This is a genomic window from Paeniglutamicibacter psychrophenolicus (genome assembly GCF_030812255.1).
GTDB classification, from domain to species: domain Bacteria; phylum Actinomycetota; class Actinomycetes; order Actinomycetales; family Micrococcaceae; genus Paeniglutamicibacter; species Paeniglutamicibacter psychrophenolicus_A.
This window is the reverse complement of record NZ_JAUSSH010000002.1, coordinates 56,061-169,016: the sequence shown is the minus strand read 5'-3', so window position 1 is coordinate 169,016 and position 112,956 is coordinate 56,061. Positions and strand designations below refer to the sequence as shown.

Below are 112,956 nucleotides of genomic sequence, written 5' to 3'. Positions count from 1 at the left end.
CTGGTCCAGCCACACTGCCACCAGTACGCGGTGATGGGGTACGCGGACGACATCAAGGTCCTGGAATCCATGGGGTGCGACGTGGAGGTCTCCAGCGGTTGCTGCGGGTTGGCCGGGAATTTCGGCATGGAAAAGGGCCACTACGAAATTTCAGCGAAGATCGCCGCAGAAGGGATCCTGCACAGGGTTTCGGAAAGTCCCGATCGAGCCGTCATGGCCGACGGGTTCAGCTGCCGAACCCAGGTGGCCGACTTGGCCGACATCGACTCGCGGCACTTGGTGCAGGTCATTGCCGAAGCACTGGTCAGCAACAAGCCACGGTTGCTCAAGGTCAGTGCTCCGCAGGAACATGGCTGTGCCTGCGGAAGCTAAGTGTCCAGATCGGTTGCCCTCTTGCAGTGGACCGACCCGAAGCGCAAGAATCGTGGCATGATCCAAACCGCGGCGGATACCGGGTGGGAAACCCATCCGGTCACGCCTGACCGTTTCGAGGACTTCGCCGCCATCGTCAATCCGACCGGGCGCGACAAGCATTGTTGGTGCCTCTCGCATCGCCTGCGGGTCAAGGACATCGAGGAGCTCGGCGGAGGCAACCGCGAAACGGCCATGCGCAAACTTTGCGGGCGGGACAACCCGCCCGGGGTGATCGCCTACCGCGACGGCGAGCCCGTCGGGTGGTGCAGCATCGGCCCGCGCGCCGAGATCCCGCTGCTGGCGGCCTCCAAGCTCATCCGGCCCGTGGATGGGGTTCCGGTGTGGAGCATCATCTGCGTGGTGGTGCGCAGCGGTCACCGCAGGCAGGGCGTCACCGAGCACCTGCTCGAGGGGGCCATCGCCTACGCGGCCTCCCGCGGGGCGCCGGCCATCGAGGCCCACCCGGTGGATCCGGACGGAAGGATGGACACCACGATGGCGTTCGTCGGAACGCGGGCGATGTTCGAGCGGGCCGGCTTCCGCGTCATCGGCACCACCGATGCGGTGGCCAGCAGGATGCCGCGGCTGGTCATGCGCCGCGACCTCTGAGGCTGCTTCCGGGCCCGGGCAACGCTTAGGTCAGCGACCACGAGCGTTTGCATCCCCGACAGCGCCACGGCCTGCGGCGAAAGCCGCCCCGGCCCTTCCCGCTCCGCACCTTCATGAGCGGTTACGCCCCGAAGGGAAGCGGTTCTCCCTAGCCGCGCCTACCTTTTAGGCCCGGCTTGCGACGGCGCTGATGCGGTAAGCCGTCAAGCCTCCGTCTACGCGGACATCGGTCCCATTGACCCACCGTGATTGCTCCGAGAGGAGGAACGCAATGACTTCGGCAATGTCCTCCGGTTCGCCGAAACGTCCGAGCAGCGCCGCGGCACCCTCAACCTTGGCTGCGCCGTGGTCCGCCTTGAAATCGTTAAGAATGGGGGTCTGGACGGGCCCGGGACTGACGGAGTTCACGCGGACGCCCGCGGACAAGTTCTCGGCCGCCAGTTCACCGGAGAGCAGCATGACGCATTGCTTCGAGAAGAGGTAGGATTCCCCGTCGGCTTCCATGGCCCCGGCAACAGCTTCCAGGGCCTTTTCTCGGTTCGGTTCCATTGCGAACACGGCCAACTCCTGTGCATTGGCGCGCCACTCCCACGCCACCGACGACGCCAGGTTCACGACACTGGAGCCGGGCTCCATCCGGGTGACGAGTGCCCTGGTGAGATCGCGCACGGCAAACACGTTGATCTCCAATACCGTACGCCAGGGAGCCGTGCCGGGAACGCCCGCGATATTGGCCAGTCCCCCGATTCCCTCGGGCGCCAGGCGGCCCACTTCCGAGGCGATCGCTTCGACCCCCTCGAAGGTGCTCAGGTCACCTTGGATGAATGGCCCTTCGAAGGCTTCCGGGACGTTTCTGTCCACGCCGATGAGTGATGCCCCCAGTCGGCGCAGGTGGGCCGCGGTGGCAGCACCAATGCCGGATGCTGCTCCGGTGATGACGATGGGCTTGCTGGCAAAATTCATGTAGGCGTCCTCGGCGTGTTCGGTGCGGGCAGCGCAGCCCGGTTCAATTCAAGAATGGCGTCTTCCTCGCCACCTCAAGTGTGACGCCAGCAGACTCCATCCTCGTCCCAAATTTTCAACCAATGGAAACGTGGACGAGGCTTCGGCATCCTGTCGGGGATGCTTTCAGGAGAGATCACCGTGAATTTGTTCCGAAAGGACCACCCCGTATGACTGCAAGCACCTATGTCATTTTCGACCCGGCAACCCTGGAGAAAATCGGTGTGGCCCCGCAGCATTCGCAGGCGGATGTCGAGCAGGCGGTCGCCCACGCCTCTATCGCCGCCAAGGCTTGGGCGTCCGACCTTCCCATGCGCCGCGAGGCACTGCAACGGGTTTCCGCCCTCATCCGCGAACGTCGCGGTGAACTTGGAGAAATCCTCAGCCGCGAGCAGGGCAAACCGCTTGCAGAAGCCACCCAGGAGTTTGCGGTGGCTGCGGACGTCTTCGCTTACTACGCGCAATTGGCCTGGGAGGAATCGGAGAACCTGCCCGACCGCGCCGATCGCCGCCTGAGCATCCAACACCGTCCTGTCGGATTGGTGGGAACCATTACCCCCTGGAACTTCCCCATTTCCCTGCTTGCGGTCAAGCTCGCCCCGGCACTGGCCGCGGGTTGCACTGTCATCGCGAAACCGGCACCCACCACCCCGCTTTCAACGATCGCCTTGGTTGAACTCGTGAACCAGGTGCTGCCTCCTCACGTCGTCCAGACACGCACCAGTTCAAACCGTGCGGTCAACGTCGCATTGAGCACGCTGCCCCGGGTACGCAAGATTTCTTTCACGGGCTCCACCGATGTGGGCATCTCCGTGGCCACCCAGTCGCTGCAAAGCGTCAAACGAGTCACCCTCGAGCTCGGAGGAAACGACCCGGCCATCGTCTTGCCCGATGCCGATGTCGCAGCCACGGCGCGCGGCATTGTCGCCAGCGCATTCCGCAACGCCGGACAGGTCTGCATGGCCGTCAAGCGCGTCTATGCGCCACGCTCCCTTGAAACCGAACTGACCGAGGCCATCAGCGCCGAGGTTGCCAAGCACGTCCTGGGCCACGGCGTTGCCGAGGGCACCACCATGGGCCCCATGCACAACGCCTCCCAGCTCGCGACCGTCCAGGACATGATCGACCAGGCCCTCTCCTCCGGTGCCCGGGTTGTCCATGGCAACAACCGCGGCACGGACCTGCCCGGATATTTCCTCAGCCCGACCGTTATTGCGAACGCCAGCGACGGGATGAGAATCGTTGACGAGGAACAGTTCGGAAATGCGCTGCCCATCGTCGGCTTCGACGACGAAAATGCCTTGATCCGGATGCTCAACGCCCAGGAATTCGGCTTGGGTTCCTCGCTCTGGACGCCCGACGAAGAACGCGCCCATGAGCTGGCCTCGCAGTTGGAAACCGGAACGGTGTGGATCAACCAGCACACCGTCGTGGAACTCGATGCGCCTTTCGGCGGCTGGAAAGCCTCAGGCGTCGGGCGGGAACGCGGACGCTGGGGACTCGACGAGTACCTCGAAACACGAACCATCAATGTGCGCGACAATGTGCACCAAACCCAGCAGAAGGAGCCACAACGTGGACACTCCCTTTGAACTCATCACTCTCGGCACCGCCGCCGGCCCGGCCATCCGCGGCCATGAAGACGGGATTGCCAGCGCGTTGCGGGTGGAGGATTCCTTCTACATGGTTGATTTCGGATTGGGCGCAACGCGTGCGGCCCACGAAGCGGGGCTGCGCGGCAAGAATTTCCGCGCCGGCTTCATCACCCACCTGCATTCCGACCACGTGGTCGAGCTTCCCGCGTTCCTGCTGTGGAATTGGGGCGCGCCGGTGGACGGTTTTACGTCTCCCATCGACATCCTGGGTCCGGGGCAAGATCCCGGCCACCCGCGCGGCAAACAGCTGTCGGGAACCATGGGCATGGTCCAACATTGCCTCGACGCCTATTCCTACGATGTCGACATCCGCATCACCGATGAAGCCCGTCCAAACCTGCGCGAGATCGTCCGTGCCCGCGAGATAGAGGTGCCGCACCCCGACAGCATAGTGCCCTTTGACGTGTACGAGGACGACCTGGTCAAGGTCACCGCGGTGCTAGTGAAGCACCCCCCGATCTTCCCGGCGCTGGCCTTCAGGTTCGACACCGCATACGGCTCGGTCACGTTCTCCGGCGACACCGCCGAGTCCGAGGCGCTGGCAATCCTGGCGCAGGACACCGATGTCCTGGTTCATGAGGCAGTCAACCTGGATTTCTACAGGGCACAGGACTTCAGCCCAGCATTCATCAACCACCAGATGATCGCCCACACCTCACCGGAGGGCGCAGGACGCGTCGCGGCGAGCTCTGGCGCCCGTTCTCTGGTGCTTTCCCACTTGGCCGGCATTGCCACCCCCGAGCAGTGGAAGTCCCGCGCCGAAGCGACGTACTCCGGAAAGATTACCGTCGCCACCAGTGGGCAGCGGTTTGCCTTGAACAAGGTTGCCCGTCCGGAATCGATGGTTTCCGGGATGTAACTTCTCTCGCAACGCTCCTTGGCCTTCCGTCATCGAACCCGCGGCCAGCCGGAACCAATTCCGGACTGCCGCCCGAAGACGGAAGGCCTTGCCATGTCCGAACCACGATATCCAAAGCCCTCCGCTGCAGGTCTCGACGATCTATGTCCATGGCCTGGCAATGGTTTGACCCATCTATGGGTTCTTTCAAGGGGCCAGCAATATTGCGAGTGGGGACCACCCCGGGATAGCGTGAATATTCCCCATGCGACCCACGAATGCCATCGTTGGGATCCACTTGGCCATTGACAGGTGACCGTTCCCGTGACGCGAGCCGGCCGGGCCGGAAATGGACCGATTGCCCGGGACGAACCGTTGGGCGTTGCAAGTCCCTGGAAGAGCGTGGCCGGTTCGATCTTGCCGGGGTGGTGCGGCCGCTGCTGGAAAGCGCTTGAGCATATTGCTTGGGCACATGTCGCGCCGCTGGGGCTGGACGGTGTCCGGCACAGTCGAAGTCTTAAGGCGATCCGACGCCCGCGGCCCCCTCGGCGTCCACGACGACACGGTCCTGGACCGGATCATCCACAACTCCATTTGAATCGATGCTGGACGCTGCTGACAACATGCGGGAGAAGATCGGCATCGTCAGGCACGGTTGGCTTCGTTGCGGCTAGGCGGCTCCCATCCAAGCAGATGCTTGCCCCCAACGGCAATATCGTTGGACGCCAAGCACGATAATGGGTGGTCCCCAAAACGTAGAATACTCAGGTTCAGGGCACTTGCCCCCGAAACGCCGCACGACAAGAGCAGAACGGCCGTGGATCGCTCGACTGTCCCCACGAGGAACATCAACTTCTCGGCAACGGCCCCGCGCCACATGCAGCTGGCTGCCCCTCACCATGTGGTGCGGGGCAGCCATCTCAGATCACGGGAACGGGCGCCGAGCTCAGGCCTTGAGCTTGAGGTCCAGTCCCAGCTTCGTCCTGTCGCGTTGCTGGTTGATGAAAATCATCGACAGCACCCCGATCAGGGCCAAGGCGCCGCCCGTGTAAGCGAAGGCGTTGAGGTAGCCCGCGCTTGGCACCGCCGCGGATCCAATCATGAATCCTACGAACATCGGCGCGACCAAGCCCCCGGTCGTCAGGAAGGCATTGGTGATTTGCAGAACGGCTCCGCGTTGCTGGATCGTGGTCATTTCCGAGGCAACCAGGTATGTGACGGCAAAAAGCGCGGGCGCCGTGCCGAAGCCAAACATGAAACAAATGATGGAAACGGCATCGATGTTCGACAGTGTTCCAACGATGACCATGAGGCCGCCAAACGTTGCGGCGCCTCCCAACACCACGCCTCGCGACACTCGCGTGGGGATCCCCTTGTTGACCAGCACCTCGGTCAGCCAGCTCAGGCCGATCGTCGCGATGAAACCCCAAATTGCCGGCAGGGCTATCAATGAACCCGCCTGCTGCGTGGACATTCCCATGGCGTTTTCGTAGTAGGCCGGAAGCCACGTGGTGGCAACGGTAAACGTCCAATAGCCAAAGAATGAACACAACACGGCCAGGATCCAGCTCGGGGTCAAGAACGACCGCATGTACCGCACCGGCGCGTCGGACGCCTGGACCTTGGCAGTGTCGAGCGTTTTTACTGCTTGCCCCTCGATCTCGAGTTCGGCTTGGACGGAAGTGTAGGGTCCTTCCTTGCCGATAAAGAGCCACAGGATCGACCATACGACGCCGACGATGGCCAAGAACACGAAAGTGGATTTCCACCCGAACTCGGCATTGACCCACGCCAATACTGGGGCGAACGCGACAATGCCCAGCGTGACTCCCGACGAGGCGACAGCCGCGGGAGTGGCCGACCGCTTGGCAGGGAACCACTTGTACACCGAGTGCATGATGACCGGAGCCAGCGGACCTTCCCCGGCTCCAAGGACCAGGCGGCTGGCCCACAGCGCAGGAAGCGAGGCAAAGACGAAGATGGGCACCTGCGCGACCGACCAAATCAGGCACAAGGTCAGCAAGATCCATTTGGACTTGACCCTGTTGGCAATCGGAGCAGCGACAAACTGCGCGATCCCGAAGAGCATGAACACGGCGGAACCGAGCAACCCGAATTGTTGCGGGGTGATGTGGAGGTCGTGCATCAACGGAACCGCCACGATACCCAGAATCGCCTTGTCCGCCCAGCTGACCATCATCAGGACCAGGAGTGCCGCGGTGGTCAGCCAACCGTATCGCTTGCGGCGCCCGGGGGTCCACGTGGCAGGGTCGCTCTTGGCGTTTTTTGGGCGCGGTAAAGCATCGAGTGACATAGCGTTGCTCCAAAAGTAATAGGGGCATTGGGCCCCCGGCCGGATGACTATCTTTGGGTGGTGATGCGCACGGGCATCGACTCGAATCCGCGCAAGACATTGTGCAGAATCGGTTTCGGCTCGCCGACAAGTTCGATCGATACAACCTTCTCCAGCAGTTGCTGCAAGACGATTTCCATTTCCATTCGCGCAATCGGCTGGCCCACACATTGGTGCAGGCCCATGCCGAACGCAACGTGGCCCGAAGAAGTGCGTTCCAGCGAGAACTCGTTCGCGTCGGCTCCCCATTTCTTGGGGTCGCGGTTGGCCGCGCCGATGAAGACCTGGACCTTGGATCCGGCAGGAATGCCGACCCCGCCCAACTCCGTATCGACAGTGGTCGTCCGGTGGAACTTCTGGAATGGCGATTCCAGTCGCAGGGCCTCGTCAATGGCGAACTTGGCCAGCGACGGTTCCTTGCGAAGGCGTTCCCAGGCTTCCGGATGGCGGGCCAAGACCGAGAGCGTGTTTCCGATCCCGAAGATGGTCGTGTCCACACCCGCCGAAAGCAGCGCACGGACCAAGAGCGTGGCTTGCTCTTCCGTGATCAATCCTTCGCCGACCTTGGCCCAGATCCCCGCGCCGAAGCCAGAATCGGTCAGAGACTCGCGCTTGCAGGCGTTCATGACCACGCGAGCGTGTTCATCGCCTTCAGCGAAGGCTTGGTGGTAGATGTAGTTTTCGGGACCGAACGCGTTGAACACCATGTTGCCGTAGGGAAGCAGGTGCTCGCGCCCTTCCTGCGGAATGCCGACGGCATCCGGAAAAACCTCGATCGGGTACTTTTCGGCGAGGTCGGTAATGGCGTCGAAGGTGTTTCGTTGCACCAACGCCTCAACCAGTGAAACAGCCGGTGCGGTGAAGTCCTTGCGCAAGGCACGGACCGTTCCAGGGTTGATGACACCGGTCAGCGCGCGGCGCATCAGCGTATGGATCGGCGGGTCTGATTCCAGGATGCTTGGCGGGCGCCAGCCGTCGTCCTTGCGGATGTCGCGTGGCCCCAGCCCACCGGAGGACACGAACGTCTCGAAGTCCGTCAGCACTTCGTAGACCTCGTCGTAGCCCGTGATGGCGTAGGTCTGTTCCGATTCCAGCCAGGATACGGAACCGGCCTCTTGCAAGGAAGCAAGGAACGGGTAGGGGTTGAGCAGGTGCTCTTCACTGTACGGGTCGCCCGTGAAGACGATGGGTTCGCTGGTGGATGTAGTCATGGAAGTTTCTCTCCTGGTCTTTAAAGATCGAGCACAAGTCGGTCGCACCCGGCAGCGGCACGCGAGACGCACACCAGCATGACTTCGTTTGCGTCCTTGTCGGCTTCGGTCAGCACCGCGTCGCGGTGTTCGGGCGTTCCCGAGAGGATGTTCGTCTCGCACGTTCCACACAGGCCGGCACGGCACGATGAAAGAATGCGCACACCCACCTTTTCGACGGCGTCGAGAATGCTCTCGTTGGTCTGCACCGTGACGATGCGCCCGGCCTTGGCCAATTCGACCTCGAAGGGAGCGCTAACGGAACCTGCTCCCAAGGTGTCGGCCGAGAAACGCTCAAGGTGCAGTGCACCTGGAGGCCACCCCATGCACAGGTCCTCGATGGCGCCCAGCATGCCGCCGGGGCCGCAAGCATAGACCAGCATGTGGGCCCGCGGCATGCCCAGGATCGCGTTCAGGTCCAGGCGGCCGACTTCGTCCTCCGGATAGAGGTTGACCTTGGTGCTCCCGTACGCGTCTTCCAGCGATTGGGCAAACGCCATGGAATGCCGGGAACGGCCGCCGTAGACCAGGCGCCATTCTCTCCCCGCGGCTTCGGCCGCTTCAATCATCGGGATGATCGGCGTGATGCCGATTCCCCCTGCGATGAACAGGTACTTCCGCGAATCAATCATGGGGAAGTTGTTCCGCGGCGCCGAAATGGTCAGCGGGGTTCCGGCAACCAACTTTTCGTGAACGGCCTCCGAGCCGCCACGGGAGTCCGGAACGCGCAGCACCCCGATACGCAGGACTTCACGGTCGTTTAGATCGGAGCACAAGGAGTACTGGCGTGTGAGTCCGTCACCGAGATGGACGTCGATGTGGGCCCCTGGGGCCCACTCGGGAAAGCTCTCGCCGTCAATGCGCCGCAATACCAGTGAGACCACTTGGTCAGCCACGTGCTCGGCCGCGTCAACAACGACGTCCAACAGCCCAGCTCCGCTAGCCACCGGCTTTACCGTGTCAACGGCTGCACCGAGCCGCCCAGTTTGAGGCGTCATGTCCATCGCTCCTTATTGCTACCGACCCGATCATCTTTCCGTCGGGCCACAACAACGATCGTAAGTGCGCTGCAACACAGCCCAAGCAGCGTCTTCCATCCAATGGAAAGACGGCAAATACTCAGGCAAGCTCGCGGCTAACCAAACTGCGGGCGATACCACGGGCTGCAATTCGGAGGACCGGAACCACTGTCCCGACCGGCGGAGGGTTCTTCTGGGAGACCACGCCGATGGCCGCCGCGATCTTTCCCGAGGGCAGGATGACGGGGACGGCCAAGCCGAAGTTGTCCTCGCCGCTTTCTTGGTTGGAGACACCAAAGCCTTGTTGGCGCACGGCTTTCACTTCTTCGGCCAGCCTGGACCGGTCCGTGATGGTGTGCCGGGTAAAAGCCTCCAGCTTGCCGATCCGCGGCAGCAGCTCCATTCCCTCATAGGCCAGCATCACCTTGCCCGCGGCACTTGCATGCAGGCCAAGGTGCGATCCCGGCCGTCGGAACGGGGCCCCGGCTCGCGTCCCGGAAATCCGGTCCAACAACAGGACCGAGGACCCGTCGAGAATAAAGAGGTTGACCACGTTTTGCGTCACGAACAAGACATCTTGCATGTGCGGCGCCGCAATCTCGGCGATGTCCTTCTGCACGGGGGCCAGGGTCGCGATCTGCCAGAGCCGCTGGCCAATGACGAAGTCGCTGCCGGACCTCTCAAGCGCTCCCCATCGCACCAATTCGGCCGACAACCGATGTGCGGTGGCGATGGGCAGCGCGGCTCGGCGGGACAACTCACTCAAGGACAAGTGCGTATGGCGTTCGTCGAAGGCCCCAAGAATCTCCAGCGACCTCCAGGTCACGGAATCCGCGGCCTTCACGACCCTGCCTTCGGCGTCGATTCCCCGACGCGGGGTTGCGTTGGCCATTCCCACGATTCTTTCTCACCAAGACGAGCCCTGCCTCGCTGCCAGTCTACCGGCAGGCCTCAATCCGAAACTGGCACTCCTTCGCTCCGAAGCCGGTAGCACCGCCACCGATCTACACACAGAGCCCCGGATTCGGGGAACTTTCCTGGCTGTGGTTTAGGTCAGCGACCAGGAGCGCTTGGAAAGCCCGAACCAGAAGCCGTCGATCGCGCTCTTGGCCTCGATGCCTCCCGAGGCATATGCCGCGCCCAGGGCGACATAGAGCGGCGCCCAGTGCTCGGAGCGCGGGTGCGCCTCGCGCGCGGCCGGGGCCTTGTGCAGGAAGTCGAGGATCGAGTCAACGTCCCCGCGGGCCATGGCTTCTTCGGCCCAGTGGTCGAACTCGCTCGAGGCCGTCGGCGGGGTGGTGTCCGGTCCTGCTGCCGGGTTGAACCAGCGCAGGTTGTGCGTGGTGAAGCCGGAGCCGACGATCATGGTCCCGCGCTCGCGCAGCGGGGCGAGCGACTGGCCCAGGGCAAAGAGCCCCTGCGGGTCCAGCGTGGGCATCGACATCTGCACCACCGGCACGTCGGCCCCGGGGAACATTTCCTTCAGCGGCACATAGGCGCCGTGGTCCAGGCCGCGGGTCTCGTCGCGCTCCACGTGGTGGCCGTGGTTGCCGGTCAGCCGGGCGACCTCGTCGGCCAGCTCCGGTGCCATCGGTGCGTCGTAGCGCACGTCGTAGTAGTGCTGCGGGAAGCCCCAGAAGTCGTGGACGAGTTCCTGCTTGCGGTGGGTGGCGCTCAGCGTCACCGGTGCGTTCTCCCAGTGCGCGGAGACCATCAGGATGTCCTTGGGCTTTTCCATGGTTCCCGACCAGGCCGCAAGCTCGGCGGTCCAAGTGGCGTCGTCGGCGAGCGGCGGTGCGCCATGGGAGAGGAAGAGCACCGGAGGGAGGTCAGCTGCAGTAGTCATGGGACCAGTCTAAACCAGATTAGTTGACGCTTCAAGCATTTTATGGTGGCAACCGGCACATGATCCATCCGGCGAACAGCCCACCGGAAAGGCCCCGGCGGTTCCATGGGACCGCCGGGGCCTCCCCTTCCGGGGTGCCGCCCTAGAACGGGTAGGGGGCGATCTCCGGACGCATGGTCAGCCACTGCGTCTCGGTGAACGCCTCCATGTTGGCCGACGCCCCGCCGATGCGCCCGCCGTTGCCCGAATCCTTGACCCCGCCGAACGGCGAGTTGGGCTCGTCGGAGACGGTCTGCTCGTTGATGTGGACCTTGCCGGATTCAACCCTGTCGGCGATCTTCATGGCCATGCCCACGTCCCCGAGGATGGACAGCGAAAGCCCGTAGCTCGATGCGTTGGCCATCTCAACCGCCTCGTCGATGGTGGAGAAGCTGCGCACCGGGGCGACGGGCCCGAAGATCTCCTCCTTCCAGGCATCGTGCTCCGGGTCCAGGTCGGCAAGGACCGTGGGCGGGTAGAACCAGCCTTCGCCGCGGGTCCCTCCGGCTGCCAGCCGCGCTCCGCCGGAAACCGCCGCCTGCACCATGGAATCGATCCGCTCCAGCTGCCTCCCGTCGATGATCGGGCCGATCGCGACGGTCCCCGACTTCGGGTCTCCCATCGGCAGGTTCTTCGCCTTTTCGGCCAAGGCCGCCACGTAGTCCTCGTAGATGTCCTGGTGCACGATGTGCCGGCCGGTGGCCATGCAGATCTGGCCCTGGTGCATGAATGAACCGAACGCGGCGGCGGAGGCCGCCTTGGCCAAGTCCGCCCCGGGCAGCACGATCATCGCGCTGTTGCCGCCCAGTTCGAGGTGGGCGCGCTTGAGCAACCGGGCGGCGCTTTCGCCGACCTTGCGCCCGGCGGCCGTGGAACCGGTGAAGGCGATGACCCGCACCTCGGGGGCCTCGACCACCGCGGCACCGACCTCCGCGCCTCCGGGAAGCAGGTGCAGCAGCCCCTCGGGCAGCCCGGCCTCCTCGAAGATCCGCATGATCGACACCCCCGCGCAGACCGAGGTGCGCGGATCCGGCTTGAGCAGCACCGCATTGCCCAGCGCCAGTGCCGGGGCGACGGCGCGGATGGCCAGGATCAGCGGGAAGTTGAACGGTGCGATCACCGAGACGACACCGACGGGGCGGCGGCGGGCGAAGGACCAGCGTTCTTCGTTGGTGGTCAGCACGTCCCCTGCGGGCATCGAAGGCAGGGCGGAGGCCTCGTAGCATTCGTTGGCCGCGGTGTGTGTCTCCAGCCCCGCCTTGGCGGGAATTCCGCCGGACTCGCGCACCAGCCAGCCGTTGACCTCCTCGGCGTGCTCTTCCCAAAGCAGCCCCGCCTTGCGCAGCACCGCTGCCCGCTCCTCGGGCTTTTTCGCCGCCCAGGAAACCTGGGCCGTGGCGGCCGCGGCGGAGGCACGCAGCACGTCATCGGCGGAGGCCACCCCCAGTACGCCAAGCACGTTCCCGGTGGCCGGCTCCACGACATCCCGGGTGCCGGCGCTGCCTGCAACCCAGCCATTGACGTTGATCTTCGAGTTCCAGAGTGATTCTTCAAGCAGTGGCACTTTGTGGTTCCTTATCTGGTGGGCATGGATGCGGCGTTCCGGCGCGGGCCGGCGGGGCGTGGAATCATCACGTGCGGCGCTCCCCCTTGCTGTCCGCCCCGCGTGTGACCCGCTCCACCTCCACGCTATGCCAGGACCGCGCATCGGTCCAACGAATCCACGCGCAATCGATCATCGATCATTTCGATAGAGTGGGCGCATGAGCATGGACCTGAATCTCTTGCGCACCTTCCTGGAAATCTACGAGGCCAGAAGCGTCACCCGGGCGGCACAGGAACTCTCGCTGACCCAGCCGACGGTCTCGCACACGCTGGCCAGGCTCCGGACCCAATTGGGCGACCCGCTCTTTGTCCGCGGCCCCGGCGGACTCGAACCCACTGCCCGCGCCAACGAACTCTTCCAGGTCTTTCGCACCGCGGTGGACAACATCGATGCGGCCGTTGACTCGAACGCGGCCTTCGATCCGGCCACCACGCGGCGCACCTTCCGCATCTGCCTCTCGGACATCGGCGAGGTCATCTTCCTGCCGCCGATCATGGCCCGCCTGGCCGCGCTGGCACCGGCCGCCAACCTCGAATCGGTGCCCATGACCGTGGGGCATATCCCGCACTGGCTGGCCCACGGCCACGTCGACGCCGCGCTGACCTCGCTGGTGCTCGGCGGCGGCGCGCGGCGCGAGGCAGTGACCAAGGACAGGTACGTTTGCCTGCTGCCGCGCGCCATGGCCCCGAAACAGGGCAGGCTCTCGCACAAGCAATTCGACGCACTGGGGTTCGTGACCATCGACCCCACTGCCGGGCATGGCCAGATCGAGGAGCGGCTGGGCGAATCGGGGATCTCGCTGCGCACGGCACTGCGTGTGCACCACTTCTCCGTGCTGCCCTCGGTGCAGCTGGAATCCTCGCTGGCCTCCGTGGTCCCGCTGGAGATCGCCGAGCGCTTTTGCCGGCAGTGGCCCCTGGTCCACCGCGAGCTTCCGGTGGACAGCCCCGCCTTCTCCGTCGACCTCTACACCGACCACAAGATCGCCGCGAGCGGGCCGGTGCTCTGGTTCCGCGAGCTGGTGCGCGAGGCACTGCGCGAGATGCCTTCGGCGCTGGGCCCGGCGCTGCACTGATCCTTCGCCGCTTCCCGGGCACGAAAAAGGGGCGCAGTCCCCCGGGATATTCGCACCAGCGAATCCCCGGGGAACCACGCCCCCTAATGACTATCGGGATCGTATCCCAGGCCGCGGATCCCGCCCGGGGAAACGCACCTACGCCTCCTGGGTTTCAAGCACCGGCTCGTCGACGTCCTTCTGCGCGGCCGGCTTGGGGATGATGGCCACGGCGAGCATGCCCAGCAACGCCGCCCCGGCGAAGAGGTAGAAGCCCCACGGGTAGGCGTGGCCGCCGGCCACCAACAGGCCGGTCAGGCCCGGGCCGGCAATGGCGCCCAGTCGTCCCACGCCCGCCACCATGCCCATGCCTGTGCCCACCACATGCCTGGGGTAGATGTAGCCGACGAATCCGTAGACCAGCACCTGCGCACAGAAGACGAAGAAGCCGGTCACCAGGACCACGCCGTTGAGCAGCAACTGGCTTTCCATCCGGATGCTCAGCAGCGCCAGCAGCACCGCGGCGGAGGTGAACCAGAACATCGTGGTGCCCTTGACGCCGCGCTTGTCCGCGATGCGTCCTCCGAGCAGCAACCCGGCGATCGCGCCGACGTTGAGGATCAGCAGCAGCACCAGGGAATCCGCGACGTTGTATCCGGCGCCGCGCATCAGCTGCGGCAGCCAGGTGTTCAGCCCGTAGACCAGCAGCAGGCCCATGAAGGCCGCTACCCAGAGGCCGATGGTCGAGCGGGCAAGCCCTCCGGTGAACAACGTCGCCATGCTGGATTTTGGTGCCTTGGTGCCAATGTCCTTGAGGCCCACGGCATGGGTCTCGGGCAGCTTGGCCCACATGAACGGGAGCACCACCAGGCCCAGCGCGCCGCCGATGTAAAAGAGCAGGTGCCAGTCGGCATGGGCAAGGATCGCGAAGAGCGAGGCGGCCACGGCGCCGACGTGGTAGCCGGTCATCGTGATGGTCGCGGAGTGCGCACGGGCGTTGGAGGCCGCGGCTTCCTGCATCATGGTGATGGCCACGGGCATGCATGCGCCCATGCCGAGGCCCGCGATCATGCGCGTCGTGCCCAGCAGGGCGACGTTGGGCATCAGCGGGAACAGGATGGTGAAGATCGAGAAGATCAGCACGCAGGCCATCAGCGGGTAGCGACGTCCGTAGCGGTCCGAAATCGGGCCGATCAGCACGGCGCCGGCACCGACGCCTACCAGCGAGATCGTGGCGATGAAGGTCGCATCAAGCGCCGTGATGCCGGCGTACGCGGTATCGATCAGCTGCGGAATCGAAGCGGAGAGAGCGACGATGTCGAAGCCCTCGAAGACGACCGTCAGCCAGCACAGGGCAACGATCCATTTATTGCGGGTGGATTTCATGGAGTGTGTGGAACCTTAGGTCAAGACGTTAGGGAACCAAGAGATCTATGGCACCCGTCACCACCCAGTGTGCCTAAGCCCGCATTATATTGTCCAATAGATGCGGCGTGCACCACACATAGAAAAAATCTATACATCTATGGCAACCCCCGTACCCATGTGCTCCGGCGCATCCGCCTTCGCTCCGGGCGGACCCCGGGGCACCCTTGCATCGGGCTGTGGCAGTAGTGCAGGAGGCCCTAGATTCCCCGCTCCCGCGCATGCTCCAGCGCCTGCGCCACATCCGTGGCCCCAAGCTTCCGGTAGAGGCTGCGGATCTGGGTCTTGACGGTGTTTTCCGACCTGAATCCGGCTTCAGCGATTTCCCGCCGGCTCATGCCCATCCGCAATTGCCGCAGGACCTCCTGCTCCCGCGGCGTCAGCACCGGGCGGCGAGTTCCGGTGCCCCGAACAGGTGCCGCAACCGTTTCAAGCCTGTCGAGTTCCTCCGGCCCCAGCTGCAGCCCGCCGACGACATCTGCCCAACCCGGGATCATGCGCAACAGGGCAATCTCCACGAGGTCCAACCGTTGCCCACGTTGCTCTTCGAGTTGCTGCAGCACCTGCACCCCGGGTTCACCGGGATTCCGCGCCGCAACGTCCAGGAACAGCGCAAACCCCTCCCAGCGCCGCGTCGCGGGTGCATCCTGCTGCCCGCGCAACATCGTGAGCGCCTTGTCGGGTTCCCCGCCCACCAGGTGCCCGAACGCCACCAGCGCCGGATGCACCCGTGCACCCGCGTGCCTCGAGGTGCGACCACCCGCCTCGATGATTTCCGCCAGCAGCAGCGCTTCGTCGAGCAAACGGTCCGCCAACGGTGCGGCACAGGCGTAGCGGCGCTCGGTGCGCCACGCATTGATGAGCCTGCGCGCCGACTCCGGGCTGCCGCCTTGAAGGGACTGCATGACCAGCAAATACGCATGCACGGACCAGAATTCGTCGTTGCCGGGGGTTTGGGGAAGCCCGTCCAGCTCCCGCGCAGCCTCGCCGAAACGCAGGTCGACCATATCCAGGAAGGCGCGTGCCAGCGTGGCCGTGTGCGCAATCATCTTCCTGCCCCACCCGACCTGGGCAATCGCGGCTTCGTGTTCCGCAAGCCATCTCCGCGCCGAGTCGCCATTTCCTTCCAGTGCGTGGAACAACGCCAGCTTCCCGGCAACATCGGCCACCAGGAAGGCCTTGCCCGAGGCTTGCGCCAGGCGGAAGCCCGTCTCGTAGGCCCTCATCGCCTCGGCATCGCACCCGGCCAGGTGCAGCGTCAGGCCGGAGTGGAACTCGACGAGCGCCGCCAGGGACGGGTTCAGCCGCTGGGTGTCGAGTCCCCGGGACAGCGCCTCGCGCAGCCGCTGGGCGGCGCCACCTGCCTCCTCATACAATCCCGCCAAGCGCAGGTGCGATATCTCCAGCATGCCGATGGTCAGTGCCCGGGCGCTTGGAGTGCGGTAGAGCCGCTCGGTGTCCTCGCGCAAGCGCTGGGCGGTGCTGTCGGTGGCGTAATCGGGCGCCAGGGACGGAAGGTGCAGGACCATCCCGTCCTTGCCGGCGGATCCGAGGATCCTCAGTCCCACCCGCATGTAGTGCGTTTGCCCGGTGACAAAGCGCGGCACCTTGGCGGCCACCGCAGCCAGGTGCTTGGGGTTGGCCATGAACATGTCGACCCACTTTTCCAGCAGCAGGTTCAGGATTGCCGGCCACCGGCGCCCGTCCACGGCAGCCTCCAGCGCGGGACCCACCCCGCTGGTCTCCGCCATCGCATCGACGGCGCCCTGTTCCAAGGCGCCAATGCGTTCACGGCCAAGCAACCCGACACGTTCCATGAGCACCTGCCGCACCAGCGCCGGCATCATCCACCCGCCGCTTCCATCGGCCTGCACAAGCCCGGCCCGGGACAGGTCCTCCATCACATGCACCTTCGGTGAGACCTGCCCGAAGAAAGCCTCAACCGTTTGCGCATCGAGCTGGGGGAGGAACGCTGCCTCCGAGAGTTCCCCGCGGGGATCGTGGTGGCGCAACCACGGCGCCAGGCCGGTGCGGATCAGGTGCTGGGCCCGGGCGTGGGCCCCCGGCTCCGCGGCCAGGATCCGGGCCGCGCCGAGCCACCCGCCGCACAGTTCATGGATGGCACGGGCCTGATCCGGGTCGATCGGCCGGCCGGGTTCCGCCAGCTGCGCGATTTCCCGGGCGTCCAGCAGCAGGTCATGCTGCTCGGCCAGCATGAACGGGGCAACCGAGGCAAGATCCCACAGCGGGGCGGAGGGCGGCAGGATGACGGCCGCATGCAGATCCGCCTCCCGGTGCATCCGCGTTGCCAAGGTTGCGAGTTCAGCCACCTCGTCGAGGTGGTTTCCGGACCAGTCATGGACCTCACCGCGACGTCCACCGACCCAGGAACGTGCAAATAAGCGCCGGCCGGTGCCTGCCGCCGCCCTGATCAACAGGAGCCGGGACCCGTCCTGTTCCCACGCGGCGAAACGCGTCAACGCAGGATGGGCATTCTGCGCAAGCGGTGCGACGCCCTGGCCCATGGTTTCCCTTCCTGGCTTCCCGTGGTGCGAAGCCCTGCTGACAAGGCACTTCCGCCAGTCAATAAGCAGGAAACGCGCTGACCCGGGCACCTCATTGGAATATCAAATTCCAATTCTAGATTATTTATCCGTGAAGCCCGGGAGGCCGCTGCCAAGCCTCGCCCCGTCCCAAGCGGACCCGGCGAAACCGGAAAATGTTGCGTCCTTGGACACTGTTCGCATCGGGTCTCGAGTCGCTGATTTAGTATTGGTCCTGTCTCCCCCTCGCAGTGCCCGCTCATCCCGGTCTTGGTGGCGCTTCGCGCGAACCATGGCAGGCACGATGCCTGTGCGTCTTCGCTGCTACCTTGAACGGAACCATCCTTGCCTTCCATGCCTGCCTCCACGGTCCACGAACCGACACCGCTCGAACGCCAGTCGGTGTTGCGCACCCTGCGCTCCCCCAAGCTGCTGGGCGTCGAGATCCTCGGCGGGCTGGTGGTGGCCCTCGCGCTGATCCCCGAGGCCATTGCGTTCTCCATCATCGCCGGGGTCGACCCGCGCGTGGGCCTGTTCTCCGCCTTCACCATGGCGGTGACCATTGCGTTTGTCGGCGGACGCCCCGCGATGATCTCGGCTGCCACCGGCGCCGTGGCCCTGGTGATCGCCCCCTTGGTCGCAAGCCATGGCGTGCATTACCTGGTCGCGGCGATCCTTCTAGCGGGCGTCTTCCAGGTGCTGCTGGCGGTGCTGGGCGTGGCCAAGCTGATGCGCTTCATCCCCCGCCAGGTCATGGTCGGGTTCGTGAATGCGCTGGCGATCCTGGTGTTCATTGCCCAGCTGCCCGAGCTCATGAACGTGCCCTGGCTGGCATACCCGCTGCTGGGACTGGCCCTGTTGATCGTCTTCGGGCTGCCGCGGATCACCACGGTGGTCCCCGCCCCGCTGGTCGCGATCGTGGTGCTCACACTGGTCACGGTCCTCGCGTCCATCGCGGTGCCGACCGTGGGCGACAAGGGCGAGCTGCCCTCGAGCCTTCCGGAGCTCTTCTTCCCGCAGATCCCGCTGGACCTGGAAACCTTCAAGGTCATCGCACCCTACGCACTGGCAGTGGCCATCGTGGGCCTGCTCGAATCCCTGATGACCGCCAAGCTGGTCGACGACGTGACCGACACACGCTCCAACAAGACCCGCGAGGCCTGGGGCCAGGGCGTGGCAAACCTGGTGACCGGGCTCTTCGGCGGCATGGGCGGCTGCGCGATGATCGGCCAGACCATGATCAACGTGAAAGCCTCCAGGGCCCGCACCCGGATCTCCACGTTCCTGGCCGGCGCCTTCCTGCTGCTGCTGGTGGTGGTGTTCGGCGACGTGGTCGCGCTGATCCCCATGGTGGCGCTGGTGGCGGTGATGGTCTTCGTGTCGTGGGCGACGTTCGACTGGCATTCCATCCGTCCCTCCACACTGCGACGGATGCCCAAGAGCGAAACCGCGGTCATGCTCATCACGGTGCTGGCCACGGTCTTCTCCCACAACCTTGCCGTTGGCGTGGGTGCCGGGGTGCTGGCCGCGATGGTGCTTTTCGCACGCCGCGTGGCGCACTTCGTCACGGTCACCCGCACGCTCGATGCCACCGCAGGCACAGCCACCTACACCGTCAACGGCGAGCTGTTCTTTGCCTCGTCCAACGACCTGTACACGCAGTTCCAGTACGCACTGGACCCGGACCACGTCGTCATCGACATGCATGCCTCACACCTCTGGGACGTTTCGACGCTTGCTGCGCTCGAGTCCATCACCGCCAAATATGAGGCCGCCGGCAAAACGGCCGAGATCACCGGGCTGAACGAGGCCAGTGCTGCCATGCACGCACGCATGGCCGGTCACCTGGGCTGACCATCCGGAGGTCATTCTCCTTCGGCACCGCGGCGCCATCGGCATACTTGTGTCATGGGCGTTCGGGAAGCCAGCAAAGTACTCGGTGTGACCGAGCGACGCGTGCGCGCCCTGATCCAGCAAGGCAAACTCAGGGCCCACAAGGTCGGGCGCATCTGGCAGATCGATGACCTCGAACTCCGCCGCGCCTTGCGCCGGCCGCTGTCCGAACATTCACGCTTGATTCTTTCCCGGGCACTGCATAACCGAAGCCTCACTGGCTTGACGGGTCAGGACCGCAAGCGCACAGCCAAGCGCATCGCCGAACTGCGCGCCTCCGATAATCCTGCAGCAATGCTTGTCGATTGGTGGGGCGGGAAGAATTCAGGCCCTCTGAACTTCGGCACCAATCTGGTCGATCACGCCCTCGCCGGCAACGCCGCATACGTCATGGAGGCTCTGCATCGCCCGCAGGAAGAGTACCTCCGCAAGCCAGAAGACCTGGCGGACGTTGTCTCCTCAGAGCGCCTGATTCAAGGCCTCACCCAGACCGAACTGCCTGGCAAGGCTGGCGTACCCATTGAGGACTTGAGGAAGATTGAACGCGCAATACGTTTATCTTCGCCCACGCCGAGTCGCAGAATTCTCCGCATCTTGAATATCGAACCGACAGCCCTCCGGATTTGGCGACTGTCGGCCGCAATGTAGAGAAGGCATTGCGAGCAGACTGACTTGCCGTCAGTCCGCGGTGTCCCACCCGCAGGCAATGCCGATGCGTGCCAGCGCATAGGACCAGTTGACCTGCTCCTGTTCCAACCGGATCCGCTCCCCATGGATGCCCGAGGCCAGTTCGCCGAAGAGCTCCGCCTCGGCCGCATCCAGGTGGACGAGGGTGCCCTTCGACGGGCTTGCCTCCACACCCCAGAAAGCACGGTGGTCCATGAGCGTTTCCTGGTCCATCAAGACGCTGCGAACGTGCGGGTGGTGCGAACGCAGCTGGTTCAGAATGGCAAAGCCGTGCGTGTCCATATCCCCCCAGTACACGACGTCGCAATCGCGCACCCAGCCGGCGGCGCCCAGTCCACTGAAACCATAGCCACCGCCAAAGACAACCAACGTATCGGGCATCAACGGCAGCGCGAGGAAGTTCGTCTTGTTCTCCGTGACGATCACGGTCGTCACCTCCAGTGCCAGCTTCCCGAAGGCCTCGGCGGGGATCTCCACATCCTCGGCCCCGCCCGGCGCATTCAGGATCGCTGGCAGCGCGCGCATGCGCACCTTATCCGGCTCGGTCGTAAAGCCGTGCCGCGCCCTGAACGACTTCATCGTGGAGCTTCGTGGCGCCTCGACGCCCGCAAGGACCGCAGCCATCTCGTCGATGGCTTGTATGTGCCTTTCCACGAATTTGGTGTGCACGCCGGCCAAGGCGAGCTGGCGCACGTAGATGCCCGGCTCCGGATTTTCCGCCAGCCAACGCGCCACCTTGGCGACCACCAGGGCATCATTTCCCAGCGCCAGGAGCTGGAACGGCCTGGCCAGCACCCACGGGCGAAGGCCGGATTCCGCCGCTTCGAGCTCAGCGGCGAATTTCAGGAACACGGCAGATTCCCTGCCCTTGCCCACAAAGGCGATCTCGTCCTCGACCGAGTCGAACCACGCAGCCTGCGGAACGTCGTTCGCGCCGATGCTCTGGTGCCCGATGCTCCTGCTTTCAATGCGGTAGTGCCCGGCCCCGGCCCCGGCCCGCAGCCCGGCGACCCAGTCCCGCGCCTCGGCAAAGCGCTGGCGCAATTCCCCGGCGCTTGGCGATTTCAGGGCGCGCCGGCGCGGATAGGCGCCCGAGGGCTCCAGCAATTCGCGCAGCAGTTCCCCGCGGTCCCAGGATTTCATGCACGCGGCCCGCAACCCCGCCGTGTCCGTCCAGAGCACAGCCTTAGTTGCCACGGAGTTCCTTGGCCGCCCGGTATTCGGCAATGGTCATGTTCCGCAGGTGCGAGGCCTTCCCGGAGGGGTTGTCCACGAATCCGACGTGCGCCACGAAGGGTTCGATGACGTGGATCTTCTGCAGCGGCGTGACGATCAGCAGCTGCAGTTTCAGTCGCTGGAAGAGCTCCAGCCCGTAGCGTGCGGAGGCATCCGAGCCCCGGCCGAAGGCCTCGTCGATCACCACGAACCTGAAGTTCCGCTTGGCCTCGGCCTTGCCGGTCTTGCGCCCGCCGAGCCCGAACTGGAATGCCAGGGCGGCGGCGAGGATGGTGTACGCCAGCTTTTCCTTCTGCCCGCCGGACTTGCCCCCCGAATCGGTGAAGTGCTCGAATTCCTCGCCGGTCTCGGTCCAGCGTTCCGAGGCGCTGAAGGTGAACCAGTTGCGCACGTCGGTGACCTTCGCCGTCCAGCGCGCATCCAGGCTGGTCAGCCCGTCGCGGCCGCGGAAGCGTTCCACCAGCTTGGAGACCTGGGCGAACTTCAGCTCCGAGTACTGCTCGGATTCCCCCAGCGTCCCTTCCGAGCAGGCCCGCAGATCCACGATGAACTCGCGGATTTCCGGGTCCGCGGTGTTGTCGTGCTCGAGCAGGATGTGCCGTCCGGTGTTGTACTCGATCTGCGACAGGGACGCGTTGATCTGCCCGATGCGGCCGGTGATGTCGGTCTTGCGCGCGTCGAGGAACGCGTTGAATGCCACGATCTCGTTGATGGTGTTCTGGTTCAGTGCTTCCTTGAAGCGGGTGGCAAAACGCGGCAGGTCATCGCGCTGCAGCCGTTCGAGCAGCGCCACGAATTCGTCGGCGGCGGCCAGCGAATTGTCGATGTCCGTGCATTCCTCCGGGTACTTGGCCCGGAACGCAGACATCCTGTTCAGCGTGTTTTCCCCGGCCCGGATGACCTGCTTGTTCAGCGCATCGATGCGGTTGGTCAGCTGCTCGCGCACGGCCCGCTCGGTGGTCGTGGTGTTGCGGTAGCTCAGTTCGGCCGCCCCCAGCGCCTCGGCCGTCAACCGGGCCAGCTCGCCGAGCACCGCCGCCTCGGTGGTGGCCGGCGTGTGGTCCAGGGCCTCGCGGCACCCGGCGATGTCTGACGCGATGTCCTCGGCGGCCTGCTCGTTGCGCCCGATGCGCTTGCCCAGCTCGTCGGATTGGTCCTGCAGCTTCTTCAGGCCCAGCACCAGCTCGGCCTCCTTGGTGGCCAGCAGCGAGAGCTGGTCGTTGGCGCTGGACAGTTCCAGGTGCTCCGCTTCGAGCTTGTCGATGTCCCGTGCCGTGAGTTGCCAGCCGATCTCCGCAAAGGACTTGACGCCTTCCACCGTGCCCACCGCACGTTGGGCCAGGCCGAGTGCGCCGAGTTCCTCCAACACCGAAGCCACGCGCCGCTCGAAGCCCACTCGCTTGGCCGCGGCCTCCTCCATGAGCCGACGGACCATGCCCATCTTCTCGTGGTTGTCCCAGCCCAACACGTAGTTGCGGCGGTCCCGGCGCGAGGGGCGGTCGTCCTTTTCGTGCCGCCCGCCTCCGGTCTTCAGCTGCCCGTTGGGCGTCACCGCGCGCGGGTGGCGGCGGAAGTCCTCCAGCGACTCGCAGCATTGGTGGTCGAAGCGCTTGTTCAGCTCCGCGGCCAGATAGGCGCGGAAGTGCGTGCCCGCCTTGATCTCGATCTTGGACGCCAACGTCCCGGCCCGCTGTTCCACGGCGGGCACCGGCTGGGCATCGACCTTCCGGTAGACCAGCCGGCCACGCAGGTTGTTCGCATCCACCCAGCCGGACACCGCCGTGTAATGCTGCTGGGGCACCAGCAGCGAGAGCGCGAATCCGCGCAGCGTCAGCTCCGCGGCGCCCTCCCACAGTTGTTCGCCGGGACGCACGCGCAGCAATTCGCCGATGTACGGGAGGTCGGATTCCTCGATCCCGGTCGCCGCGCAGAGCCTGTGGCGGATTTCCAGTTGCTCGCGCGGCAGCAGGTTTTGGCGTGCCTGCAGGGAAGCGTGTTCCTCCTTCAGCGAGGATTCCTCCTCGGCGGCTTCCCGTATCTGGCCCAGCAACATGCCGTGGTCCCGGTTCAGCTCCGCCGTTTCCCGGGCCAGCCGCGCTGTCGCCTCCGGCAGCGCCGCCGTGTTCGCGTCGAAGTCGACCTGGTCGCGGACCGGGAGCAGACCCAGCAGCGCCGCGGACCCGGCGTAGAAGTCGGCCTTGGCCTTCTGCTGCCCGAGCGCGGTCCGCGCGGCGTGGATCTCGGAATCGATGGCCGCGAGCCGGCCGCCACCTTGGATGCGGATGTCCTCGCGGATGGTGGCCAGCTGCTCCTGGGCCGTGGCCGCCTGGCCCTTCTTGGCCTCCGATTCGCGGGCCAGGCGCGCCGCGGTGCGCTCGAGCTCCGACCGGTGTTCCAGGCCCAGTTGCAGCTGCCGGGACATGAACCACGGGGTCAGCTCGTCGCGCAGGGCCCGGCTGGTTCTCTCCTGCGAATCCAGTTCGCGGTGCTTGTGTGAATGCTCGCGCACCGGGATGAGCATCTCGATCTGGTCCTTGGCCCGGCGCACCGCGTCGTGCGCCTTCTTCAAATCGTCGAAGTGCAGGATCAGGTTTTTCAGCCGCCCTGCAATGTCGTCGTCGTCAAGCATGTTGGTGCGCACGAAGCTGGTGATGTTTTCCACCTGCTTCATCGACACCGTGCGGTGGAACAGGTCCATGGCCTGGGACCCGGTGATCCCGAACTGGCGCTTGAACTCCGACTCGTAGCCGTCGAAGGTGTCAAAGACCTTGACCCTGTCCGTGCCGCGCAGCCGGCGCTTGAGCTTGAGCGGGTCCCCGCCGAAGTTCGCAAAATCCCCGGCGATCGACTGTTCGGACTCGGCCAGCGAGTAGAAGCGGTTGGGCTGGCCGGCCTCCTGCGTGGCCCACAGCGTGAGGGCCAGGGTGACGTCCTTGCCCATTTCCGCGTTGGCGAACACGCCCATGACCACGGTGTAGGAGCCGGGCTTGCGCAGCGCGACCGGCTTGGAGGACTCGCCACCGCCACGTTCGGACTTGTGGAAGCCGCGCACATAGGACATGAGGCTGCGTTCCTTCTTCTGCGCGCCCGCGGCCTTGTTGAACTCGATCCGGTGCGCCGGCAACAGCAGCGTGGTGATCGCATCGACCACCGTGGACTTGCCGGAGCCGATGTCCCCGGTGAGCAGGGAGTTTTTCCCGTCCAGGATGAAGCGGCGCACCGCCGAGTCGAAGGTGCCCCAGTTCAGGATCTCCAGCCTGCGCAGGCGGAATCCGGGCTCCAGGCCCTCGAACTCGAAGGCCTCGGTGTGCGGCACCGGTGCCGCGGCAACCGCGGGGCCGGCGGCGGGCTGGCTTCCTCCCGCCGCATCCGGTCCCCGTCCGTTGCCGCCTTGTTCCCGGGGTCCCCGGGGAGATTCGGCCAGGAGCATGTCCTGGTCTTGCCCAAAGAGCGAGTCCTGGCCGCCGAAAACATCCATCTGGTTCATTCCTGTCCCTCCAGGGCCGTGCGGTAGTCGGCCAGCCGCGCATCGAGCTCGTTGAGCCATTGGGCATCCACGAATGCCTTGATGATCCGCTGCACCTCGTAGCTGTCATCGGTGCCGCGCATCTTGCGCAGGAAGCCCAGCTCGGCGACCTTCTTGATGGACGTGTTCAGCTGGTCGAAGAGGCGCACCTCGTTGCTGGTTTCGGGCATGAACACCGAGACCATTTCCGCGATCTGCTCGCGGTTCATCACCAGTCGGGTTTCGGAGGTTTGCTGGTCGAACTCGGCCAGCCGCACCCGCAACAGGGCCAGCAGCAAGGAGACGTGGAAGGTCAGCTGCCGCCGGGCAACCAGCCGCGGCAGGTTGGAGTCCTCCTCCTGGTTCGAGCGCAGGAACGCGTAGCCCTCGATGTCGTCGTGGAAGAGCTCGAGGCCGAGCACCGCAACATAGTCGCGGGCCGTGGCGATGTTCTCCCCCAGCGCCTGCCACAGCTTGGCGTCGGCTTCCCGGTAGACCACGCCCTTGAGCAGGTGGGTGAGCACCAGGGACAGGGAATCGGACGTCGCCGGGGCGCCCGCCGCCAGGTCCGCGCCCGCATCGGCGTCCATCTCGAAGGGCAGTGCGTCGTGCGTTTTCATTCGGGCCTCACAAAGGTTACGTGTTCCACGGTGGCTTCGCGCCGCGCCCCGGCGCCCGTGTTCCAGGACAGTGTCTGGGTGCGCGACTCGTCGATGCCCGCCCACCGGGTTTCGGCGGCGATCTGGAAATAGGTGACGATTTCGGCCAGGCCCTTTTCCAGCGGGTGCACGTCGAGGACCTGTCCCAGGCTCGCCTGCTGCAGCTGTCCCAGGACATCGTCGATGTTGGATTGGAGCTCGGCCCGGTCGACGTAGAACTGGTCGAAGAGCGCGCTGGAATCGACCTCGGTGTCCTCGGCGAGCGCCACCGCATCGTCGATGACCACCTGGGTCCCTGGCTTGTAGAGCGGGCGCTCGAAGGGCAGCGAGATCTCCGCCTGCTGCGCCGGGATCTGCGCGACGATCCCGGCCGGCGGGTCGTTGCGCAACGCCAGCGCGTTGGATTCGATGCTGCGGATCAGCTGCATGATGCGCTTGTTCTCCAGGAAGACCTTGTCATCCAGCAGCCGGCGCATCTGCGAGGAGAGCCGGCGGACGGTGCCCTGGGTCTGTTCGACGGCGGGCAGCCAGTCGCGCTGCAGGTTCACGATCTCCCCCAGTCCCTCCACGCGCTCCAGCGTGGGGATCTTCGTGGCCTTTTCCAGCAGGTCGGAGAGTTCCGCGCGCTGGGCCGGGGACATCAGGTAGTCCCAGAACCCCTGGAAGGTGCGCCCCTGCAGGGAACCGGAGATGTCCTCCTGGTTGGTGAAGATCGCATCGAGCAACTCCCCCTGGCTGCCTTCCCAGGTGGCGATGCGTTCGCGGACCTTGCGGTCCAGGTCGCGGAAGTTCGCCTCGACCTCGCGGAAGTCCGAGAGCAGGTCCTGGGCCTGGGCGCGCAGCTGCTGGTAGTGGTCAAGCGCCTCGGGACCGGTCATCACCGGCATGTCCCCGGCCGCGACGGCCTCGATCTTCGCGTCGATGGCGGATCGTTCGGCCTCCAGCAGGGCCAGCCGGACCTCCGGGTCGGTTTCCGATCCCTGGACCAGGGCCTTGAGCAGCGCGAAGATCCCGGTCAGCCTCGACTGGGTGGCCACGAATTCCCGCCCCTGCAGCGACTGGACCCAGCGCACCGCGTCTTCGGTGGTGGGAGTCAGATCGAAGATCGGGTCGTCCTGGTTCTCGATGTAGAACTTCCGCAGCCAGGCCTTCTCCGGGGCCGCCCAGTTGTCCAGGTATTCGGCGGCGCTGCGCGGGAAGGCGGCCTCTCCCTGCTCATCGCGGACCATGAACAGCACGTCTTCGAGCGCGTCGATCAGTTCGCGGCGCGGGATGTTGCGGCGGTTTGGCTCGATGAAGGCCGCGGCGAAGAAGGCCACGAGCAGCGGGGCGTGGTCGGCGCGCAGCAGGGCCCACCCCGGGTGGTTTTCCCGCAGTCCCTGAATGGCGTAGTAGTCCACGTCCTTGACCCTCTTCCCTCAACGATCCGGCTGCGCTCCCCGCGGCCGCGCAGCCTGCCTCCCACCATCATAGGGACCATCGGCGACGGGTCGTCCCCGTGGCACGGCCTGCCGAGGTCGAGCCTCCGGCCCCGCGGCTCTGAGCAGTGTCGAATCGGTATCAGGCGGTGGCCTCGACGAAAGCACTTTCAAGCCAGGCGCGCTCGAGCTCGTTGAGCGCACGGCTGGAGACCTTGTCCTCGGCCAGCGGCACCATCACCGTGGTGCCGTCAAAAACCGGCTGTCCGTCCTGGATGCCCACGTGCCGCAGGGAGAAGGACTTGGTGCCGATGCGCACCACGGTCAGCTGGATGACCATCGTCGGCTGGTAATGGAGCGGACGCAGGTAGTCCAGCTTCAGCGAGGCCACGACGGTGCCGTGGGGGAAGCGGCCGGCCTTGCCGCGCGGTTGGGTCCAGCGCAGCCGCGCCTCCTCCATCAGCGTGACGATGCGGGCGTTGTTCACGTGTCCCAGCGCGTCCTCGTCGGACCAGCGCAATTGCAATTCGATGTCGATGGGCGCCGGGGTGCCGGCACCGTGGTTTTCACTCATGAATCCCATTGCACCAGAGCGCGGGATAAGCGCGCAGAACATGAAGCACACAGGTCGCCGGAGCGCCTGCGCCGCTAGGCTGGTCGGATGCGACTCTGGAGCCTGCACCCAACGTACCTGGACACCAAGGGCCTGCTCGCCTGCTGGCGCGAGACCCTGTTGGCGCAGAAAGTGCTCGACGGGAAGACCGCCGGCTACCGGAACCATCCGCAGCTTCAACGATTCCGGGCCACCGAGGATCCGCTCGCGGCGGTCGGGAACTACCTGGAGGGCCTGGCCCGGGAGGCCGACGCGCGCGGCTACAACTTCAACCGCGCCCTCATCCTGCGCCCGCCGGCGGGCATGGTCCCCGCTCTCACGGTGACAACCGGCCAGATCGGCTACGAACGCGAACACCTGCTGGCCAAGCTGGCGGTGCGTGATGCGCAGCGCCACGCGGTCCTCGCCGGCGCCGATCCGCCGGAGCTGCACCCCTCGTTCCGCTCCGTGGCAGGGGACATCGAACCCTGGGAACGGCCCTGAGCGGTCGCTTCAAGCCGGGCCGCGACGCCACACCGGCTAAACCGTGGGGAACTGAATGATCTCGCTGCGGATCAGGAAGCGCTTGCCCTCGGGTGCCTCCACGGAGAAGCCCGATCCGCGCCCGGGCACCACGTCGACGGTGAGCTTGGTGTGTTTCCAGTACTCGAATTGCTCGCGGCTCATCCAGAAATCCAGTTCCCCCAGCACACCCCCGTCCGCATCGGGCAGCGCGAAGGTCCCCAGCAGCACATCGGCGTCCCCGGTCTTGAAGTCCCCGGCCGGGAAGCACATGGGAGAGGAGCCGTCGCAACAGCCGCCTGACTGGTGGAACATCAGCGGGCCGTATTGGCCCCAGAGCTTGCGCAGCAGCCCGGCCGCCTCGGGTGCCAGCGCCACGCGCGAAAATTCCTCGCCGGCGATCCGCGGCGCCGATTCGATGTTCTCTTCCATGGTCCTGCTCCCTCGTGCTTCGTGGTTTCGCTGGCAGACACCGCCGCCCGGCGCCGTCTTGGATTGACGGCGCCGGGCGGGAGGTGCGGAACGGTCTTACCGGCTCCCCTGCCCCTTGTTCCACGGGGGCGGGGACGTCGTGGCGCCGGCCGAACGGGCCGGTGCTACTTCGCGTAGTCGATGACCACGCGGCCGTCGATCTTCGCGTGCTTCATCTCGTCGAAGACCGCGTTGACGTCCTCGAGCGGTCGGGTGTGGAAGGTCGGCTTGATCTGGCCGCGGGCGTAGAACTCCAACGCCTCGTCCATGTCCTGCCGGGTGCCCACGATCGAGCCGCGGATGGTCAGGCCCTTGAGCACGATGTCGAAGATCGGTGCCGGGAAGTCCCCCGGCGGCAGGCCGTTGAACACGATGGTTCCGCCGCGCCGGGTCATTCCGATGGCCTGGCCAAATGCCGCCGGGTGCACCGCGGTGACGAGCACTCCGTGGGCGCCGCCGGTGGCAGCCTGGATGGCCTCCGCCGGGTCCTGGGCGAATGCGTTGACCGTGACCTCGGCGCCGTGGCTGCGGGCCAGGGCCAGCTTCTCCTCGGCGACGTCGACCGCGGCGACTCGCATGCCCATGGCCACGGCGTACTGCACCGCGATGTGACCAAGCCCGCCGATGCCGGAGACCACGACCCATTGCCCGGGGCGCACCTCGGTCTGCTTCAGGCCCTTGTAGACGGTGACTCCGGCGCAAAGCACCGGGGCGATCTCGAACGGGTCCGATCCCTCGGGGATGTGGGCGGCGAACTTCGCATCGACCAGCATGTACTCGCCGAAGGATCCGTCGACCGAGTAGCCGCCGTTGGACTGCGCCTCGCACAGCGTCTCCCAGCCGGTGCGGCAGTATTCGCAGCTGCCGCAGGCGCTGGCCAGCCAGGCGTTGCCGACCAGATCCCCGACCTTGACCTCGGTGACGCCGGGGCCGATCTTGACCACGTTGCCCACGCCCTCGTGGCCGGGGACCAGCGGGAGCCTGGGCTTGACCGGCCAGTCGCCCTCGGCGGCGTGCAGGTCGGTGTGGCAGACGCCGGAGGCGATGACCTTCACCAGCGCCTGGCCGGGGCCGGGCTCGGGGACGGCGATGGTTCCGATGGTGAGTTCGTCGCCAAAGTTCTCGACAATGGCTGCGCGCATGGTGCTCATGGGGGGTGTTTCCTTTGCTTTGACTGGTGGCGCGGGGCACAGGGGAATGCACCAAACGGTGCCAGACCCTGATCTCGCGCCACCGAAGAAGGGTGGAAAGGGGTGTGGTGCTCGCTGGAAAGGGGTGGGTTGCCGGGGGTGGTGCAACCGAGTGTGGTGGCCGGTTGCCCGCGGGGACGAAGGCTGTTGTGCCTCCGGCCCCGCCGGCAAGTGCCGGTTTAGAAGAAGCCGAGCTTGTCTTCCGAGTAGGAGACGAGCAGGTTCTTGGTCTGCTGGTAGTGGTCCAGCATCATCTTGTGGTTCTCACGTCCGATGCCCGAGGACTTGTAGCCGCCGAAGGCGGAGTGCGCGGGGTACGCGTGGTACTGGTTGACCCAGACGCGTCCGGCCTGGATGTCGCGGCCGGCGCGGTAGGCGGTGTTGCCGTTGCGGCTCCACACGCCCGAGCCCAGCCCGTACAGGGTGTCGTTGGCGATCTCGATCGCGTCGTCGTAGCCGGAGAACTTGGCAACCGAGACGACGGGGCCGAAGATCTCCTCCTGGAAGATGCGCATCTTGTTGTGGCCCTCGAAGATGGTCGGCTGCACGTAGTAGCCGCCCTCAAGGTCCCCGCCAAGCTCGGCACGCCCGCCGCCGGTGAGCACCTTGGCGCCCTCGGCCTTGCCGATGTCCAGGTAGGAGAGGATCTTCTCCAGCTGGTCGTTGGAGGCCTGGGCACCCATCATGGTCTCGGTGTCCAGCGGGTTGCCCTGCTTGATGGCCTTCGTGCGCTCCACGACATCGGCCATGAACGAGTCGTAGATGGACTCCTGGACCAGTGCGCGCGAGGGGCAGGTGCAGACCTCGCCCTGGTTCAGCGCGAACATCGTGAAGCCCTCCTTGGCCTTGTCGTAGAACGCGTCGTCCTTCGCCGCAACGTCCTCGAAGAAGATGTTCGGGGACTTGCCGCCCAGTTCCAGGGTGACCGGGATGAGGTTCTCGGAGGCGTACTGCATGATCAGCCGGCCGGTGGTGGTCTCGCCGGTGAATGCGATCTTGCGGATGCGCTTGTTGCTCGCCAGCGGCTTGCCGGCCTCGACGCCGAAGCCGTTGACGACGTTCAGCACGCCGGCCGGGATCAGGTCGCCGATCAGTTCCATGAGCACGAGGATCGAAACCGGGGTTTGTTCGGCGGGTTTCAGGACGATGGCGTTGCCCGCGGCCAGCGCCGGGGCGAGCTTCCACACGGCCATGAGGATCGGGAAGTTCCAGGGGATGATCTGGCCGACCACGCCGAGCGGCTCGTGGAAGTGGTAGGCGGTGGTGTTCTCGTCGATCTGCGAGAGGCCGCCTTCCTGGGCGCGGATGGCTCCGGCGAAGTAGCGGAAGTGGTCGACGGCCAGCGGGAGGTCGGCGTTGATGGTCTCGCGCACCGCCTTGCCGTTGTCCCAGGTCTCTGCGACGGCGAGCATCTCCAGGTTTTCCTCGATGCGGTCGGCGATCTTGTTCAGGATCACCGCGCGGGCCGCCGGGCTGGTCTTGCCCCACGGGCCGGCTGCGGCCTCGGCCGCGTCCAGTGCTGCTTCGATGTCCTCGGCGGTGCCGCGGCCGACCTCGCAGAAGCCCTTGCCGGTGACCGGGGTGATGTTTTCGAAGTACTGGCCCTTGACGGGGGCCACCCACTGGCCACCGATGTAGTGCTCATAACGGGACTTGAAGTGAACGAGTGAACCTTCGGTGTTGGGGTTGGCGTAGACCGTCATGACGACTCCTTGGAGATGAGTGGGGTGGTGAACTTGCTGCTTGATGTGAGCCTACTCACACATAGGTTGCGGCAACGTTGCACTCGAGGCTGCAACGTTGCCGGGCGAGCGGGATCCCGCGGATTTCCGGGGCAATTCGCCCAGCCGGCCCGGCTTGCCACTCCACCCGATCGGAGCGCACCTCCCACTTCTCCGCGCTTCCCTGAACCTTCGGCAGGGAGTTTTCAGTCCTCGGGTCCACTTCCCCGCACATTGGGGTTTTCCGGCCGCGCGCCGGGCCCGGGCGGGGCAGACTGGGGTTCGTGACCACCACCGCGCCAACCGGCACCCCGAGGGGGCAGGCATCCACCGACACCGCGATCCGCCACCTGGCCGACGCGGTGCTGGCGCTGCGTGCCGCGCAGGAACGGCTGGCGGCCGCGGACCTGGATGCGGCCTCCGCCGCCTTGGTGCTGGGGCTGTACGAGCAGGGAAACCGGGCGGTCGCCTTCGGGCAGCTGCGCACCGTGTTCGCCGCCGACGCGGCCGGGGTGAATCGGCTGGACCCGGAGACCGCTGCGGAGGTCGATGCCCTGGCCGCCGATCCCCGGGAACTGGCCGCCGGCACCGCCCCGATTCCCGTGGAGGCGATGTGCCAGGGGATGGCCCCGCACCGAACCACCGCCGCCTGGATGCAGTCGCACCTGCACATCTCCGCGACCGAGGCGCGCCGCCGGCTTGCCGGTGCCCGGCTGCTGGTCGCCCCGGCCCCGCCCGCACCGGGCGCGGCCACGGAACCCGGCTCTGCACCCGGGTTCCCGGCATTCCCGATCCTGGCCCGGGCAGCGGCCGACGGGTCGGCGGATGTCGGGACGTTGGCGCAGCTGGCCGGCAAGCTTGAATCGATGGGTCCGCGCATCGCCGCGCGCCCCGACGCGGCGAACCTCGCGGAGGCCATCGAAAGGGACCTGGCCCGGGAGCTGGGCACCAACGAACCGCAACACGGGCACAAGGCCCTGGCCGACTGGGGCGCCTACCTGGCGGAAAACGGGGCGCCGGTCACCGACGAGGAGATCATCGCCAGGCGCGGCATGTTTTTCAAGGGCAATCGCGGGGGTTGCGACGAGTACCTGTTGCGCTGCGACCCGATCGATTCAGAGGCGATCCGCGCCTTCGGCGAAGCCTGGACCAATCCGCGATCCGCCAAGCTCCCGCCCGCTTCGGCCTCCAGCACCCGCAACACCACAGGCACCGGAATCGGAGCCCCTGAACCCGACGAGCAACCCGCTGCCCGGGAATCCGTCCACAACCCGGACACCCCGGGCAACCACGCACCGACCGAAACCACGGATCCCGGGACCGCGGCTTCCCCTGCCGGGGCCCCGGCCCCGGCCTGGGCGCTGGCTCCGGGCACCGAGCCGGCCGACGCCCCTCGCAGCGCCTGGGACTGCGGCCCAGCCGCCAATGAAAATGGGCCATCACTCGAGGGCGGGGACCGACGCACGAGCCCACAACTGCTGCTCGACGGAATCATCGCGGCCATTGGCGGGGCGCTGGAAGGCACCGGCGTCCCGGAGTCCGGGGGCATGCGCATCCGCATCGGGGTGCTGATCGGGTACCGCGCGCTGCTGGGCCAGTGCGAGGACGCCGGGATCACCGACCATGGCCGTCCCATTTCCGCGGTGAACATCCGCCGCCTTGCCTGCAACGGCGACCTGCTCCCGGCGCTCCTCGGCGAGGAGGGCGAGATCCTGGACCTGGGCCGGGAGGTCCGCGGCTTCTCCCCGGCGCAGCGCAAGGCCATCGCGATCCGTGACCGCGGCTGCGTGATCCCCGGCTGCCGCCGGCCGGCCTCCACGAACGAGGCCCACCACGTCAAGCCCTGGGTAAATGGCGGTCTGACTAGTGTGGACAACGGTTGTAATCTGTGCCTCGAACACCACCTGCAGGTGCATGCCGGATTGATCACCCTGAAGATGGTCAACGGGATCCCCTACGTCATCGCCCGGGCGGGCCAGCCGCGCGGGGACCCGGAACGGAACCTCTATTGGCATCCCGAGCTGCGAACCGCCGGCTACACCCCGCCGATGTTCACCGACTAACCTCGGGATTCGATCCGTTCAAGCGCCGCGACCACCAGGGCGCGGTGCGGGGAGCGGGGTGGCAACACCTGCAATGTGGTGCCAAGGACCTCTTCGTCGTCTTGGGCCTCGGACAATTCCAGGAAGCGAATCAGATGCGTGTCGCTTCCGTCTTGCAGCATTGCCTGGCGGAGAGCCGCGAACACCTCGTCACGGATCCCTTCTATGCCGGGAGCCAGCGAACGCGGCAGGATGGGACCCTGGTAATAAGACAGGGCGGCATCCAGGTCGCCCTTCTCGATGGCCCGGAGGACCTCGCGGGCGTCGCATCGCGGCAGGCTTCCCAACCTGTAGGGGCGCGAGAGCGGGACCAACGACTCGTCGAAATCCGCAAGCACCTTGCGCAACCGCACCAGTTCGGCCCGAAGCGTGCCCACATCTGCCGCATCCGGATTGATGTGCAGCAGTTCGACGAGTTCCTCGCCGCTGAGGCCCCGCGGGTGCCAGCTCAGCAGCGCGAGCAGCTCCGCATGCCGCGTGGATAGTTCAATGCCGGCGTTGCCGCGGCGTAATTGGGCACCGGCACCGGAGGTCAGATGCAGCATGGATTCCGGTTCAGCTGCCAGCTTGGGCTTGCGGGAGGCGGGAACGATGAAGGTCTTGCGTTCCGGATCGGCATGCTCCTGGTGCCAGCGAAGTTCCGACTCTGCCGCCGCGACGGCCGCCTTCAAGAGCGCCAATGAATGCGAAGCCACGGCGTCTGCGCCTCCGGTGATGTCAACAACCCCGAGCATCTCCCCGGTGTCCGGAGAATGGATGGGGACCGCGGTGCAACTCCACCGGTGGGCGATGGGATCGAAGTGTTCGGCGCCGGCGACCTGCACTCCCCCGCCGGTGACCAGTGCGGTTCCCGGTGCGGAAGTCCCCACGGCTCGTTCGGACCAGTCCGCGCCGGGAACAAAGGCCATGGACTCGGCATCTCGCAACACCCGGCTGTCACCCTTGACCCAAAGCAACCGCCCATTGGGATCGCCGATGGCGAGGATCAGGTTGGTGTCCCGCGTCGGCTCCAGGAGCAGGCGGTCAAAGACCGGCAACACCAGGCGCAGCGGCGAGGCGGTCCGCAAATCGCGCAGTGCCTCGTCGCTGAGCACCGTGTGAGCATTGGATTCGACGCTGTCCTTGTATTCGAGCGAGCGCAACCAGGATTCGCGGACCACATCGCGGAGCTGCCATGCCGTTTCGTTCGGGACACCGGCTCCCAGTGCCTCGTGCGCAGCCAGCGCACGGCGCTGCAAAGCCATCGAGGCCGGAGTCACCAGAGGCATCTTTTACCTTCCACGAGTCAGGAAATCACCACGTGGGTGCCCGCTCGGCACCCAATGTGACCCCCTTCACGATTTAGCTCCCAGTTTAGGGGAGATTCCATACCAGCAATACCCCTGCGGATTCGCGTGGGCCGCCCAATGCACAACACCGCAAGAAAGCTGTGTGATTCGCACTCCACCCACGGGAAATCGAGCGATTTGCCGTAGCCTCCGTGCCGGCAGACCGCACCGCCCCGGGCGATCCAACGAGTGGAATTCTCCACCGGCTATTGCCACCCCAACGGGCGGGCACGGATTATGGGTGCGGGATCATTTCCCGACTCATCCATCGCACACCAACAAAGGAACGATCCGATGGCACGCATGATTTTCGTCAATCTTCCCACCAAGGATCTGGCAACCTCGGACACTTTTTACGCCGGGCTGGGCTTCGAGAAGAACACCGATTTCTCCAACGAGGTCGCCAGCGCCTGGATGATCACCGAGACCATCTGGGTCATGGTGCTCACCGAGGAGTTCTACTCTTCGTTCCTGCGCAACGGGGACAAACCCACCTACGGCGCAGGCCCGCGCGAGGTGCTCAACGCCATCAGCGGGGAGACCCGCGAAGAGGTCGATGAGTACGCGCGCCGAGCCCTCGCCCATGGTGGCACCATCTACCGAGAGGCCGCGGAGGAGTTCCCGGGGATGTATTCCGTAGCCTTCCTGGATCCCGACGGGCACGAATGGGAGGTCGGCTGGATGGACATGTCGGCCGTCCAGGGCGCCTAGCCGCAGGTGAAAGGCGTGCCGCCGGGCATGGCCCGGCGACACGCCTCGTGCATGTGCCTGCGTGGCCCTCCGGGAACGTTCCGGATCAGGCCGTGCAGGCCTCGTTGGTGCAACCGGCATCGCGCGGCGACCAGTGGGCTTCGGCCTCGCCCTGGTCCTCCCACACGATGTGCCGGCGTTGCCCACAACGCTCACAAGCCGGTGAAAGATACGACGCACGCTCGGCATCCGTGTACAACTTGTAGTCACCCATTGCTGTCTCCCTTGAACCGCCCCCGAGGGCTTTTCCTCACTCTACGCCGGGCCGGGTTCGGAACTCTAGGCTGCCGGGTGGTGGCGCTTGAACTTGCGGTAGTGGTTCACGGTGCTCAGCAGTATGTACAGCCAACGCCGGGGGCTGGTTTCCTTCTTGTAGTACAGCGGGTGGCTGTATCGCTTGGACGAAATCAGTTCCTCCACCCCGCTCGTCATGTCGCCGGGCACGTAACGTCGCAGGAGGCGCAGCGGAAGGATGTTGTAGAGGTGGCGTTCGCTGGCCACCTGCAGGTCGCTGCCTCCGGCCAGTCCGCCGCGCAGGTACTCCTCAACGTAGAAGCGCGTGACATTGTGTCCTGCCGCGGTGACATAGAAGTGGTTCCGGCCCAGACGGGGATTCAGCTCGAAGAACTTGTATGCGCCGTCGCGCGGGTCCAGCTTCATGTCAAACATGGAGAAGCCGGTCCACCCGAGCTCCTCCAGCAGCCGGGTCCCCTCGGCCACCGCGACATCGTTTGGCTGGGCGACGATTGCCGCCGAGTTCCCCAGGGCGCCGGGAGCATGCTCCTCGACAATGACCCGTCCGCAGGAGACAAAACGCACCCGTCCGGCCTTGTCGCTGAAGAACGTGGCCAGGTGCATGCCGCTGTCATCGCCCGGGATCAGGTCCTGGATGACGAGGGTGCCCGCGTACCCGGCTCCGGAAGCCTTGGCCACCAGGTCGGTGAGCTCCGCCAGCGAGGCGACCGTGTGGACCTTCTTCTTGCCCGGGAATTCCAGTGCTCCCCAGGCGACTCCGTCCGAGGGCTTCACGATGGCCGGGAACGGCACGCCCTCGGCTACCAGCTCGGCTTCCAGTGCCGGGGCGTCAACGGAACCCCCGGCACAGTCGTGGACCACGGTGGCCGGGTAGCTCACGCCCAGGTCGCGGCAGAGTTGGTAGAAGGCGTCCTTCTCCGTGGCCCGGTCCAGTTCGGCGTTGCCGACGTACGGGATGGTGAACCATTCGGAAAGTTCGTCGGCGTGCGTGGCGATGAAGCGGATGTGCTGGTCCGCCGCGCCCAGCAGCAGCAGCGGCCGCTTGGTGCCGTTGGAACCGCCGAATTCGCGTCCCAGTTCGGAGACGAAGGCGGCAAAAGCGCCCGGGTCGTCCTGCTGCGCGAAGGGCCGCGGCAGCAGGATGCGCGAATGCTCGGTGATGCCGGTCATCACCGAGGGAACAACCACCGAATGCACGTCGTATTGCTCGTGGAATTCCCGCGCCAACGAGTAGGCGCCGATGTCACCGCCCAGAATGACAGGGACAAAGGGCTGGTTCTCGCTGATCTGCATGATCCAAAACTATCAACCTGCCACAAATCGAATACCCCATGGGGGTACTTGACAACATACCCTCAGGGGGTATCATTTAAAGCATGGAAAACATTGTCGTCCCTACCGATTCCCACGTTGACCACGGCTACACGGCCAACAAGGAAGCCCTGCTCAAGCGACTCAGCCGCATCGAAGGCCAGGTCCGCGGGGTCAGCCGCATGGTCGACGAGGAAAAGTACTGCATCGACATCCTCACCCAGATTTCCGCCATCAATGCCGCCCTGCACAAGGTCAGCCTGGGGCTGGTCGAGGAGCACGTTTCACATTGCGTGGTCAACGCCGCTGCCCAGTCACTCGAGACCGGGGACCGGTCCTACGTGGACGACAAGGTCAGCGAAGTGACAACGGCCATCGGCCGCTTGCTGCGCTAATCACCCACACCACTTTTCAACAACCCCACCAGGAGAACACATGGGCAACGAATCAAGCTGCGGTTGCGGCGGCTGCGGCTGCGGAAGCAACTCAAACGAAGGCCTCACCATCACCGCCAAGCCCTCCGAGGAAACCATGAGCCAGAGCACCATCACCCTGAAAATCGACGGCATGACCTGCGGCCACTGCGTCGCCTCAGTCAACGAGGAACTCAACGAGGTCCCCGGTGTCAGCAACGTCGAAGTCATCCTGTCCGCCGGAGGAACCTCCACCGCCGTCGTCACCACCAATTCCCCCGTCGAGAACTCGGTTCTCGAAGCCGCAGTGACGGAGGCCGGCTACACGCTCGTCTCCGCAAGCGCCTAAGCATCTCCCCGCTCGCCACGCGGACGGGATTCCCCAATGGGCGTCCAGGTGTCCCCGCAGCCGGGCAAAGAAACGGAATCATGAGCAACGACATCACGTTCCCCGCCAACCAACGCATCGTCGAACTGAATATCCAGGGCATGACGTGCGCATCTTGCGTGGGTCGGGTTGAGCGAAAACTTGGAAAGATCGACGGCGTCGAGGCCCTAGTGAACCTGCCGCTGGAATCGGCACGCATCACGGTCCCCGAAAACGTCAGCGATGAACAGCTCATCGCCACGGTCCAGTCAGCCGGCTACCAGGCAAGCCTCAAGGTCGACCAGTACACCACCGCGGCAGCCCCCGCGAGCCCCGGGAACGGCGGATCCGGCCTGGCGCCTTCCCCCCTGGCCACCGGCGAACCGAGCAAGCAGCTGGGCACCAACCACGCGTCGGACACCGCGGGGGACGAGCTGAAAAAGCGCCTGGTGATCGGCGCGATCTTCACCGTGCCGCTGTTCATCATTTCCATGATTCCCGGGGCGCAATTCCCCCACTGGGGCTGGGTCGCGCTGGTCCTGGCAACGCCCGTGGTCTTCTGGTCCGCCTGGCCGTTCCACCGCGCCGCGGCAATCAACGCCCGCCACTTCGCCTCCACGATGGACACCCTGGTGTCCATCGGCGTCCTGGCGGCCTACTTCTACTCGCTCTGGCAGCTGATCGCCGACCCGAACATCACGGCACACGTGGGCATGTCGATGAGCGAACACGCGCTGTACTTCGAAACGGCCGGCGTCGTGGCCACGTTCCTGTTGCTCGGCCGCTGGCTCGAGGCCCGCGCCAAATCGCGTGCCGGCGACGCGCTGAAGGCCCTGCTGGACCTGGGGGCCAAGGAAGCCACGGTGCTGCGCAACGGCGTGGAAACCAAGATCGCGGCCTCCGAGCTGGTTCCCGGCGACGAGTTCGTCGTCCGGCCCGGGGAGAAGATCGCCACCGACGGCTTCGTCGTCACCGGGCACTCGGCCATCGACACCGCACTGGTCACCGGCGAGTCGGTGCCCATCGAGGTGGGTCCGGACGACACCGTCACCGGCGCCACCATCAACACCTCCGGGGCGCTGCTGGTGCGCGCCACCCGGGTCGGGGCGGACACCACCTTGGCCCAGATGGGCCGGCTGGTATCCGAGGCGCAGACCGGCAAGGCACCCATCGCCCGGCTGGCCGACCGCATTTCCGCCGTCTTCGTGCCGATCGTGCTGGTCATCGCGCTTCTCACCTTCATCCTCTGGCTGGTGTTCACCGGTGAGGTGAACTCCGCCTTCACCGCGGCCGTCGCCGTGCTGGTCATTGCCTGCCCGTGCGCCCTGGGCCTTGCCACCCCGATCGGGCTGCTGGTGGGAACCGGTCGCGGGGCCCAGCTGGGCATCCTGATCCGCGGGCCCCAGGTCCTGGAAGACACCCGCAAGATCGACACCGTCCTGCTCGACAAGACCGGAACCATCACCGAGGGAAACCTCGCCGTCACCTCGCTGGACCCGGCCGACGGAATCGACGAGGCGGAACTGCTGGCTCTGGCCGGCGCGGCGGAGTCCGGCTCCGAGCACCCGATCGCCCACGCCATCGTCGCCGCGGCCCGCGCCAAGACACCGCTGCAAGAAAGCCGCGGATTCAATTCAGCACCCGGCGGCGGCGTCCGCGCCACGGTCGGCACCCGAACGGTTGTTGCCGGCAGGGAAAGCTGGTTGAAGGAAAACGGCATCGAACCCACCGCTGCACAGCGCGCCGGCCTTGCCGCCGCGCAGCAGGCCGGGGCCACCTCCATCATGGTTGGCGTCGACGGAACCTTCGCCGGGCTGGTGAACCTGACCGACACCATCAAGGCGTCCTCCGCCGCCGCCATTGCCAAGCTCAAGGAACTGGGCCTGCGCCCGGTGCTGCTCACCGGCGACAACGCTGCGGTCGCCAAGCTGGTTGCAGCCCAGGTCGGCATCGCCGGGGAGGACGTCTTCGCCGACGTGTTCCCCGACGGCAAGGCCCGGGCCGTGCGCGAGCTCCAGGCCCGCGGCCAGGTGGTCGCCATGGTCGGCGACGGCGTGAACGACGCCCCGGCGCTGGCCCAGGCCGACCTTGGCATCGCCATGGGATCGGGCACGGACGTCGCCATCGAGGCGGCCGACCTGACCATCATGGGCAACGACCTGACCCAGGTGGCGCAGTCCATCGAGCTTTCCCGCAAGACCCTGGGCACCATCAAGGTGAACCTGTTCTGGGCCTTCGCCTACAACACCGCCGGCATCCCGATCGCGGCACTCGGGTTCCTGAACCCGATGATCGCCGGGGCCGCGATGGCCGCCAGTTCGGTGCTGGTGGTGGCCAACTCGCTGCGTCTGCGTCGCTTCGGCCCCAGGTAGGCTCCGTCCCCCGTCCCTCCGCACGACGCCGGATCCCCGCTCCTGCTGCCATGGAGGCGCAGTGGTCCGGCGTTTGGCTTGTCCGGGCCCGGGCGTCCGTCGGTCCGCTACGGGCTACGCAGTTCGTCGGCACGCACCAGCAGCACGCCCCCGACAATCAACATCCCGCCGAGCAACTGGATCCCGGCGGGCAGTTCGCCCAACAGCAGCCACGCCCAAAGCACCGCAAAGAGCACCTCGGTCAGGGAAATGAAGGACGCCAGCTTCGAGCCCAGGGCGCGGGCCGCCATGATCCCGGTGACATAGGAAATGACGGTGGAGATGAGGATCAGTCCACCCAGGGCCACCCACCACTGCGTCTCCCATTGCGCCAACCGCACCGGCACGAAGGTCATCTTCATTTCCAGCAGGCCTACAAGCGCCAACAGGCCCATGGTTGCGGCTCCGACCAGCAGCCCGCCGGTGGCCAGCACGATCGGCGGCAGCGCGCCGTCCGCCCGGGCGCTGACGAAGAAGTACACGGTCAGGCCCACTGCCGCACCCAATCCCCACAGCACCCCGATCGGATCCACCCGGGTGTCCCCGGTGAGGTCCAGGACAAATACGAGCCCGGCCAACGAGAGCAGCGTGCCCCCGATCGTCATCACCTTCGGCCGTTTGCGGAACTTCACCCAGAGGAAAAGCACGATCAGCACCGGCGCCAGGTATTCGAGCAGCAGCGCCACTCCGACGTCGAGCCGCTCGACGGCCAGGAAGTAGAAGAACTGGCAGGCACCGACACCGAAGAGCCCAAAAAGCAGGATGGACTTCCAGTTGCTCGCCACCAGCGGCCACCTTCCGCGCATGACCAAGAGCGTCGGAAGCAGCAGCACCAGTGCGGCACCGGCCATGCGCAGGGTGACCGCCGCGGCCGGGCTCCATCCGGCCTCCAGCAGTGCCTTGGCGAAGGAACCCGATACACCGAAGACCGCCGAGGAAAACAGGGCGATGCCGATCCCGCCCAGGCGCGGCCTGCGCAGCGCCGGGGAGAGCGGGAGCGGCGCCGGATGTGCCACCTGTGTATGGATTTCTTCTCTTGGCATGGCGAAACGCTCCCTGGGGCGAGGTTGCTCCGACGAACGAGGGGCCACGGGACCCATGTCGACTGTCAGGAGTAAAAGTATGTATGCTCATGACAGTAGGACCATGCGGGTTCTTCCTTCAATCCATGCGCCCCCACAGGAGTCACAATGACATTTGCCCCTGACACAGAAGTTGCCCTGGGCACCATCGTGGCGCTCATCAACTCGGCAACCCCGTCAACCGACCACCTGCTCACCGGTGCGGACCTCGACCACTTCCTGGACCAGCAGGGGTTCACCGGATCACGCACGCGCAACGAGGCGGAACTGCGCTCGGTGCGCCAGCTGCGCAGCCAGCTGCACGGAATCTGGCTGGCCGACGAGGAGCAGTCGGTGGATGCGGTCAACAACATCCTGCGCAACGCCCGGGCGTTGCCGCAGCTGGTCAAGCACGACGGCTGGGATTACCACATCCACGCCACCACCCCGGAGGCGCCGCTGAGCGAACGCATGGCCGTGGAGGCCGCCATGGCGCTGGTCGACGTGCTGCGCTCAAGGGAACTGTCCCGGCTGCGGGTCTGCGCGGCCACGGACTGCGAGGCGGTGCTGCTGGACCTGTCCCGGAACCGCTCCAAGCGCTACTGCGACACCGGCAACTGCGCCAACCGCGAGCACGTTCGCGCATACCGCCAACGGAAATCCGAGCGAAAACCCGGGCTGTGAACATACACTGGAGCCATGGGGCGAAAGTGCATTCGGCCCGCCGAACGGAGGAGTCGCCGTGAACAGCGAAGAAGTCCCGCAACCGCACGCAGCTGACGAGTACGAAGTCGAACTGGAGAAGTCCAACGACGGCCCGGTCCGCGCCGCGGCGCGCTGGGCGGCCGGCCTGGTCGATGCATTCTTCGGCGGGGACGGGTCAGACGCCGTCGGCGCCGCCGTCGTGGTGCACCGCATCGACAATGACGCCGAGGTGCTGCGCATCAATGCCGGCAGCATCGAGGAGGCCGAGTCACTGGTGGCGATGGTCCGCTCCGACCTGGAGGAGCTGGGACACGAAGAGTTCCTGGACCGCTGGGGCGGACGCGACGGCGCCGAGCCGGCGCACTGAACCTGCTCTTTGGTCTCTTCACCCTCCGGGGGGAACGCCAGCAGCCCCCTGTGCCGGGATGAACGCGGCGGTCGGGGCCGGCAGCTTGCCTTCGAAGTTGCACCCGCAGGCCGTGGCGGAGCCGTGCAACCACCCACCCGGCATCCACCGTCCTGCCCGTTAAGCAGCGAAGCCGCCCGGATTTATCCAGGGCGGCAACGGTGAAAGGTGTACTTACTTCTTGGCGTCCGGCTTTTCGTCCGGCGTGGACGACGAGCGGTTGACGCCCGATCCGGTGCCCATTTCCTCGGGATTGTCCTTGCCGGCCATGGTCATTACGGAGATGACCAGCAGGCAGGCGACAAAGGCGACGCCAAAGGCGACCAGCCCGATGTCGATCCGCAACGGGTTGTCGGACCCGCCGGTTGCCGAGATGGTGGCAATGACGCCGGCGATGATGGCCATGACCAGGGAGAACGACAGGGGTGCCTTGATGCTCTGCTGCCAAGACTTCTTCTGCTCGGCTGGGGTGTTGCCCACGAAAGGCCCTCCTACGGATTTTTGGTTCAACATCTATTCTAGCGCCAAAGCCCGGTCTCGGGTTCCTTGGCCGCATGGCGCAGGCCGAAGGCCGAAATCAGCTCAAACACCGCCAGGATGATGGCACCGCCGCCGGCCAGGCCGAGCAGTCCGTGCGCGTCCAGGTCCAGTCCCATCAGCAGCGCGGCCCCGGCGCCCAGCGACACGAAGCCGGTGACCAGCTGGTCCTTGAACGGGGCGAAGTCGGCGCGGTGCCGGATGAAGACCACGATTTCCAGCACCCCGGCGATGATCCACGCCGCGGCAGCGGCGATCGCGATCACCAGCGTCTCGGGCCGGAAGGCCATCACCAGGCCCGCGATGATCATCGCCACCGCGGCGACCGCGTAGAGGCCGCGCACCGACTTCGGCGCGCTTGGGGAACTGGCGTAGTCCCAGAGGAACTTCGAGCTGAGGACCATGAAGGCGGCCAGCGCATAGGCCAGCACCTGGTTGGTCGCGGCGGGCCAGAAGATGGACAGGAGCGCAAAACCGGCGGCCGTCGCGGCGCGCCCCATGACTGGGACGGCTGCTTCGGCGGCAATGGTTGCGGGGATCTTTACTGCAGGCACGCCTACGAGTCTACCGGGCGCGGGGCCCTGGGCCTTATTCGCGCCCGGACCGCCGGCGGATCAGCTCCGGGCCCAGGTCCGCGATGGTCGCGGCGCCCATGAGCTGCATGTTGACCTCGATTTCCCTGGCCAGCAGCTCGATGACCCGCTCCACTCCGGCTTCCCCGCCGGCCATCAGCCCGTAGAGGTAGGCCCGGCCGATGAGCACGAAGTCGGCCCCGGCACAGAGCGAGGCGACGATGTCGGCGCCGGACATGATGCCCGAGTCCAGGATGATCTCGGTGCCCGCACCCACCTCGGCGCGCACCTCGGCCAGTGCCTCGAAGGAGACCGGCGCGCGGTCCAGCTGGCGTCCGCCGTGGTTGGAAACCACCAGCCCGTCGGCCCCGGCATCGACGGACTTGCGGGCGTCCTCGACCGTGAGCACGCCCTTCACGAAGAGCTTCCCGTCCCAGATGGAGCGGATCCATTCCAGGTCGGCGAAGGAGAGCGTCGGGTCGAACATCGAGTTGATCAGCGTGGGCAGGTCGGTGGCGCTGTCGGACAGCGAGGCGAACTTCAGCGAGTCCGTGGTCAGGAAGTTGAACCACCATTCGGGGCGGTAGGAGGCGTCCAGCACGGTCTTGAGGTTCAGTCGCGGCGGGATGACCATGCCGTTGCGGGCATCGCGCAGCCGCTGGCCGGCCACCGGGGTGTCGACGGTGACCAGCAGGGTGTCATAGCCGCTGGCTGCCGCGCGCTGCAGCAGCGCCCGGGACTTTTCGCGGTCCTTCCACAGGTAGAGCTGGAACCAGCGGCGGGAATCCGGGGCCGCGGCCGCAACCTCCTCCAGCGAGCGGGTGCCCATGGTTGACAGGGAGAACGGGATGCCCGCGCGGGCCGCGGCGCGCACCGCACCGGTCTCGCCCTCGGCGTGCATGAACCGGGTGAACCCGGTCGGGGCGATGCCGAAGGGCAGCGCGGACGGTGCCCCGGCAATGGTGGTGGACAAATCCGCGCTCGCGGTGCCGTGCAGGATGCGCGGGACCAGCTCGATGGAGTCGAAGACCTCGCGGGCGCGGCGGGCGGTCAGTTCGCGCTGGGCGGCGCCATCGACGTAGTCGAAGGCCGGGGTGGGGGTGCGCCGCTTGGCGATGGCGCGCAGGTCCCACACGTCGGCGGCCTTGGCCAGGCGGGCCGCCCGCCGGTCCAGGGTGACGGGTTCGAATTTCATCAGCGAGCGGAGCTCGGAAATCTGCGGCAGGCGACGCTTCATGTGGATTTGTCCGGCTTTCTGTGGATCGTGCGTGGAGGGATGGCAATGGGCCCCGGCGGGGGGCTGGTCAGTCGTTGGCGGGAACCCTCATCGAGAGCAGGACGGCGATCGCCGAGAGCAGGCAGCAGGCCAGCAGGTAGCCGGCGGCCAGGTGGGTGCCGCCGTCCGCGGCGCTGACCAGGGCGGCGGCAATGAGAGGGCTGAGCCCGGCGACCACTGCGCCGTTGGTCTCGCGGGCCACGCCGATGCCGCTGAGCCGGCGCCGGGCCGGGAAGAGGTTGGTGAGGAAGGCGCCCTGGGCGCCGCTGGTGGCCGGGATGACCAGCCCGTAGCCCAGCGCGATCGCGGTGAAGGCCGGCGCGAAGCTGCCGGCCGTGAGCAGCCCGAAGATCGGGTAGGCCAGCGCCGCACCCATGACCGAGCCGAAGAGCAGCACCTTCGGTGCCCCGAACCTGTCCGAGAGCCAGCCGCCCACCGGGGTCAGCGCGACCGAGACCAGCGAGCCCAGGGTGACGGCCAGCAGGGCGTCGGGCTTGGCCAGGCCGACCAGCGGGGAGGTCATGAGGCTCAGCGCGTAGACGGCCAGGATGTAGTTCATGGCGTTGTGGCCGGTGATGGCGAAGAACCCGATGAGCACCTGGCGCCAGTCACGGGCCAGTACGTCGCGCAGCGGGGCGCGGGCCTTGGTTCGCTCGGCCGCCGCCTTCTCGATGGCCGCGGTGTACTCCGGGGTTTCCTCGAGCCGGTTGCGGATGTACAGGGCCAGGCCGAAGAGCACCGCGGACACGAGGAACGGGACGCGCCAGGCCCAGCCCAGCAGCACGTCGGTGCCCAGGGAGGAGACGGCAAAGAACGCGAAGGTCGCCAGCGCGATGCCGGCCGGCGGGGTGGCGAGCACCAGCGAGGTGTAGAAGCCGCGGCGCTTGGGCGGGGCGAACTCGGCCACCAGGGTCATGGCACCGGCCAGCTCGGCTCCCGCGCCGAATCCCTGCAACAGCCGCAGGACGACCAGCAGCAGCGGGGCGGCGGCCCCGATTGCGGCGCTGGTGGGCAGCAGCCCCACCCCCACCGTGGCCACGCCCATGAGGATGATGGTCAGCATCATGGCGGGGCGGCGGCCGTGCCTGTCGCCAATGTGCCCGACGATGACACCGCCCAGCGGGCGGGCGACGAAACCCACCGCGAACGTGGCAAAGGCCATCATGGCGGCGGCCGAGGACACGGCGTCGGAGAAGAAGAGCGGGGCGATGACCAGTCCGGCCGCGGCGCCGTAGAGCGCGTAGTCGTACCATTCGATGACCGTGCCGAGCACCGCGGCAAAGACCGCCCGGCGCCCGGCAGGGGTGAGGCGTTGGTTGTCTGCTCTCTGTTCCTCGGCGCGAAGCCCGGGGTTAGTGGTCATCCGTGACACTCATCCGTTCAAAACTCCATGAAAATCCCTGAAAGATATTTCTAACAGGCAGGTAGTATCTTTCACAAGGGCCGCGGACGCATCCGGCCCAATGTGACGCGGGGAAGAAGCCCGCCTGATCCCGGGGAGTTGAACCGATGAGCCCCTCGCTCACCGATCGCCTGGTCGTGAAGCTGCGCGCTGCCATCCTTTCCGGGCGGATCGCCCCGGGCAGCATCGTGGTCGAACCGCGGCTGGCCGAGGAATACTCCGTCTCCAAGACCCCGGTCCGCGAGGCGCTGCGCCTGCTCACCTCGCAGGGCCTGCTCACGGTGCTGCCGAAGAAGGGCTATCTGGTGCGCACCATGGGCCTGAACGACGTGCAGGAGACCCTGGACCTGCGCATGCTCCTGGAACCGCACGCTGCGGCGGCCGCCGCAGGGTTCCTGCCGCAGGACCTCACCGTGAAGCTGCGCCAGCTGCTCGACACCCAGGAGGCGCTGTCCGCCGCCGACCCGCTGGGCGCCATGAACGCGGCGCAGGACTTCCACCAGGCCATTGCGGATGCATCGCGCAATTCACGCCTGGCAGACTCCCTGCGGCGCTGCTTCGACGAGACCGCCCGTGCCCATCACGTCCTCCCCGGGCTGCAGCACTACATGGGTGCTCCCACCGAGCTTGCCGAGCACGAGGCCATCTACGCCGCCATCGCCGCGGCGGATGCCCGGGCCGCGGAGGAGGCCATGCGCGTGCACCTGCGCTCCATCCGCACCGCCATGGCCCAGCAGTTCACCGATCCCGGCAGTCTCTGGGCCTAAGCGTCCCGCGACTTAGGCGCCCAGGCGCATCCACTTGTCGTTGCGCACCCGCCAGGACAGGGTTGCGGCGCGGGCCAGCATGAACCCGAGCCCGAAGGCCACCCAGATCCAGGCGACGGCGGAGACCCCGGGGTGCTCGAAGAGCGTGACGATAAACAGCATCGGCAGGTAGGCGGCCAGGTTGATCATGCCGGCGACCGCCAGGTAGCGTGCATCCCCGGCGCCGATGAGCACGCCGTCCAGCACGAAGACGAGCCCACACACCGGCTGTGACGCGGCGAGGATCCAGACCCCGACCATGGTCGCCTGGCGCACCGAGTCATCCGAGGTGAACAGCGCACCCACAAAGGGGGCAATGACAGCCAGCACCGCGCCGGTCGCCACCCCGAAGTACACGCCCCAGCGGCACATGGTCTTGGTGAGCAGGTTCGTCCGGCCCGCATTCCCGGCGCCCAGTTCCTTGCCGATGAGCGCCTGCGCGGCAATGGCCAGCGCATCCAGGGCGAAGGCCATGAAGGTGAAGATGGTGAAGACCAGCTGGTGCGCCGCAAGCGTGAGCGCCCCCTGCCCGGTGGCAACCCAGACCGTGGCGAGCAGGGCCAGGCGCAGCGACAGCGTGCGCAGCATCAGCCAGGATCCGACCTGCCCGGTGCCCAGCACCCCGCGCCCGTGCGGCGCCAGCGACTGTCCGGCCTTGCGGATCCGCGGGACCAGCATCCACAGATAGACCGCCGCCATCCCCCACTGCGCGATCGATGTGCCCAGTGCGGCACCGGCGACGGACATGCCCAGCGGGTAGACCAGGATGAAGTTCAGTGCGATGTTGGCGGCGAAGCCGAACCCGGCCACGTACAGCGGGGTCTTGGTGTCCTGCATGCCGCGCAGCACCCCGGTCGCGGCGAGCACCAGCAGCATCGCGGGGATGCCGAAGGTGGAATATTGGATGTAGTCCACCGCGAACCCGCGCACCTCGCCCTCGGCGCCCATGGCGGCTGCCAGCGTCGGGGCCCCGAAGAACCCTGCCAGCGCCAGGACCACGCCCAGGCCGACGGCAAGCCAGATCCCGTCGCGCCCGGCGGCCATGGCCTTGCCCATGTTTCCAGCACCGATGGCCCGCGCCACCGCGGGGGTGGTGGAGTATGCCAGGAACACCATGAGTCCCACGGCGGTCTGCAGGACCGTGGTCCCCAGCCCGGCGCCGGCCAGCTCGTTGATGCCCAGGTGCCCGATGATGGCCATGTCCGCCAGCAGGAAGAGCGGCTCGGCGATCAGTGCGCCGAGCGCGGGAACCGCCAGCGCCAGGATGGTTCGTCCCAGCCCACGCGCGGAGTCGGGGGCCGTGACCTGGTTTTTGGCGGCTTCTTTCACCACTCCAGACTACCGGGGGCACGGTCCGGGACGGGTGCCAAGGATTTTTCCCATGTGGCTTGACGCAAATAGGTTTGCGTTACAAACCTATTTGCAGATGCACCATGGTTTGCCGTGCGGTCCACCGCCACCACCGGAGGGAACGCACCATGAACACGAACCAGCCAGCCACACCGGAACCGGCACTCGACCCCCTGCCGCCCTGACATCGATGAACCAGGCCGTCCTCTGCACCGCGGTGGCCGGAATCCGGTCCGGCTCCGAGATCCGCGGGGATTCCAAATTCGCCGGCATGGCCTACGGGATGAGCTGGATGGGAGGATTCCTGGTCGTCGCGCTGTTCTCCATCGCCATCTCCCGGCTTCTGGCCGGCACGGACCAGCTGGTCACCGGCTGGCTGATCAATTCCGTGGCCATCCTCGTGGTGGGCATCATGTACATGGCCGGCGCCGCGATCTTCGGCGACCGCCCGATGTTCCTTCTGGGCGCCTGCTTCACGGTGCTCAACGCCGCAGGCCTCATCGCCGGGGCGCAGGCCTTCATCTCGATCTTCGCCATCGGCGGCCCGATTCTCTTCCTCGCCGCCGGCATCCTTGCCCTGGTTCGCCGCCGCGCTTCCTCCCCGGGGGCGAAGTAGCCATGGCCGAGTTGGATCCACTCATCCACGCGGATGCCCGGTTGCGGGTCATGTCGGCGCTGAACACCCTGGGGCCGAAGGAATCCATGGCGTTTCCCAAGCTGCGCGAAATCCTGACGATGACCGCGGGCAACCTTTCGACGCACCTGCGCAAGCTGGAGGACGCCGGATACATCTCCCAGGAGAAGGTCATCGAGGGCCGAAGCCCCGCCACCTATGTCGGCGTCACCGCCCGGGGCGTCGCCGCGTTCGAGGCCTACAAGGCCCAGCTCATCCAGCTGCTCTAGATGCGCGCAATCCGGCCGGCCGCGGGCGTCACGTCACGAATCCCGGCCCCCCTGCACCGATCGTGCCCCGGGGCCTGCCCGGAAGGACGGAGGCAGCCCCTGCGCTTTCCCCCGGATGCAGCAAGCCCCGTCCATTGCCGGACGGGGCTTGCCGTTAACTACTCAGAGACGATGCCCTAGATCGCAGAAGCGATCCAGATTACCAAGGCAACGGCGACGAGAACGCCTACGATTGTCCATACAAGGTTGCTTCCACGCATGTGGTCCACTTCCAATCTCTTCGTTGTTACTTCTCAATATGGGTATACAGAGAACTTCTTCAGCATAACGGGTGGCGCCGCCGGAGCCATCACGATTTGCACGGACTCGCCGGGAAAACCCGTCCTCGGGCCAGCTTGCCCCGCAAGCCTAGGGGTGCCGATGCAACCCGCCCAGGGCCAGCAGCGCCGCCAGCACCAGCAGGGACACCACCGAGACCACCAGCCCCGGCCAGTCCCCGGCCTTGAACGCCAGCCCGATGGCCCAGCCAAAGATCGAGGACCCGGAGTAGTAGGCCAGGTTGTACAGGCTCGCGGCCTGCGCCCGGCCCCCGACACCCAGCATCGGGATCCACCCGCTGGCCACCGAGTGCGCGGCAAAGAACCCTGCGGTGAACACCAGCAGCCCGGCAATGATCGCGGGCAGGTAGTCGGCCAGCGTCACCGCCAGCCCGGCGGCCATCAACCCGATGGAGGCCAGCAGCACCGGCAGCCGCCCGAAGCGGGCCACCATCGCACCGGATTGCCTCGAGGACCACGTGCCCGAGAGGTACGCGATGAACACCAGCGAGGCCAGCGAGGCGGGGATCAGGAACGGGGCGGCCTCGAGCCGGAATCCCAGGTAGTTGTAGACGGCCACGAAGCCTCCCATGAGCAGGAACCCCTGTGCGTAGAGCACCAGCAACTGCCCCTTGCGCAGGTTCATCCACAGCTTTTTCCACAGGGGTATGCGGTTCGGGCTGCGCCAGGGCACCGGGGTGAAGCCGCGCGGCTTGGGCGCCACCGCGATGAACACGCCGGCGGCGATCGCCGCCATGATCGAGACCACCAGGGTGCCCAGGCGCCAGGAAACGAACTCGCTCAGCGGACCGGCCACCAGCCGCCCGGCCAGCCCGCCCAGGGTGGTGCCGGAGATGTAGGTGCCGGCGGCAACGGCCGAATGCAGCGGCGAAACCTCCTCGGAGAGGTAGGCCAGGGCGACCGCGGGGATCCCGCCCAGGGCCAGGCCCTCGATGAAGCGCAACGCCAGCAGCACCTCGAAGCCCGGGGAGAACGGGACCGCGAGGCCCAGCACCACGGCCGCGAGCACCGCGATGGTCATGGTGCGCAACCGGCCCATGCGGTCGGCCAGCAGCGACCAGAAGAGCACCGAGGCGGCCAGGCCCAGGGTCGCGGCGGAGACCGCCAGCGCCGCGTCGGCCTCGGACACCGCCAGGTCCCGGGCCAGCTCCGGCAGCACCCCCTGCACCGAATACAGCTGGGAGAAGGTGGCGACCCCGGCGGCGAAGAGCGCCAGGATCATGCGGCGGTAGCCGTCGCTGCCGTGGATGTGGCCGTGCCAAGGTCCACCCCGGCCGGGGTCGTTGCTCACGTGCGCTTGCCGTTCCTCTTCGTGGCTGGCTCCGGGGAGCCGGGTGGATCCGGGCGGCTACTGCTGGATCAGCGGCAGCAGAGTATAGGACAGGGACAGCGCCACCGCGTTGTTGAACACGTGCAGCACGTAGGAATACGCCAACGACTTGCCGGTGAGCACATAGGCCACCGACATCATGATGCCCAAAGTCGTGTACGGAATCGCGCTGGTCACATCGAAGGACCCGGAGCCGATGAAGTGCAGCGCAGTGAAAAGCACCACCGAGATCGCCACGCAGACCCACACGTTGAGCCGGCGGCTGAGCTTGCCGATGAGCAGGTGGCGGAAGATGTATTCCTCCACGAACGGGCCCAGGATCGCGGTGACCACGAACATCGTGATGAACGGGACCGCGCGTGTCATGCCCTCCAGGGCCAGCTGGTTTTCGCTCTTGACCGGGTTGCCCATTGACACCAGCACGATGGCGCTGACGATCAGGGACCCCAGCCAGCCGCCGGGCACCATCAGGGCCTTGGCCCACGGGTGGTACTTGAAGGTGGCAAACGAGCTGCGCAGCGTCTCGAAGCCCATGATGATCGCGCCGGTGAACACCACCACGTACATGATCAGGTTCACCCCGAACAGCGCGGATTCCTGGTCCTGGAAGGCCTCGATGAACCCCGGGACCAGGGCCAGCAGCCCGGCGGCGCCGAAGACGAACAGCGCCAGGTAGATGCCCACCACCACCAGGTCCCCGCGCCGCAGGGGTCCGGCGTCGAAGACCGGTTGCCGCTTTTTCGGCGGTGGGGCGAATGGGTACGGGACGGGCGGCTGGTGCATGGTTTCCACCCTATCGACCTTGGGCACCCCGGCGTGTGCGCCGCCCCGCGGCGGAGCTACTGGACCCGCAGGCCCAGCTCGTTTGCCAGGATCGGGGCCAGGTCCATGAGCTGCTCGAAGCTGACCGTGGCGCCCTTGAGCGCGGAGATGCCCGAGAGCGTGCGCAGCCGCGCGCCGCGCAAATCCACGTCCTTGAGCTTGGCGCCGTTCAGCGCCAGGGTGTCGATGGTGCAGTCGATGAAGGTGACCCGCTCCAGGTTCGCTCCCCCGGCGTCGAGCTCGTCGATGTGCACATCGCGGAATTCGACGTCCTTGATCTTCGCGCGGCGCAGGTTCAGGTAGCCGAGCTTGGCGCGTTCGAACTTCACCGAGCGGAAGGTGGAGCCGTAGAGTTCCGCCGATCCGATGCGCCCGCCGATGACCGCGGTGTTCCACCAGCCGGAGTCCGGGGCCTCGAGCACCGGGGCGTTGACCTCCTCGATGCGGCAGTCCCCGAATGTCACCCGCGCCATGGGTGCGCCCTGCAGGGAGACCGCGCGGAAGATGCATTCGGTGAAGACCGCGTCCTCCAGGTCCACCCCGTCGGCATCGTCGGATTCGAAGAGCAGGGACTCGGCGCGGCCATCCAGATCCAGCCCCGTCAGGTCCCCCGAGCCGGTGGTGGCCGGTTCCTTGAAGGCGGGCAGGCGGGGGGCTTTCACGGATGCAGGCATGGGCAATAGCTTATGCGGCGGCGCGGACGATTCCCGCCGAAGCGCACGTTGGCTTTCTCACCGGCAGGCGGCTTGACGTCACCGGGTCCGGTGGCCCATCCCCGGGGCATCCGCCGCCCGCCGTGCCTACCTGCCGGTGGCGAAGACGGGGTTCTTCTCCAGTTCGCCGGCCAGCCGGGGTGCCAGCGAGGCGGAGAAGTCGTGGGAGAGGTGGGATTGGTCGTAGTAGGTGATCAGCGAGCCGATGACGGCGAAGCAGGTTTCCTCCGAGCAGATCGAATCGGTCAGGTCCGCGCGCACGATGCCGGCCGGGGCCGTGTCGGCTACCAGCGCCCTTTGCAGGTTGTGCCGGATCGACAGGCCCTGCTTGCGGGTCACCGAGCAGGCCAGCGGGTCACCGGGGTTCGAGGCCACGCAGGTGGGCACGTTCTTGTTGCCCAGCCGCGGCACCTCGCCGATCACCGCGACGGTCTTGCCGGCGTCGGTCCATTGCTTCCAGAGTCTGGTGAAGCCCTCGGTGGCCGGATCCTTGAACTCGTAGCCCGGGGAGGAGATCCAGCTGCGCTTGTTGCCCTGCGCGGCGACGATGACCGCGTCGATGCCCGGATCCGCGGCGAGACCCGGTCCCAGCGCGCGCACCGATTCGGTGCACAGGCGTTCGGCCGCGCCGCTGAGCTTTTGGGCATCCTTGAGCGCGGCCACCGAGGGCGAGCAGCCGGAGCGGATGTGCGTGACCAGTTCCCAGTCGCGCGCCTTGGCAATGGCCGCCAGGGCCGGCAGCCAGGCCGAGGCGTGCGAGTCCCCCACCACGGCCACGCGCAGCGTTGGGTTGGCGGTGTTGCCCAGCCGGCAGCTGGATTCGCCCACCTGCAGCGTGTCGGTCTCGCAACCCGGGAACAGGGGGGCACGCACCTGCTGGGACACCGCGACCGCCGAGGGGTAGGGGGCGAAGTCCGAGGCCACCGGCAGGCAGTCGGCAGGGTGTTCCATGGTGCCGGCGCCATAGCACTTCGAGTTGGTGTCCATCCGGGGCAGGTTGGAACTTTGCGCGGAGGCGACGGTTCCGGCCCAGGCCAGGGAGGCCAGCACCAGCATCCCGGCGAGGGCGAAAATGTACGCGTGGCGCAGCGGCTTGAGCCATGCCCCGAAGCGCAGCGGGTCCTCGATGAGCTTCTGCGAGACCCAAGCCAGGGCCAGGGTCAGCGCCAGGATGCCGGCCTCGTGGTACCACTTGGGTTCGGTGTGCAGCACAAACGGGGCGACGATGATCAGCGGCCAGTGCCACAGGTACGCGCCATAGCTGATGTCCCCGACCCAGCGCACGGGCCGGATCGACAGCCAGGTGGAGTGAGAGAAGACGCGCAGCCCGGGCCTTTCGGTGCCGGCGGCCGCCAGCACCGCGGCGGTGCCGAGCACCGGGACCAGGCCCATGGTGCCAGGGAAGCGGGTCTCGGTGGGGATCAGCACCGCGCCGGCCAGCAGGGCGGCCAGGCCTCCCCACCCGAGCAGTGCACCAAGCGCACCGCCGACCCCGCTCTTCACACAGAGCAGCGCCACGATGCCGCCGGCGGCGAATTGCCAGGCCCGTCCGGCGGTGTCGAAGTAGGCCGCCTGCGGACTGGCGGCGGTGACCCAGAGCCCGTAGGCGAAGGAAAGCACCGTGATCGTGCCGATGACGCCCAGGAATAGCTGCCGGGTGCCGGGCCCGGCGAAGGCGTGCCTCCCGAGGCCGGCCCGTGGCCCGAATCGGGGCACCAGCCGCCCGGCGATGAACGCGCCGCCCAAGAGCAGCAGCGGCCAGGCGAGGTAGAACTGTTCCTCCACCGAGAGCGACCAGTAGTGCTGCACTGCGGTGGCCATCTGCCCGGCGGCGGTGTAATCGGTGGCGTCCAGAACCAGCGCCCAGTTCTCCACGTAGAGGCCGGCGGCGGCAATGTGCTTGAACATCGTGCCGTGCTCGGTGGCGGGGATGAAGAAATACACCATCCCGGCACTGACCAGCAGCACCGTGAAGGCCAGCGGCAGCAGCCGGCGGATGCGCCTGGCCCAGAACGTTGCCAGCTTGATGGTTCCGGTGGCGCGCATTTCCCGGAACAGGTGCGCGGTGATCAGGTACCCGGAAATCACAAAGAACATGTCGACGCCGATGAATCCGCCGCTCAGCGCGCCGGGGCGCAGGTGGTGGACGATCACCATCAGCACGGCGATCGCGCGCAACCCCTGGATGTCCTCCCGGAACCCCATCGACGATCCGCGCCCGTCACCCTGCGGGGCCTTCACGGACGGGGCATTGCGCGGGGTTTGCAGCGGGGCGGAGCCGGTTCGAACAGTCACTTCTTCAACCCTAGCCCATCGCCCGCGCCACGATCTCGCCGGGAGAAAGTGATAGCAAGGCTGGTCGTTACTATCACTTTCGTCCAAAGTGATAGCAAGGGCGGTTCCGCGGCCAAGGCCCGATCAATCATTGTGTGGCCGGTCGCGGACCCGGAAGTGGCGTCCAAGACCAAACGCAGGTGGCCCCGGGTGCAAGGGATAGTGAATCCATCGCGCCTGGGGCCACCAACGAGCCGACGGGTGCTAGCCGTGGGACTCCAGCCGGGTCTCGTCCGCACCGGGCTCGATGCCCTCCAGCACCGGGGCCCCGCCGGGGGCGGCTTCCGCGTCGAGAGCCTCGGCCGGGCCGGCGAACTGCGACTGGTACAGCCGGTAATACGCACCGCGGGCCGCGAGCAGCACCTCGTGGTTGCCCTGTTCCACGATCCGGCCCTCTTCCATCACCAGGATGGTGTCGGCATCGCGGATGGTGGACAGGCGGTGCGCGATCACGAAGCTGGTCCGGTCGCTGCGCAGCGCGGCCATGGCCTTCTGCACCAGCAGCTCGGTGCGGGTGTCCACCGAGGAGGTCGCCTCGTCCAGGATCAGCAGCGACGGGTTGGCCACGAACGCGCGCGCGATCGTGATCAGCTGCTTCTCGCCAGCCGACACGTTGGTGCCTTCCTCGTCGATGACCGTCTCGTAGCCCTCGGGCAGGGCGCGGACGAACCGGTCGACGAAGGTGGCCTTGGCCGCCTCGATGACTTCCTCGTCGGTGGCCTCCAGGCGCCCGTAGCGGATGTTCTCCAGGATGGAGCCGCCGAAGAGCCACGCGTCCTGCAGCACCATGCCGACCTTGGAGCGCAGGTCGGCGCGGCTGATCTGGGTCACGTCCACCCCGTCCAGGGTGATGCGCCCGGAATCCAGCTCGTAGAAGCGCATGACCAGGTTCACCAGCGTGGTCTTGCCCGCGCCGGTGGGTCCGACGATGGCCACGGTGTGCCCGGGGTGCGCCTCGAAGGACAGGTCCTCGATGAGCGGCTTGTCTTCCGAGTAGGAGAAGGTGACGTGCTCGAACTCGACGTGGCCGTCGGTGCGCGCCGGAAGCGACGCGGTGACGGTGTCCTCGTCCTGCTCGTCGGCATCCAGCAGCTCGAAGGTGCGCTCCGCGGAGGCCACGCCGGACTGGAGCATGTTGGCCATGCCGGCCATCTGCCCCAGCGGCTGGGTGAACTCGCGCGAGTACTGGATGAACGCGGTCGCGTCGCCCAGGGACATTTGTCCCGAGGCCACGCGCAGCCCGCCGACGACGGCGATGCCGACGTAGGCCAGGTAGGAGATGAAGTTCATGACCGGGAAGATCATGCCGGAGACGAACTGGGCGCCGAAGGAGGCCTTGTAGAGCTCCTCGTTCTTTTCGTGGAAGCGGTCCAACATGTCCTGCTCGCGCCCAAAGACCTTCATCAGGTCGTGGCCGGAGAAGGATTCCTCGATCTGCCCGTTCAGCGCGCCGGTGTTCTTCCACTGCGCGGTGAACAATCCCTGCGCGCGGGAGCCGATGACGCCCGCGGCGACCGCGGACAGCGGCAGTGCGATGAGCGCAATGAGCGCCATCTGCCAGGAGATGATGAACATCATGATGATGATGCCGATGACGGTCAGCAGGGATTGAACCAGCTGGCTGATCGCCTGCTGCAGCGCGTTCTGGATGTTGTCCACGTCGTTGGTGACCCGCGAAAGCAGATCCCCGCGCTGGCGGGTGTCGAAGTAGTTCAGCGGCAGCCGGTTGAGCTTGTGCTCCACGTCGCGGCGCAGGCCGTAGACGACCTTCATGACCAGGCGGTTCAGCAACCAGCCCGAGGCCCACATGAACAGCGAGGCCACGAAGTACATGGCTAGCACGATGAGGATGTAGCGGCTCAGCAGCGGGAAGTCGATGCCGACGCCGGGGATGAGGTTCATCTTGGACATCATCTCGGCCAGGTCGTTCTGCCCGGAGGCGCGCAGCCCCTCAATGACCTGCTCCACCGGGACGTTGGCGGGCATGTTCCCGCCAATGGCGCCGGCGAAGATCACGTCCATGGCCTGGCCCAGGATCTTCGGTGCGATCACCGAAAGCACCACGCCGGCGGCCGCCAGCAGCAGGACCACGGTCATGCCGAGTTTTTGCGGGGCCAGCAGCCCCACCAGGCGCTTGGCCGAGGGCCAGAAGTGCTTGGCCTTGCGGACCGGCATCGAGTCCCCGAACATGTCGGAGGCTCCGGCGGTGTCGAACTCGTCGATCTCGTCGGTTGGTTCCACGACCGCTGTCGTTTCCTTCTTGGTACGTTTTGCCATTTAGGCCACCTCCTCCACTGCCAGCTGGCTGGTCACGATTTCCTGGTAGGTTTCCGAGGATTCCAGGAGTTCCTCGTGCGTTCCGCGGGCCACGATCTCGCCGTGGTCCAGGACCAGGATCTGGTCGGCCGCGGTGATTGTGGAGATGCGTTGGGCGACGATGATGACCGCCGCATCCTTGGTGGGTTCCTTCAGCGCGGCCCGCAGGTGCGCGTCGGTTGCCACGTCGAGGGCGGAGAAGGAATCGTCAAAGAGGTAGACCTCGGGTTTCGCGGCCAGGGCCCGGGCGATGCACAGGCGCTGGCGCTGCCCTCCGGAGACGTTGGTGCCGCCCTGGGAGATCTTCCCGTTCAGGCCGTCCTCGCGTGCTGCGACGAAGTCCTCGGCCTGCGCGGTGCGCAGGGCGTCCCACAGCTCCTCGTCGCCGGCGTGCTCCGCGCCGAAGCGCAGGTTGGAGGCCACGGTTCCGGAGAAGAGGTAGGGGCGCTGCGGCACGGTGGCCACCGAGGCGGAAATCTGCGCGCGGGTCAGCTTGGTGACAGGGGCCCCGCCCACCAGCACCTGGCCTTCCCTCGCGTCGTAGAGCCGCGGGATCAGGTTCAGCAGCGTGGACTTGCCCGAGCCGGTGGACCCGACGATGGCGGTGGTTTCGCCGCGGCGGGCGGTGAAGGAGATGTTGTTGAGCACCGGCGCCTCGGCACCGGGGTAGCCGAAGGTGACGTTGCGGAACTCGATGGTTCCGGGGGCGTCCATCTCGGTGACGTGCTCGTGCTGGTCGGTGAGCGACGGGGTCATGGTGGTGACCTCGTCGATGCGCTCGGCGCAGACGATGGCACGGGGAATCATCATGGCCATGAAGGTTCCCATCATCACCGCGATGAGGATCTGCAGCAGGTACTGCAGGAAGGCGGTCAGCGCGCCGACCTGCATTTCGCCCGTCTCCACGCGGTGTCCGCCGAACCACAGCACGGAGGCGGTGGCGATGTGCAGGATCATGCCGATCAGCGGGAACATCAACACGAAGAGGTTGCCGACTTTCACGCCGACGCGGGTGAGCTTGGCGTTGGCCTCCTCGAAGCGCTCGGTCTCGTGGGGTTCGCGCACGAAGGCACGCACCACGCGGATGCCGGTGATCTGCTCGCGCAGCACCCCGTTGATCCCGTCGATGCGGTCCTGCATCTGGCGGAAGAGCGGCATCAGGAAGATGACCAGGACGCCGACGACCACCAGCAGGACGGGCACGGAGACCCAAACCAGCCAGGACAGGCCGACGTCCTCGCGCAGCGCCATGATGATGCCGCCGATGCACATGATGGGGGCGGAAACCATGAAGTTCAGGCCCATCAGCACCAGCATCTGCACCTGCTGCACGTCGTTGGTGCCGCGGGTGATCAGCGTTGCGGCGCCGAACTTGTTCACGTCCTGGGCGGAGAACCCGGTGACGGCGTCAAAGACGGAATGGCGCAGGTCGCGGCCGATGGCCATGGCGGTCTTCGCGCCGAAGTACACCGCGGCAATCGCGGTGAGCACCTGGACGAAGGCGACGGCCAGCATCACGCCGCCGGTGCGCCAGATGAAGTCGGTGTCGCCCTTGACCACGCCGGTGTCGATGATCCGGGCGTTGAGGCTGGGCAGGAACAGGGTGGCGATCGTGGTGGCGAGCTGGAAGAACAGCACGGCGGCGATCCACCACTTGTAGGGTTTCGAATGTCGAAGTATGAGCTTTAAGAGCATCGGGTGGGTTTCCTCATGGTTTTTGCCCCGCGCAACCACCGTGGTCCAGTGGCCCAGCCGGGGCGGCAACGCGGCACTTTTCAGCCGGGCATTGGTCACTCTACCCTCGATGCCCCACGGTTTGACCCTCCCCAGGACTGACTTTTTGCCCCCCGCGTACATCCCGCGCGGTATGCGGGCCCGATCGGCGCCCCGACGGGTGTGCAATGCGCGGTTTTCACCCCCGCTCACCCCTTGTTGGTCCGCCACACAAGCAATAGTATGAAATTGAATTATCAGGATGTGGAAACGAATGGAGTCGCTTGTGTCTGAACTTTCATCGCCGCTGGCCGTTGGGCGGCGCGCACCGCAATTCACCTTGGCCGACGCCACCGGCCGGCAGGTCTCGCTGGGCGACTACGCGGGCAAGAACGTCGTCGTGTACTTCTATCCCAAGGCGGCCACCCCCGGCTGCACCACCGAGGCCTGCGATTTCCGGGACAACCTGAATTCGCTGCGGGCCGCCGGGTACGAGGTGTTGGGAATTTCCCCGGACCGAGGCCCTGCACTGGCTTCGTTCGCCGAGGCCGAATCACTGAACTTCCCACTGCTTTCAGATCCCGATTTCGCCGTGGCCACCGCCTATGGCTCGTATGGGGAAAAGGAATCCAACGGCCGGAAGTCCTCCGGCACACTGCGCAGCACCGTGGTGGTCGACGGCGACGGAGTGGTCTCACTGGCCGAATACAACGTGGCCGCGAGCGGGCATGTGGGCAGGCTGCGCGGGGAGCTCGGCATCTAGACACCTCTCACTCGAACCCACACGGGGAGTGCCGGCAGCCCATGCTTGCCGGCACTCCCCTTGCGCTTCGGCGTCAACGCTCGAAAGACCGTCGACTTCATCCCGGTCCGCTCAGTATGCGGCGGCCGCCCGCCTGCCGACGCGGGCTTTGCGCGTCGCAACGCCAAGCGCGAATTCAACCAGGTAGTCGTTCAGGCGAATCGAGGCCGTCGCCGCCGCTTCGGCATCCCGGGCCACCATGTGCCGAAGCAGAGCCAGATGCAGTTCCTTGCCGGCGCCAACCTCCGCCTCGGGGTCCAAAACGTGGGCCAGCCAGAATTTCCTCGAAAGCCCCTGCAAGGGCGTCATGGTGTCGGAGAGGTACTCGTTGTGCGCGGCCTCGCACAAAAGCCTGTGGGTATCGCGAACCGCCGCGACATAGGCCTCGAGCCCGTTTATTTCGACCAGCTCATCAGCCAGCACCCCAACGGCCGCCAGCTCGCCGGGGGTGGCCCGCTCGCAGGCCAGGGCGACCGCCAGCGGCTCCACGGCCCGCCTCACCTCGAGACGGCGCAATTGGTCCTCGACGGAATTTGTCGGGATCTCTATCCCCCGCCCCGGACGGATGCGCACCAGGCGATCGCGATCCAGGCGCTGGACCGCCTCGCGCAGCGGGGTTCGGCCGATCCCCAATTCCTCCACCAGGCCGCTCTCCGTGTGGAAGTCCCCCGGCGACAAACGCCCGACTTCGATCATTTCGGCCAGTAGCACATAGGCGTCATCGGCTTTGGTCATAACACTTCCCTTCTCCTCTCAGGCTACACAATCAACAGAAATATACCCTTGATATATTCCGCGTATATGGCATAGGCTGACCAAGTTACCGTGAAGCACGTCACTTTGGAGGAACCTCTTGAAGTACCGCCCCGCACTCGAAGCAAGCCCACTGCCGTACTCGCCGTTCAAAAGCTGCACCGTGCCCCGACCCATCGGCTGGCTCTCGAGCGTGAGCACGGACGGCGTGGAAAACATCGCTCCCTACAGCCAGTGGCAGAACCTCACCTTCGATCCGCCAATGGTCATGTTCTCCGCCAACCAATACCCCGACGGGCGGCGGAAGGACACCGTCATCAACGCCGAAACCACCGGATGGTTCGTGTGGAACATGGCAACCTACCCACTGCGTGAAGCCGTGAACAAGAGCGCGATGGCCCTGGAGCCCGGGGAAAGCGAGTTCGACCACCTTGGACTGGAGCGCACCTACGCGGACAACTTCCCCGTGCCGATGGTCAAGGAAAGCCCCGTGAAGTTCGAATGCAAATACCACTCCACCCACCGGGTTCCGGGCAACTCCGCAGTCGGCACGGTCGACATCGTCTTCGCCACGGTCGAGATGATCCACATCGACGACCAGGTGATCACCGTCGACGGGCGGCTGGACATCAAGAAAATCGAGCCGATTGCCCGCTTGGGATACTTTGACTACACCGTGGTCCGAGACACCTTCGAGATGCGTGTTCCCGGCGCGGACCAGGATGCCCAATTTGGCTTGGAAGGACGAGCAGCATGAGCGAGGCCAGCGGGACCCAAGTAAAGCAACGCGCCTCGGCCTCCTCCAGCAGGAGGATCCGGGACCTGATTGCGGTCAATTTCGGCAACTCGCTCGAATGGTACGACTGGACCATCTACTCCATCTTCGCCCCATACTTCGCGGTCCAGTTCTTCAAGCCGGAAAATGCAGCATCTGCGCTCCTGGCCACCCTGGCGGTCTTTGCCGTCGGCTTCATCACCCGCCCGTTGGGCGGCTTCCTCTTCGGTGCCTACGCAGACCGCGTAGGCAGGCGCAAGAGCCTGACCCTCGCCATGCTGCTGACTGCTTCGGGCAGCATCGTCATCGCCTTCACCCCCACCTATGGGTCAATCGGAATTGCCGCATCGGTGGTACTGCTGCTCGCCCGCCTCATCCAGGGGTTGGCACATGGCGGTGAGATGGGAACCTCCGTCACCTACCTGGTAGAGCGCGCCCCGCGCGGTCGCCGGGCCTTCTTTGGCAGCACGTCCTGGTTCAGCGTCGTGCTCGGCACCATCCTTGCCACCCTCACCGGACTGCTTTTGACCTCCAATCTCTCCGAGACCGACGTCCGTGAATGGGGTTGGCGCGTCGCCTTCGGCATCGGCGGCGTGTTGGGTCTGTACGCGCTGTATCTGCGCCGACGGTTGACGGAAACCGATGCCTTCGAGGAAGCCTCCAAGAGCACCGACCCCGCGACGGGGCCGGCCTCCGCAGCGCCGCACAAGCAGGGACTGGCGCACCACTGGAAAGCAATTCTCGTCGTCTTCGGCCTGTCTGCCGGCGGTTCGATCATGTTCTACACGTGGCTGATCTTCATGCCCACCTACGCCCAGATTCAACACGGACAGGATTCCTCCAGCGCGCTGACGGCAAGTCTCATCGCCCAGGTCTACTTCCTTGGAGCAGTGCTGCTGGCGGGATGGCTCGGAGACCGCATCGGCCGCAAGCCGCTGGTCATCGCCTTCGGCATTGCGTTCGTCCTGCTGACCATTCCGATCCACCGCCTCGTGGACGGAAGCTTCGCCGGCCTGGTGACGGCCCTGCTGGCTGCCATGACGGTGATGGCCCTGCTCTTCGGCGTCAACGGCGCGATTTGGGCCGAGGTCTTCCCGACCAGGGTTCGCGCGGCAGGAGTCGCCGGTCCGCTGTCACTGGCCACGGCCATCTTCGGTGGAACAGCCCCCTATATCAACGCCGCCCTGGCCCAGAAGGGCCACGCCGATTGGTTCCTCTACTACCTGATCACCGTTGCAGCCATAACGCTTGTGACCGGCATACTCATGAAGGAAACCAAGGACAGCAACCTGATTCGAGAAACCTAGCGGGCAACGGATCCCCTGCCAACACCTGACCCGCTTCCCATCCCTGCCCCCACCCCGGACGGTCCGGCGTTTGCGCCGACCGGCCCCGAACGCTGCGGCCCGGTTCCTGCACTCCCCCTGGTGCAGGAGCCGGGCCGCTTCGGAACCCGGAGGAACGGACTCCGTCGCAGGAACCGTACCTTCATCCGGACTACCACCCACGCGAAACCGATCGGCCATGGGCTTGGGCCCGGGCCACAGGGTTGATTGAATCCGCAGGCCCATTCGCGGATACGACCGCACCCCCGCAAACAGTGTTTGCGGGGGTGCGGTTGCGTGGTTCGGCGGCCAGCCGCCGCGGCGGCTAGGCCTCGGGGCCGGCGCCGGTGAGTGCCAATTCGTAGCGCTCGTCGGCGGCCGCGCGTGCCGCGGCGATGTCGGCAATGCGCCCGCGGGAGGCGTACCAGCCGATCATCAGGGCAGGGATGATGACGATGATCGAGGCCACGGTCCAGGTGCCCACCGGCGAGTCGAAGGCCATCAGCACGATGACCGCGGCCAGGAAGGCCAGGGTCAGGTACCCGGTATAGGGCGCCCCGATCATGCGGAAGGCCGGCCGGGCCATTTCCCCGCGCCGGGACAGGCGGAACAGCGCCAACTGGCACAGCACGATCATTCCCCAGGAGGCGATGATGCCCAGCGCCGCCATGTTCAGCACGATCTCGAACGCCTGTGCCGGAACAATCGCGTTGAGCACCACGCCCAGGCCGGCCACCGCGGCGGTCAGCGCGATGCCGCCATAGGGCACACCCTGCTTGTTCAGCCTCGCGGCGAAGCGCGGCGCGGATCCGGCCAGCGCCATCGAACGCAGGATGCGCCCGGTGGAATACAGCCCCGCATTCAACGAGGACATCGCCGCGGTGAGCACCACCAGGTTCATGATCGAGTCCATGCCGGCGACGCCGATGGACCCGAAGAACGTCACGAACGGCGATTCGCCGGCCTTGTAGGCACTGTAGGGCAGCAGCAGCGAGAGCAGCACCAGGGAGCCGACGTAGAACACGGCGATACGGATGATCACGGTGTTGATGGCCTTGGGCATGACCTTCTCGGGGTTTTCCGTTTCACCCGCGGCGGTGCCGATCAGCTCGATCGAGGCGTAGGCGAATACCACGCCCTGCATCACCACGACGACCGGCAGCAGGCCGTTGGGGAAGAACCCGCCGTTGTCGGCGATCAGGGAGAAGCCGACCTCGTGCCCGGGAACCGGGGACCCGAAGATGACAAACCAGATGCCCACCGCCAGGAACGCCACCAGCGCGACGACCTTGATCAGCGCGAACCAGAACTCCAGCTCGCCGAAGACCTTCACCGAGACCAGATTCAGCCCCAGCACCAGCAGCAGCGCCGCCAAGGCCCAGGTCCACTGCGGAACCGCGCCGATCCACGGCACGTACTTGGCGAAGAAGTTCATGTACAGCGCGATCGCGGTGATGTCCACGATCGCGGTCATGGCCCAGTTGAGCCAGTACAGCCAGCCGGTGACGAACGCCGCCTTCTCACCAAAGAACTCGCGGGCGTAGGAGACGAAGGAGCCCGAGGAGGGGCGGTGGACGACCAGTTCGCCCAGCGCGCGCAGGATCAGGAAGGCGAAGAACCCGCAGACCGCATAGCTGAACATCAATGCCGGTCCGGCGCCGGCGAGCCGGCCCCCGGCGCCCATGAACAGGCCGGTGCCGATGGCCCCGCCGATCGCGATCATCTGGATCTGCCGGGATTTGAGTCCCTTGTGCATGCCTGCGTCTTCGGCGGTAAGTGCCGACTTCGGCCGGCCGTCGGCCAGGGTGTTTCCGGAGCGCGGCGCGGGGCCGGGTGTGGGGTTTTCACGATTCATGCGCGGGGACCTCTCGGGGAGTCGGAAGTACGGGGGGCTTGCTTGAATGTGCGGTGCGTGATGGGTGGAACGGATGGTGAAGACCGCGACGAGGGGGGGTGTGTCGCGACGGGGGGTGTGTGCCGCGGCGGGGCCTTGCCAGCCCGGGGGTGCGCCCGGGTCCGGGCAGTCGGCGGGTTATTCGCTGAGATTGGCCAGGCGCTCGGGGCGCAAGAGTTCGCGCAGTTCGGAAGCGGAGAGCAGTCCGTGTTCCAGGACCAGCTCGGCCACGCCGCGTCCGGTGGACAGTGCCTCCATGGCGATCCTGGTTGAGGCTGCGTAGCCCAGCTGCGTGGTCAACGCGGTGACCAGGCCGATGGAGTTTTCCACCTGCGCCCGCAGCTTGTCCTCGTGCGCGGTGATGCCCACGATGCACTTGTCGGCCAGCGTGGTGCACGCGGCCTCCAGGTGGCGCATCGACTTGGTCAGGCTGTGCACGATGATCGGCTCGAATGCGTTGAGCTGCAGCTGCCCGGATTCGGCGGCCATCGTGATGGTCACGTCGTTGCCGATGACCTCGTAGGCCACCTGGTTCACGACCTCCGGGATCACCGGGTTGACCTTGCCGGGCATGATCGAGGAGCCGGACTGCACGGCGGGCAGGTCGATCTCGCCCAGCCCGGCACGGGGGCCGGAGGAGAGCAGGCGCAAGTCGTTGCAAACCTTGGAGAGCTTGACGGCCACGCGCTTGAGCACCCCGGAGAGGTGCACGAAGGCGCCGACATCGGCCGTGGCCTCGATCAAATCGAACGCGGTTTCCAGCTTCAGCCCGGAGATTTCCGCCAGGTGGGTGCAGGCCAGGGCCGAGTAGCCGGCCGGGGCGTTGAGCCCGGTGCCGATGGCGGTGGCGCCGAGGTTGATCTCGTGGACCAGCAAGGTGGCCTCGGCCAGCCGCAAGCGGTCCTCGCCCAGCGTCACGGCGTAGGAGTTGAACTCCTGGCCCAGCGTCATCGGGACCGCGTCCTGCAGCTGCGTGCGGCCCATCTTGACCACGGTGCGGAACTCCACGGCCTTGGCGGCGAAGGCCGCGCCGAGGTGCTCCATCGCACCGACCAGCGAGGTCGCGGCGAAGATCGTGGCCACGCGCACCGCGGTGGGGTAGACGTCGTTGGTGGACTGGCTGAGGTTCACGTGGTCGTTGGGGTGCAGGTACCGATATTCGCCCTTGGCATGGCCCATGATTTCCAGCGCGCGGTTGGCGATCACCTCGTTGGCGTTCATATTCGAGGAGGTCCCGGCGCCGCCCTGGATCACGTCGACGACGAACTGGTCGTGCAGCTTGCCGGCGATGATTTCGGCACAGGCGGCGATGATGGCCTCGGCGCGGGGCGCGTCGAGCAGGCCCAGTTCCAGGTTGGTCCGGGCGGCTGCCTGCTTGACCATGGCCAGTGCCACCACCAGGTTGGTGTTGGTGGACAGCGGCTGGCCGGTGATCGGGAAGTTTTCCACGGCGCGCAGCGAGTGCACGCCCCAATAGACGTCCGCGGGAATGTCCCGGTCGCCGATCAAATCGTGTTCGCTGCGGACAGACCGGGCGGCCGTGGCCTGCAAGGTGGCGGTGGATTCGTTCATGGCGGGAGGATCTCCTGTGCTTGGGCGGTGCGTGGGCGATGGATGGCGCGCTGCGTTGGAAGGGCCGTTTTTGGGCACGGCAAGGCAGCGCGCGGTAGTGCGTTGTGGGTGGGGCCCGGTTGCGGCCCCGGGAGCGGTGCTAGCTGGAGGGCAGTCCGGACAGGGTGCCGACCGGGTGCCCGCCGCCGAGCACGGGGAGGTTGTTGAAGGGTTCCAGCGGCCCGGGCGCCGCGCCAAGGGCCAGCAAGGCGGGGACGGCGGCGGGCATGCGCGCCCGGTCCGACCCGTCGGCGATCTTCAGTGCCACCGCGGAGCCGTCGGGCAGGGCGATGAGCTGGATTCCCTCGAACCCGTCCTTGGCCAGCAGCCCGGGCACGGCCTCCATGAGCGCCGTGACATCGCGGCCGGTCCCGGCAACCATCAGCGGGTGCGCGCGCATGGCGTCGGCGACCCGGCGTTCGGCGGTGCCCCCGGCGGCGGTGACCAGCCTGGCGAAGGCCCGGGCCATGCCGGTCAGGGAGAGTGCGAAGACCTCGGTGCCGCACCCGTCGGTGCTGGTGATGGTCACGTCCTCGCCGGTGAGTTCGGCGACGACCGCCCGGATGAGGGTGGGAAGCGGGTGGTCGTGGTGCAGGTAGGTTTCGGTGTCCCAGCCGTTGAGCACGCAGGTGGCCAGCATCGCGGCGTGCTTGCCCGAGCAGTTCTGGGCCAGCTGGGTGGGGCCGTTTCCGGCGTGGATCCACGCGTGGCGTTCGGCGGTCCCGTAGGGCAGGTCGGTGGAGTTGCGCAGCGCCGCAGGCTCCAGCCCGGCCTCGGCGAGGATCTTGGCGGCGAGGTCCTGGTGGTCGGCGGAGCCGGAGTGGCTGGCGGCGGCCAGGGCGAGTTGCCCGGCGGGCAGCTCGAGCCCGGCGCGCACCATGGCCACGGCGAAGAGCGGCTTCAGTGCCGAGCGCTGGTAGATCCGGGCTCCGGGTTCCCCGCGGGTGAGCACGGTGGTGCCGTGTGGATCCAGGGCCGCCAGGGAGCCGTAGTGGACGCTTTCGACCAGCTGGCCGCGGGTTTGCACGGCGAGCGGGGCATGGGCGGGGAAATTGGCGAGGTTCACGGTTTGTCCGCTCCAAGGATCAGGGTCAGGGCTTCGTCGACGGCGGACAGGTGTGCGGCCATGGCCTTCCCGGCCGCGGGTCCGTCGCCGGCTTCGATGGCTGCGAGGATCTCCCGGTGTTCGGCGTGCGAGGGGTGCTGGCGGCCGGTGATGAGGTTGATGGTCTCGGACTGGTTGACCATCGCGTCGCGGATGTCGTTGACCACGCGGGCGAAGACGCCGTTGCCGCTGGCTGCGGCGATCGTGGCATGGAAGCTGGCATCGAGCGTGACCCACATTTCCGGGTCGTCCTCGTCTTCCATGGCCTCGATGATGCCGCGCAGCTGGAGAAGCTGGTCGGCGGTGGCGCGGGTGGCGGCGAATTGCGCCGCGGGGATCTCGATGTGCGGGCGTGCCTCCATGAGGCTGCGCGCGGAGAAGGCCCCGAGCACCAGGTCGCCCCCGGCGCGCGGGGCAATGACGAAGGTGCCCTTGCCGGTTTGGGTCTGGGTGAGCCCGAGTGCCGCGCAGGAGCGCAGGGCCTCGCGGATGACCGAGCGGCTGACCGCGTATTGGGCGGCGAGCACCGATTCTGCGCTCAACTTGCTGCCGACCGGGAGTTCGCCGGACTCGATGGCGTCGCGGATGGAGGAGAATACGGCCTCGGCCGCGCTGACTCTCACGATCGGCTGCGGTCCGGCTGCCCGGCTGTCTGACAGGTTCATGCTCCGACTATGTCACGTCTCACAAAACGCTGTCAAGACGCGCCGTGGCGATGCCGCGGCGGCCGGGAAGCGCGTGGGAGTTTCGGCGCCGGAGCGCGCCGGAGCGCCACCTTGCTACCCATCAAACCGTCAGGTCAGGGCCCGCCGCACGCGAGGTCGGGGCTGCGCGCCAGTCCCCGGCAGGAATCAGGTGGCGGTCGGCCCCAAATCGCCGACGGGCGCCCCGGGAGCGCAGGGCAGCGGCGACGCCGGGTGCTCCGCCCCACAGGGAAAATAGTTGCATCAAGACAACCATTTCAATATAGTTGATATCAATCAACCATCTTCCCCCCTTGTTTTGGAGTCCCCTTTTGTCCCAGACACCCACCACCACGAAGGCGGCACCGGAATTGTCCGAATCGGGCATGACCCACCGCGAGGTGATGCAATCACTGACCGGCCTGCTCATGGGCATGTTCGTCTCGATCCTCGCCGGCACCGTCGTCTCCACCTCGCTCCCGGTCATCATCTCCGACCTGGCCGGAGACCAGACCTCCTACACCTGGGTCGTCACCGCGACCCTGCTGGCCACCACCATCTCCACCCCGATCTGGGGCAAGCTGGCCGACCTGTACAACCGCAAGCTGCTGCTGCAGCTCTCGCTGCTGATCTTCGTGATCGCCTCGGCCATCGCCGGGTTCTCGCAGGACACCTCGATGCTCATCACCATGCGCGTCTTCCAGGGCCTGGGTGCCGGCGGACTGACCGCGCTGACCCAGATCGTCATGGCCGACATCATCTCCCCGCGCGAGCGCGGCAAGTACATGGGCCTCTTCGGCGCCGTCATGGCGCTGGGCACCGTGGGCGGGCCGCTGATCGGCGGATTCATCACCGACGCCATCAACTGGCGCTGGAACTTCTTCATCGCCCTGCCCTTCGCGGCCATCGCAATCATCCTGATCCAAAAGACCCTTCGCCTGCCCGCGGTGGCCAAGCGCAAGGTGTCCATCGACTACGCGGGCATCGTGCTGCTCTCGGCCGGCGTCTCGGCGCTGCTGATCTGGGTTTCGATGGCCGGCAAGAACTTCGAGTGGGCCTCGGCCACGACCGCATGGATGGTCGGCGGCGCCGTTGCCGCGCTGGCCGCGTTCGTGATCGTGGAGTTCAAGGCCGCCGAGCCGATCATCCCGCTGACCATGTTCAAGAACAACACCTTCACCCTCTCGGTCGTCGCCTCGATCTCCGTGGGCGTGTCGATGTTCGGCACCTCGGTCTTCCTCGCCCAGTACATGCAGCTGGCCCGCGGCGCGAACGCCACCCAGTCCGGGCTCATGACCATCCCGATGATGGCCGGGCTGCTGGTCATCTCCACGATCGCCGGAGCCCTGATCTCCAAGCACGGCAAGTGGAAGGCCATCATGGTCACCGGCTCGGTGCTGCAGCTGGCCGGGCTCTACCTGCTGGGAACCATCCACTACGACACCAACTTCGTGCTGGTCTCCACCTACATGTTCGTCCTCGGCGCCGGCCTGGGCATGGTCATGCAGAACCTGGTGCTGATCGTGCAGAACGCCGTCACCCCGGCGGAGATCGGCGTGGCCTCCTCGGGCATCGCGTTCTTCCGCTCGCTGGGCGGCACCATCGGCGTTTCGGTGCTCGGTGCGCTGATGGCCACGAAGGTCGCGGACCTGTTGGGCGCCAAGAGCGCCGAGCTGGGCGCCGCAATTGCCGCACTCGGGGACAAGGGCAAGGACCTGGCAGCGGCCCTGGCCTCCGGGAGCATCCCGGCCGTGCATTCCCTGCCGGACTCGGTCAGAAGCATCATCGAGTCCTCCTACGGCGACGCCGTGGCCTACGTCTTCATGGTCGCGGCCCCGCTGAGCATCCTGACCATCCTCGCGGTGGCCTTCATGCCCAACCTGGAGCTGGGCACCCAAACCCGCCACCAGCGCGAGGCGACCGACGCGGCCGCCGCGCAGCACACGGAGCTCGAGGCTGCCGAGGCAAACCTGGTCGAGGTCAGCGAGGCTGCCATCGCGGCGACCCCGCGCCTGGACGGCGAGAACACCTCGGCGCGCCGCTGAGATGGACGCCGTGGCCGACCCCTTCGCCGTCGCGGAACCCGCCAGGGCCGATGACGCCGTCATGGCGCCGCTGATCGACGAGGTCGAGAAGCAATTCGCGACCATGTTCGTCAACGCCCGGAACAGCATTCGGGCCCGGGCCGCGGCCATCGACCCTGAGCTGCCCCCGATGGGGTTCAAGGTGCTCACGATCCTCTCCCGCTCGGGACCCCGGCAGCAGGGGTGCCTGGCCGAGGAGATGGAGGTGGACAAGGCCATGATGAGCCGGACCATCAAGCAGCTCGATCGCCTGGGCCTGGTCGAACGGAGCATGGATCCCAGCGACGGGCGGGCCCTGCTGGTCTCCATGACCGTTGAGGCCCGGGCACGGTTCGACGCGAACCTGGCCAGCGCCCGCCGGGTGCTCCACGACCGGCTCGCGGAGTGGGAACCGGGCGAGGTCCGCCGCTTCACCGACCTGCTGGCGCGGCTGAACAACTCCCCGCTCTAGAACCCCGGGGTCTACAGGTGGTCCCTGCCTGCGGAACTATTTGTTCCGCCGACAGGGACCACTTGCGTATCCGGTAGCGTTTCAGGCAACGTCTCCGGTCCCCCGCACGGGACCACGATCCAAGGACTGCCTATATGGGAATGATCTTCAGCCACGACACCCTGCCCCAACGGGTGCTCTTCGGCACCGGCAAGGCGGCCGAGCACCTTGCGGCGGCGGTGGCCAGGTTCGGTGCCACCCGGGTGATGGTGATCGCCGGGCGGCGCGATTCCGGCACCGTTGACGAATTGACCCGGCAGCTCCCCGTGGTCCTGCGCTATTCCGACGTCGTCCAGCACGTGCCGATCGCCAGCGCGCAGAGGGCCCGCACCGCCGCACGGGAGAACGGCATCGATCTGCTGGTGTGCCTCGGCGGCGGGTCGGCCGTCGGCCTGGCCAAGGCCATCGCCCTGGACACCGCGCTGCCCATCGTCGCCGTCCCAACCACCTATGCCGGATCCGAGGCCACCAATGTCTGGGGCCTGACCGAGGCGGGGCGCAAGACCACGGGTGTCGATGCCCGGGTGCTGCCTGCCACCGTTATCTACGATGCCGCGCTGAGCACGTCTTTGCCGGTCGGCCTCTCGGTGGCCTCCGGCCTGAACGCCATGGCCCACTGCATCGACTCAATGTGGGGGCCGCGCGCCGACCCGATCAATGCGGCACTGGCCACCGAGGGCATCCGCGCCCTCGCCACCGGACTGCCGGGAATTGTCGCGGATCCAGCGGGGATCGAGGGACGCGAACAGGCGCTCTACGGCGCCTACCTGTCCGCGGTCGCCTTCGCCTCGGCCGGTTCCGGGATGCACCACAAGATCTGCCACGTGCTCGGCGGGACCTGGAACATGCCCCACGCCCAAACCCATGCCACGGTGCTGCCCTACGTGCTGGCCTTCAACGCGCCCGCGGCACCCGGGGCCGAGGCCCGCATTGCTTCCGCACTTGGATCGGATACGGCCGTCGGCGGCCTGAACGCGCTGCGGGAACAACTGGGCGCGCCGCGCGCGTTGAAGGACTACGGATTCACGGCAGAAAACATCCCCGAGGCGGTTTCCCTCATTCTTCCGGCCATCCCGGCCAACAACCCCCGAACCGTCACCGCCGAAAACCTGACGGGGCTGCTCACCGCGGCGCTCCACGGTTCAGGCCCGGCAGACTAGGCGGGCAGCTGGCTATCTGGCGGACTGCGCTGTTTCCGTAGCTTTCGGGGCCGCATCCTGCGAGGTGGGCGCGACCTTCGCCGGGTCGCGACGGCCGGTGCGCGTGGCCCCGATCCCCGCGACGATGACCAGCACGATGCCAAGAATCGCGGCCGGGCGCGGGACCTGGTGCAGGATCAGGAGCCCGACGATCATCGCGATGGCCGGCTCCAGGCACATCAACGTGCCGAACGCCGCGGTGGTCAGCCGTCGCAGCGCCAGCAGTTCGAGGCTGAATGGGATCACCGGCAGCAGCAGCGCGAGCGCGAATCCTATGGCCAGCACCTGCACGTCCATGCGCCCGATCACCTCCGGGCCCACCACCAACGTTGCGGCCACCGCCGCAACGGGCATGGAAATGGCCAGTGCGCCGATGCCGTCTATCGCGTCCCCGGCGCGCTGGGTGAGCAGGACATAGACGGCCCAGCAGACCGCGCCGCCGAGTGCAAAAAGCACGCCGGCGGAATCCGCGGCACCGTGCCAGGGCTCGGTCAGCCCAAGCACGCCGGCGGCGGCGACCAGCGCCCACCAGCGCCCGGCGCCGCGGCCCTGGATGATGGCCACGGCCAGCGGACCCATGAATTCCAGCGCGCTCGCGGTGCCCAGGTCGATGGTTTCCACCGCCTTCATGAAGCCCAGCGTCATGCCGGCGGTGGCCAGGCCCAGCAGCGCACAGATCCCCAGCGTGGCGCGGGTGACTTTCATCCTCCAGGGCCGGGTGATGGCCACCAGGATCACCGCGGCCCAAGCCAGGCGCAGCCAGGCGACACCCTCGGAGCCCAGGGTTCCTGCCAGGCCGATCGACGCCGCCAGGCCCAGCTGGACGCAACCCATCGCGGCAAACGCCATCATGGAGCCGACGCCGGCGCTCTTGCCGGTGGATGCGCGTGTTGAAGTCATTGATCCAGTAGAGCCGAGGCAAGTCATCCACGTCCACGCGAGAATCATCAACATATCGTCCAGGATTCCTGCACAATGGTGTTTATGGATACCCGGCGCCTGCAATACCTCTACGAGCTTGCCCGCATGGGCTCGATGCGGGCCGTCGCAGACGTGCTGGGGACCACCACCTCGACCGTCTCCCAGCAGATCGCGCAACTCTCGAGGGAAACCGGAACCCGATTGCTGGAACCCGACGGGCGCGGGGTCCGGCTCACCCCGGCCGGACGACGGCTGGCCGAGCACGCGCACACCATCCTCGGCGCCATCGATGCGGCGAAGCTGGACCTGGATCCCGCCGCGGAGCCCTCGGGCACGCTGCGGGTGGCGGGGTTCGCGACCGCGATCCGCACCACGCTGATGCCCATCATCAAGGAGTTGGCCGCCGACCACCCCGCGGTGGGGATCGTGGTGTTCGAGCACGAGCCGGCCGAGGCGCTGAAGCTGCTGGCCGTCGACGACATCGACCTGGCCCTGACCTACGACTACAACCTGGCACCGGATTCGGTCGGTCCCGGGGTGGAAACGCTGGAATTGTGGAGCACGCCCTGGGGCCTGGGCGTGCCCAGCGGTGATGCGGAGCGCTTCGCGGGATTCACGGATGCGCCCGATGCGGCGGCGATGTTTTCCGCCTTCCGCGACCGGGACTGGATCGGGAACTCGCGCAACCTGGCCGACGAGACCGTCCTGCGGCTCCTGTCCTCGATGGCCGGGTTCGCCCCGGCCATGCGCCACCAGGCCGACAGCCTGGACCTGGTCGAGGACCTGATCCTGGCCGGGCTCGGCGTGGGGCTGCTCCCGGAAAACCGCCCGCGGAAGGAAGGGATCGCCATCCTGCCGCTGCGCAACCCGGACCTGCGGCTGCGGGCTTTCGCCCGGACCCGCGCCGGGCGCAGCGCCTGGCCGGCCCTTGCGCTGGTGCTCGGGCGGATGAACCAGGGCCGGTAGCGGGGCTGGTCGGTCACCAGAGGCCGCGCCATGGGACCGGTCCGCTTGTAACCGGGCGCCACTCGGGCCAGACTCGAGGATACGGAAGACGCCCGCACGCCACGTACGGCCGAGAGGAGCCCTCGAGATGTCGCACCACAAGCACCCCAAGCACCCGGTGGATCCCGGCGAGATGCCCCCGGCGCTGGCCCGCGAACACGCCCTGGTCTTCGAGGCCGCCGTTGAGGCAGGCCGGCGGGCCGGGCGGAAGACCGCCAAGAAGAAGCTGAAGCGCGCGGCACGGCACGGCGGCATCAAGCTCTCCAAGGCGTTGCGTGACGCGACGTTGCGCGACGCCGAGAAGGCCGGAGGCAGGGCCGCCTACGCCGCGGCCACCAAGGCGCTGCGCAAGGCACGGCACCGTGCACTGCCTCCGCTGCCGCCTCGGCCACCGGGCACCGGGCAGGAGCCAGCGGTTGCGGTTGCCGGCCCGGCCCCGGCCGATACCGCGGTGCCGGTCCGCACCCGGGTGCGTGGTTCGCAGATCGTGCTCGAGGTGCTGCGCGTGAAATGGCTGAGCCAAAGCATGGTGCGCATCGTTGCCGGGGGCGAGGGTTTTGCCGACTTCGAGTCCAACGGCGCGGCCGACCAGCACGTCAAGCTGCTTTTCGCCAACCCCGCCCTGGGACTGGTCCCGCCCTATGAGATGCGTTCGCTGCGCGGTCGCCTGGCCCGCGAGGACCTGCCGGTCTCCCGCTCATACACGATCCGCAGCCATGATCCGGTGGCCCGTGAACTGGCAATCGACTTCTTCGTCCACGGGACCGACGGCGTCGGCGGCTCCTGGGCGGCCGGGGCCAAGCCGGGCGACCTGCTGGTGCTTTCGAAGTCCAAGGGCAAGTTCCGCCCGGATGCCGGTGCGGAGCAGCACCTGTATGTCGGGGATGAGTCCGCCATCCCGGCCATCGCCGCGGCCCTGGAAATGTTGCCGCGCAACGCCGTGGGCCAGGTGATCCTGGAGGTCGATTCCGCGGCGGACGAGTTCGAGATCGACCGGCCCGCGGGCATGGCACTGCATTGGGTCCACCGCTCGGGCGAACCCTCTGCCACCAGCACCATGCTGGCCAATGCCCTGCGCGAGCTGCCGGCCGCCCACGGCCAGGTGGAGATCCTGGCGTTGGGAGAGCGTTCCGCCATGCAGGAGATCCGTCGCCTGCTTTCCCACTGGGACCTGGACCAGCGCCGGATCACGACCTCCACCTACTGGACGCCGGGGAAGGCCAGGAGGAGCTGGTCCCGGGTGCCGGAGACCCGGGCAGACACCGGTTCCATGTAGCGAGAGCGGGTCAGGCCGAGGTTCCCAGCGCTTCACGGCGCCGGTTGGCCAGTTGCAGTCCGGCGATGGATCCGGCGTAGAGCAGCGCGGGCAGCAGTGCCCAGACCCAGTCGCCGGGGAACACCTCGAAGGCCTCGGCCGTGGCCCCGCCCATGTTGATCCAGGCGGACAAGGGGACCGAGAGCGCCCAGGCCAGTCCCACGGCAAGCATGCAGTTGCGGCAGGAGGAAAATCCAAGGAACCTTGCCCCCAGCGCGCTGAACACCGCGGCGAGCACCACGAAGCTGAACACCACCAGAAGCAGCGTGTTGACCAGGCGGAACTCGTGCAGTCCCCCGGCGCCGTTGGAGACCAGGACGGCCAGGATGAGAGCCGTCAGCATCGCGGAGAGCCCCATCCCCAGGAAGTTCGCCCGCTTCCAGCTCATAGCCGTCCCTTCCTGCCCGCAGCCCGCCTTCGGCGGGATCAAGATTGTCGCGCACCACCTCGTTGTGGTGCGATGCCCGGGACAAGCCCGCGCCATGCAAGCATATAGTAAAACACTTGGACTAAGCGACCGACAAGCCGGTCGAGGGTTAAAAGACCGGGCCGCCTCGGCACCACCGTGTTCCTCCAGCATGTTCACTGACCAAGGAGAGCGCTGGAAAACCTGGGGAAGCCGGGGCGGCCCGGAAGGGTGTGGCGGCGGGTGTTTAGACCTCGCCGCGGCGGATCAGCTTGCCGTGCGGGGTCTTGAAGTCGACCTCGACGCCGCGCACGAAGGTTCGGCTGACCTTGCCGGCCAGGACCTTGCCCTGGTACGGGGAAATCGGGTTCTTGTGGTGCAGCTTGTCCACGTCGACCACAAAGCTGTCCTCCGGCCCGAAGAACGCGAAGTCGGCGTCGTTGCCCAGCGCGATGGCACCCTTGTGGTGCAGGCCGGCGATTTCCGCCGGGCGCTTGGACATCCAGTTCAGCACGGTCTCGAGCTTGATGCCGCGGCGCTTGGCCTCGGTCCAGATCAGTGCCAGACCCAACTGCAGCGAGGCAACCCCGCCCCAGGCCACGCCGAAGTCGCCGTTCTCGACGTCCTTCAGGTCGATGGTGGAGGGCGAGTGGTCCGAGACGATGCAGTCGATGATCCCGTCCTCGAGGCCCTTCCAGAGCAGTTCGCGGTTGGAGGCCTCGCGGATCGGCGGGCAGCACTTGAACGCGGTGGCTCCGTTCGGGATTTCCTCGGCCAGCAGCGTGAGGTAGTGCGGGCAGGTCTCCACGGTCAGCTTCACGCCGTCGCGCTTGGCCGATTCGATCATCGGCAGGGCGTCGGAGGAGGACAGGTGCAGGATGTGGGCGCGGGCCCCGGTCCAGCGGGCGCGCTCGATGACCTCGGCCACCGCGACGTTCTCGGCGCCGCGCGGCCGGGAGGCCAGGAAGCGGTCGTAGTGGTCGCCCTCGGCGTTCGGGGCGCGGTCGATGGCCCGCGAATCCTCGGCGTGGATGAGCATCATCGAGTTGAAGGACACGATCTCGGTCATGTCCTCTTCCATCTCGTCCGGCTCGAGATACGGGAATTCCTCGACGCCCGAGTGGAGCAGGAAGCACTTGAAGCCGAAGACCCCGGCGTCGTGCAGCTCCCGCAGGTCGGTCTTGTTGCCCGGGATGGCACCGCCCCAGAATCCCACGTCGACGAAGGCCTTGGGCCGTGCGGCGGCCTGCTTGAGTTCCAGCGCCGCGACGTTGACGGTCGGCGGGATGGAGTTCAGCGGCATGTCCACCACGGTGGTCACGCCTCCGGCGGCGGCGGCCTTGGTGGCGGACTCGAAGCCCTCCCACTCGGTGCGGCCGGGCTCGTTGATGTGCACGTGGGTGTCGACCAGTCCCGGGATCAGGACCTGCTCGGCGGACAGCTCGATGACCGTGGCGCCGGCGAGGTTGTTGCCCAGGGGCTCGATGGCGACGATCTTGCCGTCGCGGACCCCGATTTCGCGGGCGACGGTGCCGGCGCCGGTGACGATCTGCTCGCCGCGGATCACCAGATCGAAGTCGGTGCCTGTGTTTGCTTCCGGTGACGGCGTGCCTGACTCGGTGAGCTCGGTGTTGCCCATGATCGCATCCTTACATCTTGTGCGTTGGAAAATGGTGATTGGGGAAAGAATAGCCCGGCCCTAGGCGTTGGCCGCGTTGGCGGCCAGGAAATCCCGGGCCAAGAGGGTTGCCGCCCGTTGCACAAGTGATCCACCCTCACTCATGCAACGGGCAACATCTGGTTCCAGCTCGAGCAGCGATCGTACCGCGGTGAAGCCCGCGGATGTTGCCTGCTCGGTGGAAAGTTGGTTGCGTCCACAAATGGCGTAGACGGGAATGCCGTGGGCGGCGGCCAGCTGGGCCACGCCCACCGGCGTTTTGCCCTCCAGCGACTGGGTGTCCAGGCTGCCCTCGCCGGTGAACACGGCGGCCGCGCCCTCCAGCGCGGCCTCCAGGCCGGTCAGTTCCAGCACCACGTCGATGCCGCGGCGCCGGGTGGCACCCAGCACCGCCAGCGCGGCGAAGCCCACGCCGCCGGCCGCCCCGGCGCCCGGGGACGCCGCGATGCCGGCGATGCGCTGCCCGCCGAGTTCGGCACCCAGCGCCCGCGCGAAGCGGCCCAGGGCCGCGTCCAGCTCGATGACCTGGGCGTCGCTTGCCCCCTTTTGCGGGCCGAAGACGAAGGCCGCGCCGTTGGACCCGGTCAGCGGGTTTTCCACGTCGGCCGCCAGCGTGAAGGTGGTGGCGGCGATCCGCGGATCGAGCCCGGACAACTCGACCCGGTGCAGGGTTCCCAGTGGTCCGCCGCCGCGGGCCACCTCGTGGCCCGCGGCATCGAGCAGCCTCGCGCCGAGCCCCTGGAGCATGCCGGCACCGCCGTCCGTGCAGGCACTGCCGCCGACCCCCAGGATGATCTCGGTGGCCCCGGCGTCCAGCGCCGCGGCGATCAGCTGGCCGGTGCCCAGGCTGCTGGCGCCCATCGCATCCTTCACCCCGCCCGCCAGGCGGTCGAGGCCCGAGGCCTCGGCCATCTCCACGATGGCGGTGTGTCCCTTCAGCCCGAAGGCCGCACGGACCGGTTCCCCGGTGGGACCGGCGACCTGCGCGTGGTGCTGCACGAAGCCGCATTCCAGGGCGGCGGCGAGGGTTCCCTCGCCGCCGTCCGCGACGGGCACCGTGAGAGTGCGCGCCTGCGGCAGCGCCTGGCGCACCCCGGCACTGATCGAGGCGGCAACTTCCGCGCCCGTGAGAGTTCCCTTGAACTTGTCCGGTGCCACAACGATCAGCATTGCCTGCTTCTTCCCTTTGTCTGCTTGCCTAGGCGGATACGCCGGCGTGGGCGCCTTCGAAGGCCGCCAACGGAGTCAATGCCGTCGGCGCGTCCGCTGCCGCGTCGGCCAGGTCCTCGAACTCGTTCACTGCATCCAGTTCAGCACCCATGGCAATGTTTGTCACACGCTCCAGGATGACCTCCACGACGACGGGCACCTGGAACTCGGCGGCCAGTCGTCCGGCCTCGGCGAAGCCCTCGGCCAGCTTGGAGGGGTCCTCGACGCGCACGGCCTTGCAGCCCAGGCCCTCGGCGACCTTGACGTGGTCAACGCCGTAGCCGTTGGTCTCCGGGGAGTTGATGTTCTCGAAGCCCAGCGAGACGTGGTAATCCATCTCGAAGGGGCGCTGGGACTGGCGGATCAGGCCCAGGTAGGAGTTGTTGACGACCACGTGGATGTACGGCAGCTTGAACTGCGCTCCGACGGCCAGCTCCTCGATCATGAACTGGAAGTCGTAGTCGCCGGAGAGGGCGACGACGGTGGAGTTCGGCTTGCCGCGCACCACGCCCAGTGCCGCGGGTCCGGTCCAGCCCAGCGGGCCGGCCTGGCCGGCGTTGATCCACTGGCGCGGGCCGTAGACGTGCAGCATCTGCGCGCCGGCGATCTGGGACAGGCCGATGGTGGACACGTAGGTGGTGTCCTTGCCGAAGGCGGCATTCATTTCCTGGTACACGCGCTGCGGCTTGATCGGCACGTTGTCGAAGTTGGTCTTGCGGTGCAGCGTGCCCTTGCGGGCGGTGCACTCGTCGGCCCACACCGAGTAGTCCGGCAGGGTGCCGGCGGCCTTGCGGGCGCGGGCGGCGGCCAGCAGCTGGTCGATCGCCGCGCCGGCGTCCGAGATGATCCCCAGATCCGGGGAGAAGACCCGGCCGATCTGGGTGCCCTCGATGTCGATGTGGACGAACTTGCGGCCCTTGCGGTAGGTGTCCAGGCCGCCGGTGTGGCGGTTGGCCCAGCGGTTGCCCAGGCCCAGCACGAAGTCGGAGGCCAGGAAGGAGGCGTTGCCGTAGCGGGTGTGGGTCTGGATGCCGACCATGCCCGACTGCAGGCGGTGGTCATCCGGGATGACGCCCCAGCCCATCAGGGTCGGGGAGACCGGGATGTTCAGCAGTTCGGCCAGCTCGACGAGCTTGTCCGAGGCGTTGGCGTTGATGACCCCGCCGCCGGCAATGATCATCGGGTGCTTGGCGGCGACCAGCAGGTCCAGGACCTTCTCGGCCTGGCCGCGGGTGGCCGCCGGCTTGTCCGGGACCAGCGGCTCGTAGGCGTCGATGTCGAATTCGATCGTTGCCATCTGCACGTTGATCGGCAAATCCAGCAGGACCGGGCCGGGGCGTGCCGAGCGCATGATCTGGAACGCCTTGGCGAAGTAGCCCGGGACCAGTCCCGGCTCCAGGACGGTGGCCGCGAACTTGGTGACCGGCTTGGCGATGGACTCGATGTCCACGGCCTGGAAGTCTTCCTTGTGCAGCTTGTCGGTCGGTGCCTGTCCGGTGATGCAGAGCATCGGGATGCTATCTGCGATCGCCGCGTACAGGCCGGTGATCATGTCGGTGCCGGCCGGGCCCGAGGTGCCCAAGCACAACCCGATCTTGCCGGTGGCACGCGAGTAGCCGTCGGCCATGTGGCTTGCACCCTCGACGTGGCGGGCCAAAGTGTGGCGGATGGTGCCGCGGCGCTGCATGGCCGAGTACAGCGGGTTGATTGCCGCTCCCGGCAGGCCGAAGGCCTCGGTGGCGCCTTCCTTTTCCAAAATCAAGACAATTGCATCAACGACGCGCATTGTTGCCATGTTGTACTGCTCCTTGGATCAATCCCGGTCACCGGCAGGGCCCGGCGGCAGGAAGGGTGTGAAGTTTGGTTGGACCCCTGTGCGCGCGGCGGATGCTGCGCGGCGGTCCGGGTGGTGTGGGCGGCGCGTTTCCCGCATGGGAAGCGATCCGGCGCCGTCGGTGCGAGGGGCTAGTTGGCGGCCACTGGTTCGGCCGGCACGTCTGCGGAACCGCTGAGGCGTTGTACGCCGCGGAAGAGTCCGGAGTGGTCCAGGGCGCCGTCGCCGCTGGCCACGGTGGAGGCCACGAGCTGGGCGACGAGTGCACCGAGCGGAAGCACGACCCCTGCCTCGCGGGCAGCGGAGGTCACGATGCCCATGTCCTTGTGGTGCAGGGCCAGGCGGAAGCCGGGTTCGAAGGACCGGTCAAGGATCTTCTGGCCCTTCTGGTCAAGGACCTTGGAGCCGGCAAGTCCGCCGCCGAGGACCTTCAGGGCGGCGTCGGTGTCCACTCCGTAGGCCTCGAGGAAGACCACGGCCTCGGAGAGGGCCTGGATGTTGGCGGCCACGATCAGCTGGTTGGCCGCCTTGACGGTCTGGCCGGATCCGGCCGGGCCGACCAGCACGATGGTCTTGCCCACGGCGTTGAAGACGGCCTCGGCGGCGGCGAAGTCTTCCGGCTCGCCGCCGACCATGATGGACAGGACGCCGCCGATGGCGCCGGCCTCGCCGCCGGAGACCGGGGCGTCGAGCGGGCGGATGCCGGCGGCGCGGGCCTCTTCGGCCAGGCGGGCGGCGACGTCGGGACGGATGGAGGAGTTGTCGATCCACAGGGCGCCGGCCTTGGCGTGCGCGAAGACGCCGGCCTCGCCGGTGACCACTGCTTCGACGTCCGCGGAATCCGGGACCATGGTGATGACGACGTCGGCGCCGGCCACGGCCTCCGGGATGGAGCCCGCGCCCTGGCCGCCGGCGGCCACCAGGTCCGCGGTCTTTTCCGGGCTGCGGTTGTAGCCGGTGACCTCGAAGCCTGCCTTGGCCAGGTTGATGGCCATGGGCAGGCCCATGATGCCCAGGCCGATGAATGCGATTTTTTGCGTGTTCGACATGCCGTGCTCCTGAAAACTTGTGTGCTGGTGGCTTGGGCGCTGGCGGCCCGGAAGGGTATGGGGTGCGGACTAGGCGGACTGGCGGATGAGCCAGGTGAAGGCCTCCGCGTGGGCGGCCTTGTATTCCAGGGCGACGCCGCCGGCGTAGCCGAGGTCGCGGGAACGGGTGACCCATTCGCCCAGCGGGAGGGTGCCGGTGCCCGGTGCGCCGCGTCCCGGATCGTCGGCGATCTGGATGTGGCCGAATTCGTGGGCGTGGCCCTCGATCAGTGCGCCGACGTCATCGCCGTTGACTGCCAGGTGGTAGAAGTCGGCCAGCAGCTTCACGTTGGAGGCGCCGGCGGCGTGGACCTTGTCCAGGACGAAGAACGCGTCGGCCGAGGTCTTCAGCGGGTAGGCCTCGGAACCGGAGATCGGTTCGAGCAACACCGTTCCACCGATGCGCTCGACGCCCTTGGCGGCCGCGAGAAGGTTCTCGAAGGCCAGCTTGTCCTGCGCCTGGCCGTCGATGCCCGGCTGGCGGTTGCCGTACAGGGCGTTGAAGCCCTTGCAGCCGGTCGCTTCGCCGATGCCGGCGACGACATCGATGTTGGCCAGGAACTCGGATTCGCGTCCGACCCAGGAAACCAGGCCGCGGTCCCCGGCCGGCATGTCGCCGGCAAAGAAGTTCAGGCCCTCGAGCGTGACGCCCGCGTCCTTGATCGAGGCGATGAAGGCATCGACCTCGGAGTCGGAGGGAACCGCGGTGGCAAAAGGCCACCAGAATTCAACGCTGTCAAAGCCCGCGGCCTTCGCCGCAGCGGCACGCTCCAGGAGGGGCAGCTCGGTGAGCAGGATTGAACAGTTGACGGTGTAGGCCATCTTCGACTCCTTCATGGTTCCAACTTCCATATTGTGAAATATGTTTATTGCTTGACGAGAACTGTACCGAGTGGCCTGAGTCACTGTCAAGAAGTGCCTCACGCCAAAACCCTTTCCAGCCGCCGCGCAGCCGATGGCTTTCAACATCCGGCATGGGCGGGAGTGCCCAATATTTCCAGCGCAGGTATTTCCAGAACGTTTCCACCAGGCGAAAACTCTTTTCTTTTACGTGGAACCGTGCCATTATCGTTCAACGCAGTAATTCCCGTCACACCCCCTGTGGTGAAAGGTACGACCAGTCATGACCCATCCAGATGTGCGCACAGCGTCGTCCGTACCAAGCGTGCCGTCGACAGAACTGCACGAGCTGAACCCCCACGGGCTTAGCGCCACGCTCTACAACAGCGACCTCGCTCCCACCACGAAGGCCGGCCGGACCTGGTCCAGCTACAGCATCTTCACGCTGTGGGCCAACGACGTCCACTCGCTTGGCAACTATGCGTTTGCGATCGGGCTCTTCGCCCTCGGCCTGGGTGGCTGGCAGATCCTGGTGGCCCTGGGCTTCGGTGCACTGCTGCTCTTCGGTCTGCTGAACTTCTCCGGGTTCATGGGTGAGAAGACCGGCGTACCGTTCCCGGTCATGAGCCGCATTGCCTTCGGCATCCGCGGGGCACAGATTCCGGCGCTGCTCCGTGGCGGCGTCGCCATCGCCTGGTTCGGTATCCAGACCTACCTGGCCTCCGTGGTCCTGGTGGTCATGGTCCTCGCCGTGGCCCCCGGGGCGTCGGCCCTGAACGACAACCTCTTCCTGGGGCTGTCCACCCTCGGATGGATCTGCTTCGTGTCCCTGTGGGCACTGCAGTTGGTCATCGTCAGCTACGGCATGGAAATGATCCGCAAGTACGAGGCCTTCGCCGGCCCGGTCATCCTTGTCACCATGGGCGCACTGGCCGTGTGGATGTTCACCCAGGCAGGCGGCTCGATCGCCTGGTCCACCGGCGACACCAAGACCGGTGCCGACATGTGGATCGGGATCCTCGGCGGCGGCGCCCTGTGGGTCTCCATCTACGCCACCTTCGTGCTGAACTTCTGCGACTTCACCCGCAGCGCCAAGTCCAAGGGCTCGATCGTGCGCGGCAACTTCTTCGGCATCCCGCTGAACATGCTCCTTTTCGGCCTGATCGTCGTGGTCCTGACCGGTGCGCAGTTCAAGATCGACGGCACCGTCATCGACAGCCCCTCGGACGTCGTCGAAGCCATCCCGAACACCTTCCTGTTGCTGGCGGCCTCTGCCGCACTGCTGATCCTGACCATCGCCGTGAACCTGATGGCCAACTTCGTCGCCCCGATCTACGCGCTGACGAACCTTTTCCCGAAGCACCTGAACTTCCGCCGCGCCGGCATCATCTCCGGTGTCATCGGACTGCTGATCCTGCCGTGGAACCTCTACAACTCCCCCGCGGTCATCACCTACTTCCTCGGCGGCCTGGGCGCCCTGCTCGGCCCGCTGTTCGGCATCATCATGGCCGACTACTGGATCCTGCGCCGTTCCAGGATCAACATCCCGGACCTGTACCGGGCCAATCCCGAGGGCACGTACCACTTCACCCGCGGCGTGAACTTCCGCGCCATCATCGCCCTGGGCGTCTCGGCCGTCGCGGCCCTGGTCCTGGCCTTCAACCCGGCGCTGCATGCCGTCTCGGCCTTCGCCTGGTTCATCGGCTCCGGCCTCGGTGCCGTCGTCTACCTGGCCATTGCCAAGCGCGGCCAGGTACACGAGGATGTCAGCGGCGAGCACATCGCCGTCGCCCCCACCCACTAGGGCAGCTGCCCCCACGTCAGATCCACCGCTACACAGGAGCATTCCCCCCATGCGCATACTGGTCCTCAACGTCAACACCACCGCGTCCATGACCCGCTCGATCGGCGACTCGGCCCGCTCGGCGGCCTCCCCGGGCACCGAAATCATCGAGCTCACGCCCAACTTCGGAGCGGATTCCTGCGAGGGAAACTTTGAGAGCTACCTCGCGGCGATCGCCGTGATGGACAAGGTCGTGAACTACACCGAACCGTACGACGCGGTCATCCAGGCCGGCTACGGCGAACACGGCCGCGAGGGCCTGCAGGAACTGCTCGACGTCCCGGTCGTGGACATCACCGAGGCCGCGGCCTCCACCGCGCAGTTCCTGGGCCACAAGTACTCCGTTGTCACCACGCTGGACCGCACGGTGCCGCTGATCGAGGACCGGCTGAAGCTGGCCGGGCTCACCGACCGCTGCGCCTCGGTCCGCGCCAGCGGGCTGGGCGTGCTCGAGCTCGAGTCCGACCCCGAGCGTGCCGTGGCCGCCATCGTGGAGCAGTCGCGCCAGGCGGTGGAGATCGACAAGGCCGAGGTCATCGTGCTCGGCTGCGGCGGCATGGCGGAACTTGAGGCCAAGGTCGCCGAGGCGACCGGAGTGCCGATCGTCGACGGCGTCCGCGCCGCGGTGACCATCGCCGAGTCGCTGGTGCGCCTGGGGCTGAGCACCTCCAAGGTGCGCACCTACGCGACCCCGCGGCCCAAGGTCGTCACCGGCTGGCCGATCACCCAGGCAGACGTCAAGGTCGAGATTTCCTAGCTCCGGAACCGCAAAGGTTCATGGCAATGGCGTTCATTCCCGCTCGGGAATGGACGCCATTGCCAATGTTGCGCCTGGCGCCTCCCCCGAGCCATCGGCCTCAGCTGCCGCGCAGCGCCCGCGGCTCGCGGATGCACAGGGCAACCAGCACCCCGGCCGCGGCCCCGACCATCGTCTCCACGGCCCGGTCGGCCATGAGGACGCCGGGATCGGTCGGGGAGGCCAGATACGTCATCACCAGGATCAGCGGCGTGAAGAAGACCAGCGCCAGCCCGTAGTGGCGGGCCATGAACAACTCGGAGGGGAACTGCAGCACGACCACCGCCAGCCCCAGGAGCATGATGGGAGGCTGCGGCAGCAGGATCAGTGCGGTCATCCCGACCCCGGCCAGCGTTCCCACGACGCGGTGGATGCCGCGGACGATGCGCGCCCCAAGGGTCTCTGCGGCCAGCGGAACCGCGCCGGCGGCCATCGCCCAGTAGGGGTGCCCGATGCCCGACAGGATTCCCGCGGCCCCGGCGGTGCCCACGGCCAGGACGTAGCGCAGGGCGTGGACCAGGATCGCCGGCGAGATGACCGGTTCGACCGGTCGGACGGCGCCGGGCACCCAGTTCCGCGACCCCATCCACCCGGCAAACCCGACCAGCACGGCGAACAGTGCCGAACCAAGGCAAATGAGTGTGGCGCACCACCACGGCACGGCGAGCGGAACCGAGGCGCAGGCCCCCAGGGCGAAGATGCAGAAGAAGGGGCCGCCGGGCTTGAGCCTGTACTTGTCGGCAATGATCGAGACCACGCCCGCAACCAGCGCCTCGAGCGCCACCAGCGTCCACGGACCGACGTGCGCCGCTGCCAGACCGATGCCGATCACGGTCCCGCCCACGAGGAGCACCGCGGCCTGTCCCTGGTGGATGACCCGCAGCTGGTGCGGCTCGTTCCTGCCGTACATGCCGACGAAAGCCCCAAAGACCGCGTAGATGACCAGGTCCGGCCGGCCGATTGCCAGCAGGGCCAGCGAGGGGACGGCAACACCCAGTGCCACGCGCCAGGCGGCCGGCCGGTCGCCCTGCGCCGGACCCATGGCCAGAAGCGCGCGTGGATCGAGCGCCCCGAAGGCCACAGCCCCGCCACGTGATTCGGTGGCCCGTGGCCCCGCCATCCTTGCCATTGCGTCTCCCGCACCTTGGGGCACCGTGCCCCGGAGTCAACTGTGCGCGGTTCCGGCCCTAGGCGTCAAAGAGGCAAAGACAATGTTCTTATAGGCGCTGGCTATCGTGATTTTTCGCCCGGGAGGTGCTCAAGGAACGTGAGATCGGTTGATTCCGCCACTGACAGCAAGGCGCGGACCAACACCGGAGCGGGGTCGCGGGCCAGGGTCACCAACCCGACCGGCACGGAGCGCCGGGGAGAAACCAACGGCACGGCCTGCAGATTGGCCGAGACCCCGAAGAGATGCAGCCAGGCCGCGGGCACGATCGTCGACCACGAGCCCGTCTGCACGTGCGCGAAGAGCGAGGCCACGGAGTCGGTTTCGAGCCGGGGCGCGGGAACGGCCCCCACCTCGGCAAAGACCCCGTCCAGGCGCCGCCGGCCCTGCATGCTCGGGGCCAGCAGGCACAGCGGCAGGGCCGCCGCCTGCGCCCAGGTCGCGGAGGACGCCGTCATGGCACCCCTGGAGGTCAGCAGCACATGGCGTTCCAGGTACAGCGGGAGAACGCGGAATTCCTCCGGCACCGGATCCTGGATATAGGTGATGCCCGCATCGATCTCGAAGGACCGCAGCTTGCCCAGGACGTCTTGGGAGGTCAGGTCGGAGACCACCTGGACGGAGGCCCGGGGATGGAGCCCGCAGAAGGGTGCGTTCAGCAGCGACACCGCGATCGAGGCGGTGGGAACGGAGCCGAAGCGCAGCTGGCCGGAGACCCCGGTGCGCATGGCGGCGATTTCGTCGTTCATGGCGTCCCGGTCCGCAAGGATCCGATGTGCCCAGGTGACGAGCTCCTGGCCCTCGGCGGTCAGGCCCTCGAACTTGTTGCCGCGGCGAATCAGGGGAACATCCAGTTCCTTTTCCAGCTTCCGGATCCCCTCCGAGAGGGCGGGCTGGGAGACCGAGCAGGATTGGGCGGCACGCACGAAGTGCCGCTCGCGCGCGAGGGCGACCATGTACTCGAGTTGCCGGATGAACATGCCTCCGGTCTACAGCATCGCGACCCGCCGCGCTACTTCCCCGGCGGTGCGCCCATTGGATGACGTGCGCTCGCGATCCATTCCGTTCCAGCCCGTGGGGTCATCTGCGACCGACCGCTATCCCGTTCCCCGCATCCCGGGGCATGATCGAATCGTGGAGATTCCCCTGGCCTCGATCCCGTCCGGAAGCATTCGCATGCGCGATGCCCGTTCCGAGGTGGTTCGCGAGGTGCACTTGCGCCCCTTCGAACTCGGCAACACGCATGTCACCGGCGACCAATGGGCGCAAGTCCCGGACCTGAACCCGAGGTGCCGGCCGGGATCGAGCGTTCCGATGCATCCGGTGACCTGGTTTGATGCGGTGCGCTGGTGCAATGCCGCTTCCCTCTTGGCGGGGCTCGAGCCCGCCTACACTTTCGGCGCCGATACCGTCTTCTGGAACGTGGCGGCCGAGGGCTACCGGCTCCCCACGGAAGCCGAATGGGAGTTTGCCGCCCGCGCCGGAACGAGCACCCCGACGCATGGGCCGCTGGCTGACATCGCCTGGACCTCGGCCGACGGCCTCGATGGCCCGCAAGCGGTCGGGGGCAAGCAGCCCAACGGCTTTGGCCTGTTCGACATGATCGGCAATGCCTGGGAGTGGTGCTGGGACTACGCGGACACCGCCCGCTACGGCGACTACCGGAGCCTGCGCGGCGGCGGCTGGGACGACAAGGCCTGGAGCTGCCGGGCATCGGTGCGCCGCGGCAGTGCACCCGACGCCGTGCTGGAGGACGTCGGCTTCCGGGTGGCCCGCGGGGCCGTCGGCGAGCGTGGCGCGAGAGCCGCCCAGGGCTGGTCCGCCGAGGCTGATCGGCAACGCGCCGATATCCGCAGCCCGCTTCCCCTCGGATGGACCCCGTTGCGGAGCCTGCTGCGCGACTGACCGCGTCCCGACGGACACCCGTTGCGCGGGCGTATACTTTTTCCCATGTCCATCACGATCTCGACCCAGCTGCCCCGCGGGCGTTCGGGGGTAGCCGGCGTCTTTTTCGCCGGCTCGAGATAGGGCTGTCCGCTTTCGGTGATTTTTTGCGCCCCCGTGGCGCGCCCGCATCCGCTGCAGGTTTTTCGCGCTTTCCTGCGCCTCTGCACCGGCGGAACGCGTAAACCCACCCCGAACGTGCCCCCTCGCCCGCGCTGCGGCGAAGCGGCGGCAAGACAGTCAGGACCTTTTCTCCATGCTCCCCCTCATCGAACAACAAATCCGCGCCTCCTTCATCAACGCCTCGCTGCGCGAGCGCAAGGCCATCACCCTCCCGGAAAACTTCGGCTCCCTGGACTGGGACAACCTTGAATTCCTGGGGTGGCGGGATCCGAAACTGCCGCTGGTCGGCTACGTCGTCACCTCCCTGGGCGATGCACCCGTGGGCATCATGTTCCGCAAGGCCGAGGGCAAGATCCGCAACCGCCCCCAGTGCTCGTGGTGTGAAGACGTTGACCTGCCCAACGACGTGCTGTTCTTCAACGCCAAGGCCGGCGGGCAGGCGGGTCGCGACGGCGACACCATCGGCCTTTTGGTATGTGCCAACTTCGAATGCTCCGCCAATGTCCGCATGATGAAGTCGTTGCCGTACATCGGCTTTGACCGCGAGGCCGAAGTGCACCGGCGCATCAACGTGCTGCAGGAACACGTGTTGAACTTCGCCCGGCGCGTGCGCGACGGCGAATAGCGGCATTGGAAGCGGTCTCCCGCGGAAGACGCAGTTATCCGCGGGAGACCAGCCATTCAAGAACCTCGGGCTCCAGCTCCCGGTCGGCCAGGATGAGTCGCGTGGGCGCGGCTCCCCCCGCGGCTGCCACTGTCTGCACAGTCGCCGGGCCTTCCCACCTCAGCTGCAGCCCTGCCTTCTGCGCGACCCTGGCCGAGGGGGCGTTGGTGGATAGCACCCTGGCTATGACCGGAACTTCTTTACTGGTGGCTCGGGCGCGTTCGACCGCGTACGTGGCCAGCTCGGTGGCGAACCCGTGCCCCCAGCAGGCCGGGTCCAATCTGTAGCCCAGGTTCCAGATCTCGGTCCCGGCACCCGTCTGGATCAGGTTCACTCCCCCGGTCCCGAGCAGCTGGCTGGGTGCCAGGCCCGGAAGGCCTTGAGCGTTTCCCAGGCGGACGACCCAGGCGGCAAGCCCGTTGGACTTCCACCCCGCGTGGAACATTGCCAACAAGGCAGCGGTCTGGTCCGGGTCCGTGACCAGCGCCTCGGGAAGGTGCGACCAGGTGCGAGGGTCGTTGGCGATGGCAAACACCTCGTCCACATCGCCGGTTGAGGGCCTGTCGAGTATCAGCCGTCGTGTCATCTCCACCGTTTGAGTCACTCCCCCAACATACCGGCGGAGAACACCACGGAGGTTTAGGCCGGGTCCTGTCGATCGAAATTGATGGTTGCCGGGAGCCCCGGCGGGCATCGAACCATATGTGCCACAAGCTGTGGCGCATATGGTGTGAGGTCGCCGATTCCCCGGGATATCCCTGGCACGGGAACCAGGGGTTCAACTATACTGAATCAGTAGGGGCATTAATGATTCAAAGAGTTTTTGACAACCACGAAAGCGCGAAGGCGAGGTGCATGGCCATGACGACAGCAAAAGACATCGGGGCGCTCATCGCCGAAGCCATGCGCGGCGCGAACCTGAGCCAACGCGCCCTGGCCGACCAAACGGACATCTCACAATCGACGATCTCCCGGATCCTGTCGGGGGAACGCTTGGCAAAAATGCCCGAGATCATCCAGATCGCATGGGCGACGGGGCGCACCGTTGCCCAACTCAGCGGCATGCGCACGCTCCCGGACCGGGTCCAGTGCGCCGCCCGGGCAACCGACGGATCGGACATGAACCGCATGCGCGGGGCCCTGCTCAACTTCCTGGAACTGGACGAGTACCTCGACCGCCAAGGCATCCAGGCCTCCTAAGGACCTTTCACCATGAGACCCACGGAAGAAGCATTCACGGCGGCGGCACAATTCCGTGAACACCACCGCCTGGGCCTGCAGCCCCTCGGAGACCTGGTTTCGCTGATCGAACAGGCCACCGGCATCGACGTGGCCGTGCTGGATGTCGATGACACACACGAGCATGGGTTGACCGTGCGGGACCCCGAACGCGACGTCATGTTCATGGGAGTCGCAAGGTCCCCCCACCCCATGCGCCAGCGCAGCACGCTGGCCCACGAGCTGGCCCACCTCGTTTTCAACGACTGGGCCGACTACGGCGGGGGCAACTGGGATCGCCGCAGCCACGGGGAAATGCGTGCCGACGCCTTTGCAGGACACCTGCTCATTCCGCGCAAGGGCCTGCGCGAGTACCTCGATGGCCGCCTCGTGGATGATCCGGCCGTGCTCTCGGACGTGGTGCAATGGTTCCTGGTTTCTCCCCAGATGGCACTTATCGCCATGGCCGAGATGAATCTGGTCGATGCCGCCACGAAAGATGCCTGGTGGCAGTACTCGACACCGCGGCTTGCCGCCCAATTTGGCTGGGCCGACCAGTACCAGGCACTGCAAATGCAGTCGCAAAAGAGCCGGGCACCGCAAAAGCTCCTGCGGCGAGCCATTGCCGGCTACCGGGATTCGGTGGTCTCGGCGCAGGCAATTGCAACGCTGCGCGGGATCGAGGCTGCCGACGCCAAGCGTGAGCTTCGCGAGGCGGGCATCATCCCCGTATCCCACGATGACAGCCTCGATGACGACATCCAGGTGCCAACGGTGCCCTGGGACTTGCCCGAACTCGACGAGTTCGGGGGCCCGGGGCCGGGAGCCGGACAGGACGAGACTTGACGGCACACCGACCGGTCATCGATGCAGGACCCGCGCTCAACTTCTTCTCCATCAACAAGCAGCGCCTGCTCATCGGTGTGCTCGGGCCGCTCTGTGCGCCCGAGACGGTGCGCGACGAGGTCCTGCGCAAGGCGAATCGGGAAGAAGGCCGTTTTGGGCATGCCTCGGTTGTCTGGTCGAGGCTGGGCCAATACATGCAGATCCTGTCCGACGAGTGGACCGATGAGTTGGCACGGGCGGTCACCGACGTCGCCGGGATGCCCATGGCCGACCGCATGAAGACCGGCAAGGACCTCGGGGAGATCATGGTCATCGCCCACGCACTGGTCGCAGCCAAGGCCGGCGCAGAGGTCACCGTCCTGATTGATGACGGTGCCGGGCGGCAGCTTGCCAGCGTCCAGCGCAGCCGCTTGAAGCGCCTGCGCGAGGCGGGGAACCCGCGCGTGGGCAGGATCGCGCTGGTCGGCACCGTCACAGTCCTGAAGTTGGCCGCGCAGCACGGACTGGTTGCCGGCAAGGGGGAAATGCGGGAGATCTACACCCGGCTCAGGTGCCTCGATGACGGCTTGGTTCCGATCGAACGCAGCGGGCTGTTGGACGCCGGGCTTTGGCACAAGCCGTATCCGTAGGCCTGCATCCGGGCACCGTCCCGGATCCTTCATCGTGCCGGCCAGCGCACGCGCCGCGCGTCAATGCTAGCCCTCCGAGATGCCCTCCGCGGAAGCCCAACGGACACAGAGATATGAGTTGATAGCGGTTGCCTATGGATCGATTTGCGGAGCAAAAAGACGCTTGCGCGTTGGTATGGTGTCCACATGATCAACCCCGCCCGCTTGCACTCTGACCTCTCCCGCCTCGGCCGCGAAACCTCCATGATGCTGGCAACGATTGAGACCCTGTCCGCCGATGAAATGGCCGCACCATCGCTGTGCGAGGGCTGGAGCAGGGCAGATGTCATCGCCCACCTCGCCTCCAACGGCCGTGCCCTGGTGAAGCTCATCGACTGGGCCACCACCGGGGACGAGCAGCAGCTCTACGCATCGCCCGAGGCCCGCGCCGAGGAGATCGCTGCCCTCGCGGCACTCCCCGGCCACGAACTGGTCGAGAAATTCCGAACCTCCGCCGAATTCTTCGCCGAGCAGACCGAACGCCTGACCGGCCAGCTCGCCGTCGAAGAGGTGGACCTGCACGGCAAGGTCATCCCCGCCACCTCCATTGTGGCGCTGCGCATCGCCGAAATCGTCGTCCACCACCAGGACCTGGACACCGCTTGGACCATCGCGGAGGCCGACCCGGATTCCCAGTTGGACGCCGTCGAGGCCGCGGTGCGCACTATGCGGGCCAAGAACGCCCCGGGCATGACCCTGGTGACCGAGGAAGGCGATACGTGGGTCATCGGCGACGGTGCCCTGCGCGTGGAATCCGACCGCGAGGGCATGCTCGAATGGCTTTCCCGCGGACAGGGACGGCACGTCGAAGCCAACGGGGAACTGCCGGTGCTGCCCGCCTGGTAGGCACGGCCCGAATCCGGAGAGCAAAAAAGCCGGGTACACGCGAATCCAGGAAGATTGGATTCGCGTACACCCGGCTTTGGCCTTTTGCGGGACTACAGCGCGATCTGGCGGTTCTGGTCCTTGTAGAGCAGGTAGCGGAAGTTTGACGGTCCACCGGCGTAGCAGGCCTGCGGGCAGAAGGCGCGCAGGGACATGTAGTCCCCTTCCTCGACCTCAACCCAGTCCGCGTTCAGGCGGTAGACGGCCTTGCCCTCGAGCACGTACAGGCCGTGCTCCATCACGTGGGTCTCGGCGAACGGGATCGATGCGCCCGGTTCGAAGGTCACGATGTTCACGCCGAAGTCGAATGCCACGTCCTCCGGGTCAAGCATGCGCGTGGTGCGCCACTTGCCGTCGGTTTCAGGCATGGCACCCTGTGCCATGTCCTTCTCGTTGCCGAAGACCGGGCCCGGGGCGGCGACGCCGGCCAGGACCTCGTAGCGCTTGCGGATCCAGTGGAAGGTGGCAACCTCGACGCCGTTGTTGTGCGCCGACCAGGTGGCACCCGCCGGGGCGAAGGCGAAGCCGCCTTCTTCCAGGGTCTGGGTCTGCCCGTTGATGGTCACGGTCAGTGCACCTGCGACCACGAAGAGGAAGGACTGGACCTCGGCCTGCGGCTCCGGCTTCTCCGAGCCGCCGCCGGGGGAAACCTCGACGATGGACTGGGCGAAGGTGGTCGCCCCGCCGGCGACCGGGCGGTTCAGCACCCAGGCACGGGTTCCGGTCCATTCCGGGAAGACGGAGGTGACGATGTCGCGCAGCACGCCGCGCGGGATCACCGTGTACGCCTCGGTGACGATGGCGCGGTCCGTCAGCAGGTCGGTCTGCGGCGGGTGCCCGCCGTAGTTGGAGTAGTAGCTTGCATCGGCTCGGGTCTGGATCTTAGACATGTGAATCCTCCGTCTGTGTTGCTCGCGCAAGCGCGATTGCTTCTAGGGTGGTCAATGAAATTTCTGCCTGCTCGGTGATTTCCCCACCCGTCAACGCACCGCAGATCAGCCCGCGGCGGATGAAGTTGGCCAGCGCCTTCGCGGTGGCCGGCTCGTCCATGATGGCCGATTCGACCTTGTGGACGTAGTTGCGCAGGCGCACCGCCGCGGCGGCAAAGCCCTCGCGGTAGAACGCGTAGGTCGCCAGGTAGCGGGTGGCCAGCTGGTGGGCGTGCAGGTCCCAGCCCTGGTAGATGCCGCGTTCCAGGTGGCGGCGCACCAGACGGGCATGCAGCGCCCAGGCAGCCTCGACCTGATCAGCCTCGCCGAGGGGCAGGATGTTGGTCGAGCCGTCGGAGAGGTGCACACCGGTGCCGGCAACGGCCACCTGCATGACGTTCTTGGCGTAGTCCGCTGCCGGGTGCTCCATCGACTGGTAGGCCGCGGCAATGCCGAGCGAGGCCGAGTAGTCGTAGGTGCCGTAGTGCAGCGAGGAAACGCGGCCCTTCCCGGCGTGGATCAGTGCCGCGGAGGGCACCGTGCCATCGGCGGCGAGGATCAGCTGCGGGGTTTCCATCTGCACCTCGAAGCGCAGGCGTCCGGCCGGCAGGCCGTGGGCGGCCTCGAGCTGCTCGCAGACGAAGACCATGGCCTTCACCTGGGCGACGGTGGTGACCTTCGGAAGGGTCAGCACCAGGCCCTCGGGCAGCTCGCCGGCACGCGCCAGCGTGGAGACGAACAGGTCAAGGGTGCGCAGCCCGCGGGCCCGGGTGGGCGCCTCGAAGCACTTGAAGCGGATGCCGATGAACGGCGGGGCCGTTCCCTCGGCAACGGCCTGGGTGACCAGCTGCGCGGCCTTGATGACGGCGGCGTCCTCGATGTCGTCCCCGGGATCCCCATAGCCGTCCTCGAAGTCAAGGCGCAGGTCCTCGATGGGCTCGCGCTCCAGCTTCGCGGCGACCAGCTCGGCCAGCTCGCCGGGCTGGGACAGGCCCAGCCGTCCGGCCAGGGCCGCCAGGCCGGCGGTGCCGCCGGCCTTTTCCAGCGCCGCCGCGCCCATGGCTGCGGGCAGCTCGGGGGTGTAGCGGTCGGCCGGGATGTAGAGCGTGTGGATCGGCTGGCGGACCCCGGAGTCCCCCGGGTAGCCCTTGCTCAGCAGCTCGTCGGTGGCCGCGAGGTCGCGCTCAACGGTTGCCAGGGTCTCGGCGCCAAGCACGCCGCCGGCACTCACTTCGACACCAGTTCGGTGCTCAGCAGGCGGTAGGCCGGAAGGGTGAGGAAGTCTTCGAAGTCCTCGTCGCGGCCGGAGACCAGGCGGCCGATCAAATCGGCTGCCGGTGCGTAGTACGCCTTGAAGGCCTTCTCGTCGTTGACCTCGGCACGCAGCTTGGCAACCTGCACCTCGAGGGCCTTGGCGACCAGCTCGGCGGTGATGGTGTTGCCGGTGTCCGCGGCGACGACCTTGTTGTGGATCTGCTGCCAGATCTGCGAACGCGAGATCTCGGCGGTTGCCGCATCCTCCATGAGGTTGTGGATGGCCACCGCGCCGGTGCCCGAGAGCCACACGGCGGTGTAGGCCACCGCCACGTAGAGGTTGGTGTTGAGCCCGGCCTCGGTGACCGAGCCCGGTGCGGAGGCAACATCGAGCAGCTGTGCGGCGGTCACGTTGACCTCCGGGCGCTGCCGGTCGATCTGGTTGGGCTTCTCCCCCAGCACGGAGTCGAAGACCTCCACGCAGACCGGGACCAGGTCCGGGTGTGCGACCCAGGAGCCGTCGAAGCCGTCGTTGGCCTCGCGGGTCTTGTCCGCACGGACCTTCTCGAAGGCCGCTGCGGTGACCTCGGGTTCGCGGCGGTTCGGGATGACCGCGGCCATGCCGCCCATCGCGAAGGCTCCGCGCTTGTGGCAGGTGGCCACCAGCAGTTCGGTGTAGGCGCGCATCATCGGGGCGGTCATTGCCACGTCGGCGCGGTCGGGCATGATGAACGCGTCGCCGGCCTCGCGGAAGTACTTGATGATGGAGAAGAGGTAGTCCCAGCGCCCGGCGTTCAGGCCCGAGGCGTAGTCGCGCAGCTCGTAGAGCATCTCGTCCATCTGGAATGCGGCGGTGATGGTCTCGATGAGCATGGTGGCGCGCACCGTGCCGTGTTCGATGCCCAGCTCGGCCTCGGCGAAGGAGAACACGTCGTTCCACAGGCGGGACTCGAGGTGGGACTCCATCTTGGGCAGGTAGTAGAACGGGCCCTGGCCCTTTTCCGAAAGCACACGCGCGTTGTGGAAGAAGTGCAGGCCGAAGTCGACCAGTGCGCCGACGGCTTGTTCGCCGTTGATGAGCACGTTGGCCTCGGGCAGGTGCCAGCCGCGTGGGCGGACCACGACGGTGGCCAGCGGTGCGTCGGTGCGCAGCGCGTAGGACTTGCCGTTGCCCGCGTCCTCGAAGGACAGGGTGCCGGCGGCGGCGTCGGTGAGGTTCACCAGGGCGTCGATGACGTTGTGCCAGGTCGGGGTCGAGGCGTCTTCGAGGTCCGCGAGCCAGACCTTGGCGCCGGAGTTCAGGGCGTTGATGGCCATCTTGGCAGGGGTGGCCGGGCCGGTGATTTCCACGCGGCGGTCCTGCAGCGCTGCAGGGGCCGGGGCGACCTTCCAGTCGCCGTTGCGGATTTCCGCGGTGGCCGGGTCGAAGTCCAGGGTGCCGGTCTTGACTACCTCGGCGCGCGCGGCAACGCGCGCCTCGAGGAGCGTCTCGCGGGTGGAGGCGAACTTTTCGTGCAGCTTCTGCACGAAGGCCAGGGCCGCGGGGGAAAGGATCTCATCGGCCTTGGCAACGGCCGGGGTGTGGGTCAGGGTGATGCTCATGGTGGTGGACCAGACTTTCTTGCTACTTGTTTTTCGCGGCCGCGGTGGCAACGGCCTGGGCAACGTCTGCGGCCACATGCGGGTCGAAGACGGAGGGAATGATGAAGCCGGGGTTAAGTTCATCTTGGCTGACGCGGGCGGAAATGGCATCGGCTGCGGCCAACAACATTTCGTCGGTGATGTCTGCAACGCGGGCATCGAGCAGGCCGCGGAAGAAGCCCGGGAATGCCAGCACGTTGTTGATCTGGTTCGGGAAGTCCGAACGGCCCGTGGCAACCACTGCTGCGTGGCGTCCGGCGGCGATCGGATCGACCTCCGGGTCCGGGTTGGCCATGGCAAAGACGATGGCGTCCTTGTTCATGGCTGCGATGTCGGCCTCGTCCAGGACGTTCGGTGCCGAAACACCGATGAAGACATCGGCCCCGACAACGGCTTCCTTGAGCGTTCCGGTGAATTGCTCCGGGTTGGTGTTCTCGGCGAGCCACTGGCGGTGCGGGTCGGAGGAGACATCCGCGGCACTGATCGCTCCGTTGCGGCCTGCGGCAATGATGTTCTTCGCGCCGCGTGCGGCCAGCAGCTGGATGATGGCGTTGCCGGCGGCGCCGACGCCGGAGACGACGATGCGGACCTGGTCGATCTGCTTGCCGACCACCAGCAGTGCGTTGGTCAGGGCGGCCAGGGTGACGATGGCGGTGCCGTGCTGGTCGTCGTGGAAGACCGGGATGTCCAGTTCCTCGCGCAGCCGGGCCTCGATCTCGAAGCAGCGCGGGGCCGCGATGTCCTCGAGGTTCACCCCTCCGTAGACCGGGGCGAGGGCCTTGACGATCATGATGATCTCCTCGGTGTCCTGGGTGTCCAGGCAGACCGGCCAGGCATCGACGTTGGCGAACTGCTTGAACAGCGCCGCCTTGCCCTCCATGACCGGAAGGGCCGCGGCCGGGCCGATGTTGCCCAGGCCCAGGACGGCCGAGCCGTCGGTGACCACGGCGATGGTGTTGCGCTTGATGGTGAGGTTGCGGGCATCCTCGGGGTTCTCGGCGATGGCCATGCACACGCGGGCCACACCCGGGGTGTAGGCGCGGGAGAGGTCGTCGCGGTTGCGCAGGGCGACCTTCGGGACGACCTCGAGCTTGCCGCCCAGGTGCATCAGGAAGGTGCGGTCGGAAATATTTCGGACGGTGACGCCCTCGAGGTCGTTCAGCGCATCGCGGACGACCTGTCCGTGGTCGGCGTCGGTGGTGTTGCAGCTGACGTCGACGACCATGGTGTCGTGGCCGGACTCGGCCACGTCCAGTGCCGTGATGGAGCCGCCTGCGCGGCCGACCGCGGCAGCCAATTCGGTGGTCGCCGTAATGGAGACGGGCGTTTCAACACGCAACGTCACTGAGTAGCCTGGGCTTGGAACAGCCATTTCGTCCTCCTGTAAATGTTTCCGTATAGTGGATACTATTATCTACTCAGTGAAATTACAAGCCTACTTGTGGACTGCGTCACTAGATTTTCCACGAAAACTTCCGGATTGCGGAAAAGTTGGCCCCGGCTCCGGTAACGTAAGGCCTAACAACCCACCCGTTTGCGGGATCGCCGGACCGGGAATCCCCCTCCGCGGACCACCGACATCAGGAGCACCTCCATGGCCGAAACAAAGACGACACCGGGCGTCCAGTCCGTCGAGCGCGCATTCGAGCTGCTCGAACTCATTGGCCGGGCCGGCGGAGAGGCCGCACTGAGCGAACTTGCCGTGGACACCCCGCTCCCGCTGCCCACCATCCACCGGCTGCTGCGCACCCTGGTCGGAATCGGCTACGTGCGCCAGCTGAACAACCGCCGCTACGCCCTTGGCCCGCGGCTGATCCGCCTCGGCGAAGTCGCCAACCGCCAACTGGGCGCCCTGTCCACGCCCATTCTCCAGACCCTGGTGAACGAACTGGGCGAATCGGCCAGCATCGCGGTGCTCGACGGCGACATGGTCACCTACATCTCCCAGGCCCAGTCGCCGCACGCCATGCGCATGATCACCGAGGTCGGACGCCGCTCCTCGCTGCACGGCACGAGCGTGGGCAAGGCCATCCTGGCGGTGCTGGACAACGACCGGGTCCAGCGGCTGGTCAACCAGGCCGGCATGCCCGCCCACACGCCCAAGACCATCACAACCATGCACCAGCTCTTCGACGAGCTCGAGGCGGTCCGCGCCCGCGGCTACGCCATCGACGAGGAAGAGCAGGAACTGGGCGTGCGCTGCCTGGGCATGTCGGTCCCGGGCGCGCCGACGCCGATGGCCATCTCCGTATCCGGGCCCGTCACCCGCGTGACCGACGAGTTCACCTCCCGGGCCATACCGCACCTGCGCGCGGCCACGGCCCAGCTTTCCGCAGCCCTGGCCGTCACCGCGGGCTAAGTCCGGCGCAGGCACCACAAGGCGGTCCGGCCGGAGGCGGGGAACCTGGTTCCCTGCCTCCGGCCGGACCGCCTTGGAGCTCAACGCGATGGCAGTGCCCGCGTCTCAGTGGTGCGGCGGCGAAGCCGGGCCCGAACGAACGAACTCGGACTCGTCCGGGCAGGGCACGCCGGCCTCCTCGCACCTCTTGCGGTAGTCCGCCACGATGCCCTTGAATTCGTCGTCGTCCACGACCGGGATTTCCTCGCCGGCCGCGTCAATGAGCCGCCCGGACTTGAAGTGGTCGCCCTCCAGCAGCCCGCGGACTTCTTCGGCCTTGACGATGCGCGGGATCTGCTCGGCAATTAGCATCCGCGGGGGCGCGGCAGCATATGCCGAGCCGTCCCGCTTCGGGGTGCCGATCTTCAGCTCGTTGAACAACAGGTTCAGCAGCACCGCCATGACCGCCGCCGAGCTGATGCCCGAGTGGAAGATGGTGGCGAACCAGGTCGGGAACTGGTCGTAGAAATCCGTCTTCACGATCGGCAGCGCGCCGAAGGCGATGGAGGTTGCCACGATGATCATGTTCAGGTTGTTCTCGTACTTGACGCTGGCCAGCGTGCGGATGCCCGAGGCGGCAACGGTGCCGAAGAGCACGATGCCCGCCCCGCCCAGCACCGGGGTGGGGATGGCCGCGACCACGCGGCCGAGGATCGGCAGCAGGCCCAGCACCACCAGGATGCCGCCGCCGGCGGTGACCACGAATCGGGACTTGACCCCGGTGATGGCCACCAGTCCGACGTTTTGTGCGAACGCGCTCTGGGTGAAGGTGTTGAAGACCGGAGCCAGGACGCTGGAGGCCATGTCGGCGCGCAGGCCGTTGGCGATGCGCTTGGAGTCGACGCGGGTCTTGGCAATCTCGCCCACCGCGAGGATGTCGGCAGTGGTTTCGGTGAGGATCACGATGACAACGATGGTCATCGAGACGATCGCGCCGACCTCGAAGACCGGCCAGCCGAAGGCGAAGGGCTGCGGGAAGGCGAAGATCGACCCGTGGGGCACCGCGGAGAAGTCGGCCATGCCCAGGAACACGGCGATGACGGTGCCGATGACCATGGCCAGCAGGATCGACAGGCGCGAGATCGCGGCCTTGCCGACCTTGGAGAGCAGCAGCACGATGAGCATCGTCATTCCGGCAAGACCGATGTTGGCCAGCGAGCCGTAGTCATCGGCCTTGGCGTTGCCGCCCATGGCCCAGTTGGCTGCCACGGGAGTCAGCGAAAGCCCGATCATCGTGATCACCACGCCGGTGACCACCGGCGGGAAGAACCGCACGATCTTGGCGAAGAAGGGCGCGATAAGAAAGCCGATCAGCGAGGCCGCAAGCACGGCGCCAAAGACCGATTGCAGGCCGCCGTCGCCGTTGACGATGGCCACCATGGTGGAGACCGAGGCGAAGGACGTTCCCTGGACCAGCGGGAGCTGGGCCCCGAAGAAGGGGATGCCGACGGTTTGCAGGATCGTGGCCAGCCCTCCGACAAAGAGGCAGCTGGCAACCAGCACGCCGATCTGCTCGGGGGTGAGCCCGGCGGCCCCGCCGATGATCAACGGTGGCGCGATGATTCCGCCGTACATGGTCAGTACGTGTTGGAGTCCGTAGGCGATGGTTTTGCCCAGGGGCAACCGCTCGTCCTCGGGACGGAGTGTAGTACTTTTGACGTGCGCAGCCTTCATGTCTGAACTCCTTGATGGTTGCGATGAATCGGGGGTGCCCGCGTGGCAGCGCCGGCACCCCCGAAACCTCATCGACTAGCAGAATCCGGGCGTGTTTTCCCAGATGGTGTGGTTGGCGGGAACTCCCTCGCGGGTGATCGTCGCCTCGATCAGGCCGTACGGGCGATCCGCCGCGAAGAAGACCTCGTTGGGGTTGTCCTGGCCGAACGGCGAGAGGTCAACCAGGAAGTGGTGCTTGTTGGGCAGCGAGAACCTGATCTCCTCGATTTCCGGATGCGCCTCGAGAACGGCCTTGCCCATCTCGAACATCGTCTGCTGCAGCGCATAGGAGTGCGTGGCGGCAAACCCCGCAAGCAGCAACTCGCGCACCGAGGCATAGACCGCGTTGAAGTCGATGCCGCCGGAGGCGGCCGCCTGGCTGTTGTAGCGCCAGCGTGCGGTCACGTCGGTGGCCAGGATCCGGTCGTCGGTTTCCTCCAGCGTCGTGTACTTGTCGCGCGGGAAGCCGCGGAACTCGCTGGCGGTGGACTTCAGCACCGTGAGGTCCCGGATGCCGGCCAGCACCGAGGTCTCACCCTCGCGGATTTCCAGCACCGCGGTGCGGATCTCGGACTTGTTGCGTGAGAAGGCGTGGTCGTGGTCCTGGATGCGGTCCCAGAAGTACTGCTCGGCCGCCCAGCGGCCGCCGGTGACCCAGTCGAATTCGCTGGTGAAGTGCTTGCCGAGGCGGGCCAGGAATTCCTCGGGCGAGCCCACGCCGCCGCGGGCGAAGGCGTAGACGGTGTTCTTCTGGGTGTCGGTGGCCACGACGTGGCCGTTGTCCCCGTCGATGTGGGCCGCCAGGAAGTCCCCATGCAGCTGCGAAGTGACGTTCAGGTCCTCGATCTCGTGGCGCGTGGTGTCACGGGTGATCTTGACCAGTCGGACCTCGGCCTTGCCGTATTGGTTCGAGCCCAAGACGATCTTGTTGCCGGTTTCGGTGCCGGTCGCTGGGTCGGATGCAAATGTAGTCATGGTGTTTAGCTCCCTCGGTACGTGGAAAATGCAAACGGGCTGATAAGAAGAGGTACGTGGTAGTGATCGGCCGTGTCCGTGATACTGAAGCCGATCACCACCTCGGGAAAGAAGGTTTCCGTGCCCGTCTTTCCAAAGTAGGCACCCGTATCGAAAGTGATCCGGTAGTGCCCCGCTTCAACCTGTGTCGGGCCGAGGTTCGCGATCCGCCCGTCGCGGTCGGTCACCCCGGTTCCGATTTCTTGCCAGCCGGATGCCGCCTTGGCTTCCAGCGTGGCCCTGACACCGGAGGAAGGCCTCCCGGTCCCGGTGTCCAGTACATGGGTGGTGATGTGACTGCGTTCAGTCTGGGTGGCGCTCATCAAGAGACTCCTTCGGGGTTCGATGAGTGGAAGTGAATGAGGTCCAGTGGCGCTTCCTAGCGCGCTGGGACGGCGTCAAAGGCCGAGGCGAGGCGCAACAGCGCGATGGCACGCAGCTGTTCGCCGACTTCCGCCACCTCGGTGGCGGGGTCGTTGTCGAGGCGCCGGTGCAGTTCGGCAAGGATTCCTTCGCTGGTGCGTCCGGCGGCCCGAATGAGGAAGACGCGGGAGAACCGCTCTTCGTAGGCACGGTTTCCAGCCAGGAGGCCTGCTGCAACCTGCTCGTCGATGTCGAGCCCGGATTGTTCGCCGCGGCTTAGCGCCGCTTCCGCGGAGGAACCAGCGGCACGTTCCCCGATGCGGGGGTGGTGGGCCAGTGCCGCGTCGATTTCCGCTTCGGTGAAAGGGGATGCAGCGGTTTCGGCGGTTTCCAGGAGTTCGTTGACCGAAGCAAACGGACGGGCAGCAAGAATGGCTTCAACCCAGCGAACGATGTCGGCACATGGTTGAAGGACTGCTGTAGCGGCATTCGAGTCGAGTGCATTGAAACGGGAAATGTTCATGGGGTGGTCAGCTCTTTCATCCTGCTTGGGTTGCTTGCACCATCCAGGGCTGAACACCCTTACAACCGGTTTTGGAAACCGGATTCGACTCGATGTTTCTGGATGGTGGAACTTCGTGTTCACACTATGTAACCCGCATCACAGCCGCTCCGTCAAGGGCCCTGCCGAAAAACTTTCGGCTCGCCCTGCAGCGCCAGAGCCGATCCGGTGTGAAATAAGTTACGTCGAACCCTTGCCTTTCCGCCGATTCACCTACATACTTAATTTCACTAAGCAATATTAAGATTTCATATCTTGGAATCTCGCCATTAAGAGGAGGAACGCATGAAAATCACCCAGCCCATCGTTGAAGCAACCAGCGAGAAAACCCCACGCTTCGTTCCGGAGCCCTCTACGGCACTAAGCACAGGGATTTTCCACCCCATCGGCGGCCTCGACCCCGACATGAGCCGCGGTCCGCGCGGCTCCAAGGCTCGCATCGGTTTCTGGTCGCGCTTCCGCGCCGCACGCAGTTAGCGCCGGCCACCCCGCCGAAGCTATCCGTTCGGGCGCCGACACACGACTTTCAGGCACCATGACCACCACGGTGGGATTCCAGGCACGGCCACGGGATCCCACCGCTGGCATGTCCCCGGGGTGCACCGAAGAGCCGGCACCAATGCCGCAGGGTTCCGTGATCGAGCCACGTCACCAACGACTTCGGTAGTCTGGGACGCGAAGACCCCCCGGGCAGATCCCTGCCCGCAACCACCCAAATGACAGCTTCATTTCCAAAGGATGATCCCCTTGACCGCACCCCAGGAACATGCCACGCCCGCACCTCGAACCATCCTGGTCACCGGGGCCGGCTCCGGCATCGGCAAGGCCGTCACCGGGCGGATGCTCAATGCGGGGTGGAATGTCGTCCTGGCCGGCCGCCGCGGGCTCCAGCTTGAGCAAAGTGCCGCCGGGCACCCCCATGCCCTCGTGGTGCCCACCGACATCACCGACCCGACCGCCGTCGAGCAGCTTTTCAACGCGGGAATCGAACGCTTTGGCAAGATCGATGTGCTCTTCAACAATGCCGGGGTCTTTGGGCCGGTCGCAACCATCGGCGAGCTCACCGCACAGCAGTGGCAAGAGGTCTGTGCCGTCAACCTCAGCGGTGCGATGTACTGCGCCGGGGCCGCGTTCAGGCACATGCAGGAAACCGGCGGCGGGCGCGTCATCAACAACGGATCGATCAGCGCCCAGGTGCCCCGCCCGGCATCGGTCGCATACGCGGTAACCAAACACGCAATTACTGGCCTGACCAGCTCCATCGAGCTGGATGGCCGGCCCTATGGCATCACCTGCTCGCAGATCGACATCGGCAACGCCGCGTCGGAAATGATGAAGGATGTCGGTGCGGATTCGGGCGCGCTGCAGGCCGACGGCAGCCGGAAGGTGGAGCCCACCTTCGACATGGACCAGGCTGCCGCGGCCATTGAGTTCATGGCCTCCGCTCCTGCCGAGGTGTCCGTCAACCAAGTCACCATCACCGCGGCCGGAATGCCGTTCATCGGCCGCGGCTAGGAGCGGCGCCTGCTAAAGGTGCATGGCGAACAGGCGGTCCAGCTTGGTGAACGAGGATTCCCAGCCGGCACGTGCCGGTTCCAGAACCTCGGCCGGGAGCGGACCCTGGGTGATCCGCAGCGCGGTCCCCGTGGGGCAGTCGGCGAACTCGACGCGCATTTCGATGACCAGGTTCAGGGTCATCTCATGCGGCCCGTCCTCCCCGACCAGCAGCTCGTGCTCACGGACTTCGGTGAACGTCGCGTGCACCGGCGAGGTCTTGGTCGGGTCCTCCAGCAGGTGCATCACGAACTTCTGGACGCCACCCACGCGCGGCTCGATGGTCACGGTATCCACGTGCACGCCCCAGCCCTCGGGGCCAAACCATTCGGCCAGGATTTCCGGCTCGGTGAAGGCCGCCCACACCGCACCGCGGGGTGCGGAAAATTCACGTTCAATAACCAGTTCGCCCATATCCATGCGCACGAGATTACCCCGGTTCGGGCCGCGAACCGAATGGCGGGCACGTTCCGTGGGGCAAACACCCAGTGGAAGAAGATGAAAGGATGGCCGGCATGACCGTGTTGAAATCAATCTTGCTCTTCGGCGTGGCCGCGCTGCTGGAAATCGGCGGCGCCTGGCTCATCTGGCAGGGCATCCGCGAGCACCGCGGCTGGCTCTGGATCGGCGGCGGGGCGATTGCCCTGGGGCTGTATGGAATCGTCGCCACGCTCCAGCCCGATGCCAACTTCGGCCGCATCCTGGCGGCCTACGGAGGGGTCTTCATCGCCGGATCCCTGCTCTGGGCGGTGCTCCTGGATGGTTTCCGCCCGGATCGCTGGGACATCGCCGGGGCCGCCATCGCCCTGGCCGGCGTCGGGTTGATCATGTACGGCCCGCGCGGGGCCTAGGAACCGAAGTTCCCCCGGCCGGGATCGACCGTCCCCGCAGACAGGGGATCCTCTCCGGGAAGAACCGTGGGTGCCGGCCAGGTCCCCAGGGGCAACCTCCTGATGGCCCAGCACACCACCAGCACCCAGCCGAGCACTCCGGCGAGACAGACCCGCTCGGCGAGCCCCAGCAGATCCTGCCCAACGGCGGCGGCCAGTCCCAGCGATGCGAGCCCGACGGCAGCAACTGCCGCAAGAATCAACGCCGCAGGGTAGGCCTTCTCCAGCCCCGGGGCGGAGCGCATCCAGCGGGTCAGCACGAAAATGCCGGCCAGCGCAGCCAGGAATCCTGCGCCGGCCACGTAGAGATGCACGGCGCCCGCCGTCGTCACCGCATGCAGGCCGGACCCGGCATCAACGTCGGTCGGGAAAAAGGCCAGTGCCGCCGAGCACAGGCCCCCGGCGGCCATCAGGAGCACCCCGGCCCGTCGAAGCCCGGAGACTTGGTCGATCCGGTTGATGGCAACGATGGCACACAGGGTGGTGACGGCCCGGCCGAGGAAATTCAGGTTCATGATCCACCCGAACGGACCCACCGCCAGGTTGCTTTCGGCGTCACTGACCACGCTGTAGTGCGGGGGCAGGAACTGGAGCACCACGTCGACCAGGACGTAGACGGCGACGCCGGCCATGGCTGCGGTGGCAAACCGCCGTCGGGCATTGTCCGGGTTCTGCGGCATCATTGATCCAGCTTTCCATACCGGCGCCCCCATCCACCGCACCGCACCCACGCCGCAGGGGAAACAACGCAAGACCCCGAAGACAAGGGCCCCGGAAAAGGCTCCCCGGGGGCCAGGCAGTACCTGTCCCGGGCAACAGGTCGCCTCGTGCGACAGGGGGCCTATGACCCGAAGATCCCCTGGCCGGTTTCCATGTCGATCGGCAACGACGAATGCTCGTGGACGATCAGCCACTTCGAATCGCGTAGCGCCAGTCCCATGGTCATCCTGTTGGTCAACGAGCGCAGCTTCCTGCCGTCCGCAGAGAAGGCCGAAAACGATGCCGCGGCAGAAAGCATCGCCACGCTCTCCCCTGCACGCACCCGGACATCGCCAAAATCCACCCGGACCGTTTCGTTGCCCAGGGAACCGAACCAGTCGACCGCCATCGTCTGCCAGGCCTCGGCACCCACGTATTCAAATTTTCCCCACGCGTCGTAGACATGGACATCTTGGGCATAAAGGCCCGTGAAGGCGGTGAGGTTCTTGCCATTCACCGCGGAGGCATAGGCATCAAGAACCAGGCCGGGGCCGTCGTTAAGAAAGCTATCCATGCAGCGGACACTAATGCCTCGGCCCACTGCATGGATAGCTTTTGCTGCAAGGAGTCGGCGCTACTCCGTGCGTTCCGCCGCCCCGCTGTCCGCCAGAAGGCGTTCTGCGTGGGACATCTGGATGCTTGGAGCCGAGCCCCGGGTGGGTCCTCCGGCGAACTTCGGCGATGGCTCCCCGCCCTCGGCCAGGCGCAGCTCTTCTTCGACGCGGAACCCGTCTTCCTCGCCGAGCATGATGGCGCTGTCCTCATTGTTGACATCTTCCCCTCCCTGAAGGAAGGGGATTCCCCGGCAGCGGCCTACGCCGCGGCCGGGGTGGTTACTGCTTCGCCGGTCCCCGCCGGCACGGGTGCCGCACTTGTAGGACCTCCACAGTCGTTTTGCGTCTCTGCCTGCCCGGCAGCGACATTCCTCAAATTCATGGCCGCATTCACGTCCCGGTCGTGGGTGGCCCCGCACGCACACGACCAGGACCTCACATTCAGGGGCTTCTTCTCCCCGAGTGCACCGCACGCGCTGCACATCCGGGTGGAGGGGAACGCCCGGTCCGCACGCGCCACGGTACGCCCGGCCTCGGCCGCCTTCTCCTCGATGAGCCGGACCAGGATCCCCCACCCGGCATCGTGGATGGACTTGGCCAGCCGGGTGCGGGCCATCCCGGCGATGGACAGGGTTTCGAGGCCGATGACTTGGTTTTCGTCAACGACCTTCCTGGCCAGCTTGTGGTGGTGGTCCAGCCGGGTTTCGCGGACCTGCCGGTGCAGCCTCGCCACCTTGATCCTGGACTTTTTTCGGTTTGCGGATCCTTTCTCCCGGCGCGCCAGCTCCTTTTGGGCCGTGGCGAGCATGCGCAGTTTCTTCTTCAGGTGTCTCGGGTTTTCGATCGTGCTGCTGGTCCCGTCGTCGTGGGCGATCACAGCCAGGTGGTTGAGCCCCAGGTCGATGCCCGCGGTCTGGTGCACAGGTGCTGGGACCATACGCGCAGGTGCTTCCACAACGAAGCTGACGTAGTGGCGGCCGTCGGGCTCGCGGATGACGGTGAGTGAGGATGGATCCGCAGGCAGCGCACGCGAAAGGGCGAAATGCACCCACCCAATCCTCGGCAGCTTCACCTGTCCACGCTGTTTCGAGACCTGTCGCACTGCAAAGTTCGAGCGACCCGTGATCCGGAAGCTGTCCTGATGGTCCTTTCGGGACTTGAATCGGGGTGCCCCTATTCTCCGGCCCTTGCGTTTGCCCCTGAGCGACGCGAAGTAGTTTTGGTACGCCCTATCGGCATCTCTCATGGCCTGCTGCAGGGCCACATCGGTGACCTGTCCCAGCCAGGTCCGTTCCTCGGTCCGCTTGGAGCGGGCCATGGCCTTCATCAGGTCAAAGACCGACGGCGCCTTTTCACCGGCTGCAAGGGCCTGCCTCGGGCGGCAACGACATCGTTGTGGACCACCCGGGCGCACCCGAACGTGCGGGCCAACTGGCCGCGCTGCGCATCGTCGGGGTAGAGCCGGTATCGATACCGCTTGACCATTATGACCTCCCGGGCGGAAGCATGAATCCCTTGCTCAGCCCTACTCTTCCACCGGGCACCGACAGCTTGGAAACACGCGAGTCACGCGCCGTCCTCTCGGAAGTAGCTTCCCTCGCGAATCACAGGTGAATCAATCCGTGAAACATTTCGCCCAAACGCGGTGGTCTCCAGGCCTTGAATCAAGCCCGCTGCGGTGTTGCACTGTTTGCCATGGACAACGACCAACGAACCATCATGGCCATCGGCACCAAGAAGGGCCTTTGGCTCGCCGAAAGCACCGACCGTGAAACCTGGACGCTGAACGGACCCCACTTCCTGAACCTCGAGGTCCCCTCCGTCGCCATCGACACCCGGGAAGGCCGGACCCGCATCCTGGCCGGGGTCAACGACTGGCACTGGGGACCGACCGTCGTCTACAGCGACGACGCCGGCGCCACCTGGTCCGAACCCGAGCAGGGCGCCATCAAGTTCCCGGCCGACACCGACACCGCACTGGCCCGGATCTGGCACCTGCGCCCCGACACCGCCGAACGCCCCGGGGTGGTGTGGGCCGGATGCGAACCGATCTCGGTCTTCAAGTCCACCGACTCCGGGGAGAACTTCGAGCTCAACCGAGGGCTCTGGGACCACCCGCACCGCAGCGAATGGGGCGCCGGCTTCGGCGGGGCCGCGGTGCACAGCATCGCGCCCAACGCGGCGGACGAGAATGTCATCCACGCGGCCATGAGCACCGGCGGGGTGTACCGCAGCACCGACGGCGGCACCTCGTGGGAGCCACGAAACCACGGCATCAAGGCAGATTTCTTCCCCGAGCCGTTCCCTGAGTTCGGCCAATGCGTCCACCACATCACCGCCGATGCCGAAGACGCGGACCGGCTCTATGCGCAAAACCACGGCGGGGTCTACCGCACCGACGACGCCGGGGACCAGTGGAACAGCATCGCCGATGGACTTCCGGCCGACTTCGGATTCGTGTTCCTGTCACACCCCCGCACGGGCGGCACCGTGTGGACCATCCCGCTGAAGGCCGCCGAGGAACGCAATCCGGTGGGTGGACGGCTCTCGGTCTACCACTCCACGAATGCCGGGGACACCTGGAGCGAACAACACGCCGGGTTGCCGGATGCGGACTGGAACGCGGTGTTGCGCGACGCGGCGGCGGTGGACGAGCACCCCGAAACCGTGGGTGTGTACTTCGGCACCCGGGGCGGGGAGGTCTTCGCCAGCAACGACGAGGGCGCGCACTTCGTCACGGTGGCCCAGCGCCTGCCCGATGTGCTCAGCGTCCGGGCAGCCCAGGTCAACGGTGCGGGGCAATGACGACAATTACGGTCGAGGTGCCCTCGGTGCTCGCCTCCACGCTGGACGGCCAACGCAGCCTGCAGGTCCCGCTGCCCGAGGACCGGACCGTGGGTTCGATCCTGGATGCGCTCGGCGAGCGCTACCCGCTCTTTGCCCGGCGGGTGCGCGACGAGCGCGGGGCGGTGCGCCGCTACGTGAACATCTTCGTCGGTCCGGACAACATTCGCAGGCTCCAGGGCCTGGATTCGACCGTGTCCGAGGGGCAGGACGTGTTGATCATGCAGTCGGTCGCCGGCGGTTAGCCGCCTGAGGGGCGGGCGTCCGCGATAATCTGGCAGGGTGTCTTGCCCGAAGGAGCCCACGTGCCGCCCATGAACCCACCACCTCCCGCCCCCGCACCGGAAGGCCAACCGCGGCGCGCGCACCGGCGGCTGGATGCGGTCATCAAGGACTTCCCGCCGGCGGCGTTCTCCTTTGTCATGGCCACCGGCATCCTGTCCGCCGCACTGGCCCTGGTGGGCCGTGAAACCGAAGCCTCGGCGCTGCTGTGGATTGCGGTGGCCGCCGGGGCACTGCTCGCCGCGGCGCTGGCCTGGCGAGCAATCTCCCATCCGGGCCCCCTGCTCAAGGACCTCAACGACCCGGCCAAGACCTTCGGGTTCTTCACCATCGTGGCCGGCGCCAACGTGCTGGGACTGGGCTTCGACATGGCCGGGACCCCCGCCGCCGCGGTGGCCCTGGCGATCGTGGCCGGGGTGTTCTGGGTGGGATTGAACTACGGGATCCCGTCTTCGATGCTGCTGCGCGAACGCTCCACACCGATCCTGCAGGACGCCAACGGCAGCTGGTTCCTCTGGGTGGTCGCCACCCAGTCCATGGCCAACGCCCTGGCGGTGATCGCCCGCAGCGGCAACAACGAGCTGGCCGGGGCCGCTGCCGTCGCCGCCTGGGGCATCGGGTTGGTGCTCTACCTGCTGGTGGGCACCTTGGTGACCCTGCGGCTGCTGACCCTGCCCAACCGCCCGGAGAACCTGAGCCCCACCTACTGGATCTTCATGGGAGCCACCGCGATCACGGTGCTGGCCGGTGCGAAGGTGCTGGCCATGCCCGCCGACTTCCCGGTAATGGTGCGCACCGCGGTGTTCGTCGCCGGCGCCAGCTACATGCTGTGGGCGCTGGGCATGTGGTGGATCCCGCTGCTGGTGGTCTTCGGGATCTGGCGCCACGGGATGCGCCGCTACCCGATGCGCTACGAGACCGGGCTGTGGGCCATCGTCTTCCCGCTGGGCATGATGTCGGCCGCGTCCATCGCCTTTGGCCGGGGCGAGTCCGTCGCGGTGATGGTGGGCGTCGGCGAGGTCGGGGTGTGGGTCGCGGCTGCGGCCTGGGCCGGAACCACGGTGCTGATGCTCTCCTGCCTGGTGCGCTGGCTGCGCGCCGGGAATCCATCCGCCCGTCCGCTGTAGCTACGCCGGACGGGTCGAAGCCCGAACCACCAGCGTCGGCTCGGTGACCACCTGGCGGTGCTCGTACCCGTCGCCGGAGGCGGCCTCCTCAAGCAGCAGCTCCATGGCCCGGCTCCCCAGGTCGGCCGCGTCCTGCCGGATTGAGCTCATCGGGACCATGGCCGATTCGGCAAAGGCGATATCGTCGTAGCCGATCAGCGCGATGTCCTCGGGGATCCGCAGGCCCGACCCCATCAGCAGCCCCTGCATCAGCCCCAGGCCGAGCATGTCGTTGGCGGCAAAGATCGCATCGGGCCGCTCGGATTCCGGCGCCCGGGCCAGCTCCCGGCCCACCTCGCGCCCGGAAAGCAGCGTCATCGAGGGAACCTCGATGACGCGCGGTTCCGGAAGCCCGGCCTCGGCCAACGCCATCCGGGCGCCCTCGAGCCGGTCGGCGACCTGGCGGATGTGCATGGGTCCGCCCACGAAGGCGATGTCCTTCCGGCCCAGGGAGGCCAGGTGCCCGGCCGCCAGTTGCCCGCCGACCACGTCGTCGACCGACACCGAGGAGAAGGCGGTGTTGCGGGTGTGCCGGTCCACGAGCACCGCGGCAATCCCGCGGCCGCGTAGGCGTTCAAGCCGGGCGGTGATGTCCCCCACCGGCGAGAGCATCACCCCGCGCACGCGTTGTTCCTCGAAGAGGTCCAGGTAGGTCGCTTCGCGCGCCGGATCCTCGCCGCTGTTGCCCACCAGCACGCTGATTCCCATGGAGGCGGCGTGGTCCTCGGCCCCTCGGGCCAGGTCGGTGAAGAACGGGTTGGCCGAATCCAGCACGACCAGCCCGACGCTGCGGCTGAGCCCGGCACGCAACTGGCTGGCCGCGGCGTTGCGCACGAAGCCCAGCTTGGTGATCGCCTCGTTGACCCGCTGCAGCGTTGCCGGGGCGACCCGCTCGGGGCGGTTGAGCACGTTGGAGACCGTGCCGACCGAAACCCCGGCCAATTGGGCGACGTCCTTGACGCTGACAGTCATCGCTGGGCCTTCCCGTTGAATTTCGGTGCGTTGACAGGTGCCACTCTAGTCGTGAAATTGAAACGAATCAAAAACTTTGCCAAATCCCTCATTTACTGGTTGACGGGCATCGATACTGCTGCTTATGATCTAGACCACACCCGGATTGAAACGATTCACTTCGTTCGTCTCCGCCCCCGGACCTACCCGCAAAGGTGAACCACAACATGGAAGCATCCGCCGCCGCCCAGGGCCCCGTGCTCCTGGCCGTGCACGGTGCCCTGAAGACCTTCGGGCCCGTGGTGGCCCTGGCCGACGGCACCATCGAGTTGCGGGCCGGGGAGATCCTCGCGCTCTGCGGGGAAAACGGGGCCGGGAAGTCCACCCTGGTCAAGATCCTTGCCGGGGTCCACGCACCGGACGCCGGAACCTTCACCATGGACGGAGCCCCCTGCGCGTTCCGGTCGGTGGCCGACTCCAAGGCCACCGGGATCTCGGTCATCTACCAGGAGCCCACGCTCTTCCCCGACTTGAGCGTGGCGGAGAACATCTTCATCGGGCGCCAACCCAAAAACCGGCTCGGACTCATCGACCACGCCCAAATGCGCCGCGACGCGGCCTCGCTCTTCACCCGGCTTGGGGTGCCCATGAACCCGGGCCGCCGCGCCGAGGGCCTGTCCATCGCCGACCAGCAGCTCATCGAGATCGCCAAGGCCATCTCGCTGGACGCCAAGGTGCTGGTCATGGACGAACCCACCGCGGCGCTCTCCGGTGCGGAGGTCGAGAGGCTGTTCAAGGTGGCCCGCGCCCTGCGCGATGCCGGAGCGGCGATCCTGTTCATTTCCCACCGCTTCGACGAGGTGTTCGCCCTGGCCGACCGCATCACCGTGATGCGCGACGGCCGCTACATCTCCACCCACCGCACCACCGAGACCAGCGTGGCGGCCATCGTGCACGAAATGGTCGGCCGCGACGTGGACGCCCTGTTCCCCGCCCGCAACGCCGAGCCCGGCCCCATCGTCCTGCAGGTCTCGGGCCTGGGACGCAGGGGCGTGTTCCGGGACATCGACTTCTGTGTGCGTGCCGGGGAGATCGTGGCGCTGGCCGGGCTGGTGGGAGCCGGGCGCACCGAGGTCGCCCGCGCCATCTTCGGCATCGACAAATCCACCTCCGGGACCGTGAGCGTCAACGGACATGAACTTGCCCCGGGGAACCCGCAGTCCGCCATCGCCGCGGGCATCGGCTTCGTCCCCGAGGACCGGCGCAAGCAGGGCCTGGTCATGGACCTGTCGGTCGCCAGGAACACCGCACTGACGCTGCGCCGCCGCTTCTCCCGCTTCGGGCTCATCGACTTCCGCGCCGAAAAGCGCACCGCCGCCACCTGGGCCCGCACCCTGCAGGTCAAGATCTCCTCCATGGACCAGGCCGTCGCCACGCTCTCGGGCGGGAACCAGCAAAAGGTTGTGCTCGCCAAGTGGCTGGCCACCGAGCCGAAGGTGCTGATCATCGACGAGCCCACCCGCGGCATCGACGTGGGCACCAAGGCCGAGGTGCACCGGCTCATCGCCGAACTGGCCGGGCACGGCATGGCGATCCTGATGATCTCCTCCGAGCTGCCCGAGGTCCTGGGCATGGCCGACAGGGTGCTGGTCATGCACGAGGGCCTCATCTCCGCGGCGCTCGAGCGCTCCGAGGCCACCCCCGAATCCGTCATGCACGCCGCCACCGGATCGAAGGAGGCAGCCACATGAGCACCCAGGCCACGCAAACCCGCCCCGGACCCTCCGGCGCCTCGCGCCTCGGCGCGCTGCTGCGGCTGCGCGAACTTCCGGTCACCGTCGC

The 112,956-nt window shown here is 66.7% G+C and carries 105 protein-coding genes (2 of these 105 running past the window's edge); 43 read left to right on the top strand and 62 right to left on the bottom strand.

What is annotated here, in order from left to right:
- Positions 1 to 372: the 3' end of an FAD-binding and (Fe-S)-binding domain-containing protein gene (locus tag J2T21_RS03850; RefSeq protein WP_307578685.1), read on the top strand. The gene continues 2,514 nt to the left of window position 1, outside the view; the window shows 372 of its 2,886 coding nt (coding positions 2,515–2,886); its start codon lies off the left edge, out of view; it ends in the stop codon at positions 370 to 372.
- Between the two features lie 57 nt (positions 373 to 429).
- On the top strand, positions 430 to 1,023 hold the full coding sequence (locus J2T21_RS03845; RefSeq protein WP_307578683.1) for a GNAT family N-acetyltransferase: 594 nt from the start codon (positions 430 to 432) through the stop codon (positions 1,021 to 1,023).
- Positions 1,024 to 1,188: 165 nt separating this feature from the next.
- Here J2T21_RS03845 and J2T21_RS03840 read toward each other — a convergent pair whose 3' ends face one another.
- Positions 1,189 to 1,986: an SDR family oxidoreductase gene (locus tag J2T21_RS03840; RefSeq protein WP_307578681.1), complete on the bottom strand. Its 798-nt coding sequence runs from the start codon at positions 1,984 to 1,986 to the stop codon at positions 1,189 to 1,191.
- A gap of 209 nt (positions 1,987 to 2,195) precedes the next feature.
- Between J2T21_RS03840 and J2T21_RS03835 the strand changes: the two genes are divergently transcribed.
- Positions 2,196 to 3,617: an aldehyde dehydrogenase family protein gene (locus J2T21_RS03835; protein ID WP_307578679.1), complete on the top strand. Its 1,422-nt coding sequence runs from the start codon at positions 2,196 to 2,198 to the stop codon at positions 3,615 to 3,617.
- Entirely contained in the window at positions 3,601 to 4,539 is a 939-nt protein-coding gene (locus J2T21_RS03830; RefSeq protein ID WP_286135275.1) for an MBL fold metallo-hydrolase, read from the top strand. The genes J2T21_RS03835 and J2T21_RS03830 overlap by 17 nt, the downstream gene beginning before the upstream one ends.
- Before the next feature lie 925 nt (positions 4,540 to 5,464).
- On the opposite strand, the gene J2T21_RS03825 is transcribed toward J2T21_RS03830, so the two are convergent.
- The 6 genes from J2T21_RS03825 to J2T21_RS03800 form a co-directional block, all read right to left on the bottom strand.
- A complete protein-coding gene (locus J2T21_RS03825) occupies positions 5,465 to 6,832 on the bottom strand; it encodes an MFS transporter (RefSeq protein ID WP_071213768.1) in 1,368 nt (455 codons plus the stop codon).
- A gap of 47 nt (positions 6,833 to 6,879) precedes the next feature.
- A complete protein-coding gene (locus J2T21_RS03820; protein WP_071213767.1) occupies positions 6,880 to 8,082 on the bottom strand; it encodes a cytochrome P450 in 1,203 nt (400 codons plus the stop codon).
- Between the two features lie 20 nt (positions 8,083 to 8,102).
- Positions 8,103 to 9,119 (bottom strand): PDR/VanB family oxidoreductase, encoded by a 1,017-nt coding sequence (locus J2T21_RS03815; RefSeq protein WP_083411045.1) that lies wholly within the window; start codon positions 9,117 to 9,119, stop codon positions 8,103 to 8,105.
- A gap of 121 nt (positions 9,120 to 9,240) precedes the next feature.
- Positions 9,241 to 10,032, bottom strand: a complete 792-nt coding sequence (locus J2T21_RS03810) for an IclR family transcriptional regulator (protein WP_071213766.1) — start codon at positions 10,030 to 10,032, stop codon at positions 9,241 to 9,243.
- Between the two features lie 156 nt (positions 10,033 to 10,188).
- Complete coding sequence (locus J2T21_RS03805; protein WP_307578674.1) at positions 10,189 to 10,986, bottom strand: dioxygenase family protein; 798 nt, start codon at positions 10,984 to 10,986, stop codon at positions 10,189 to 10,191.
- A 142-nt stretch (positions 10,987 to 11,128) separates the two neighbouring features.
- Positions 11,129 to 12,589 (bottom strand): benzaldehyde dehydrogenase, encoded by a 1,461-nt coding sequence (locus tag J2T21_RS03800; protein WP_307578672.1) that lies wholly within the window; start codon positions 12,587 to 12,589, stop codon positions 11,129 to 11,131.
- A gap of 199 nt (positions 12,590 to 12,788) precedes the next feature.
- Here J2T21_RS03800 and J2T21_RS03795 point away from each other — a divergent pair, with 199 nt between their 5' ends.
- A complete protein-coding gene (locus tag J2T21_RS03795) occupies positions 12,789 to 13,706 on the top strand; it encodes a LysR family transcriptional regulator (protein WP_307578670.1) in 918 nt (305 codons plus the stop codon).
- A 138-nt stretch (positions 13,707 to 13,844) separates the two neighbouring features.
- On the opposite strand, the gene J2T21_RS03790 is transcribed toward J2T21_RS03795, so the two are convergent.
- Entirely contained in the window at positions 13,845 to 15,071 is a 1,227-nt protein-coding gene (locus tag J2T21_RS03790) for an MFS transporter (RefSeq protein ID WP_307578668.1), read from the bottom strand.
- Positions 15,072 to 15,310: 239 nt separating this feature from the next.
- A complete protein-coding gene (locus tag J2T21_RS03785; protein WP_307578665.1) occupies positions 15,311 to 17,635 on the bottom strand; it encodes a helix-turn-helix transcriptional regulator in 2,325 nt (774 codons plus the stop codon).
- A gap of 372 nt (positions 17,636 to 18,007) precedes the next feature.
- Here J2T21_RS03785 and J2T21_RS03780 point away from each other — a divergent pair, with 372 nt between their 5' ends.
- Entirely contained in the window at positions 18,008 to 19,507 is a 1,500-nt protein-coding gene (locus tag J2T21_RS03780; protein WP_307578664.1) for a SulP family inorganic anion transporter, read from the top strand.
- Between the two features lie 54 nt (positions 19,508 to 19,561).
- Positions 19,562 to 20,194, top strand: a complete 633-nt coding sequence (locus tag J2T21_RS03775; protein WP_307578663.1) for a helix-turn-helix domain-containing protein — start codon at positions 19,562 to 19,564, stop codon at positions 20,192 to 20,194.
- Positions 20,195 to 20,224: 30 nt separating this feature from the next.
- Here J2T21_RS03775 and J2T21_RS03770 read toward each other — a convergent pair whose 3' ends face one another.
- The 5 genes from J2T21_RS03770 to J2T21_RS03750 form a co-directional block, all read right to left on the bottom strand.
- Positions 20,225 to 21,430 carry a Wadjet anti-phage system protein JetD domain-containing protein gene (locus J2T21_RS03770; RefSeq protein WP_307578662.1) on the bottom strand — a complete coding sequence of 402 codons (1,206 nt, stop codon included), beginning with the start codon at positions 21,428 to 21,430 and terminating at the stop codon, positions 20,225 to 20,227.
- Positions 21,420 to 24,956: an ATP-binding protein gene (locus J2T21_RS03765; RefSeq protein WP_307578660.1), complete on the bottom strand. Its 3,537-nt coding sequence runs from the start codon at positions 24,954 to 24,956 to the stop codon at positions 21,420 to 21,422. The genes J2T21_RS03770 and J2T21_RS03765 overlap by 11 nt, the downstream gene beginning before the upstream one ends.
- Complete coding sequence (locus tag J2T21_RS03760) at positions 24,953 to 25,594, bottom strand: DUF4194 domain-containing protein (RefSeq protein ID WP_307578658.1); 642 nt, start codon at positions 25,592 to 25,594, stop codon at positions 24,953 to 24,955. The genes J2T21_RS03765 and J2T21_RS03760 overlap by 4 nt, the downstream gene beginning before the upstream one ends.
- Positions 25,591 to 27,033: a DUF3375 domain-containing protein gene (locus J2T21_RS03755; RefSeq protein ID WP_307578656.1), complete on the bottom strand. Its 1,443-nt coding sequence runs from the start codon at positions 27,031 to 27,033 to the stop codon at positions 25,591 to 25,593. The genes J2T21_RS03760 and J2T21_RS03755 overlap by 4 nt, the downstream gene beginning before the upstream one ends.
- Before the next feature lie 160 nt (positions 27,034 to 27,193).
- Positions 27,194 to 27,625, bottom strand: coding sequence for an acyl-CoA thioesterase (locus J2T21_RS03750; protein WP_307578654.1), 432 nt, complete (start codon positions 27,623 to 27,625; stop codon positions 27,194 to 27,196).
- A gap of 87 nt (positions 27,626 to 27,712) precedes the next feature.
- Between J2T21_RS03750 and J2T21_RS03745 the strand changes: the two genes are divergently transcribed.
- Complete coding sequence (locus J2T21_RS03745) at positions 27,713 to 28,147, top strand: pyrimidine dimer DNA glycosylase/endonuclease V (protein ID WP_307578652.1); 435 nt, start codon at positions 27,713 to 27,715, stop codon at positions 28,145 to 28,147.
- A 36-nt stretch (positions 28,148 to 28,183) separates the two neighbouring features.
- Here the strand turns inward: J2T21_RS03745 and J2T21_RS03740 are convergent, their stop codons facing one another.
- The 3 genes from J2T21_RS03740 to adh form a co-directional block, all read right to left on the bottom strand.
- Positions 28,184 to 28,597: a DUF779 domain-containing protein gene (locus J2T21_RS03740; RefSeq protein ID WP_307578650.1), complete on the bottom strand. Its 414-nt coding sequence runs from the start codon at positions 28,595 to 28,597 to the stop codon at positions 28,184 to 28,186.
- A gap of 164 nt (positions 28,598 to 28,761) precedes the next feature.
- Positions 28,762 to 29,787, bottom strand: coding sequence for an alcohol dehydrogenase AdhP (gene adhP / locus J2T21_RS03735; RefSeq protein ID WP_307578648.1), 1,026 nt, complete (start codon positions 29,785 to 29,787; stop codon positions 28,762 to 28,764).
- A 218-nt stretch (positions 29,788 to 30,005) separates the two neighbouring features.
- Positions 30,006 to 31,529 (bottom strand): aldehyde dehydrogenase, encoded by a 1,524-nt coding sequence (gene adh / locus J2T21_RS03730; protein WP_307578646.1) that lies wholly within the window; start codon positions 31,527 to 31,529, stop codon positions 30,006 to 30,008.
- Positions 31,530 to 31,831: 302 nt separating this feature from the next.
- On the opposite strand from adh, the gene J2T21_RS03725 reads away from it, so the two are divergent.
- Positions 31,832 to 33,610: an HNH endonuclease signature motif containing protein gene (locus tag J2T21_RS03725; RefSeq protein ID WP_307578644.1), complete on the top strand. Its 1,779-nt coding sequence runs from the start codon at positions 31,832 to 31,834 to the stop codon at positions 33,608 to 33,610.
- Here J2T21_RS03725 and J2T21_RS03720 read toward each other — a convergent pair.
- Positions 33,607 to 34,917, bottom strand: a complete 1,311-nt coding sequence (locus J2T21_RS03720) for a GAF domain-containing protein (RefSeq protein WP_307578641.1) — start codon at positions 34,915 to 34,917, stop codon at positions 33,607 to 33,609. The genes J2T21_RS03725 and J2T21_RS03720 overlap by 4 nt on opposite strands.
- Before the next feature lie 354 nt (positions 34,918 to 35,271).
- Between J2T21_RS03720 and J2T21_RS03715 the strand changes: the two genes are divergently transcribed.
- Positions 35,272 to 35,688 (top strand): VOC family protein, encoded by a 417-nt coding sequence (locus J2T21_RS03715; protein ID WP_307578638.1) that lies wholly within the window; start codon positions 35,272 to 35,274, stop codon positions 35,686 to 35,688.
- Between the two features lie 85 nt (positions 35,689 to 35,773).
- On the opposite strand, the gene J2T21_RS03710 is transcribed toward J2T21_RS03715, so the two are convergent.
- Both J2T21_RS03710 and J2T21_RS03705 read right to left on the bottom strand, forming a co-directional pair.
- Positions 35,774 to 35,941 carry a hypothetical protein gene (locus J2T21_RS03710; RefSeq protein ID WP_307578636.1) on the bottom strand — a complete coding sequence of 56 codons (168 nt, stop codon included), beginning with the start codon at positions 35,939 to 35,941 and terminating at the stop codon, positions 35,774 to 35,776.
- A 65-nt stretch (positions 35,942 to 36,006) separates the two neighbouring features.
- Positions 36,007 to 37,275: a carboxylate--amine ligase gene (locus tag J2T21_RS03705; protein ID WP_307578634.1), complete on the bottom strand. Its 1,269-nt coding sequence runs from the start codon at positions 37,273 to 37,275 to the stop codon at positions 36,007 to 36,009.
- A gap of 83 nt (positions 37,276 to 37,358) precedes the next feature.
- Between J2T21_RS03705 and J2T21_RS03700 the strand changes: the two genes are divergently transcribed.
- The 3 genes from J2T21_RS03700 (at position 37,359) to J2T21_RS03690 (ending at position 40,445) form a co-directional block, all read left to right on the top strand.
- Entirely contained in the window at positions 37,359 to 37,688 is a 330-nt protein-coding gene (locus J2T21_RS03700) for a metal-sensitive transcriptional regulator (RefSeq protein ID WP_307578632.1), read from the top strand.
- A 40-nt stretch (positions 37,689 to 37,728) separates the two neighbouring features.
- Positions 37,729 to 38,055: a heavy-metal-associated domain-containing protein gene (locus J2T21_RS03695; protein ID WP_307578630.1), complete on the top strand. Its 327-nt coding sequence runs from the start codon at positions 37,729 to 37,731 to the stop codon at positions 38,053 to 38,055.
- An 80-nt stretch (positions 38,056 to 38,135) separates the two neighbouring features.
- Positions 38,136 to 40,445: a heavy metal translocating P-type ATPase gene (locus tag J2T21_RS03690; protein WP_307578628.1), complete on the top strand. Its 2,310-nt coding sequence runs from the start codon at positions 38,136 to 38,138 to the stop codon at positions 40,443 to 40,445.
- 107 nt (positions 40,446 to 40,552) lie between these two features.
- Here J2T21_RS03690 and J2T21_RS03685 read toward each other — a convergent pair whose 3' ends face one another.
- Positions 40,553 to 41,527: an EamA family transporter gene (locus J2T21_RS03685; RefSeq protein WP_307578626.1), complete on the bottom strand. Its 975-nt coding sequence runs from the start codon at positions 41,525 to 41,527 to the stop codon at positions 40,553 to 40,555.
- Positions 41,528 to 41,674: 147 nt separating this feature from the next.
- Between J2T21_RS03685 and J2T21_RS03680 the strand changes: the two genes are divergently transcribed.
- Both J2T21_RS03680 and J2T21_RS03675 read left to right on the top strand, forming a co-directional pair.
- Positions 41,675 to 42,229, top strand: coding sequence for a CGNR zinc finger domain-containing protein (locus tag J2T21_RS03680; RefSeq protein WP_307578624.1), 555 nt, complete (start codon positions 41,675 to 41,677; stop codon positions 42,227 to 42,229).
- 58 nt (positions 42,230 to 42,287) lie between these two features.
- Complete coding sequence (locus J2T21_RS03675; RefSeq protein WP_307578622.1) at positions 42,288 to 42,617, top strand: hypothetical protein; 330 nt, start codon at positions 42,288 to 42,290, stop codon at positions 42,615 to 42,617.
- 213 nt (positions 42,618 to 42,830) lie between these two features.
- Here the strand turns inward: J2T21_RS03675 and J2T21_RS03670 are convergent, their stop codons facing one another.
- From J2T21_RS03670 to J2T21_RS03655, 4 genes are all read right to left on the bottom strand, one after another.
- Positions 42,831 to 43,136, bottom strand: a complete 306-nt coding sequence (locus J2T21_RS03670) for a hypothetical protein (protein ID WP_209906056.1) — start codon at positions 43,134 to 43,136, stop codon at positions 42,831 to 42,833.
- A 38-nt stretch (positions 43,137 to 43,174) separates the two neighbouring features.
- Complete coding sequence (locus J2T21_RS03665) at positions 43,175 to 43,747, bottom strand: DUF308 domain-containing protein (RefSeq protein WP_307578618.1); 573 nt, start codon at positions 43,745 to 43,747, stop codon at positions 43,175 to 43,177.
- A 34-nt stretch (positions 43,748 to 43,781) separates the two neighbouring features.
- On the bottom strand, positions 43,782 to 45,002 hold the full coding sequence (locus J2T21_RS03660) for an alpha-hydroxy acid oxidase (protein ID WP_307578616.1): 1,221 nt from the start codon (positions 45,000 to 45,002) through the stop codon (positions 43,782 to 43,784).
- Positions 45,003 to 45,069: 67 nt separating this feature from the next.
- Positions 45,070 to 46,404 carry an MFS transporter gene (locus J2T21_RS03655; protein WP_307578614.1) on the bottom strand — a complete coding sequence of 445 codons (1,335 nt, stop codon included), beginning with the start codon at positions 46,402 to 46,404 and terminating at the stop codon, positions 45,070 to 45,072.
- A gap of 146 nt (positions 46,405 to 46,550) precedes the next feature.
- Between J2T21_RS03655 and J2T21_RS03650 the strand changes: the two genes are divergently transcribed.
- Positions 46,551 to 47,210: a GntR family transcriptional regulator gene (locus J2T21_RS03650; protein WP_307578612.1), complete on the top strand. Its 660-nt coding sequence runs from the start codon at positions 46,551 to 46,553 to the stop codon at positions 47,208 to 47,210.
- Between the two features lie 12 nt (positions 47,211 to 47,222).
- Here J2T21_RS03650 and J2T21_RS03645 read toward each other — a convergent pair whose 3' ends face one another.
- Positions 47,223 to 48,578 carry an MATE family efflux transporter gene (locus J2T21_RS03645; protein ID WP_307578610.1) on the bottom strand — a complete coding sequence of 452 codons (1,356 nt, stop codon included), beginning with the start codon at positions 48,576 to 48,578 and terminating at the stop codon, positions 47,223 to 47,225.
- A gap of 211 nt (positions 48,579 to 48,789) precedes the next feature.
- On the opposite strand from J2T21_RS03645, the gene J2T21_RS03640 reads away from it, so the two are divergent.
- Complete coding sequence (locus J2T21_RS03640; RefSeq protein WP_071213736.1) at positions 48,790 to 49,215, top strand: hypothetical protein; 426 nt, start codon at positions 48,790 to 48,792, stop codon at positions 49,213 to 49,215.
- Between the two features lie 2 nt (positions 49,216 to 49,217).
- Positions 49,218 to 49,502, top strand: coding sequence for a transcriptional regulator (locus J2T21_RS03635; RefSeq protein WP_307578607.1), 285 nt, complete (start codon positions 49,218 to 49,220; stop codon positions 49,500 to 49,502).
- Between the two features lie 408 nt (positions 49,503 to 49,910).
- On the opposite strand, the gene J2T21_RS03630 is transcribed toward J2T21_RS03635, so the two are convergent.
- From J2T21_RS03630 to J2T21_RS03605, 6 genes are all read right to left on the bottom strand, one after another.
- Entirely contained in the window at positions 49,911 to 51,131 is a 1,221-nt protein-coding gene (locus tag J2T21_RS03630) for an MFS transporter (protein ID WP_307578605.1), read from the bottom strand.
- 57 nt (positions 51,132 to 51,188) lie between these two features.
- Entirely contained in the window at positions 51,189 to 51,953 is a 765-nt protein-coding gene (locus tag J2T21_RS03625) for a CPBP family intramembrane glutamic endopeptidase (RefSeq protein ID WP_307578602.1), read from the bottom strand.
- A 56-nt stretch (positions 51,954 to 52,009) separates the two neighbouring features.
- A complete protein-coding gene (locus J2T21_RS03620; RefSeq protein ID WP_175475401.1) occupies positions 52,010 to 52,654 on the bottom strand; it encodes a pentapeptide repeat-containing protein in 645 nt (214 codons plus the stop codon).
- A 138-nt stretch (positions 52,655 to 52,792) separates the two neighbouring features.
- Positions 52,793 to 55,000 (bottom strand): acyltransferase family protein, encoded by a 2,208-nt coding sequence (locus tag J2T21_RS03615; RefSeq protein WP_307578593.1) that lies wholly within the window; start codon positions 54,998 to 55,000, stop codon positions 52,793 to 52,795.
- Between the two features lie 243 nt (positions 55,001 to 55,243).
- The gene (locus tag J2T21_RS03610) at positions 55,244 to 57,316 is read right to left on the bottom strand and encodes an ABC transporter ATP-binding protein (RefSeq protein WP_373457886.1); all 2,073 of its coding nucleotides are present in this window, start codon (positions 57,314 to 57,316) and stop codon (positions 55,244 to 55,246) included.
- Positions 57,317 to 59,050: an ABC transporter ATP-binding protein gene (locus tag J2T21_RS03605; RefSeq protein WP_307578591.1), complete on the bottom strand. Its 1,734-nt coding sequence runs from the start codon at positions 59,048 to 59,050 to the stop codon at positions 57,317 to 57,319. It lies immediately after the preceding gene.
- 292 nt (positions 59,051 to 59,342) lie between these two features.
- Between J2T21_RS03605 and bcp the strand changes: the two genes are divergently transcribed.
- Complete coding sequence (gene bcp, locus J2T21_RS03600; protein ID WP_307578589.1) at positions 59,343 to 59,831, top strand: thioredoxin-dependent thiol peroxidase; 489 nt, start codon at positions 59,343 to 59,345, stop codon at positions 59,829 to 59,831.
- Between the two features lie 111 nt (positions 59,832 to 59,942).
- On the opposite strand, the gene J2T21_RS03595 is transcribed toward bcp, so the two are convergent.
- Entirely contained in the window at positions 59,943 to 60,605 is a 663-nt protein-coding gene (locus tag J2T21_RS03595; protein WP_307578587.1) for a GntR family transcriptional regulator, read from the bottom strand.
- 118 nt (positions 60,606 to 60,723) lie between these two features.
- On the opposite strand from J2T21_RS03595, the gene J2T21_RS03590 reads away from it, so the two are divergent.
- Together J2T21_RS03590 and J2T21_RS03585 are read left to right on the top strand one after the other, a co-directional pair.
- Positions 60,724 to 61,380 carry a flavin reductase family protein gene (locus J2T21_RS03590; RefSeq protein ID WP_307578584.1) on the top strand — a complete coding sequence of 219 codons (657 nt, stop codon included), beginning with the start codon at positions 60,724 to 60,726 and terminating at the stop codon, positions 61,378 to 61,380.
- Positions 61,377 to 62,705 (top strand): MFS transporter, encoded by a 1,329-nt coding sequence (locus tag J2T21_RS03585; protein ID WP_307578579.1) that lies wholly within the window; start codon positions 61,377 to 61,379, stop codon positions 62,703 to 62,705. The genes J2T21_RS03590 and J2T21_RS03585 overlap by 4 nt, the downstream gene beginning before the upstream one ends.
- A gap of 343 nt (positions 62,706 to 63,048) precedes the next feature.
- Here J2T21_RS03585 and J2T21_RS03580 read toward each other — a convergent pair whose 3' ends face one another.
- The 4 genes from J2T21_RS03580 to J2T21_RS03565 form a co-directional block, all read right to left on the bottom strand.
- Entirely contained in the window at positions 63,049 to 64,578 is a 1,530-nt protein-coding gene (locus tag J2T21_RS03580) for an amino acid permease (RefSeq protein ID WP_307578577.1), read from the bottom strand.
- Positions 64,579 to 64,755: 177 nt separating this feature from the next.
- Positions 64,756 to 66,189: an aspartate ammonia-lyase gene (locus tag J2T21_RS03575; RefSeq protein ID WP_307578571.1), complete on the bottom strand. Its 1,434-nt coding sequence runs from the start codon at positions 66,187 to 66,189 to the stop codon at positions 64,756 to 64,758.
- 139 nt (positions 66,190 to 66,328) lie between these two features.
- Entirely contained in the window at positions 66,329 to 67,294 is a 966-nt protein-coding gene (locus tag J2T21_RS03570; RefSeq protein ID WP_307578569.1) for an asparaginase, read from the bottom strand.
- Positions 67,291 to 67,998 (bottom strand): FadR/GntR family transcriptional regulator, encoded by a 708-nt coding sequence (locus J2T21_RS03565; protein WP_307578567.1) that lies wholly within the window; start codon positions 67,996 to 67,998, stop codon positions 67,291 to 67,293. The genes J2T21_RS03570 and J2T21_RS03565 overlap by 4 nt, the downstream gene beginning before the upstream one ends.
- A gap of 404 nt (positions 67,999 to 68,402) precedes the next feature.
- Here J2T21_RS03565 and J2T21_RS03560 point away from each other — a divergent pair, with 404 nt between their 5' ends.
- From J2T21_RS03560 to J2T21_RS03550, 3 genes are all read left to right on the top strand, one after another.
- On the top strand, positions 68,403 to 70,061 hold the full coding sequence (locus J2T21_RS03560) for an MDR family MFS transporter (protein ID WP_307579533.1): 1,659 nt from the start codon (positions 68,403 to 68,405) through the stop codon (positions 70,059 to 70,061).
- 10 nt (positions 70,062 to 70,071) lie between these two features.
- Positions 70,072 to 70,551, top strand: a complete 480-nt coding sequence (locus J2T21_RS03555) for a MarR family winged helix-turn-helix transcriptional regulator (RefSeq protein ID WP_307578565.1) — start codon at positions 70,072 to 70,074, stop codon at positions 70,549 to 70,551.
- Positions 70,552 to 70,685: 134 nt separating this feature from the next.
- Positions 70,686 to 71,750 carry a maleylacetate reductase gene (locus J2T21_RS03550; protein WP_307578563.1) on the top strand — a complete coding sequence of 355 codons (1,065 nt, stop codon included), beginning with the start codon at positions 70,686 to 70,688 and terminating at the stop codon, positions 71,748 to 71,750.
- A gap of 12 nt (positions 71,751 to 71,762) precedes the next feature.
- Here the strand turns inward: J2T21_RS03550 and J2T21_RS03545 are convergent, their stop codons facing one another.
- The gene (locus J2T21_RS03545) at positions 71,763 to 72,689 is read right to left on the bottom strand and encodes an EamA family transporter (RefSeq protein WP_307578561.1); all 927 of its coding nucleotides are present in this window, start codon (positions 72,687 to 72,689) and stop codon (positions 71,763 to 71,765) included.
- A gap of 84 nt (positions 72,690 to 72,773) precedes the next feature.
- On the opposite strand from J2T21_RS03545, the gene J2T21_RS03540 reads away from it, so the two are divergent.
- Together J2T21_RS03540 and J2T21_RS03535 are read left to right on the top strand one after the other, a co-directional pair.
- Positions 72,774 to 73,676 (top strand): LysR family transcriptional regulator, encoded by a 903-nt coding sequence (locus J2T21_RS03540; protein ID WP_307578559.1) that lies wholly within the window; start codon positions 72,774 to 72,776, stop codon positions 73,674 to 73,676.
- A gap of 127 nt (positions 73,677 to 73,803) precedes the next feature.
- A complete protein-coding gene (locus J2T21_RS03535) occupies positions 73,804 to 74,991 on the top strand; it encodes a siderophore-interacting protein (protein WP_307578557.1) in 1,188 nt (395 codons plus the stop codon).
- A 10-nt stretch (positions 74,992 to 75,001) separates the two neighbouring features.
- Here the strand turns inward: J2T21_RS03535 and J2T21_RS03530 are convergent, their stop codons facing one another.
- From J2T21_RS03530 to J2T21_RS03505, 6 genes are all read right to left on the bottom strand, one after another.
- A complete protein-coding gene (locus tag J2T21_RS03530; RefSeq protein WP_307578555.1) occupies positions 75,002 to 75,418 on the bottom strand; it encodes a hypothetical protein in 417 nt (138 codons plus the stop codon).
- Positions 75,419 to 75,683: 265 nt separating this feature from the next.
- Positions 75,684 to 77,075, bottom strand: a complete 1,392-nt coding sequence (allB, locus tag J2T21_RS03525; RefSeq protein ID WP_307578553.1) for an allantoinase AllB — start codon at positions 77,073 to 77,075, stop codon at positions 75,684 to 75,686.
- Between the two features lie 60 nt (positions 77,076 to 77,135).
- The gene (locus J2T21_RS03520; protein ID WP_307578551.1) at positions 77,136 to 78,284 is read right to left on the bottom strand and encodes a glycerate kinase; all 1,149 of its coding nucleotides are present in this window, start codon (positions 78,282 to 78,284) and stop codon (positions 77,136 to 77,138) included.
- A 28-nt stretch (positions 78,285 to 78,312) separates the two neighbouring features.
- Positions 78,313 to 80,118, bottom strand: coding sequence for a glyoxylate carboligase (gene gcl, locus J2T21_RS03515; RefSeq protein WP_307578549.1), 1,806 nt, complete (start codon positions 80,116 to 80,118; stop codon positions 78,313 to 78,315).
- Positions 80,119 to 80,288: 170 nt separating this feature from the next.
- On the bottom strand, positions 80,289 to 81,206 hold the full coding sequence (locus tag J2T21_RS03510; protein WP_307578546.1) for a 2-hydroxy-3-oxopropionate reductase: 918 nt from the start codon (positions 81,204 to 81,206) through the stop codon (positions 80,289 to 80,291).
- A 69-nt stretch (positions 81,207 to 81,275) separates the two neighbouring features.
- A complete protein-coding gene (locus J2T21_RS03505) occupies positions 81,276 to 82,067 on the bottom strand; it encodes a hydroxypyruvate isomerase family protein (protein WP_307579531.1) in 792 nt (263 codons plus the stop codon).
- 301 nt (positions 82,068 to 82,368) lie between these two features.
- On the opposite strand from J2T21_RS03505, the gene J2T21_RS03500 reads away from it, so the two are divergent.
- The gene (locus J2T21_RS03500; RefSeq protein WP_307578543.1) at positions 82,369 to 83,889 is read left to right on the top strand and encodes an NCS1 family nucleobase:cation symporter-1; all 1,521 of its coding nucleotides are present in this window, start codon (positions 82,369 to 82,371) and stop codon (positions 83,887 to 83,889) included.
- A gap of 49 nt (positions 83,890 to 83,938) precedes the next feature.
- Complete coding sequence (locus J2T21_RS03495) at positions 83,939 to 84,685, top strand: aspartate/glutamate racemase family protein (RefSeq protein WP_307578541.1); 747 nt, start codon at positions 83,939 to 83,941, stop codon at positions 84,683 to 84,685.
- 100 nt (positions 84,686 to 84,785) lie between these two features.
- On the opposite strand, the gene J2T21_RS03490 is transcribed toward J2T21_RS03495, so the two are convergent.
- On the bottom strand, positions 84,786 to 85,853 hold the full coding sequence (locus J2T21_RS03490) for an FUSC family protein (RefSeq protein WP_307578539.1): 1,068 nt from the start codon (positions 85,851 to 85,853) through the stop codon (positions 84,786 to 84,788).
- Between the two features lie 101 nt (positions 85,854 to 85,954).
- Entirely contained in the window at positions 85,955 to 86,872 is a 918-nt protein-coding gene (locus J2T21_RS03485; RefSeq protein ID WP_307578536.1) for a LysR family transcriptional regulator, read from the bottom strand.
- Positions 86,873 to 87,023: 151 nt separating this feature from the next.
- Here J2T21_RS03485 and J2T21_RS03480 point away from each other — a divergent pair, with 151 nt between their 5' ends.
- Both J2T21_RS03480 and J2T21_RS03475 read left to right on the top strand, forming a co-directional pair.
- Complete coding sequence (locus J2T21_RS03480) at positions 87,024 to 87,797, top strand: formylglycine-generating enzyme family protein (protein ID WP_307579529.1); 774 nt, start codon at positions 87,024 to 87,026, stop codon at positions 87,795 to 87,797.
- Between the two features lie 295 nt (positions 87,798 to 88,092).
- Positions 88,093 to 88,584 (top strand): FBP domain-containing protein, encoded by a 492-nt coding sequence (locus tag J2T21_RS03475; protein WP_307578534.1) that lies wholly within the window; start codon positions 88,093 to 88,095, stop codon positions 88,582 to 88,584.
- 34 nt (positions 88,585 to 88,618) lie between these two features.
- On the opposite strand, the gene J2T21_RS03470 is transcribed toward J2T21_RS03475, so the two are convergent.
- Positions 88,619 to 89,227: a GNAT family N-acetyltransferase gene (locus J2T21_RS03470; protein ID WP_307578532.1), complete on the bottom strand. Its 609-nt coding sequence runs from the start codon at positions 89,225 to 89,227 to the stop codon at positions 88,619 to 88,621.
- 257 nt (positions 89,228 to 89,484) lie between these two features.
- On the opposite strand from J2T21_RS03470, the gene J2T21_RS03465 reads away from it, so the two are divergent.
- From J2T21_RS03465 to J2T21_RS03450, 4 genes are all read left to right on the top strand, one after another.
- Positions 89,485 to 89,823, top strand: coding sequence for a helix-turn-helix domain-containing protein (locus J2T21_RS03465; protein ID WP_307578529.1), 339 nt, complete (start codon positions 89,485 to 89,487; stop codon positions 89,821 to 89,823).
- Positions 89,824 to 89,835: 12 nt separating this feature from the next.
- The gene (locus J2T21_RS03460) at positions 89,836 to 90,687 is read left to right on the top strand and encodes an ImmA/IrrE family metallo-endopeptidase (protein WP_307578527.1); all 852 of its coding nucleotides are present in this window, start codon (positions 89,836 to 89,838) and stop codon (positions 90,685 to 90,687) included.
- Positions 90,684 to 91,316, top strand: a complete 633-nt coding sequence (locus J2T21_RS03455; protein WP_307578525.1) for a hypothetical protein — start codon at positions 90,684 to 90,686, stop codon at positions 91,314 to 91,316. Before J2T21_RS03460 ends, J2T21_RS03455 begins: the two co-directional genes overlap by 4 nt.
- A 186-nt stretch (positions 91,317 to 91,502) precedes the next feature.
- Complete coding sequence (locus J2T21_RS03450) at positions 91,503 to 92,201, top strand: maleylpyruvate isomerase family mycothiol-dependent enzyme (protein WP_307578523.1); 699 nt, start codon at positions 91,503 to 91,505, stop codon at positions 92,199 to 92,201.
- A 92-nt stretch (positions 92,202 to 92,293) separates the two neighbouring features.
- Here the strand turns inward: J2T21_RS03450 and J2T21_RS03445 are convergent, their stop codons facing one another.
- The 4 genes from J2T21_RS03445 to J2T21_RS03430 are packed head-to-tail and all read right to left on the bottom strand — an operon-like array spanning position 92,294 to position 97,436.
- Complete coding sequence (locus tag J2T21_RS03445; protein WP_307578521.1) at positions 92,294 to 93,130, bottom strand: bifunctional allantoicase/(S)-ureidoglycine aminohydrolase; 837 nt, start codon at positions 93,128 to 93,130, stop codon at positions 92,294 to 92,296.
- Positions 93,123 to 94,400: a DUF6986 family protein gene (locus J2T21_RS03440; RefSeq protein ID WP_307578519.1), complete on the bottom strand. Its 1,278-nt coding sequence runs from the start codon at positions 94,398 to 94,400 to the stop codon at positions 93,123 to 93,125. The genes J2T21_RS03445 and J2T21_RS03440 overlap by 8 nt, the downstream gene beginning before the upstream one ends.
- Positions 94,397 to 96,025: a malate synthase A gene (gene aceB, locus J2T21_RS03435; protein WP_307578517.1), complete on the bottom strand. Its 1,629-nt coding sequence runs from the start codon at positions 96,023 to 96,025 to the stop codon at positions 94,397 to 94,399. The genes J2T21_RS03440 and aceB overlap by 4 nt, the downstream gene beginning before the upstream one ends.
- A 22-nt stretch (positions 96,026 to 96,047) precedes the next feature.
- Positions 96,048 to 97,436, bottom strand: a complete 1,389-nt coding sequence (locus J2T21_RS03430) for an NAD-dependent malic enzyme (RefSeq protein ID WP_307578514.1) — start codon at positions 97,434 to 97,436, stop codon at positions 96,048 to 96,050.
- Between the two features lie 222 nt (positions 97,437 to 97,658).
- Here J2T21_RS03430 and J2T21_RS03425 point away from each other — a divergent pair, with 222 nt between their 5' ends.
- Positions 97,659 to 98,423: an IclR family transcriptional regulator gene (locus J2T21_RS03425; protein ID WP_307578512.1), complete on the top strand. Its 765-nt coding sequence runs from the start codon at positions 97,659 to 97,661 to the stop codon at positions 98,421 to 98,423.
- 105 nt (positions 98,424 to 98,528) lie between these two features.
- Here J2T21_RS03425 and J2T21_RS03420 read toward each other — a convergent pair whose 3' ends face one another.
- The 4 genes from J2T21_RS03420 to uraD form a co-directional block, all read right to left on the bottom strand.
- The gene (locus tag J2T21_RS03420) at positions 98,529 to 100,136 is read right to left on the bottom strand and encodes a nucleobase:cation symporter-2 family protein (protein ID WP_307578510.1); all 1,608 of its coding nucleotides are present in this window, start codon (positions 100,134 to 100,136) and stop codon (positions 98,529 to 98,531) included.
- Positions 100,137 to 100,211: 75 nt separating this feature from the next.
- Positions 100,212 to 101,150: a factor-independent urate hydroxylase gene (gene pucL, locus J2T21_RS03415; protein WP_307578508.1), complete on the bottom strand. Its 939-nt coding sequence runs from the start codon at positions 101,148 to 101,150 to the stop codon at positions 100,212 to 100,214.
- A gap of 5 nt (positions 101,151 to 101,155) precedes the next feature.
- Positions 101,156 to 101,512, bottom strand: coding sequence for a hydroxyisourate hydrolase (gene uraH, locus J2T21_RS03410; protein ID WP_307578507.1), 357 nt, complete (start codon positions 101,510 to 101,512; stop codon positions 101,156 to 101,158).
- 56 nt (positions 101,513 to 101,568) lie between these two features.
- Positions 101,569 to 102,075 (bottom strand): 2-oxo-4-hydroxy-4-carboxy-5-ureidoimidazoline decarboxylase, encoded by a 507-nt coding sequence (gene uraD, locus J2T21_RS03405; RefSeq protein WP_307578505.1) that lies wholly within the window; start codon positions 102,073 to 102,075, stop codon positions 101,569 to 101,571.
- Between the two features lie 324 nt (positions 102,076 to 102,399).
- Here uraD and J2T21_RS03400 point away from each other — a divergent pair, with 324 nt between their 5' ends.
- Positions 102,400 to 102,591, top strand: a complete 192-nt coding sequence (locus J2T21_RS03400) for a hypothetical protein (RefSeq protein ID WP_307578503.1) — start codon at positions 102,400 to 102,402, stop codon at positions 102,589 to 102,591.
- A 270-nt stretch (positions 102,592 to 102,861) separates the two neighbouring features.
- Positions 102,862 to 103,629 carry an SDR family oxidoreductase gene (locus J2T21_RS03395; RefSeq protein ID WP_307578501.1) on the top strand — a complete coding sequence of 256 codons (768 nt, stop codon included), beginning with the start codon at positions 102,862 to 102,864 and terminating at the stop codon, positions 103,627 to 103,629.
- Positions 103,630 to 103,641: 12 nt separating this feature from the next.
- On the opposite strand, the gene J2T21_RS03390 is transcribed toward J2T21_RS03395, so the two are convergent.
- The gene (locus J2T21_RS03390; RefSeq protein WP_307578499.1) at positions 103,642 to 104,088 is read right to left on the bottom strand and encodes an SRPBCC family protein; all 447 of its coding nucleotides are present in this window, start codon (positions 104,086 to 104,088) and stop codon (positions 103,642 to 103,644) included.
- 95 nt (positions 104,089 to 104,183) lie between these two features.
- Between J2T21_RS03390 and J2T21_RS03385 the strand changes: the two genes are divergently transcribed.
- Entirely contained in the window at positions 104,184 to 104,519 is a 336-nt protein-coding gene (locus tag J2T21_RS03385; RefSeq protein WP_307578497.1) for a YnfA family protein, read from the top strand.
- Here the strand turns inward: J2T21_RS03385 and J2T21_RS03380 are convergent.
- The 5 genes from J2T21_RS03380 to J2T21_RS20825 form a co-directional block, all read right to left on the bottom strand.
- Positions 104,516 to 105,241, bottom strand: coding sequence for a DUF998 domain-containing protein (locus J2T21_RS03380; protein WP_307578495.1), 726 nt, complete (start codon positions 105,239 to 105,241; stop codon positions 104,516 to 104,518). The two genes, J2T21_RS03385 and J2T21_RS03380, sit on opposite strands and share 4 nt — an antisense overlap.
- A 158-nt stretch (positions 105,242 to 105,399) precedes the next feature.
- Positions 105,400 to 105,831 carry a YybH family protein gene (locus tag J2T21_RS03375; protein WP_307578493.1) on the bottom strand — a complete coding sequence of 144 codons (432 nt, stop codon included), beginning with the start codon at positions 105,829 to 105,831 and terminating at the stop codon, positions 105,400 to 105,402.
- Positions 105,832 to 105,891: 60 nt separating this feature from the next.
- Entirely contained in the window at positions 105,892 to 106,065 is a 174-nt protein-coding gene (locus J2T21_RS03370; RefSeq protein WP_307578491.1) for a hypothetical protein, read from the bottom strand.
- A gap of 65 nt (positions 106,066 to 106,130) precedes the next feature.
- Entirely contained in the window at positions 106,131 to 107,189 is a 1,059-nt protein-coding gene (locus J2T21_RS03365) for an RNA-guided endonuclease InsQ/TnpB family protein (protein WP_307578489.1), read from the bottom strand.
- Positions 107,190 to 107,197: 8 nt separating this feature from the next.
- Positions 107,198 to 107,356 carry a helix-turn-helix domain-containing protein gene (locus J2T21_RS20825; protein WP_373457885.1) on the bottom strand — a complete coding sequence of 53 codons (159 nt, stop codon included), beginning with the start codon at positions 107,354 to 107,356 and terminating at the stop codon, positions 107,198 to 107,200.
- 210 nt (positions 107,357 to 107,566) lie between these two features.
- On the opposite strand from J2T21_RS20825, the gene J2T21_RS03360 reads away from it, so the two are divergent.
- The 3 genes from J2T21_RS03360 to J2T21_RS03350 all read left to right on the top strand — a co-directional run bounded on the left by J2T21_RS03360 (position 107,567) and on the right by J2T21_RS03350 (position 110,124).
- Positions 107,567 to 108,676: a WD40/YVTN/BNR-like repeat-containing protein gene (locus J2T21_RS03360; RefSeq protein WP_307578487.1), complete on the top strand. Its 1,110-nt coding sequence runs from the start codon at positions 107,567 to 107,569 to the stop codon at positions 108,674 to 108,676.
- Positions 108,673 to 108,960 carry a MoaD/ThiS family protein gene (locus tag J2T21_RS03355; RefSeq protein ID WP_307578485.1) on the top strand — a complete coding sequence of 96 codons (288 nt, stop codon included), beginning with the start codon at positions 108,673 to 108,675 and terminating at the stop codon, positions 108,958 to 108,960. The genes J2T21_RS03360 and J2T21_RS03355 overlap by 4 nt, the downstream gene beginning before the upstream one ends.
- 69 nt (positions 108,961 to 109,029) lie before the next feature.
- Entirely contained in the window at positions 109,030 to 110,124 is a 1,095-nt protein-coding gene (locus tag J2T21_RS03350) for a tellurite resistance/C4-dicarboxylate transporter family protein (RefSeq protein ID WP_307578483.1), read from the top strand.
- Here J2T21_RS03350 and J2T21_RS03345 read toward each other — a convergent pair whose 3' ends face one another.
- Complete coding sequence (locus tag J2T21_RS03345; RefSeq protein WP_307578481.1) at positions 110,125 to 111,135, bottom strand: LacI family DNA-binding transcriptional regulator; 1,011 nt, start codon at positions 111,133 to 111,135, stop codon at positions 110,125 to 110,127. It abuts the gene before it with no gap.
- Positions 111,136 to 111,341: 206 nt separating this feature from the next.
- Between J2T21_RS03345 and J2T21_RS03340 the strand changes: the two genes are divergently transcribed.
- Both J2T21_RS03340 and J2T21_RS03335 read left to right on the top strand, forming a co-directional pair.
- On the top strand, positions 111,342 to 112,865 hold the full coding sequence (locus J2T21_RS03340) for a sugar ABC transporter ATP-binding protein (protein WP_307578479.1): 1,524 nt from the start codon (positions 111,342 to 111,344) through the stop codon (positions 112,863 to 112,865).
- A protein-coding gene (locus tag J2T21_RS03335; protein WP_307578477.1) for an ABC transporter permease crosses the window boundary here: on the top strand, positions 112,862 to 112,956 show its 5' portion. The gene runs 937 nt beyond the window's last position; 95 of the gene's 1,032 nt are visible here — the first part of the coding sequence; the start codon lies at positions 112,862 to 112,864; its stop codon lies off the right edge, out of view. Before J2T21_RS03340 ends, J2T21_RS03335 begins: the two co-directional genes overlap by 4 nt.

Excerpts from the sequence above, each read along its gene's own strand:
- J2T21_RS03845 (WP_307578683.1), top strand. The coding sequence starts at position 430 with ATGATCCAAACCGCGGCGGATACCGGGTGGGAAACCCATCCGGTCACG.
- J2T21_RS03840 (WP_307578681.1), bottom strand. The coding sequence starts at position 1,986 with ATGAATTTTGCCAGCAAGCCCATCGTCATCACCGGAGCAGCATCCGGC.
- J2T21_RS03835 (WP_307578679.1), top strand. The coding sequence starts at position 2,196 with ATGACTGCAAGCACCTATGTCATTTTCGACCCGGCAACCCTGGAGAAA.
- J2T21_RS03825 (WP_071213768.1), bottom strand. The coding sequence starts at position 6,832 with ATGTCACTCGATGCTTTACCGCGCCCAAAAAACGCCAAGAGCGACCCT.
- J2T21_RS03820 (WP_071213767.1), bottom strand. The coding sequence starts at position 8,082 with ATGACTACATCCACCAGCGAACCCATCGTCTTCACGGGCGACCCGTAC.
- J2T21_RS03815 (WP_083411045.1), bottom strand. The coding sequence starts at position 9,119 with ATGACGCCTCAAACTGGGCGGCTCGGTGCAGCCGTTGACACGGTAAAG.
- J2T21_RS03810 (WP_071213766.1), bottom strand. The coding sequence starts at position 10,032 with ATGGCCAACGCAACCCCGCGTCGGGGAATCGACGCCGAAGGCAGGGTC.
- J2T21_RS03805 (WP_307578674.1), bottom strand. The coding sequence starts at position 10,986 with ATGACTACTGCAGCTGACCTCCCTCCGGTGCTCTTCCTCTCCCATGGC.
- J2T21_RS03795 (WP_307578670.1), top strand. The coding sequence starts at position 12,789 with ATGAGCATGGACCTGAATCTCTTGCGCACCTTCCTGGAAATCTACGAG.
- J2T21_RS03790 (WP_307578668.1), bottom strand. The coding sequence starts at position 15,071 with ATGAAATCCACCCGCAATAAATGGATCGTTGCCCTGTGCTGGCTGACG.
- J2T21_RS03785 (WP_307578665.1), bottom strand. The coding sequence starts at position 17,635 with ATGGGCCAGGGCGTCGCACCGCTTGCGCAGAATGCCCATCCTGCGTTG.
- J2T21_RS03780 (WP_307578664.1), top strand. The coding sequence starts at position 18,008 with ATGCCTGCCTCCACGGTCCACGAACCGACACCGCTCGAACGCCAGTCG.
- J2T21_RS03775 (WP_307578663.1), top strand. The coding sequence starts at position 19,562 with ATGGGCGTTCGGGAAGCCAGCAAAGTACTCGGTGTGACCGAGCGACGC.
- J2T21_RS03765 (WP_307578660.1), bottom strand. The coding sequence starts at position 24,956 with ATGAACCAGATGGATGTTTTCGGCGGCCAGGACTCGCTCTTTGGGCAA.
- J2T21_RS03760 (WP_307578658.1), bottom strand. The coding sequence starts at position 25,594 with ATGAAAACGCACGACGCACTGCCCTTCGAGATGGACGCCGATGCGGGC.
- J2T21_RS03750 (WP_307578654.1), bottom strand. The coding sequence starts at position 27,625 with ATGAGTGAAAACCACGGTGCCGGCACCCCGGCGCCCATCGACATCGAA.
- J2T21_RS03745 (WP_307578652.1), top strand. The coding sequence starts at position 27,713 with ATGCGACTCTGGAGCCTGCACCCAACGTACCTGGACACCAAGGGCCTG.
- J2T21_RS03740 (WP_307578650.1), bottom strand. The coding sequence starts at position 28,597 with ATGGAAGAGAACATCGAATCGGCGCCGCGGATCGCCGGCGAGGAATTT.
- adhP (WP_307578648.1), bottom strand. The coding sequence starts at position 29,787 with ATGAGCACCATGCGCGCAGCCATTGTCGAGAACTTTGGCGACGAACTC.
- adh (WP_307578646.1), bottom strand. The coding sequence starts at position 31,529 with ATGACGGTCTACGCCAACCCCAACACCGAAGGTTCACTCGTTCACTTC.
- J2T21_RS03720 (WP_307578641.1), bottom strand. The coding sequence starts at position 34,917 with ATGCCTCTGGTGACTCCGGCCTCGATGGCTTTGCAGCGCCGTGCGCTG.
- J2T21_RS03715 (WP_307578638.1), top strand. The coding sequence starts at position 35,272 with ATGGCACGCATGATTTTCGTCAATCTTCCCACCAAGGATCTGGCAACC.
- J2T21_RS03710 (WP_307578636.1), bottom strand. The coding sequence starts at position 35,941 with ATGGGTGACTACAAGTTGTACACGGATGCCGAGCGTGCGTCGTATCTT.
- J2T21_RS03705 (WP_307578634.1), bottom strand. The coding sequence starts at position 37,275 with ATGCAGATCAGCGAGAACCAGCCCTTTGTCCCTGTCATTCTGGGCGGT.
- J2T21_RS03700 (WP_307578632.1), top strand. The coding sequence starts at position 37,359 with ATGGAAAACATTGTCGTCCCTACCGATTCCCACGTTGACCACGGCTAC.
- J2T21_RS03695 (WP_307578630.1), top strand. The coding sequence starts at position 37,729 with ATGGGCAACGAATCAAGCTGCGGTTGCGGCGGCTGCGGCTGCGGAAGC.
- J2T21_RS03690 (WP_307578628.1), top strand. The coding sequence starts at position 38,136 with ATGAGCAACGACATCACGTTCCCCGCCAACCAACGCATCGTCGAACTG.
- J2T21_RS03685 (WP_307578626.1), bottom strand. The coding sequence starts at position 41,527 with ATGCCAAGAGAAGAAATCCATACACAGGTGGCACATCCGGCGCCGCTC.
- J2T21_RS03680 (WP_307578624.1), top strand. The coding sequence starts at position 41,675 with ATGACATTTGCCCCTGACACAGAAGTTGCCCTGGGCACCATCGTGGCG.
- J2T21_RS03660 (WP_307578616.1), bottom strand. The coding sequence starts at position 45,002 with ATGAAGCGTCGCCTGCCGCAGATTTCCGAGCTCCGCTCGCTGATGAAA.
- J2T21_RS03655 (WP_307578614.1), bottom strand. The coding sequence starts at position 46,404 with ATGACCACTAACCCCGGGCTTCGCGCCGAGGAACAGAGAGCAGACAAC.
- J2T21_RS03650 (WP_307578612.1), top strand. The coding sequence starts at position 46,551 with ATGAGCCCCTCGCTCACCGATCGCCTGGTCGTGAAGCTGCGCGCTGCC.
- J2T21_RS03640 (WP_071213736.1), top strand. The coding sequence starts at position 48,790 with ATGAACCAGGCCGTCCTCTGCACCGCGGTGGCCGGAATCCGGTCCGGC.
- J2T21_RS03635 (WP_307578607.1), top strand. The coding sequence starts at position 49,218 with ATGGCCGAGTTGGATCCACTCATCCACGCGGATGCCCGGTTGCGGGTC.
- J2T21_RS03625 (WP_307578602.1), bottom strand. The coding sequence starts at position 51,953 with ATGCACCAGCCGCCCGTCCCGTACCCATTCGCCCCACCGCCGAAAAAG.
- J2T21_RS03610 (WP_373457886.1), bottom strand. The coding sequence starts at position 57,316 with ATGGCAAAACGTACCAAGAAGGAAACGACAGCGGTCGTGGAACCAACC.
- J2T21_RS03605 (WP_307578591.1), bottom strand. The coding sequence starts at position 59,050 with ATGCTCTTAAAGCTCATACTTCGACATTCGAAACCCTACAAGTGGTGG.
- bcp (WP_307578589.1), top strand. The coding sequence starts at position 59,343 with ATGGAGTCGCTTGTGTCTGAACTTTCATCGCCGCTGGCCGTTGGGCGG.
- J2T21_RS03595 (WP_307578587.1), bottom strand. The coding sequence starts at position 60,605 with ATGACCAAAGCCGATGACGCCTATGTGCTACTGGCCGAAATGATCGAA.
- J2T21_RS03585 (WP_307578579.1), top strand. The coding sequence starts at position 61,377 with ATGAGCGAGGCCAGCGGGACCCAAGTAAAGCAACGCGCCTCGGCCTCC.
- J2T21_RS03580 (WP_307578577.1), bottom strand. The coding sequence starts at position 64,578 with ATGAATCGTGAAAACCCCACACCCGGCCCCGCGCCGCGCTCCGGAAAC.
- J2T21_RS03575 (WP_307578571.1), bottom strand. The coding sequence starts at position 66,189 with ATGAACGAATCCACCGCCACCTTGCAGGCCACGGCCGCCCGGTCTGTC.
- J2T21_RS03565 (WP_307578567.1), bottom strand. The coding sequence starts at position 67,998 with ATGAACCTGTCAGACAGCCGGGCAGCCGGACCGCAGCCGATCGTGAGA.
- J2T21_RS03560 (WP_307579533.1), top strand. The coding sequence starts at position 68,403 with ATGACCCACCGCGAGGTGATGCAATCACTGACCGGCCTGCTCATGGGC.
- J2T21_RS03550 (WP_307578563.1), top strand. The coding sequence starts at position 70,686 with ATGGGAATGATCTTCAGCCACGACACCCTGCCCCAACGGGTGCTCTTC.
- J2T21_RS03545 (WP_307578561.1), bottom strand. The coding sequence starts at position 72,689 with ATGACTTCAACACGCGCATCCACCGGCAAGAGCGCCGGCGTCGGCTCC.
- J2T21_RS03540 (WP_307578559.1), top strand. The coding sequence starts at position 72,774 with ATGGATACCCGGCGCCTGCAATACCTCTACGAGCTTGCCCGCATGGGC.
- J2T21_RS03535 (WP_307578557.1), top strand. The coding sequence starts at position 73,804 with ATGTCGCACCACAAGCACCCCAAGCACCCGGTGGATCCCGGCGAGATG.
- J2T21_RS03530 (WP_307578555.1), bottom strand. The coding sequence starts at position 75,418 with ATGAGCTGGAAGCGGGCGAACTTCCTGGGGATGGGGCTCTCCGCGATG.
- allB (WP_307578553.1), bottom strand. The coding sequence starts at position 77,075 with ATGGGCAACACCGAGCTCACCGAGTCAGGCACGCCGTCACCGGAAGCA.
- J2T21_RS03520 (WP_307578551.1), bottom strand. The coding sequence starts at position 78,284 with ATGCTGATCGTTGTGGCACCGGACAAGTTCAAGGGAACTCTCACGGGC.
- gcl (WP_307578549.1), bottom strand. The coding sequence starts at position 80,118 with ATGGCAACAATGCGCGTCGTTGATGCAATTGTCTTGATTTTGGAAAAG.
- J2T21_RS03510 (WP_307578546.1), bottom strand. The coding sequence starts at position 81,206 with ATGTCGAACACGCAAAAAATCGCATTCATCGGCCTGGGCATCATGGGC.
- J2T21_RS03505 (WP_307579531.1), bottom strand. The coding sequence starts at position 82,067 with ATGGCCTACACCGTCAACTGTTCAATCCTGCTCACCGAGCTGCCCCTC.
- J2T21_RS03500 (WP_307578543.1), top strand. The coding sequence starts at position 82,369 with ATGACCCATCCAGATGTGCGCACAGCGTCGTCCGTACCAAGCGTGCCG.
- J2T21_RS03495 (WP_307578541.1), top strand. The coding sequence starts at position 83,939 with ATGCGCATACTGGTCCTCAACGTCAACACCACCGCGTCCATGACCCGC.
- J2T21_RS03490 (WP_307578539.1), bottom strand. The coding sequence starts at position 85,853 with ATGGCAAGGATGGCGGGGCCACGGGCCACCGAATCACGTGGCGGGGCT.
- J2T21_RS03485 (WP_307578536.1), bottom strand. The coding sequence starts at position 86,872 with ATGTTCATCCGGCAACTCGAGTACATGGTCGCCCTCGCGCGCGAGCGG.
- J2T21_RS03475 (WP_307578534.1), top strand. The coding sequence starts at position 88,093 with ATGCTCCCCCTCATCGAACAACAAATCCGCGCCTCCTTCATCAACGCC.
- J2T21_RS03465 (WP_307578529.1), top strand. The coding sequence starts at position 89,485 with ATGACGACAGCAAAAGACATCGGGGCGCTCATCGCCGAAGCCATGCGC.
- J2T21_RS03460 (WP_307578527.1), top strand. The coding sequence starts at position 89,836 with ATGAGACCCACGGAAGAAGCATTCACGGCGGCGGCACAATTCCGTGAA.
- J2T21_RS03450 (WP_307578523.1), top strand. The coding sequence starts at position 91,503 with ATGATCAACCCCGCCCGCTTGCACTCTGACCTCTCCCGCCTCGGCCGC.
- J2T21_RS03445 (WP_307578521.1), bottom strand. The coding sequence starts at position 93,130 with ATGTCTAAGATCCAGACCCGAGCCGATGCAAGCTACTACTCCAACTAC.
- aceB (WP_307578517.1), bottom strand. The coding sequence starts at position 96,025 with ATGAGCATCACCCTGACCCACACCCCGGCCGTTGCCAAGGCCGATGAG.
- J2T21_RS03430 (WP_307578514.1), bottom strand. The coding sequence starts at position 97,436 with ATGGCTGTTCCAAGCCCAGGCTACTCAGTGACGTTGCGTGTTGAAACG.
- J2T21_RS03425 (WP_307578512.1), top strand. The coding sequence starts at position 97,659 with ATGGCCGAAACAAAGACGACACCGGGCGTCCAGTCCGTCGAGCGCGCA.
- J2T21_RS03420 (WP_307578510.1), bottom strand. The coding sequence starts at position 100,136 with ATGAAGGCTGCGCACGTCAAAAGTACTACACTCCGTCCCGAGGACGAG.
- pucL (WP_307578508.1), bottom strand. The coding sequence starts at position 101,150 with ATGACTACATTTGCATCCGACCCAGCGACCGGCACCGAAACCGGCAAC.
- uraH (WP_307578507.1), bottom strand. The coding sequence starts at position 101,512 with ATGAGCGCCACCCAGACTGAACGCAGTCACATCACCACCCATGTACTG.
- uraD (WP_307578505.1), bottom strand. The coding sequence starts at position 102,075 with ATGAACATTTCCCGTTTCAATGCACTCGACTCGAATGCCGCTACAGCA.
- J2T21_RS03400 (WP_307578503.1), top strand. The coding sequence starts at position 102,400 with ATGAAAATCACCCAGCCCATCGTTGAAGCAACCAGCGAGAAAACCCCA.
- J2T21_RS03390 (WP_307578499.1), bottom strand. The coding sequence starts at position 104,088 with ATGGATATGGGCGAACTGGTTATTGAACGTGAATTTTCCGCACCCCGC.
- J2T21_RS03385 (WP_307578497.1), top strand. The coding sequence starts at position 104,184 with ATGACCGTGTTGAAATCAATCTTGCTCTTCGGCGTGGCCGCGCTGCTG.
- J2T21_RS03380 (WP_307578495.1), bottom strand. The coding sequence starts at position 105,241 with ATGATGCCGCAGAACCCGGACAATGCCCGACGGCGGTTTGCCACCGCA.
- J2T21_RS03375 (WP_307578493.1), bottom strand. The coding sequence starts at position 105,831 with ATGGATAGCTTTCTTAACGACGGCCCCGGCCTGGTTCTTGATGCCTAT.
- J2T21_RS03370 (WP_307578491.1), bottom strand. The coding sequence starts at position 106,065 with ATGCTCGGCGAGGAAGACGGGTTCCGCGTCGAAGAAGAGCTGCGCCTG.
- J2T21_RS03365 (WP_307578489.1), bottom strand. The coding sequence starts at position 107,189 with ATGGCCCGCTCCAAGCGGACCGAGGAACGGACCTGGCTGGGACAGGTC.
- J2T21_RS20825 (WP_373457885.1), bottom strand. The coding sequence starts at position 107,356 with ATGGTCAAGCGGTATCGATACCGGCTCTACCCCGACGATGCGCAGCGC.
- J2T21_RS03360 (WP_307578487.1), top strand. The coding sequence starts at position 107,567 with ATGGACAACGACCAACGAACCATCATGGCCATCGGCACCAAGAAGGGC.
- J2T21_RS03355 (WP_307578485.1), top strand. The coding sequence starts at position 108,673 with ATGACGACAATTACGGTCGAGGTGCCCTCGGTGCTCGCCTCCACGCTG.
- J2T21_RS03350 (WP_307578483.1), top strand. The coding sequence starts at position 109,030 with ATGAACCCACCACCTCCCGCCCCCGCACCGGAAGGCCAACCGCGGCGC.
- J2T21_RS03345 (WP_307578481.1), bottom strand. The coding sequence starts at position 111,135 with ATGACTGTCAGCGTCAAGGACGTCGCCCAATTGGCCGGGGTTTCGGTC.
- J2T21_RS03340 (WP_307578479.1), top strand. The coding sequence starts at position 111,342 with ATGGAAGCATCCGCCGCCGCCCAGGGCCCCGTGCTCCTGGCCGTGCAC.